Below are 110,711 nucleotides of genomic sequence, written 5' to 3'. Positions count from 1 at the left end.
GCCAGTCGGCCTCGTAGCGCGGGGTGTTGTGCGAGGGGTCGATCGCGGACTGGGCGACGGCCAGGGCCGCGCCGCGGCGGTCCGCGCTGCCGCCGTACTCCGCTTCGCAGAAGTAGTCGTCCACGGCGTTCTCGCCGACGTAGAGACGGGCGGCGGCCATGAGGTGGTCGATGCTCGGCGCGTCCGGGTGGCACAGGACCACCGACCGTCCCGGGTCGAAGCCGACGAGCTTCTCCCTCAGTTCGGTGTCCGGGTAGAGCCCCACTTCCTTCTCGGCCCACTCGACGATCCGGGCGTTGACCTCGTCGGCCAGCGCGCGGTCGTCCCGTACGGCCGGCGGGCAGTAGAGGCCCTCGATCCGCTCAGAGGACGACGGCTGCAGGGTTGGTCCCGATGCCGACGGCTCTGCCTCGTCCGGCAGCTCGGGCAGCTCGGGCAACTCCGGGAGTGCCGTCTCCGGCGTCAAGTCCGGCGTGAGGCGCAGGGAGTTCGTCCCGATCCCGGACGGCCCGGACAGCAGGCGCACCACCCGAGGAAGGGCTTCGGCAACGGCCTCGGAGGCATCGGTCGTGCCGGGGATTGGCGCCTTCATCCGCAACAACTCCGTCCACAGCTCCGTACGTCTGGCACACGCGTGACCACCGTGCCCGCCCCGCGGAGTCGGCGCAAGGGCGCCTTCCCGCATCCGTTTCTTCCCAGCACTGTGCCGGATATCCCGGGCCGGTTCGCCGGATTCCGGCCGTACTGAGGAGCGATCGTTCCCGTCGTCGGGGGACCCCGGAGACCCCTGAACTCGGCATCCGTGCTCTGCAGCCGGTGGCGCAAACGCACGGGCTGCGTTCCGCCACTCTCGACCAACATCGTTACGCGCTGCTTCACTTGCGGCTCGCATCGCCTGCGGCAGGCCGGTCCGCCGCGGCCGATGTCCACGACATGCCTCCCCGTCACGTTTTGGAAGGGCACAGGGATGACGACTGCAGTGACGCCCGAGCAGCCTGAGCAGAATGAAGCGAACGCAGGGCGAGCCCAGTTGAGCCTCGGGGTAGCGGCCGCCCGCAATCTCGCGACCACCACCAAGACCGTTCCGCAGATGCAGAACATCAGCTCGCGCTGGCTGCTGCGGACGCTTCCCTGGGTGGAGGTCAAGGGCGGTACGTACCGGGTCAACCGGCGGTTGGTCTACACGGTCGGCGACGGGCGGGTGACGTTCGTCCAGGAGGGGTCCACGGTCACGGTCATCCCCGCAGAGCTGGGCGAACTGCCGCTGCTGCGCGGCTTCGACGATCCGGAGGTGCTGCGGGCACTGGCCGGACGGTTCGAGCAGCGGGAGTACGAGCCGGGCCAGGTCCTGGTGCAGGCCGGGCAGCCGGCGGACCAGGTCGTGCTGATCGCGCACGGCAAGGTGGAGAAGACCGGTACCGGGAAGTACGGGGACGAGGCGCGGCTCGGGGTGCTCGCCGACGGCGGGTTCTTCGGCGGCCAGACGGTGTCGGAGGAGCCCGGCGCGTGGGAGTTCACCGCGCGGGCGATGACCGCGTGCACGGTGCTCGTGCTGCCCCGCCGGGCGTACGAGGAGGTGGCCGGGCAGAGCGAGCCGCTGCGCGAGCACGTACGGCGCCGCCAGGCCGAAGGGGACCTCCCGCAGAACAAGCGCGGCGAGGCGGACATCGCCCTGTCCGCCGGCCACTCCGGGGAGCCCCTCCTGCCGGGCACGTTCGTCGACTACGAACTCGCACCGCGCGAGTACGAGCTGAGCGTGGCGCAGACGGTCCTGAAGGTGCACACCCGGGTCGCCGACCTCTACAACGACCCGATGAACCAGATCGAGCAGCAGCTGCGGCTGACCATAGAGGCGCTGCGCGAGCGCCAGGAGCACGAGCTCGTCAACAACCGCGAGTTCGGACTGCTGCACAACGCCGACCACGCTCAGCGCATCTCCACCCACTCCGGCCCGCCCACTCCGGACGACTTCGACGAACTGCTGAGCATGCGCCGCCAGACCAAGGCGTTCTTCGCCCACCCGAAGGCGATCGCCGCTTTCGGCCGCGAGTGCAACAAGCGCGGGCTCATCCTCGGCGACGTGGACGTCAACGGCCACCGCCTCCCCGCCTGGCGCGGTGTGCCGATCTACTCGCTGGGCAAGCTGCAGGTCTCGGAGCACGGCACCACCTCGATCCTGGCGATGCGCACCGGCGAGGACGCCGAGGGCGTGGTCGGACTGCGGCAGACCGGCATCCCGGACGAGTACGAGGCCGGTCTGAACGTCCGGTTCATGGGCATCAACGACCAGGCCGTCATGTCCTATCTGGTCAGCACGTACTACTCGGCGGCCGTCCTCGTGCCCGATGCGCTCGGTGTCCTGGAGAACGTCGAGGTCGCCCGCGCCGCCGACGCCTGAGCCGTGCACCGCCTGTTCGACACATCGGAACGTTGAGAACGTTAAGGAGTACCCCCGCATGACCACGACCCCGGAAGCCCCTGCCCAGGTTCTGCGCACGGCCTACCAGCAGTCGGTGGCCGACTACTGGAACAGCGAGAAGGACCCGGTCAATCTGCGTCTGGGTGATGTCGACGGCCTCTACCACCACCACTACGGCCTCGGTGACTACGACCCGTCCGTCCTGGAGGGCCCCAAGGAGACCCGTGGCGCCCGCATCGTCGAGGAACTGCATCGCCTCGAATCGGCCCAGGCGGACGTCCTGCTGGACCACCTGGGCCCCGTGGCCCCCACCGACCGCCTCCTCGACGCGGGCTGCGGCCGTGGCGGGAGCAGCATCATGGCCAATGCCCGCTTCGGCTGCCGGGTCGACGGCGTCTCCATCTCCCAGGCCCAGGTGGACTTCGCCAACGGCCAGGCCCGCAAGCGCGGTGTGGACGAGACGGTCCGCTACCACTTCCGCAACATGCTGGACACCGGCCTGCCGACGGGTGCCTTCCAGGGCATCTGGAACAACGAGTCCACGATGTATGTGGACCTCTTCCAGCTCTTCGCCGAACACGCCCGCCAGCTCGCCTTCGGCGGCCGCTACGTCGTCATCACCGGCTGCTACAACGACGTCACCGGCGGCCGCTCCAAGGCCGTCAGCCGCATCGACGAGCACTACACCTGCAACATCCACCCCCGCAGCGCCTACTTCAAGGCGATGGCCGCCAACGGCCTCGTCCCCATGAACGTGGTGGACCTGACGCCCGCGACCATCCCCTACTGGGAACTGCGCGCCCAGTCCTCCCTGGCCACCGGCGTCGAGGACCCCTTCCTCACCGCCTACAAGGAGGGCAGCTTCCACTACCTCCTCATCGCGGCCGACCGGGTCTGACCGCAACCGACCGGACGGGGCGCCCCGGAGCCGGGGGCGCCCCTCTCGTTCACGTCAGAGCGTCAGACGTTGACGCCGAAGTCGCGCGCGATGCCCACCAGGCCCGACGCGTAACCCTGGCCCACCGCGCGGAACTTCCACTCCGCGCCGTTGCGGTACAGCTCGCCGAAGACCATCGCCGTCTCCGTCGCCGCGTCCTCGCTGAGGTCGTAGCGGGCTATCTCCTGGCCGCCGGCCTGGTTGACGATGCGGATGTACGCGTTGCGCACCTGGCCGAAGTTCTGCGCGCGCGTCTCGGCGTCGTAGATGGAGACCGGGAAGACGATCTTGTCGACGTCGGCCGGGAGGGCGGCCAGGTTGACGTTGATCTGCTCGTCGTCGCCCTCGCCCGCGCCCGTCGTGTTGTCGCCGGTGTGGACGATGGACTGGTCCGGGGTGGACTTGTTGTTGAAGAAGATGAAGTGCGCGTCCGAGTAGACGCGGCCGCCCGCGTTCACGGCGATGGCGCTCGCGTCGAGGTCGAAGTCCGTTCCCGTGGTGGTGCGGACGTCCCAGCCGAGGCCGACCGTGACGGCCGTCAGGCCCGGGGCCTCCTTGGTGAGGGAGACGTTGCCGCCCTTGGACAGGCTTACAGCCATGGGATGGGTCCCTTCAGATCGAGCAGATCGAGATCGACGAGGTCGTCATCCGGGAGAACGCTCGGTGAGGGCGATGGGGTTCCGGAGTTTCTTTACTTTCTTTGCCCAGTCATGGCCCTGGCGGTCCTGGCGGTCCTGGTGCAAAACGATGTGACGGTGCGGCGGATCGTGCGGAATCATGGGACACATGTCCGGTCCCTACGTCATCCGCGGCTCCGTCTCCCTCCCGGAGGCCGAGCTCATGTGGCGTTTCTCGCGGTCCTCGGGGCCGGGCGGGCAGCACGTCAACACCAGTGACAGTCAGGTGGAGCTGCGCTTCGACCTCGCGCGCACGAACGCGCTGCCGCAGGCGTGGAAGGAGCGGGCGCTGGAGCGGCTCGCCGGCCGGCTCGTCGACGGGGGCGTGGTCGTCGTACGCGCCTCCGAGCACCGTTCGCAGTGGCGCAACCGCGAGACCGCCGCCGTCCGGCTGGCCTCCCTGCTCGCCGAGGCGTCCGCGCCGCCGCCCAGGCAGCGCCGGGCCACGAAGATCCCGCGCGGTATCAACGAGCGGCGGCTGCGCGAGAAGAAGCAGCGCAGCGATACCAAACGGGGGCGTACCGGGCGGGATTGGTGACCGCCCGGGTCTCTCGGCCCAGTTGGCGGTATCAGCCCAGTTGGCGGTAGCGGCCCCGGAAGTACGTCAGCGGTCCGGCGTCCGTGCTCGGTGCCGCCGCCGTGAGGACGCGGCCGATGACGAGCGTGTGGTCCCCGGCCGGCACGCGCTGCTCCGTGCGGCACTCCAGCACCGACAGCGCTCCGTCGATCAGCGGGGCGCCGGTCGTCCCGCCGTGCCCGTGCGGGACGTCCGCGAACAGCAGCCGGTCGCTGATGCGGCCCTTCATGGCGAAACGTGCCGCCACCTGCCGCTGACCCTCGGCCAGTACGGAGACCGCCCACAGGGGCTGGCGGGCCAGCAGGTCGTCCATCCGGGAGTCGTTGCGCACGCTGACCATGACCAGCGGCGGCTCCAGGGAGACGGACAGGAAGGCCGTCGCCGTCATGCCGACGTCCTCGCCGCGCGGGCCGTCTTCGGGGTCGTGCGCGGTCACCAGCACCACGCCGGCGGCGAGGCGGGCGAGGGCGGCACGGAATTCGTCGGCGCTCACTCCTTCAGGATGAGCTATGCCGGACGCTGCGGGCGGGGTGGCGGAGGTCGTCTGCAACACGGTGTGCACGCTAGCCGCCTTTCCCCGAGGGGCGCATCGGGCTGGGGGACCAGGCTCTGGTCCTAGGCCGCTGTCATTTCCCGTATCGTCGCGGATTTGCGTTCGTAAGGCGTTCGCGTGGCACAAGGAATCTCCGAACGCCAGTGCCCGGATGGCCCCCACGCTTGTGACATGAGTCACATGAAGCGCTAATTGTTGACCCTGTGTACCGAGCGGTCAGCTCGCTGTGATTCAGTGGCCGTGGTAAGCGGACGACAAAGAAGCCTGGAGTTGCTGTTTAGGTCTCGGGGGAGAGCGAGCTATGGAGACCGAGTCGGAGCCATATGTCCGCCTGGCCACCTTGCGACAGGTGCATCAGGCAGTCGCGGAACTGAACACCGCGCGAAGCCTCGCGGACACCTTGCAGACGGTCGCGGACGGCATCGTCGCCGGGCTCGGGTACGAGCTCGCAGCCGTCAACCTCGTCCGGCCGGACGGGGATCTGGTGGTGGCCGCGGTGGCCGGGAGCGCCAGCGCGGAGGCGCTGATGTCGGGCCGGGTCGGCTCCCGCGTGTCGTGGGAGCGGCGGCTGACCATGGGCGACCAGTGGGGCGAACTGCGGTTCATCCCGTACACCGAGGGGTGGGTCCTCGACGAGGACGACGTCCCCCAGTGGCACACCGCCGGGCCCGCCCCGCGGTTCGCCGACGAGTGGCACCCCATGGACCGCCTCTTCGCCCCGATGTACACGACGGGGCCCTCCGGGGGCGAGCTCCTGGGCGTCATCTCGGTGGACAAGCCGCGCAGCGGGCGGCGCCCGGGCGCCTGGGGCCGCGAGGCGCTCCAGATGTACGCATCACAAGCCGCCATTGCGATCAGCAACGCTCGTCTACGCGCAAATATGCAGCGCGCCCTGGTCCGTCTCGAACGCGAGCAGCAGGCCCTGCGCGCCAGCGAGGAGAGCTTCCGGCAGGCCTTCGAGTACGCGCCCAGCGGCATGGCCATCGCCGAGCTCGGCGGCGACCAGCACGGGCGGCTGCACCGCACCAACGACGCCCTGTGCCGGCTGCTCGGCCGCTCCGCCTCCCAGATGCGGCGGTACTCCTTCTCCGACCTCGTCCACCCCGAGGACATAGGCACCCTGCTCCGCACCTCCGCCGAGGGCGGCCGCGCCGAGCTGCGCCTGGCCCGGCGCGACGGGACGTACGTGTGGGTGTCGCTGCGCAACTCGGTGGTCGCCGACGCCGCCGACGGGCCGCGCTTCCTGCTGACGCACGTCGAGGACATCGAGGAGCGCAAGCGGCACGAGCTGCAACTCGCCCACCGCGCCAGCCACGACTCGCTGACCGGCCTGCCCAACAGCGCCGAACTGCGCGCCCGGCTCAGCTCCCGGCTGTGCGGGAGACCGCCGGGCAGCGAGACGCACGCCGCGGCGGACGTCGCGCCGTACGGCTGTCTCGACGGCTTCGCCGAGGTCGAGAGCGTCGCGGGCACCGCACCGTACGGGCACGGCTTCGGCTCGGACACGGCACCGGACTACGCGCCGGACTTCGTCCCCGACGAGTACGCCGACGGGGGCTACGCGCACGGCGGTTACGCCCACCACCACGATCACCATCACGTGCACACCTTCGCGCCGGACGAGGACGGCGTGGAGGGCGGCGACGGCGACGCCAGGGGCCTGGCCGTCCTGTTCTGCGACCTCGACGGCTTCAAGGCGATCAACGACCGCTACGGGCACCACACCGGCGACGCCGTCCTGATCGAGGTGGCCCAGCGGCTGAGCAACGGAGTGCGCGAGGGCGACACGGTCGCCCGGCTCGGCGGCGACGAGTTCGTCGTCCTCGCGGACGGGCTGGGGCCCGCGGACGCGGAGGACCTCGCGGTGCGGTTGCGCAACGCCATCGTTCCGCCCATAAGGGTCGACGGGCGCGCGGTGCGCGTCGGGGCGAGCTTCGGCATCGGCTGGGCGGGCTGCGGGATGTCCGCAGACGAAGTGTTGCACTCCGCCGACCAGCGGATGTACATCGAGAAACGGTCCCGCGCGAAGGCCGGCCGGCGGGCAGGATAGGTGGCGTACGGCGTGATCGGGCCCGCTCGGGGTAGGCTGCGCCGATGCGGCGCAGCCGCCGAGCGCGTACGAGCGTGGGCGCCGATGGGCACACCATGTGGGGAGTGACAGGGGATGACGGCCGGCAACAACGGCAACGGCACCGGGACGCCGGAGAACGAAGACCCGTTCGGCTACCTCTACCGCTCTGAGGGCGGCGAGGCCGACACGGATGCGCCCGCCGCGCGCCAGCCCGGGGTGCCCCGCACCTCGTACAACCAGGTGCGCCCCGTCGGCTCGCGCCAGTACGGCCAGCCCGCGGCCGCCCAGCAGCGGCCGCACCCGCATTACGCGGCCCCGGAGACCCTCCCGGGCGGGGCCTCACCCCAGCCCCCGACGGGGTACGCGGCGGGGCCGGCCGCCCCGGCGCGGCCGAAGCGGCGGGGGCCGCTGATAGCGGCGATAGCGGTGGTGGCGGTCGTCGCGGGCGGCATCGGGGTGGCGATGCTGACGAACAACTCGTCGTCGCAGGACGACAAGCAGAACTCGGCGAGTGAGCAGAAGTCCGGCAAGGGCGACAGCTCGGGCAAGGGCGACGACTCGAAGAAGTCGGGCGACGAGCCCAAGAACCCTTCGGTCAACGGGCAGACGACGCGCGACGCGGCGAGCCTGAAGCTGAGCGGTGGTGCGACCACCGAGAAGACGCAGAAGGGCGCCAAGGCCGAGGGCGGGACGTACATCACCGGCATGAACGCGCCGGGTGCGGCGGTCGAGTGGACGGTCGACGTCAAGGAGCCCGGTCAGTACCGGCTGAACCTGCGCTACGGCGTGCCGGGCAAGGACGCCAACCTCACGGTGTGGCAGAACGGCGACAAGAACAACGCCATCAAGATGAACAACTACGGTGCGAAGCCGGGTGACTACAGCGACATGTGGTTCACCAGCTGGGTCAACGTGCAGCTGAACAAGGGCACCAACACCCTCAAGCTCTCGTGTGAACCCGGGAACTCGTGCGATACGCACCTCGACCAGGTGTGGCTCACGCAGGGCTGACGCTGACGACCTGAAGGAAACGGGCAACCGTTTCCGCCATGGCTTCCCGCGCAGGTGCCAGGTACCTGCGCGGGTCGACCGTGGACGGATGGGCCTCCAGGAAGGCGCGGACCGCGCCGGTGAAGGCCGTGTTGAGGGCTGTGCCCACGTTGATCTTCGTCATGCCTGCGGCCACCGCGCGGCGGAGTTCCCGGTCCGGGACGCCGGAGGAGCCGTGGAGGACCAGCGGGACCGGGAGTGCTGTGCGGAGTTCGGTGATCAGGGCGTGGTCGAGGGCGGCCGTGCGGGTCGTCATGGCGTGGGTGCTGCCCACTGCCACCGCCAGGGCGTCGATGCCGGTTTCCGCCACGTAGGCGGCCGCCTCGGTGGGGTCGGTGCGGATGCCGGGGGTGTGGGCGTCGCCCGCCTTGCCGCCGATGCGGCCCAGTTCGGCTTCCAGCCAGAGGCCGCGTTCGTGGGCCCAACGGGCCGCAGCGGCGGTTGATTTGACGTTGTCGGCGTAGGGGAGCTTCGACGCGTCGAACATGACCGAGCTGAAGTCGTGCGTGTGGGCGGCGTGGAGGAGGTCCGTGCTCTCGACGTGGTCGAGGTGCAGGGCGAGGCGCGCGGTCGAGGCGCGGGCCACGGCTGCGGTGGCGGTGGCGATGGGGGCCGGCCGGTTGCCGTGGAACTTCACGGCGTTCTCGGAGATCTGGAGGATGGCGGGGGCGCCTGCCGCTTCGGCTCCCGCGGCGATGGCTTCGGCGTGTTCAACGGTGATGACGTTGAAGGCGGTTACGGCTCCGCCTGCGGTCATGAGGTCTGCGGTGCGGATCAGCGGCATTCGGTGGTCCCTTCCTCCGTGACCCGTACCTTCGGCAGTAACTCCTCGTACAGGACCGCGTCGAACTCGCCCGCCACCGGGGCGTGGACCGTCGCCGCCGACAGGGCCACCGCACTCGCCAGGCGGTCCGGCCAGGGCAGGTGCCAGGCCGCGAGCAGGGCGGCGACCGCCGCGTCGCCCGCGCCCGTCGGGTTGCCCCGGAGCGGGCGGGGCGGGCTCGCGCGCCACGTGCCGTCGGGGGTGACGGCCACCATGCCGTCCGCCCCCAGCGACGCGGCCACCGCATGGGCGCCGCGGCGGCGGGCGTCGCGGGCCGCGTCCAGGGGGGCCGTCGAGCCGGTGAGCGCGGCCAGTTCGGCCGCGTTCGGCTTGACCGCGTCGGGGCGGGCGGCGATGCCGCGGCGGAGCGGTTCGCCGCTCGTGTCCAGGATCACCGGCACCTGCCGCGCCCGCGCCTGCCGCACCAGGTGCGCGTACGCCCCCACCGGCACCCCGGGCGGCAGGCTGCCGCACAGCGCGACCGCCTCCGCGTCGGCCAGCAGCCGCACGTAGCGCTCCTCGAAGGCGAGCCACTCCTCCTGGGCCACCTCCGGGCCCGCCTCGTTGAGCTGCGTCGTGTCGCCCGTCGACTCGTCGACGACGGCGACCGTGCGGCGCGTGGTCCCGGATATGGGGGCGAGGGCGTCGGTCACGCCGGGCGCGGTCTCCGCGAGGAGGCGCCGCAGGGTCTCGCCCGTCGCCCCGCCGGCGAAGCCGGTGGCCACCGTGTCGCGGCCCAGCGCGGCCAGCACGCGTGCGACGTTCAGGCCCTTGCCGCCCGGCCGTTCGACGGCCCGGGCGACGCGGTGGTCGGCGTGCGGGAGCAGACGCGGGACGCGGTAGGTCAGGTCGAGCGCGGCGTTGAGCGTGACCGTGAGGATCATCGGCGCCTCTCTCTCGCATCTCTCGCACCGGTGCGACATCGCGCGAGCGATCATGCCAAAACAGCGGCGGCAGGCCCAGTCCCCCGGGCCCGCCGCCGCTGTCGAAGTGGGGTGATATTCAGCGCACTTCGGGAGTGACCACCCAAGTGCCCTTGCGCATCACGCCCACGAGCTCGTACGCGTCGTCGAACACGGCCAGGTCCGCGTCCTTGCCCGGCTCCAGCGAGCCGACCCGGTCGGCAACGCCCAGCAGACGGGCGGGGTTTGCGGAGAGGGCCTGCACGGCGTCCTCGACCGGGAGCCGGTCGACCGTCACCGCGCGCTTGAAGGCGGTGTCGAGGGTGAGCGTCGAGCCGGCGATCGAACCCGCCGTCGGGCCGTCGGCGATCCGGGCCACGCCGTCCTTGACCTCGACGCGCATCGGGCCGAGCGGGTACATGCCGTCGTTCATGCCCGCCGCACCCATCGCGTCCGTGATGAACGCGACCCGCTCCGCGCCCGCGCGGGCGAACGCCAGCTCCAGGACGGACGGGTGCAGGTGCGTACCGTCGTTGATCAGCTCGACGGTGACCCGCTCGTCCTCCAGCAGCGCGGCGATCGGGCCCGGTGCGCGGTGCAGCAGCGAGGGCATCGCGTTGAACAGGTGCGTGGCGACGGTCGCACCCGCGTCGATCGCCTCCAGCGTCGCCTCGTACGTGGAGTCCGTGTGGCCGACCGCCGCGATCACGCCGTGGTCGGCGAGGAGACGAACGGACTCCAGGCCGCCCGGCAGTTCGGGCGCGAGCGTCATCATCCGGGCCGCGCCGCGCGCCGCGTCGACGAGCTTGCGCACGTCCGACGGGTCCGGGTCGCGCAGCAGCTCCGGCTGGTGCGCGCCGCAGCGGTGCGGGGAGATGAACGGGCCCTCGAAGTGGATGCCCGCCAGGTCGCCCTGCTCGGTGAGCTCGGAGAGGACCGCGGCCTGCCGGGCCAGGTCGTCCAGGTCGCCGGTCACGGTGGACGCGACCATCGTGGTCGTGCCGTGCGCGCGGTGTGTACGGATCGCGGTGAGCGCCTCCTCGGCGCTGCCCGCGGAGAAGGACGCGCCGCCGCCGCCGTGGACGTGGATGTCCACGAAGCCGGGGACGATCCAGTGACCGGACAGGTCGAGGGTCCGGTCGCCCGCCGTCTGCGGGGCGATCTCCGCGATGCGGTCGCCCTCGACCGCGAGGGCCGTCCCCTCCGCCACGCCCGTGGGCAGGACCAGCCTGGCTCCCGTGAGAACTGTGCGTTCGGCCATCAGGCGGATACCTCCGTGGCGTGCTGAGTGATGAGGTCCCAGGCGAGCAGGCCCGCGCCCAGGCAGCCGGCGGTGTCCCCGAGGGCCGCCGGAACGATGCGGGGGAGCTTCTGGAACGTGATGCGCTCCGCGACCGCGGCGCGCAGCGGTGCGAACAACGTTTCCCCGGCCTCGGCCAGCCCGCCACCGATGATCAGGGTGCCGGGGTCCAGCAGGGTGACGGCCATGACGAGGCCGTCCGCGAGGGCGTTCACGGCCTCGGCCCAGACCGCCGTCGCGCGGGGGTCGCCCTCGGCGACGGCCTTCGCGCAGTCCGCGGCGTCGGCCTGCGGGTCGCCGCTGACGTCTGCCCAGGCGCGGCTGACGGCGCTCGCCGAGGCGACGGTCTCCAGGCAGCCGTGGGCGCCGCAGCCGCACGGCTCGCCGCCGGGGCCGGGGCGGACGGCGATGTGGCCGATCTCGCCCGCGCAGCCGTTCGCGCCCTCCTCGACGCGGCCGTCGATGCCGATGGCGCCGGCGATGCCGGTGCCGAGGGGGACGAACAGGAAGCGGTCGGCGCCGCGGCCGGCGCCGATGCGGCCCTCGGCGAGGCCGCCGGTGCGCACGTCGTGGCCGAGGGCCACCGGGCCGCCGACGCGGTCGGCGAGGAGGGCGCGCAGGGGGACGTCGCGCCAGCCGAGGTTGGCGGCGTAGACCGCCGTGCCGGCGGTGGTGTCGACGATGCCGGGCACCGCTATGCCGGTGGCCGCCGCCGGCTCGCCGTAGCGGCGCTCGCCGAGGTCGCGGAGGTCTGCTGCGAGGTCGAGGATGCCGGTCACGACTGCGTCGGGGCCCTGGTCGCGGCCGGTGGGCCGCCGGGTCTCGTGCAGCAGTACGTGGTCCGCTCCGACGAGGGCGGCCTTGATGGCGGTGCCGCCCACGTCGAGCGCGATGACGTGTTTCACGGGGACAGTTTCGCGCGGGTGGGTACGAAAGGTCTAGTCCACTCGGCGTGGTGGCGCGGTTTGCCCCCACCCACCCGCCCGATTGCCCGGCACCGGGGCGGTGCCGGTGCGGTGCCGAGGGGGCTTGAGCGGGGTTCGGCACCGCCGGGTTCCCACGTCGTGGCCGAGCACCGTTGCGGCGGATCCAAAGGGGGCGGGCCGCCCCTTTGGAGCCCGGCGGCACCGAACCGGCCTGGCGGCCGGACGGCGCAATGCCGGGTGGCGCCCGCTGCCTTTCGCCGACTGCGGCCGGTCAAAGGGGCGGCCCGCCCCCTTTGGATCCGCCGCAACGGCGAGACGCCCGACGGTGCAGTCCGGCGGTGCCGAACCGGCCTGGTGGCCGTCCCCTCAGCAGCTCCGCAGGATCACGCTCCGCGTCAGGTTCCGTGGCGCGTCCGGCGACAGTCCGCGCCGTTCCGCCACCGCCACCGCGAGCCGGTGGACGCGGATCAGGTCCGCCATCGGGTCGCCCTCGGCAGTGATCAGCGTGGCCCCGGTCGCCGCGACATCGGCCGCCAGCCCGTCCGGCAACGGCCCGAACGCCCACACCACCCGCCCCGGCCCCGCCACGGCCACCGGGCCGTGGCGGTACTCCATCGCCGGGTACGCCTCCGTCCACGCCCCCGCCGCCTCCCGCATCTTCAGCGCCGCCTCCTGCGCCAGGCCGTACGCCCAGCCCGTCCCCAGGAACGTCCACTGCTCGGCCTCCAGGGCCGCCGCAGGCAACGCCGCGGTCACCGCCGCCTCCGCGTCGGCCGCGGCGGCGGCCACGTCCTCGCCGAGGCCGAGGCCCGCGCGCAGGTATGCCAGGGCCGTCGTCGCGAAGCGGGTCTGGACGATGGACCGCTCGTCCGCCCAGTCCAGGGCCACGACCTCGTCCGCGGCGTCGCGCACCGGCGTCGCCGCGTCCGCCGTGATCGCCACCGTGGGGATCCGGCCGCGTACCGCCTCCAGCAGGCGCAGCACCTCCGTCGTCGTCCCCGAACGGGTAATCGCCACAAGTCGGTCGTACCGCCGCCCGGACGGGAACTCCGACGACGCGAACGCGTCGGTCTCCCCCTGCCCCGCGGACTCGCGCAACGCCGCGTACGCCTGTGCCATGAACCACGAAGTGCCGCACCCGGTCACGGCGATCCGTTCGCCGGGATCCGGCGAGAAAGCAATCCGCGCGGCGGCCCTGCGCCAGCAGTCCGGCTGTGTCGCCAGCTCAACGGCCGTACGGGAAACGGGAGTAGAAGAGGACGGCGTCATGTGCTGCTCCTCCTTGAGGGGTGTGATCAGGGTGTGATCCTCGCGGAAGGGCGATACCGAAGCGAGACCCGGTCGAGCTAGACCGTAAGGTGGCGCGCGGGAGAGACTCGCGGTCTCCATCGAACACACACCATCCACACAAAGGTGGGAAGCAGTAGTGCAGCGGCGGCGGTTCTTGGGTCTGACGGCGGCGGGTGCCGCCACTGCGGCGTTGGCGCCCGCGCTGACGGCGTGCGGCAGCTCGGGTCCCGGTGGGAGCAAACACCTCAAGCTCGTCGCAGCGGACTACGGCGACAAAAAGGACAACAGCTCCAAGAAATACTGGGATTCCCTCGCTCGCGACTACGAGTCGAAGAACAAGGGCGTCAAGATCGACGTCGAGGTCTACAGCTGGACCGAGGTCGACAAGAAGGTCGCCGACATGGTCGCGGCCGGCAAGGCGCCCGACATCGCGCAGATCGGCGCCTACGCCGACTTCGCCGCCGCGGGCAAGCTCTACCCGGCCGACCAGCTGCTCTCCATACCCACGCAGGCGGACTTCATCTCCTCGATCTCCGCCGCGGGCGAGGTGCACCGGGTGCAGTACGGCCTGCCGTTCGTCGCCAGTACCCGACTGCTCTTCTTCAACAAGAAGCTCTTCGCCAAGGCCGGTGTCGCAAAGCCCCCGGAGAGCTGGGACGAGCTGCAGGCCGCTGCGATCAAGCTCAAGGCCGCGGGTGTGAAGATCCCCTACGGTCTGCCCCTCGGTCCCGAGGAGGCCCCGGCCGAGACCATGATGTGGATGCTCGCGGGCGGCGGCGGTTACACCGACAAGAACGGCGGCTACACGATCGACTCGGCCGAGAACGTCAAGGCCTTCGAGTGGCTGCGCGACGAGCTCGTCGGCAAGGACCTCGTCGGCCCCAACGACCCCGGGCGCACCAACCGCCAGGACCTCTTCGACGCCTTCGTGGCCGGCGACGTCGGCATGCTCAACGGTCACCCCACGCTGATCCAGCAGGCCAAGACCAAGGGCCTCGACTTCGACATGACGCCGCTGCCGGGCATCAAGGGCAAGGCCCGCTCCACCATGGGCGTCGCCGACTGGATGATGGCGTTCAAGCAGAACAACAACCGCGACCGCATCGGCCCGTTCCTCGACTTCGTCTACTCGCGCGACAACGTGCTGTCCTTCACCGGCCAGTACAACCTGCTGCCGGTGACCACCGCCGCGTCCGGCGCGATGCACGACGACCGCGCGCACGGCGAGCTCTGGCCGTTCCTGGAGCAGCTCCAGGACGCCTCGTTCTACCCCGCCGACAAGGTCTCCTGGGCCAAGGTGAGCGTGGCGATCAAGGAGAAGATCGGCACGGCCGTCCGCAAGGGCGGCGACCCGGCCTCGGTCCTGTCCGAGATCCAGCGGCTGGCGGACGCCACGGAGAACGCGGACGGCTAGGGCGCTACGTTGGAGACCGTGGACGACGCGCAGGAGCTCTCCGAGCAGGACCGGGCCGTGCTCGCCATCGAGCGGACGGCCTGGGCCGGTCCGGGCGCCAAGGAACGTGCCGTGCGGGAGCGGCTGGGGCTCACCCCGGCCCGCTACTACCAGCTGGTCAACGCCCTCATCGACGATCCGCGGGCGCTCGCGCACGACCCGGTGACCGTCAACCGGCTGCGCCGGCTGCGGGACGCGCGGCGCGAGCGGCGCTGATCCGTACGAGGCGGGGAAAGCGCTCTCCCCGGAGGCGGGCGCACCGGTAGGGTCGCCGTATGGGCAGCCATCCCCTCCCGGATCCCGTGACGTCCGCCGGCCGCGACGGCCTGGCCGCACTGCTGGCACGGCCCGAACGGGCGGTCGTCGCGCTCGACTTCGACGGCACGCTCGCGCCGATCGTGCCGGACCCCGAACGGGCCCGGGCCCACCCCGGAGCCGTGCCGGCCCTCGCCCGGCTCGCCCCGCACCTGGGCTCGGTCGCCGTGATCACCGGCCGCCCGGCCGGGGTCGCCGTCCGCTACGGGGGCTTCGCCGGCGTCCCCGGCCTGGACCACCTCGTCGTCCTCGGCCACTACGGCGCCGAGCGCTGGGACGCCGTGACCGGCACCGTGCACGCCCCCGCCCCGCACCCCGGCATCGCGGCCGTCCAGGCCGAGCTCCCCGGAGTGCTCGACCGGTCCGGCGCCTGGCAGGGCACCTGGATCGAGACGGCGCACATCGAGAACAAGGGCGGCCGGGCCGTCGCCGTCCACACCCGCCGCGCCCCCGACCCCCAGGCCGCCTTCGAGGCGCTGCGTGCCCCGCTCGCCGAACTGGCCGAGCGGCACGGCCTGATCGTCGAACCGGGCCGCCTGGTGCTGGAGCTGCGCCCGCCCGGCGTGGACAAGGGCGTCGCCCTCGCCGACTACGTCCGCGAGACGGGCGCCGGGTCCGTGCTCTACGCCGGCGACGACCTCGGCGACCTCGCCGCCTTCGGAGCCGTCGAGAAGCTGCGGGCGGAGGGGCTGCCGGGGACGCTGGTGTGCAGCGGGAGCGCCGAGGTGACGGAACTCGCCGGGCGCGCCGACCTGGTGGTCGACGGGCCCGGCGGGGTCGTGGAACTGCTCACGGCGCTCGCGGAGCGGCTGGGATCCTGACTCGGGCCCTGGCCCGGTCAGTCGTCCCCGTCCGCGTCCTTCGCCGCCTTCGTGCCCTTCGCGGGCGACGACTTGCCGTCGTCCTTGATGCCGACGGTGTTCAGCGCCGTCGTCCAGTCGTGCGCTATGGCCTGCTGGGCCTTGGCCAGGTCCGTCCTGCCCGAGCAGATCGCGGTCTTGAGCTTGGTCTCGACCACGTCCTTGGGGTTGTTCGGACCTGCGCCCTCCTTGTGCCCCGGGGACGGCGGCTCGACCCACAGGTTGCGCGGGTCGTTGGGGTCGCCGCCGAGCTGGAGGCTGATGAGGTGGTCGTACTCGTAGTCGCGCAGCGAGCCCTTGTAGCCGTACGACTCGGCGTTGGCGGTCTTCTCCTTGTTGGTGACGCTCACCGGGGGCCGGATCGTCGCGGTGTAACCGCTCTTGCAGATCGTGTCCTTGATGGTCGCCTGGGTGACCTTGGGGTTGGTCGCGCCCGGGGTGCACTTGGGGTCGGGGAGGGGTTGTTTGTCCGCCGTGTACTGGTAGTGGCAGGTGCCGGGGGCGGGTTGCTTCTGGGCGGTGTACGAGGATTGCGGGCCGGCGCCGACCGGGATGGCGGCGGTTCCGCCGGGGGCGGCGGAGGAGCTGTTGCCGTTGCCCTTGTCCGCCGGCGCGGAAGGTGAGCTCTTGGCGTCCGACTTCTTGGAGTCGGAGGACGAACAGCCGGTTGCCGTGACGGCGATCAGGGCTGTGGTGGCCGCGGCAAGTGCGGCCCAGCGTGGGGCGATTGACATGGGGGCATGTCTACCCTGGCCCCTGCGGGGGGCACACGGGGGGTTACGGTGCGCGGGCGTGCCCCGGCGCGCGGTTCTTCGGGTGCGGGTCGTTCGTGGCTGATCGCGCAGTTCCCCGCGCCCCTTACGGGGCGTCGCCCTGCTGCCTACGGAGCCACGTGATGCTCAGCCCGATGAATGCGGCGCTCATCAGCGGCACCGCCCCCGCCTTCACGCCGTTGCCCAACGCCGCGGCGACGACAGCCGATACGAGGCAGGCGGCCATCGACACCCGCGTGATCCACTCTCCGCGGAACTTCGTCCTCATCATGAAGACGAGTGTTCCTCCAGGGCCCGCAGTTGATCAAGAAACCACCGCGCCGGCGGCAACGCCGTGGCCGCCGCCGCGAGGCGCTTCGTGCGTTCCGCGCGTTCGCCCGCATCCATCAGCAGGGCCTCGTGCAGGGCCTGCGCGGTCGCCTCCACGTCGTACGGGTTCACCAGCAGCGCCTCGTCGCCCAACTCCGCCGCCGCGCCCGCCTCCCGCGAGAGCACGAGCGCGCAGCCGTGCTCCGAGACGACCGGGACCTCCTTCGCGACCAGGTTCATGCCGTCGCGGATGGGGTTCACCAGGGCCACGTCCGCCACGCGGTACGCGGCCAGCGAGCGGGCGAAGTCGTCCTTCACGTGGAGGGCGACCGGCTGCCAGTCCTCCCTGCCGAAGGCCGAGTTGATCTCGCGCGCGACGCGTTCGACCTCGGCCGTGTAGTCGCGGTAGACCGCCAGGTCCTGGCGGGAGGGGTAGGCGAAGGCGATGTGGACCACCCGGCCGCGCCACTGGGGGCGCTCCTCCAGCAGGCGGCGGTAGGCGCGCAGGCCGCGGACGATGTTCTTGGAGAGCTCCGTGCGGTCGACGCGCACGATCGTCTTGCGGCCGGGGCCGATCTGCTCGCGCAGCGCCGCCATCCGCTCCTCGACGTCCGGGCGGTGCGCGCGCTCGCGCAGGAAGTCCGCGTCCGCGCCCAGGCCGTGCACCCCGAGCCGGGTCGTACGGCCCTCGAAGCGCACCGCCGTGGCCGCGCCCTCCTCGGACCTGAGCACCTCCGCGCCGAGCACGGCCGCGCAGCACGCGGCGAAGGCCTCGGCCCAGCGGTGGGTGAGGAAGGCCGCGCGGTCGCCGCCGAGGATGCCGCGCAGGACCTGCTCGGCCACGTCGTCCGGGAGCAGCCGGTAGTAGTCCGGCGGAGCCCACGGCGTGTGCGAGAAGTGGCCGATGCGCAGGTCGGGGCGCCGGTCGCGGAGCATCCCGGGGACCAGGGTCAGGTGATAGTCCTGGACGAGCACGCAGGCGCCCTCCGCCGCCTCCTCGGCGAGCGCGTCGGCGAAGGCCGCGTTGTACGTCTCGTAGGCCGCCCACTGGGAGCGGAACTCCAGGTCGAAGACGGGCTCCAGCGGCGTCTGGTAGAGCAGGTGGTGGACGAACCACAGCACCGAGTTGGCCACGCCGTTGTACGCGGCGGCGAAGGTGCCCGGCGGGATGTCCAGCATCCGCACCGCATGGCCCCCGGTGTCGCCGGTGCCGAGTCTTCGGCCGGCCCGGCGCACCGCCTCCCGGTCGCCCTCGCCGAGCGCCGCGCACACCCAGACGGCCCCGCCCTCGCCGCCGTCGCCCTGCCGTCCGATCGCGCTCAGGCCCGAGACGAGGCCGCCGCCGCCCCGGCCCGCGGCCAGCGAGCCGTCCGCCTGCAGCGCGTAGGAGACCGGGCCGCGGTTGGAGGCGACCACGATCTGCGCGGGCGGCATGTGCATGTGCATGTGCTCAGCGACCATGACCGCAGCCTTGCCGTCCGGCGAACCGCTCAAACGTACGCCCTACGCGGCCTGACGTCGTACGTATTCCGGTATCTCGGCCATGGGAGGCCGCTCCTCCGTGTCCACCGGGTACGTCCTGGGGACGAAGCCGTCCGCGGTGCGCTCGAACTGGGTGAGCGCGGGCCGCACCAGGTGGCCGCGGGCCAGCCGCAGCTGGGCGGTGCGGTAGATCGCGGCGGCCATCCGGCCCAGGGCCTGCTCGTCCTGGTGGCGGTGCTTGCGTACGCCCACGTCCACCTGGGCCAGCGCGTCCAGGCCCACGGTGTGCAGCGCGTCCACCAGCAGGCCCAGCTCCACGCCGTAGCCGACGGGGAAGGGCAGCCGCTCCAGCAGCGAGCGGCGCGCCGCGTACTCGCCGCCCAGCGGCTGGACGATTCCGGCCAGCTGCGGCCAGTGCAGGTTCAGCAGCGGGCGGGCCACCAGCTCCGTCACCCGGCCGCCGCGGCCCGGGGCGTCCCCGAGCGGGCGGTCGTACATCGCCTTGACGAACTGCACGTCCGGGTCGGTGAGCAGCGGGCCCACGATGCCGGACACGAACGACGGGGAGAAGTCCCGCAGGTCGGCGTCCACGAAGCAGACCACGTCCCCGCTGGTGACGAGCAGCGACCGCCACAGCACCTCGCCCTTGCCGGGCAGCGCGGGCAGCCGCGGCAGCACCGTGTCCCGGTGCACCACCCGGGCCCCGGCCGCGGCCGCCACCTCGCCGGTGCGGTCCGTCGAGCCCGAGTCGAGCACGACCAGCTCGTCGACCAGGGGCACCGCCTCCGTCATCAGCCCCTCGCGGATCGCGGTGACGATGGCGCCGACCGTCGCCTCCTCGTTCAGCGCCGGCAGCACCACGCTGACCGTGGTCCCGGCCTCGCGTTTGGCGGCGAGCAACTGGTCGAGCGGACGGTCTGCTGCGGTCCAGGAGCGGCGGTCCAGCCAGCGCTCCACCTCTTCCAGCACGTGTACGACTCCTCGTTGTGACGCATCTCGCGGTTCGGACGGCCCTCTCATGGCCCCGCCCCTTCCGTTACAGTCTTGAACAACGCGGACGGCCATCGCATGTCGGGGTCGTCGCGCGCACAAATGCCCGGGCCCTGCCCGGCGCCATACCGCTCATCCAGAGGGGCAGAGGGACACGGCCCGTTGAAGCCCCGGCAACCCTCCAGCCGGTCTCCCGTTTCATACGGCGAGGCTCCCGGCGGGGAAGGTGCCAATTCCGTCTCGTGGCGAGGTTCGCCGCGGGGAAGATGAGGAGAAAGGGCCTCGCCTCCATGGCTGTGCAAGCCGTTGAAAGTGCTACCACCCGCCCGGTGTTCGGTCCCGCCGTCGCGCTGTCCTGCCGCGAGTGCGGCGAGCGCGTCCCGCTCGGTCCCGTCTTCGCCTGTGCGGCGTGCTTCGGTCCGCTCGAAGTCGCCTACGACCTCCCGGCCGGCGACCCCGAGGCGCTGCGCCGGCGGATCGAGGCCGGTCCGCCGAACATCTGGCGCTACGCCCCGCTGCTTCCCGTACCCGAGGACGTGGCGGACAGGCCGAACCTCAACCCGGGCTTCACCCGGCTCGTCCGGGCCGACAACCTCGCACGCGAACTCGGCGTCACCGGCGGGCTGTACGTCAAGGACGACTCCGGCAACCCGACGCACTCCTTCAAGGACCGCGTCGTCGCCATCGCCGTCGAGGCGGCGCGGGCGTTCGGTTTCACGACGCTCTCGTGCTCGTCGACGGGCAACCTGGCCGGCGCGGTGGGCGCCGCGGCGGCGCGCGCGGGCTTCCGCTCCTGCGTGTTCATCCCGCACGACCTGGAGGCCGGCAAGGTCGTCATGGCCGCGGTCTACGGCGGCGACCTGGTCGGCATCGAGGGCACCTACGACGACGTGAACCGCTTCTGCTCCGAGCTGATCGGCGACCCGCTCGGCGAGGGCTGGGGCTTCGTCAACGTCAACCTGCGCCCGTACTACGGCGAGGGCTCGAAGACCCTCGCGTACGAGATCTGCGAGCAGTTGGGCTGGCGGCTGCCGGACCAGATCGTGGTGCCGGTCGCCTCCGGCTCGCAGCTCACGAAGATCGACAAGGGGCTGAAGGAGCTCATCGCCCTCGGGCTCGTCGAGGACCGGCCCTACCGGATCTTCGGCGCGCAGGCGGCCGGTTGCTCACCGGTCTCGCAGGCGTTCAAGAGCGGGCAGGACGTGGTGCGGCCGGTGAAGCCGGACACGATCGCGAAGTCCCTCGCGATCGGGAACCCGGCGGACGGGCCGTACGTGCTGGACATCGCCCGGCGGACGGGCGGGGCCGTCGAGGACGTGACGGACGCGGAAGTGGTGGACGCCATCCGGCTGCTGGCGCGGACGGAGGGGGTTTTCGCGGAGACGGCGGGCGGGGTGACCGTCGGGGTGACCCGGAAATTGATCGAGCGCGGGGTGCTCGACCCCTCGTTGACGACGGTCGTCCTCAACACCGGGGACGGGCTGAAGACGCTGGACGCCGTTGCCGCCGGTCCGACGGCGACCATCCGCCCGAGCCTGGACGCGTTCCGCGCAGCCGGCCTCTGAGCCACCCACCCGACTCACCCCGAAACGAAAGGCGAACCTATGGCCGTCACCGTCCGCATCCCCACCATCCTGCGTACCTATACCTCCGGTCAGGCCGAAGTGGCCGCCGAGGGCGGCACCCTCGCCGAGGTCATCGCCGATCTCGAAGCGCGGCACAACGGCATCGCCGCCCGCGTGCTCGACGACAGCGGCCGGCTGCGCCGGTTCGTCAACGTCTACGTCAACGACGACGACGTCCGCTTCGAGCAGGGACTTGCAACGCCCACCCCGGACGGCTCCGCCGTCTCCGTGATTCCCGCCGTTGCGGGGGGCTGACCTTTACGCAGGGTTGCTGCACAATGCCCCGGAATCGCTCCGCCCGTAAAACGGACGGGGCGATTCCGTCTGTTGAAGCGCGATAGAGTTGAGGCGTTCCCCCTCCGGTGTCACTGCCGAACGCATATGAGAACCCGTCAAGTTGTGCGCGAAACGCGTGCACGAATTGTCGGGTTGGTTGGGTTATGCCCGGTCCGGCTTGCCCGATAATCCCCGCGAATCGGCGCTTATTTCCGATCGGCCGCGCCCGGAATTCTCGTCCGAGTGACCTGTTGCAGACGGCATCCGTGCAGATACATTCAGCCGCGGTCGACGCGTTCCGGCGCACACCCCCACCTGTCAGGGGGTGAGGTCTGACCCGGGCCCGCGAAGTGCGGTCCTGTGCAAGGGCCAGTAATAGGGGAGTTAGGCATGGCTCAGGGCACCGTCAAGTGGTTCAACGCGGAGAAGGGGTACGGCTTCATCGCGGTCGACGGTGGTGCGGATGTATTCGTCCACTACAGCGCGATCCAGATGGACGGTTACCGCACCCTCGAGGAGGGTCAGCGGGTCGAGTTCGAGATCTCGCAGGGCCAGAAGGGTCCGCAGGCGGACATGGTCAAGGTGACGGCCTGACGGTCGCGCGTCGGTCACCCGGCTCAATCGGCTTGCCGAGGGGCCCGCACTCCTTGGAGTGCGGGCCCCTCGTGCATGTCCCCACGTGCGTGTGGGTAACGGTCATACACGCTTGCACTCTCGGGGGTCGAGTGCTAATCATTGGGCTAGCACTCTCCGGGTGAGAGTGACAGATTTGGACCGTCGGTGAGGTCCGCGGGCCAAGCGGGGCAAGGAACCGCGAGGCGCGCAGGCCGTCCGTCGCGGGCGCCAGCACGGTCCGGAGCAATCCACCCCAGTCCGGGAGGACCACTTCACATGGCCAAGATCATCGCGTTCGACGAGGAGGCACGGCGCGGTCTCGAGCGCGGGATGAACCAGCTCGCCGACGCCGTCAAGGTCACCCTCGGCCCCAAGGGCCGCAACGTCGTCCTCGAGAAGAAGTGGGGCGCCCCCACGATCACCAACGATGGTGTCTCCATCGCCAAGGAGATCGAGCTCGAGGACCCGTACGAGAAGATCGGCGCCGAGCTGGTCAAGGAGGTCGCGAAGAAGACGGACGACGTCGCCGGTGACGGCACGACGACCGCGACCGTCCTCGCCCAGGCGCTGGTCCGTGAGGGTCTGCGCAACGTGGCCGCCGGTGCCAACCCGATGGCCCTGAAGCGCGGCATCGAGAAGGCCGTCGAGGCCGTCTCCGGTGCGCTGCTCGACCAGGCCAAGGAGGTGGAGACCAAGGAGCAGATCGCCTCCACCGCCTCCATCTCGGCCGCCGACACCCAGATCGGCGAGCTCATCGCCGAGGCCATGGACAAGGTCGGCAAGGAAGGCGTCATCACCGTCGAGGAGTCGCAGACCTTCGGTCTGGAGCTCGAGCTCACCGAGGGCATGCGCTTCGACAAGGGCTACATCTCGGCGTACTTCGCCACCGACATGGAGCGTATGGAGGCCTCGCTGGAGGACCCGTACATCCTGATCGTCAACTCGAAGATCTCCTCGGTCAAGGACCTGCTCCCGCTGCTGGAGAAGGTCATGCAGTCGGGCAAGCCGCTGCTGATCATCGCCGAGGACGTCGAGGGCGAGGCCCTGTCGACCCTGGTGGTCAACAAGATCCGCGGCACCTTCAAGTCCGTCGCCGTCAAGGCCCCGGGCTTCGGCGACCGCCGCAAGGCCATGCTCGGCGACATCGCCATCCTCACGGGCGGCACGGTCATCTCCGAGGAGGTCGGCCTCAAGCTGGAGAACGCCGGTCTCGACCTGCTCGGCCGCGCCCGCAAGGTCGTCATCACCAAGGACGAGACGACCATCGTCGACGGTGCCGGTGACAGCGACCAGGTCCAGGGCCGCGTCAACCAGATCCGCGCCGAGATCGAGAACAGCGACTCGGACTACGACCGCGAGAAGCTGCAGGAGCGCCTGGCGAAGCTGGCCGGCGGCGTGGCCGTCATCAAGGCCGGTGCCGCCACCGAGGTGGAGCTCAAGGAGCGCAAGCACCGCATCGAGGACGCCGTCCGCAACGCGAAGGCCGCCGTCGAGGAGGGCATCGTCGCCGGTGGTGGCGTGGCCCTGCTGCAGGCCTCCTCGGTCTTCGAGAAGCTGGAGCTGGAGGGCGACGAGGCCACCGGTGCCAACGCCGTCAAGCTGGCGCTGGAGGCCCCGCTGAAGCAGATCGCCGTCAACGGTGGTCTCGAGGGCGGCGTCGTCGTGGAGAAGGTCCGCAACCTGGCGGTCGGCCACGGCCTCAACGCCGCGACCGGCGACTACGTCGACATGATCGCCGAGGGCATCATCGACCCGGCCAAGGTCACCCGCTCCGCGCTGCAGAACGCCGCCTCCATCGCGGCGCTGTTCCTCACCACCGAGGCCGTCATCGCCGACAAGCCGGAGAAGGCCGCCGCGGCGGGCGCTCCGGGCGGCATGCCCGGCGGTGACATGGACTTCTGAGCTGAATCCTCCTGACGCGTCCCTCGCACTGCTCGGCCGTAGCCGGCCTCGCAGGCTTCGGGCCGCTGCACCGGACTCCGTCCGGTGACCGGAGCAGCTACAGTCCAGCCGAAGGCGGTACTCCCTGACCAGGGGGTACCGCCTTCGGGCTTTCCGGGCGAGGCCGAGCCGCAGGCGGCATCGCGTTGAGCTCCACGAGGGCTTCCCGGCTCAAGCCGAAGAAGTACGTGGCCGCGAAACCCGCCGCGTACCCCACGAGCAGGCCCGCCCCGTAGACCGCCGCCGCCTCGGCCGGGCCGTGGCTGCCCTTCAGCAAGGGGAAGAGGGCCCAGCCGGACGGGCCGATGGCCGTGGCGCCGACCGTGCTGCCCAACTGGTCGAGCAGGCCCACGAATCCGCCGCCGAACGCGCCGCCCACGCAGGCCGTGACGAACGGGCGGCCCAGGGGCAGCGACACCCCGTAGATCAGCGGCTCCCCGATGCCCACGAGCCCCGCCGGCAGCGCCGACCTGATGGTGCTGCGCACCCGGCCGTTGCGCGCCAGCCGGACGTAGAGCGCGAGCGCCGCCCCGACCTGGCCCGCGCCCGCCATGGCGAGGAGGGGCAGCAGGACCGTCGAACCCTGCTCGGCGATCAGCGTGGTGTGCACCGGGATCAGCGCCTGGTGCAGGCCCAGCATCACCAGCGGCAGGAACAGCCCGCCCAGCACGAAGCCGGCCGCGGCGCCGCCGTCCGCCAGCAGCACGTGCGTGAACCGGCCGATCGCGGCGGAGACTTCACCGGCCGCGTACATCAGCCCGTAGAGGGTCACCAGCCCGGGCAGCAGGACCGTGAGCGCCGGGGTGAGCAGCACGTCCACCGCCGAAGGCAGCACCTTGCGGCACGCCTTCTCCACCTGCACCGCCAGCAGCGCCGCGCCCAGGGCGCCCAGGACCCCGCCCTGGCCCGGCGTGAGCGTCAGGCCGAAGGTGTGCACGTGTGTCACGCCCGGGTACACGACGACCGCGGCCACGGCCCCGCCCAGCACGGGGGTGCCGCCGAACTCCCGTGCCGTGCCGTACCCGACGAAGACCGCGAGCAGCGCCATGAAGCCGCCCGCGACGGCCGACAGGGCCGGCACGAGCGAGGGCAGCAGGCGCAGGTCGGCGAGGACCCCGGCCAGGCCCGCGACCAGGCCGCAGCCGATGAGGGCGGGGATGAGGGGGATGAAGATCTGGCCGATGCGGCGCAGGAAGGTCTTGAACGGCGTGGCGTTGCGGGCCTGTTGCTCCGCCTTGAGGGAGGCGCCGTGGGCGGCGAGGGGGTCCAGCAGCTGTTCGAGTTCGGCGGCCACCTGGGTCACGATGCCGGGACCCAGGACGATCTGGAGGGCTTCGGCATCCTCGACGACGCCCAACACGCCGGGCAGGGTGCGCAGTTCATCGCCCTGGACCGTGGTGCGGTCGTGGAGTTCGACGCGCAGGCGGGTCATGCAGGCGGCCACGGAACGGATGTTGCCGGGACCGCCGAGGAGCGGCAGGAGGGAGGCGCAGTCCATGTCAGCCCCGGGCCGCGTCCAGGGCCGCGCGCAGGTGCCCGTCCGACTCCTGCAGCAGCCGGGCGGCCGTGGGGCCGTCGACGCCGCCGAGGAGGACGAGGATCGCGTTCTTCACCTCGCCGTCCGTGGCACCCAGGGCCTGCTCGATCTCCGCGTCCGCGGCGCCCGTTGCGAGTGCGACGATGCGGCGCGAGCGGGCGTGCAGCTTCTCGTTGGAGGCGCGGACGTCGACCATCAGGTTTCCGTAGGTCTTGCCGAGGCGGATCATCGTGATCGTCGAGAGCATGTTGAGGACGAGCTTCTGTGCGGTGCCGGCCTTCAACCGGGTGGAGCCGGTGAGCAGTTCGGGACCGACGACGACCTCGATCGGATGCTCGGCGGCCGCGCCCAGGGCGGAACGGGCGTTGCAGGAGAGGCCGATGGTGAGTGCTCCGGCGGCGCGGGCGTGTTCGACGGCGCCGACCGCGTAGGGGGTGCGGCCGGAGGCGGAGATGCCGACGACGGTGTCGCCGGCCCCGATGCCGAGCCGGTCCAGATCGCCGGCCGCCAGTTCCCGGCTGTCCTCCGCTCCTTCGACGGCCGTCACCATGGCGTCCGGTCCGCCCGCGATCAGGCCGACGACCCTGTCCGGATCGGTGTTGAAGGTGGGCGGGCACTCGCTGGCGTCCAGCACCCCCAGCCGGCCCGCGGTGCCGGCGCCGGCGTAGACGAGCCGTCCGCCGCGGGCCATCCGGGCGGCGGTCGCGTCGATGGCCGCGGCGATCTCCGGGAGCCGCTCGGCGACGGCCGCGGCGACGCCGGCGTCCTCGGCGTTCATGATCTTCGCGATGGCGTCGGTCGGCAGCCGGTCGATCTCCGCGAGGTCGGGGCGGAACGCCTCGGTCGTGAGCGAGGCCAGCTGGGCGCGCAGGGCGGCGGAAGCGGCGGGCGACGTCATGGTGAGGAGGCTCATTTCCTGGGGGGTTCCTGGCAGGGGGTCCGATGGTCGGGGCGGTCAGCGGGGGACGGTGCGGGGGGAGTGGCGGTGGGCCAGGGCCTCGTACGAGGCGGACAGGGCCGGCGCCGCGGCGGCGTACGTGCGCTGGGCGACGCCGATGAACAGGCAGTCCACCACGAGGAGCTGGCTGGTGCGGCTCGACATGGCCGCGGGGCGCAGCTCGCTCTCCCGTGCGGAGGACGTGGTGAGCACGTGATCGGCGTACTGGGCGATCTCGCCCTGCGGGCGGCCGGTGACGGCGACCGTGGTGGCGCCGTTCTCGAAAGCGACCCGCAGCGGCTCGATGACGTCGGTGGTCCGGCCCGAGTGGGTGATCGCGACGGCCACGTCGCCGGAGCGCAGCTGCACGGCGTTGGTGACGGCCAGGTGCGGATCCGCGGGGGCGTGCGCGATGAGCCCGATGCGCAGCAGCTTCTGCACCAGGTCCTGGCCGACGAGGTTGGAGGCGCCGATCCCGTACACGTCGATGCGGCGGGCGGCGGCGAGGGCGGCCACCGCGGACTCCAGCTGGGCGGTGTCCAGGCAGGCCGCGGTGTCGGCGAGGCAGCGGGTCTCCTCCTGGGCGAGCTTGGCGACGACGCTCGCCATCGGGTCGTCCACCACGATGTCGGCGGTGACGGCCGGGGCGCGGCCCGCGGCCTGCTCGGCGGCCAGCCCCGCGAGGGCCAGCCGCAGGTCCCGGTAGCCGGGATAGCCGAGCAGCCGGGCGGTGCGCACGACGGTGGCCTCGCTGGTGCCGGTGCGCTCGGCGAGACCGGTGACGGTGAGGGCGGCGGCTCCCGCGGGATCGGCGGCGAGCACCTCGGCCACGCGCTGCATCGAGCGGGTCATGGAGGGCACCAGCGTACGGACCTTGGCCGCGAGGGCACCGGGCGGGAACGTATGCGGCGCGCGTGGGGCAGTTTCCTTCGCGTTCCTGTCCACTTTTCGAAAGCTATTTTCGGGTCGGCGCGCCGTCAACCCTCCTGCTCCCGGACAATGGCCCCATGGAGCTCGAACAGGCACTGCACACGGCACGGGCGCTCGTCCTCGCGGACCTGGCGGCGGGGGATGTGGCCGAGGCGGACGTCGTCTCGCTCGTCGAGGACGCGGTGGCGCAGCGCCGCTGGTGGGTCGAGCAGTGGCCGGAGGGCGCGGAGTTCGTTTCCGGGCTCGTCGCGCAGGACGTCCAGGACGCGCTGCTGGACCGGTACGGCCGCTGGCCGCTGTGCCCGGTGTGCACGGAGTCGGGCGACCTGCACGCGCTGGAGGTCGAGCCGGAGCTGGGGCCGGACCCGCACTGGGCGTGCACGAAGCAGGCGGTGCTCGTGGCACCCGTGGGGTCGCTGGGATCGGTGCTGCAGTAGTGCTCTACATCGACCCGCCCAACTGGCCGGGGTACGGCCGGATGTGGTCCCACCTCGTGAGCGACGTCAGCTTCGAGGAGCTGCACGCCTTCGCGGCACGCCTGGGGATGCCGCCGAGGGCGTTCGACGGCGACCACTACGACGTGCCGGAGGGCAGGTACCCGGAGGCGGTGCGGCTGGGCGCGGTCGAGGTGAGCAGCAAGGAACTGGTGCGGAGGATGACGGGTGCGGGCCTGAGGCGCCGCAAGCACCCGCCCGTCACAGGGTGAGCAGCTCCAGCTCCCCGCGGAGGTTGTGCCGGGCGGTCCGCTCCCACCGCTCGTGCCCGAGCGGGGTGCGGAAGAGCACGGGGAGGGCGAGGAGCTCCTGCAGGACGGCGGCGCGCCCGTCCCGGAAGTCCGTGTCGGGCACGAACGCGTACTCCTGCCGGATCTCGGCCGCGTAGGCGGCGTAGGCCACCGGCGGCCCGCCGAGCACGGCCAGGTCCGCGTCGCACAGCGCCTCGCCGTTGCGGTCGCCGGGGTCGGGGTTGTGCGTGAAGGTGAGCCGCACCAGACGCGCGACCTCCTCCGTGACGGCGTCGTCGATGCCGAGCTCGGGCAGTGCGCGCTCCGCGAGCTGCGCGCTGCGCTCCTCGTTCTCGGAGCGGTCGGGCCGGTAGACGGCGTCGTGGAACCAGGCGGCGAGCCGGACGACGTCGATGTCGTCGGCGCACTCGGCGAGCTCGTCGAGGTGCCCCAGAACGGCGGCGAGGTGGGTGGTCGTGTGATAGCGCCGCTGCGGCTCGCCCCAGCGGGCGAGCAGCTCGTCGGCGTACGGCGCGGGATCGGGCCCGGGCCCGGTACGGACGCGGTCCACGGTCTGCAGCCATCGGTCACGCAGCTCGGCGCTCATGGGCCAATTGTGGGCCATGCGGGAGGCCTGCTTCCGGCACGGGCGCCGGGTGTGGCAGGCTTTACTACATGTCTAGACCAATTCTTGAGGTGATCGCCCTCGACGCCGGGGACGCGGTGGCGGCGCAGGCCGGCGGGGCGGACCGCCTCGAACTGGTCACCGACATGGCCGCGGACGGCCTGACCCCGGCCCCGGCCACGTTCGCGGCCGTACGGGACGCGGTGGACATCCCGGTGCGTGTGATGCTCCGCGCGTCGGACGGCTTCTCGGCCGGCGGCGCCGCGGCGCTGGAATCGCTCTGCCGGGACGCTCGCGCTCTGCGGGCCGAGGGGGCGGAGGAGTTCGTCCTCGGGTTCCTGACCGAGGACGGCCGGGCGGACCTGGCGGCGGTCGCGGCCCTCGTCGAGGCGGTGGGCCCCGAGGCCCGCTGGACGTTCCACCGGGCCATCGACCGCGCCGCGGACCGCGACGCCCTGCGCAAGCAGCTGGCCGACCAGCCGGGGCTGGACACGTACCTGACCGCCGGCTCGGCGTCCGGCGTGGACGACGGCCTGGCGACGCTCACCGCGGAGGCGGCGCGCGGGGACGAGCCGGGGTACGAACCGCGGATCATGGCCGGGGGCGGCCTGAAGCTGAAGCACGTGCCCGTGCTGAGGGCGGCGGGGGTCGCCGCGTTCCACATCGGCGGGGCGGCGCGCCCTTCGGGCTGGGACTCGCCGGTGGATGCGGGGGCGGTGCGGGTGTGGCGCGAGGCGCTGGACGGTTGACCGTCGGCCGCGGGTCGTTCGCGGTTGCTCGCGCAGTTCCCCGCGCCCCTATGGGGCGGGGTACCGATCGCGCCCCAAAGGGGCGCGGGGAACTGCGCGACCAGCCACAACGAACCCGCAGCCGACCCACTGCACTCAGCAGTCCGCAAGCGCCGCCGGCAGGCGTTCCGCGTGGAGCACCGTCAGGCCCGAGACGGCGCGCGTCAGCGCCACGTACAGCCGCCGCAGCCCGGTCCGCTCGTCCGGTTCGCCGGCCACCACTGACGCCGGTTCGTCCAGGACCACGTAGTCGTACTCCAGACCCTTGGCCAGCGACGCCGGGACGAGCGTGAGGCGGGCCTCCGCGCTCGTCTCCTCGCCCGGGGCGAGGTACGCCAGCCCGGCCTCGTCCAGCAACGCCCCCAGTGCGGTGATGCGCGCGTCGGCTGCGATCAGCCCGATCGACCCCTCCTGCCGCAGTGCGGCCCCGCACGCCGCCACCACCGCCGCGTCCAGCTCCGCCGCCGGAACCTCCCGCACCGCGAAGTCCCCGGCGGCCTCCCGCACCGACGTGGCCTCGGCCAGCTCCGGTGCGATCGACGGCAGCAGCCGGGACGCGTACGCGATGACCTCCCGCGGCACGCGGAACCCCTGTGTCAGCTCCTCGACCACCGCATCCGGCTTCCCCAGATGCAGCAGCGCCTCGCCCCAACCCGGCGTGGCCCACGGCGTCGTGCCCTGCGCGATGTCGCCCAGCACCGTCGCCGACCCGGTCGTGCAGCGCCGCCCGACCGCCCGGTACTGCATGGGCGAGAGGTCCTGCGCCTCGTCGAGCACCACGTGCCCGAGCGAGGGCGTCCGTGCGACAAGATCCGCAGCCTCATCGACCAACACCGCATCGGCAGCGGACCACTTGGCGGACTTCACGCTCCGCGCCGACTTGGCCCACAGGAGAACGGCCTGCTCCTCCTCCGTCAGCACCCCCTCCGCATGCTCCGCAAGAAACTCCGCATCGGACAGCAGTCGCAGCACCAGCTTCGCCGGATCGACAGCCGGCCACAGTTCCTTGACGGCCGCCTTCACCGCCGCGTTCCGCGCCACCGCGTCCTGCACCCGGTCGTCGGGCGCCTCGCCCGCGGCCTCCATCCGCACCAGCACCGCATGGGCGATCCGCTGCGGCAGGGCCTCCCGCGCGGCCCCGTACCGGATGTCGCGGCCGAGCAGCTCGCGCACGATCTCCTCGACCTCGTAGGCGGGCACCCGCCACCGCCGCGACCCGCGCACGACCACGACGGGCTCGACGGGCATCGTCACCCCGGCCCGCACGGCGCGCCGCAGCACCTCCGCCATGCGGGCGTCGCCCTTGACGAGCGCGGTCGCGGCGGAATCGGTGCCGCGCACCTCGACGCGTCCCCCCACCAGGTCGTCGACGGTCGCCTGCCCCACGTTCAACTCGCCCAGCGCGGGCAGGACTTGCTCAATGTACCGCAGGAAGGACCGGTTCGGCCCGACGACCAGGGTCCCGGTCCGCGCGAGCCGCTCGCGGTGCGCGTACAGCAGGTACGCGACCCGGTGCAGGCCCACGGCCGTCTTCCCAGTGCCGGGGGCGCCCTGTACGCACACCGTGCCGCCGATGCCGGCGCGCACGATCTCGTCCTGCTCGGGCTGGATGGTGGCGACGATGTCCCGCATGGGTCCGACGCGCGGCCGCTCGATCTCGGCCTGGAGCAGCTTGCTCGCCGTGCCGGACGCCGCCGCGTCCGTGAGGTCCTCGTCCTCGTACGCGGTCAACTCCCCGCCGGTGTAGCCGAAGCGGCGCCGCAGGCGCACGTCCATCGGCTCCTTCTTCGAGGCCCGGTAGAACGGCTGGGACACGGGCGCGCGCCAGTCGATCACCATGGGGTCGCCGTCGGCGTCGTGCACGTGCCGGCGCCCGATGTAGAACTGTTCGCCCTCCGCACCCTCGGCGCGGTCCGCCCCGGGGGCGTGCAGATAGTCGAGGCGGCCGAAGAACAGCGGCGTGTGGGCGAGGTCGGCGAGGGCGGTGATGCGGTCCTCGATCTGGCGCTCCAGGACGGCCGCGTTGACCCAGTTCGCGGTGACGTCCTTGATGTCGAGCGCCTCGACGTCGGCCCGCATGGCCCGCAACGCCGAGCGGGACGAGGCGAGATGGGTCCGCTCGCGCTCCAGGGGGTCGGCGGGACCGGCGGAATGCGGTGCGGACACGGCGAGGCCTCCAGGCGTGCGGGCAGTGCAGTGCAAAGAACGGGATTTTAGTGAGCGGCGCATCCGCGGGCGAACGAATTTCGAACCGGATCCGAACCGAACCCCGGCCCTCCTCAGGGGCGCCCTCCACCTCCCGTAGGGGGCGCCATGGGTCTGGGGTCGTACGGTGACCGGCCCGGCTTTACACCGGCAGGCCGATGCCGGGAGGACGCGGACGCGGAACCATGGAGGACATGACCACCGCATCCGTCACCCCAGAGCCCCACGCCCCTTCGGCTCTCTCCACCGCCCTCCGCGCGATCAAGGCGTTCGCGGGCGCGGCGGTGGAGGTCGTCGTCCTGGGCCAGTACGCGGACAAGCGCCGCGCCTGACGTCGGAACGCCGGGGCGTCAGACGGCCTCCTCGTCCGCGCCCTCCGTGAGCAGCGCGTCCGCATCCACGATCCGGTACGCGTACCCCTGCTCGGCCAGGAACCGCTGCCGGTGGGCGGCAAAGTCCTGGTCGACGGTGTCGCGCGCGACGACCGAGTAGAAGCGGGCCTCGTGCCCGTCCGCCTTCGGCCGCAGCACACGGCCCAGCCGCTGCGCCTCCTCCTGGCGGGAGCCGAACGTCCCCGAGACCTGGATGGCGACCGTCGCCTCCGGCAGGTCGATGGAGAAGTTGGCGACCTTGGAGACGACGAGCACGTTCAGCTCGCCCTCCCGGAAGGCGTCGAAGAGCTTCTCGCGCTGGGCGTTGCTGGTCTCGCCCTTGATCACGGGCGCGCCCAGGTGCTCGCCCAGCTCGTCGAGCTGATCGATGTACTGGCCGATGACCAGGGTCTGCTCACCCCGGTGCCGGCGCACGAGCGCCTCGGTGACCTTGCGCTTGGTCGCCGTCGTCGCACAGAAGCGGTACTTCTCCTCCGTCTCGGCGGTCGCGTACGCGAGCCGCTCGGAGTCCGTCAGATTGACGCGCACCTCGACGCAGTCCGCCGGGGCGATGTACCCCTGCGCCTCGATCTCCTTCCAGGGCGCGTCGAACCGCTTCGGCCCGATGAGCGAGAAGACGTCGGACTCGCGCCCGTCCTCCCGCACCAGCGTCGCCGTGAGCCCGAGCCGCCGCCGGGCCTGCAGGTCGGCGGTGAACTTGAAGACCGGCGCGGGCAGCAGGTGCACCTCGTCGTACACGACGAGCCCCCAGTCACGGGAGTCGAAGAGCTCCAGGTGGGGGTAGATCCCCTTCCGCTTGGTGGTCAGCACCTGGTACGTCGCGATGGTGACCGGCCGGATCTCCTTCCGCGTCCCGCTGTACTCGCCGATCTCGTCCTCGGTCAGCGAGGTCCGCTTGACCAGCTCGTGCTTCCACTGCCGGGCGGAGACGGTGTTGGTGACCAGGATCAGCGTCGTGGCCTTGGCCTCGGCCATGGCGCCCGCACCGACCAGCGTCTTGCCGGCGCCGCACGGCAGCACGACCACACCCGACCCGCCGTGCCAGAACCCGTCGACGGCCTGCCGCTGGTACGGCCGCAGCGCCCACCCCTCCTCGCGCAGCTCGATGGGGTGCGCCTCGCCGTCCACGTACCCGGCGAGATCCTCGGCGGGCCAGCCCAGCTTGAGCAGCGACTGCTTGATCTGCCCGCGCTCGGAGGGGTGCACGGCGACGGTGTCGGGGTCGATGCGGGGACCCACGAGCGGCTGGATCTTCTTCGACCGGAGGATCTCCTCCAGCACCGGCCGGTCGGTCGACTCCAGCACCAGCCCGTGCACGGGGTGCTTGAGCAGCCGCAGCCGCCCGTACCGGGCCATCGTCTCCGCGATGTCGACGAGCAGCGCGTGCGGCACGGGGTAGCGGGAGTGGGTGACGAGAGCGTCGACGACCTGCTCGGCGTCGTGCCCGGCGGCCCGGGCGTTCCACAGGCCGAGCGGGGTGATCCGGTAGGTGTGGATGTGCTCGGGGGCACGCTCCAGCTCCGCGAAGGAGGCGATGGCCCGCCGGCAGGCCTCGGCCTGCTCGTGGTCGACCTCCAACAGCAGGGTCTTGTCGCTCTGGACGATCAGTGGACCATTCACGCGTGGGCACCCTTTCCGTACGGCCAATCCTCCAGTGTGCCGCACTGCGGCGCCCCGAAGGGGCGCGGGGAACTGCGCGATCAGCCACAATCGGCCCGCAGCGGACCGCCTACGCGTGATCGTCCGCCAACTCCGCCACCCCCGTGATCCGGTGCAGCGGATACGTCCGCACCTCGTCCGCCGTGTGGTCGTAGGCCGTGACGAAGCCGCCCTCCACCCGGACCGGGGCGATCACGCGCTGGCTGGCGGAGCCCTCCGCGTTGACGTAGCCGATCCAGACGGCGGCGCCGGTGAGGACGGCCGCCTGCATGGTGGCGAGGGTCTCGGCGGAGGTGGTGCGGGGGAGACCGCCGTCCGTGGGGGCCGGGGCGGCGATCGGTTTGCGTTCGGCCGTGGCCGCCATGTCGCCGGCGCGGACGGCACGGACGGCGGCGCCGAGGAGGGTCGCGTCGGGGACCGGCGGTCCCTCGGGCACGGGGGCCGGGGCGGTGCGCGGCGGGGTGCGGTGGACGTCGGCGCGGGTGATGAGCACGTCGCCCTCGGCGGACTCGGCCGCGGGCGCGTAGCCCATCGCGCGCAGGCCCTCCAGCAGGGCGTCGGGCGCGGCCTGCGCGGCCAGCACGGTGGGGGCGAGGCGGCGCAGGCGGAGCGGGGCGGAGCGGCGGTCGGCCAGGAGCTCGGCGAGGACGGCCTCGTCGTCACAGCGCAGGTACGAGGAGGCCGCGCCGACGCGGAGCCGGCCGTGCCGGCGGGCCACGTCCTCGACGAGGTAGGCGAGGGGCTGCGGCACGGGGGTGCGCGAGTGTTCGCGCAGGAAGGCGAGGACGTCCCCGGCGGTCCGGCCCGCGTCCAGGGCGCGGCGCACCGACTCCGGCGTGAAGCGGTAGACCGTGGCGCCGCCCTTGGACTCGATGTCGGCGAGGACGCCCAGCGTGTGGGCGAGGGGCCGCCGGAGCGGGCCGGGGGCGACGGCCGTGAGGTCGGCCTGGAGGAGGACGTGGTCCAACGGCTCGGGCAGCAGCGGCGCGAGCAGGCCCGCGGCCGTCGCCTCCGATCCGCCCAGGAGCGCGCGGCCGTGGGCGGAGAGGGCGCCGCGGCCGGTGACGCCGAGCAGTTCGGCCTCGTCCAGGGTCCACTGGGCCAGCCGCGCGCGCAGGTCGTCGGTGGCGGTGCGCGGCGGGCGCTCCCACTGCAGCCGGGCGAGGAGGGCGTCGGGGGAGACGGACGACCCGGCGGGCACCGAGGCGAGCAGCTCCAGGACGCGGCGGCGCACCTCGGGGGCGGGGGAGCGGTCCAGGTCCGGGCCGAGGGCGGCGAGGGTGCGGCCCTTGGCGTCCTTGTCGCCGACGAGGCCGGGGGTGCGGGTGGCCGCGAGCCAGGCGCCGGCCAGGTGGGCCCAGCGCTGCTCGGCGGGCAGCGCGAGCCAGTCGTCGGAGGCGGGGGTGGGGGCGTAGCGCTCGTCGACGTCGCCGTCGGAGGCCAGCAGCCCGGCGGCGTGGGCGAGTTCGGTCCAGAAGGCGGCCGCGGTCTCCGTGGTGTCCAGGGCGGTGGCGGTGCGCTTGAGGTCCCGTACGCTCAGGCCGCCCGCGCGCAGGACGAGCGGGCTGTCGGCCTCCCAGGTCTGGAGCAGCTCCTCGACGGTGGCCAGCGAGGTGAACGCCTGCCCGGCGGCGGTGGCGTCGACGAGCCGTTCCGCGTGGACGGTGACGGGTTCCGGCGCGGGGGCGGCGGGTTCGGGGCTGCGGTGGGCGCGGCCGGCGCGCAGGTGCAGGGCGGCCTCGCGGGGGAGGACGACGCTGCCGGGTGCGGTGGGCAGCAGCAGCCCGCGGTCGAGCAGCCAGCGCAGGTGCGGGGCGGGGTCGGCGGTGACGGTGCCGTAGGGCGGGCCCCACAGCAGCTTGCCGAGGACGGCGCGGGCCTCCTCGGGTGCCGCGGCGAGCAGTTCCGCCATGCGCGTCCGGTCCTCGAACAGGGCGGTCAGGGCGGCGACGGCGGTCACCGGATCGTGGGTGGCGGGCAGCCCCGCCGTGGCGATGATCTGCTGCACCCTGCCGGGGGACATCCCCGCGGTGGCCTCGGCGACGGTGGGGCCCAGGCCGGTGGGCGAGGGCCGTGCGGCGCTGGGCGCGAGCAGTTCGCGGGCGGTGCGCACGAGACGCAGCCGGTCCTCGCCGCCCCAGACGAGGGCCTGGCCGCGCAGGGCGGCGACGGCGCGGGGGAGCGCCCCGGCGATGCGGTCGTCGGCCGGCCGGTCGCCGGTCAGCAGCCCGGCGAGGACCTCGTACGGGCACGGGTCCGGGGCCACCGCGAGCGCCTCGGCGGCCTGCAGCGTGAAGCGGTCCAGGCGGTCCAGGGCGCGGACCACCGAGGCCCGGGTGGCGGCGCGGGTGGCGAGCTGGGTGAGGTCGCCCGGCACCGGGTTCAGCAGGTCGGGCCGGGCGCGCAGGAGGGCGGCCAGGGCGTCGTCGGGACGGGTGCGCAGTTCCTCGGCGAGGGTGCGCGGGGCGCCGGTCTCCCGCGAAGTGGTCATTCTGTTTACGGTACCGGGTCGCCGCGGCTCCGTTCCGGTGCCCGGCGCAACGGCTCCGCCGGGAGAGGTGCGCGGTGTCCGTTCCCGGTCCGGGGGCGGGAGGGAGGCGGTACCGTCGGGCGGGTGGGGATCGAGAGTGATCAGCTTGTGTACGACTACCTGAGCAGGGTCGGGGACCTGGCCCAGCGGCAGTCGCTCGCCTCCGGCGAACGGATGCGGCTGGTCTCCCGGCTGCGCACCGAGATCGAGCAGCGCAGAGCGGTGGAGGGCGCGGAGACGCCGGCCGCCGTGCAGCGGATCCTCGACGGGCTGGGGAGTCCGTCGGAGGCGGTCGCCGGGGCGGCCGGGCGGCCGGGGGAGACGGCCGGGAAGGTGCCCGCGCAGCGGACGCCGCCGGGGGCGGCGCGGCCGCCGCACCTGGCGACGGAGGAGGAGCTCGGCTCCGGCGGCAGCCCCGACTGGTGGCGGGTGGAGCCGGGTCCGTTCACGGCCGGGGACGAAGTGCACGGCTTCGTGGGCGGGATCGAGATTCCGGACATGCTCAAGCCGCCGGGTGCGCCCGGGACGCCTGCCCCTGCGCAGGCCGCGCAGCCCGCGCAGAAGGAGCCCGAGGCTGCGGATCCGGGCCGGGAGGCGGCCGCCGGGACCGAGGAGCCCCCCGCCCGCGGCCTCGCGCGCCTGCGGCGCCGGGGCGGCGGCGGGACGGTGCCGATGAGCCCGCTGCTGGTGCTGGTCGCGGTGCTGCTGGTCGCCGGCGCGGTGCTGGGGAACCTGCTGGTGCTGGCCGCGGGCTGGGGGCTGGCGTATGTGACGCGCCGGCTGACCCGGACCGAGTCGAAGTGGGCGGTCATGGGGGTGCCGGGGCTGGTGGTGGCCGGGGGCGTCGTGTGGCTGTGGGGCCGTATGGACGGACGGTGGGGAGAACCGATACCGCAGGGGGCGATGGCGGGTGCCCTGTCGGCGACGTGGCCCGTGGTGGTGCGGGTGGCGGCGGTGGCCTCGGCCGCGTTCGTCCTGTGGCGGGCGAGGCGGCCGGGATGACCGGGACGAGTGGGGCGGCAGCACAATGTGGGGTATGACCCCGCAACAGGAAACCCCGGAAGCCCCGTTCACCGTCGGCTTCGACCTGGACCTCACCCTGGTCGACTCCCGCCCCGGCATCCGGGCCACGTACGAGGCCCTGGCCGCGGCCACCGGCCGGCCCATCGACGTCGACCTGGTCGTCAGCCGGATCGGCCCGCCGCTGACCTGGGAACTGGCCCACTGGTTCCCCGCGGACGAGGTGCCCCGGGCCGAGGAGTTCTACCTGAGCGCGTACCCCGCCCACGCCATCGGGCCCTCGCCCGCGCTGCCGGGCGCGCGCGAGTCCGTCGCCGCGGTGCAGGAGCTGGGCGGCCGGGCCATCGTCGTCACGGCCAAGCACGCGACCAACGCCCGGCTGCACCTGGAACACCTGGGCATCGAGCCCGACGAACTGTGCGCCGGCCTGTGGGCCGAGGGCAAGGCGACCGCCCTGCGCGAGCACGGGGCGGGTATCTACGTGGGCGACCACGTCGGCGACGTGCGCGGCGCGCGGGCGGCCGGTGCGCTGTCGGTGGCCGTGGCCACGGGACCGTGCGACGCGGCCGAACTGCGCGCGGAGGGCGCGGACATGGTCCTGCCGGACCTCACCGGCTTCCCCGGCTGGCTGCGCCGCTACCGGGCGGCGGGCGCCGTCCCCGACGCGGCCTCGCGGGCCTGACGCCGCTGCTCGGCCACCGAGCGCAGCACGCCGGCCCCGGCGATCAGGAAGCCGACGCCCATCAGCATGCACACGAAGTACGCGACGGGCGGCAGCGGATCGGCCCCGAGGAACAGCGGGGCCACCGTGGCCAGGGTGGCCACTGCGCCCACCAGGAACACGACGGCACCGGTGCGTACCAGCAGATCCCCGGCTCGGGGCGTTTCGTTGCTCACCTGACCAGGGTAGATCCCTGACCGGTGGGGTGACGGCCGGATGGACGGGGACGGGAGCGGACGCGCAGAGGTACGGCCCGGGGACGTCTTGTCACCGGGCGCGGGACCATTAGCCTTGAGGTGGCGGGTCTTGCGGCCCGCTGTAGTGCTATCCAGAGCTGTTTTTCTGTTGATTGCAGAAGTTTCCGTAATTCCGACGAGACACGAGGACGAGGACAGACGTGCCTACCGGCAAGGTCAAGTGGTTCAACAGCGAGAAGGGCTTCGGCTTTCTCTCCCGCGACGACGGCGGAGACGTCTTCGTCCACTCCTCGGTGCTCCCCGACGGGGTCGACGCCCTGAAGCCCGGCCAGCGGGTGGAGTTCGGCGTCGTCGCAGGACAGCGCGGTGACCAGGCGCTGTCGGTGACCCTTCTCGACCCGACGCCCTCGGTCGCGGCCGCCCAGCGCCGCAAGCCCGACGAACTGGCCTCGATCGTCCAGGACCTGACGACCCTCCTGGAGAACGTCACGCAGCAGCTGGAGCGCGGCCGCTACCCCGACAAGGCGCACGGCGCCAAGATCGCAGGCATGCTGCGCGCCGTGGCCGACCAGCTGGACGTCTGAGGGGGCCCGTTCAAGCCGTCCGGACGAACTCCAGTGCGCCCGGGCCGAGGGGCGGCACCAGTCCCTCGGCCGCCGCGCGGGTCAGCAGCCCGCGCACCGCGGCATAGCCGGACTCCCCGAGGCCCGCGGTGAATTCGTTGACGTAGAGCCCGATGTGCTGGTCCGTCACCGCCGGGTCCATCTCCTGCGCGTGCGCGAGCACGTACGGCCGGGAGGCCTCCGGGTCGTCCCAGGCCATGAGGACGGAGGCCTTGGCCGCGTCCGCCAGCCGCTGCAGCATCTCCTCGCCCAGTGACCGCTTGGCGATGATCGCACCGAGCGGGATGGGCAGACCGGTGGTGTCCTCCCAGTGCTGTCCCATGTCGGCGAGGCAGTTCAGCCCGTAGTCCGGGTACGTGAAGCGGGCCTCGTGGATCACCAGGCCCGCGTCCACCTTGCCGTCCCGCACCGCGGGCATGATCTCGTGGAACGGCAGCACGACGACCTCGCCGACGCCGCCAGGCACCTCGGTGGCCGCCCACAGGCGGAACAGCAGGTACGCGGTCGACCGCTCGCTCGGCACCGCGACCGTCTTCCCGGCCAGGTCCGCGGGCTTCCCGGGCTCCCGGGTGAGCACCAGCGGGCCGCAGCCGCGGCCCAGCGCACCGCCGCAGGGCAGCAGCGCGTACTCGTCCAGCACCCAGGGCAGGACCGCGTACGACACCTTCAGCACGTCGAACTCGCCGCGCTCGGCCATGCCGTTCGTGACGTCGATGTCCGCGAAGGTGACGTCCAGGGCGGGCGCCCCGGGGACGCGGCCGTGGGCCCACGCGTCGAAGACGAAGGTGTCGTTGGGGCAGGGCGAGTACGCGATGCGGATCGGGTCGGTCACGGGGAGACGGTCCCTTCCTGGAGGACGGCCGGAAGCCGGTCGAACGGGAACGCCCGGAAGGCGTCCGTGAGCGCGGCCAGCGCGTCGCCGATGCGCCAGGCGGCGCGGTCGCGCGGGCCGACGGGGTTGGAGACCGCACGGACCTCCAGGGCCGGCACGCCGTGCGCGGCCGCCGCCTCGGCGACGCCGAAGCCCTCCATGGCCTCGGCCAGCGCCCGCGGGTGGCGGCCCGTCAGCCCGGCGGCCCGCTCGGCGGAGCCGGTCACGGTCGACACGGTGAGCACCGCACCGCGCGCGGCGCCCGTGGCACCGGCCACGGCGGCCACCAGGGCCGGGGGCGGCAGGTGTTCGACGGCACCGAAGCCCAGCTCGGTGACGGGCACGAAGCCGCCGTCGGTCTCCGCGCCCAGGTCGGCGGCCACGATCGCGTCGGAGACGACGAGGGACGCCACCGGGGCGCCCGGCGCGAAGCCGCCGCCGATCCCGGCCGAGACCACCAGGCCGTACGGGCGCCCGGCGGCCGCGGCGGCGGCCAGTGCGGAGGCGCTCGCCGCGGCGGCCGCGGCGGGGCCGACCCCGGCCGCCAGCACGTCGACGGCCACGGGCGGGGCGTCCGCCCGGCGCAGCACCGCGCCCGGCACGGAGACCTCCACGGGCTCCGTCGCCAGGGCGCGGACGACCGCGTCCGCCTCGGCGGCCACGGCGGTGACGACCAGAACGCGCATGGGAGGGGGCGTCAGGAGGTCTTCTCGAGCGTGAAGTTCCAGATGCCGAGCGCCTTGCCGGAGCTCGCCTCGACGATGCTGACCTGGGTGTTCTTCACCGCGGCGCCCTGGCCGGAGGCGAAGAAGGCGCTGGCCGGGATGGTCCGGTAGGTCTTCTTGTTCGGCTCCTGCTCGGCCACCTGGCCGTTGATGAAGAGCGTCCAGCCCTCGTCGGCGACCTTCGGGTCGACGCCGAAGCGGATCTTGTCCTCCATGGACGCCTTGACGGTCTTGCCCTCGGACTTGAAGCACGCGGGCAGCTTGTCGTTGGCGATCGCGTCGCCGCCCTCGTAACAGGCGGCCTCGGACGTCACGGTGGTGGAACCGACGGTCACCGTCGCCAGCGGCGTCGGCTTGTCGCAGGCGGAGAGGGCGACGAGCCCGAGGGCCACGGCGCCCGCAGCGGCAGCGGCGCGGCGGCGCCTTCCCTGGAAAATGGCAGCGGTCATGGGGGGCAGGCTATCGGGCCGCCCCGGTCAGGCCACGCGCGGGTGCGGCGAGCCGCGCCGGGCCGCCGTCAGCAGGCCCCGTACGGCTGTGACGGCGCCCAGGGCCAGGAAGCCGGACGCGACCGCCATGCCCACCACGCCGTTGAGCGGCAGCAGGATCCCGATGCCGCCGCCCACCACCCAGCACATCTGCAGCAGCGTCTCGGAGCGGGCGAACGCGGAGGTGCGCACCTGCTCCGGCACGTCCCGCTGGATCAGCGAGTCCAGCGACTGCTTGCCCAGCGCCTGCGAGATCCCGGCCACGGCGGCCACCGCCACCACGAAGAACGGGTTGTAGAGCACGGCCGTCGCCACCGTCATGCCCAGCGCGGCCGTCAGCACCGCGGCGATCGTCTTCTCCGGGCCGCGCGAGCGCAGCAGCGCCCCGATCGCCGTCCCCAGGGCGTTGCCCGTGCCGGCCGCCACCGCCACGATGCCCAGCGAGACGGCCGGGCCCAGCCCGCCCAGCGGGTGGACGCGCAGCAGGAACGCCAGGAAGAACGTGAGGAACCCGGACAGCATCCGCAGCGCCCCGTTGGCCTGCAGCCCGTGCAGCACGGAGCTGCCGACCGTGCGCAGCCCCGGCTTCGTCCGCCGCGTCGTGCGGCGCTGGTGGTCGGGCGAGGTGAGCATGGCCCGGGCCTCGCCCTTCGCGGAGTCGACCTTGGGCGGGAGCGAGAGCGAGAGGTAGGTGCCGCACGCGAAGACGGCGCACGCCCCGTACAACGGCCAGGCCGGCCCCAGCTGGTGCAGCCCCGCGCCGAGCGGGGCCGCCAGTCCCGTGGCCAGCAGCCCGCCGAGGGTGACCCGGGAGTTCGCCTTGACGAGGGAGATCCGCGGCGGCAGCAGTCGGGGCACCACGGCCGAGCGCACCACCCCGTACGCCTTGGACGCCACCAGGACGCCCAGGGCCGCCGGATAGAGCTCCAGTCCGCCGCTCGCCACGGCGCCCGACATCGTCAGGGCCAGCACGGCGCGCGTCAGCATCGCGCCCGCCATGGCCGCCCGGCGACCGTGCGGGAGCCGGTCCAGCAGCGGCCCGATCACCGGCGCCAGGAGGGTGAACGGCGCCATCGTGACCGCCAGGTACAGGGCGACCCGCCCGCGGGCCTCGTCCGTGGGCACCGAGAAGAACACCGTCGACGCCAGCGCCACCGTGATGAGCATGTCGCCCGCGGAGTTGACCGCGTGCAGCTCGATCAGCTTCGCGAGGCCCGACTCGCCCGCGCCGTGCGCGTGCGTGGCCTTCCGGACGCCCCGCACGGTCCCGGTGACCGGTCGGCGCAGCGCCCGGCCCGCGTCCCGGACCGTACGGCGGATGGCTGCCACCACGCCATACTGCCCCAAGCGGAACCCGGCGCGGCGCTTTCGGTCCGCCTGCGGGGCGTATCGGGCACCGGTGGGGGCGCTCGGTGGAGCCCGGGTATACCCGGAGCGGCTTTGCGGGGTAGCGTGCACAGCGCGCCGTCGCCGACCGTTTGGTTGGCCGCACTCCGGGCCCTGATCCCGCAGAATGGGGAGGACCAGGTGCGCTCGAAACCGATCGGGCGCGGACGTCGACGCGGTCCCCCGGTCCGCTCCGTCCGCCGCCCCGGTCGTCCGGCAGGCGCACTCGTGAGACGGCGTGGAAGAGAGAATCGATTCTTGTGAGTGCTGCGATGCGAAGCCGTACCCCGGACCGCCTGTGCGCCGAGGCGGTCGAACTCGCCCGGGAGGCCGCCGAGGAGGCCGCGCTTCCGGGGAAGGTCGGCGAGCACGTCGAGGCCCTCGCCGACGGGGACCGGGTCGTCACGCACTACTTCGCCTGCGAGGACCTCGGCTACCGGGGCTGGCGCTGGGCCGTCACCGTCGCCCGCGCCTCGCGCGCCAAGGCCGTCACCGTCGACGAGACGGTGCTGCTGCCCGGCCCCGACGCCCTCCTCGCCCCCGAGTGGGTGCCGTGGAGCGAGCGCCTGCGCCCCGGCGACATGGGCCCCGGCGACCTGCTGCCCACCGACGCGGAGGACCTGCGCCTGGAGCCGGGCTGGACCGGCGAGGACGTGCCGCCGCCGAACTCGGCCGTCTCCCGGGAGATGACCGAGCTGGTCGACGCCGAGGACGCCGAGGTCTCCGCCGGGCCGCCGTCCGCGCAGCCGACCGCGCCCGTGCGCGGCTCGATCGCCTCGCTGGCCGAGGAGCTCGGCATGCGCCGCGCCCGCGTCCTGTCCCGCTACGGGCTGCACACCGCCGCCGACCGCTGGGACGAGTCGTACGGCGCGAAGACCCCGATGGCGCAGGCGGCGCCCGCGTCCTGCGTCAGCTGCGGCTTCCTGGTCCCCATCGGGGGATCGCTCGGCCAGGCGTTCGGTATCTGCGGCAATGAGTTCGGTCCTGCGGACGGGCATGTGGTGTCCCTGTCCTACGGGTGCGGCGGGCACTCCGAGGCGGCGGTCATGCCGAAGCCGCCGCGGCCGGCGCCGCCGGTGATCGACGAGACGCTCGTCGACCTGATGCCGTTGCGGCCGGAGGCCGCGGCTCCCGAAGAGGACCTCGGGCACTCCTGACGACTGCGGTCGTCTTCGGCTGGTCGCGCCGTTCCCCGCGCCCCTGCGGGGCGCGTCTCACTCAGTAGCTAGGAGACCCCTGACGTGACCGACCTCTTCGGTACCGCGCGGCTGCGGCGCGGAGTGCTGGACGCGTGGGCCGCGTCCCCCGCGCGGTTCCGGGAGGACGCCAACGCCGAGGAGGACCTGGTCCTCGGCGGCTACCGCGACCGGCTCGTGGTGGAGCTCGCCCAGAACGCCGCCGACGCCGCCGCCCGGGTCGGCGTCCCCGGCCGCCTGCGCCTGACGCTGCGCGCCGGCGGACCGGGCGGGCGGCCGGTCCTGGCCGCCGCCAACACGGGTGCCCCGCTGGACGCGGCCGGCGTCGAGTCCCTCTCCACCCTCCGCGCCTCCGCCAAGCGGGACGACGAGGACGGCGGGACCGTCGGCCGGTTCGGCGTCGGCTTCTCCGCGGTCCTCTCCGTCACCGACGAACCCGCCGTCATCAGCCGTACCGGCGGCGTCCGCTGGTCCCTGTCGGAGGCGCGCGACCTGGCCGCGGCCGCCGCCGGGGACACCCCCGGGCTCGCCGAGGAGATCCGCCGCCGCGACGGCCACGTCCCCCTCCTGCGCCTGCCGCTGCCCGCCGAGGGCACCGCGCCCGAGGGCTACGACACGGTCGTGGTCATGCCGCTGCGCGACGGCGCCGCGGAGGACCTCGCCGCGCGGCTGCTGGAGGACGTCGACGACGCGCTCCTGCTCGCCCTGCCCGGCCTGGCCGAGGTGGCCGTGGAGACCCCGGACGGGCGCATCCGCACCCTGACGCGCGGTCAGGACGGCCCGTACGTGCTGGTCGACGACTCGGACCGCGGCACGGCCACCCGCTGGCGCGTCGAGCACGCCGGGGGCCGGCTGGACGCGGCCCTCCTCGCGGACCGCCCCGTCGAGGAACGCCTGCGCCCCGCCTGGTCCCTGACCTGGGCCGTCCCGGCCGGTCCGGACGGCGCCCCGGTCCGTCCCGGCACCGCCCCCGTGCTGCACGCGCCGACCCCCACCGACGAGCCGCTGGGCCTGCCCGCGCTGCTGATCGCCTCCTTCCCGCTGGAGCCCACCCGCCGCCGCACGGCCCCCGGCCCGCTCACGGACTTCCTCACCGAGCGCGCCGCCGAGACCTACGCGGCCCTGCTGGCCGACTGGCACCCCGTCTCCGCCGGCACCCTCGGCACCCTTGACCTCGTACCGTCGCCGCTCGCGGCGAGCCCGCTGGACGCCGAGCTGCGCCGCCGGATCCTGGACCGGCTGCCCCGCGTGGCCTTCCTGCCGAGCGCGGGCGCGGCCCGGGAGCCGGAGGACGGGGAGACCGCGGAGGAGCCGCACGCCCTGCGGCCCGTGGAGGCCGAGATCGCGGAGGGGGCGGGCGCGGAGACCGTCGCCGTCCTGGGCGAGCTGTTCCCCAGCCTGCTGCCCGCGGGCCTGGAGCGCCGCCAGGAGCTGCGCGCGCTCGGCGTGGCCCGCGTCCCGCTCGGCGAGGTCGTCGACCGGCTGGCGGGCGTGGAGCGCGAGGCGGAGTGGTGGTGGCGGCTCTACGAGAGCCTCGCCGGCGTCGACCCGGACCGGCTCACCGGCCTGCCCGTGCCGCTCGCTGGGGGTACCTCCCAGGCCGAAGGCTCTGGGGGAGGGCGCACCGCCGTCGGGCCGCGCCAGGTTCTGCTGCCGCCCGCGGACGGGACGGGCTCGCAGCGGCTGTCCCGGCTCGGCCTGAAGGTCGTCCACCCCGATGCGGCCCACCCGCTGCTGGAGAAGCTGGGCGCGACCCCGGCGTCGCCGCGCGCCGTTCTGACGACGCCTCAGGTCCGGGCGGCCGTCGCGGCCTCCCTGGACGCGGAGGAGGCCTGGGACGACGAAGGGCTCGACCCCGACGCGCTGATCGAGACCGTCCTGACCCTGGTCCGCGACGCGGACCTCGCCCCCGGCGACGAGCCCTGGCTGGCCGCCCTCGCCCTCCCCGACGAGGACGGCGAGCTGGCACCGGCCGGCGAACTCGTCCTCCCCGGCAGCCCGTTCGAACAGGTCATCCGCCCCGGCGAGCTCGCCGCGTGCGACGCCGAACTGGCCGAGCGCTGGGGCGAGCAGCCCCTCACCGCCGTCGGCGTGCTGGCCACCTTCGCGCTCGTGCGCGCCACGGACGTCGTCCTCGACCCCGACGAACTGGAGCCCCGCGACGGCGACTTCGCCGAACCGGACGACGCGGGCCTGCTCGACGCCGTCGACGTGTGGTGCGAGGACGTCCTCGACCGCCTCCCCGACACCCCCGTGCCGCCCGTCGCCACCGAGATCGTCGCCGTGCGCGACCTCGACCTCGTCGACGACGACGCCTGGCCGCAGGCCCTGGCCCTGCTCGCACAGCCCCCGCTGCGGGACGCGCTGACCGCGCCCGTGCGCGTCCTGCTCCCGGACGGCACCACCGAGTCCGTGCGCCCGTACACCGCGTGGTGGCTGCGCGGCCACCCCGTCCTGGACGGCCGCCGCCCCGCCGGCCTGCGCGCGGCGGGCGGCGACCCGCTCCTCGCGGGCCTGTACGAGGCCGCGGACGCGGCGGGCCTCGCCGACGAGCAGGTGCTGCGCGCACTGGGCGTGCGCACGTCGGTCGCGGCCCTGCTGGACGAGCCCGGCGGCGCGGCGGAGCTGCTGTCCCGCCTGGCGGACCCCGAGCGCGAGGTGACCGCCTCGCAACTGCACGGCCTGTACGCCGCGTTGGCGTCCATGGATCCGGACGAGGTCACCCTCCCCGACGAGCTGCGCGCCGTCGTCGACGGCGAGGTCCGCGTCGTGGACGCGGCGGAGGCCCTGGTCGCGGACGCCCCCGACCTGCTCCCCCTCGCCTCCGGACACGCCCTCCTCCCGGTCCCGCCGGCCTGGGCGGCGGAACTGGCGGACCTGCTCCAGGTGCGCCGCCTGGGCGAGTTCGTCGTGGCGACGGCGGAACCGGGCACGGGCGAGACCCGCGAGGTCCCCGAACACCTGCGACTGCTCCTGCCGGGCGCCCCGGCGACGTACGTGGAGCACGAGGAACTGCTGGTCGACGGCGTCGAACTGGACTGGCGCCTGGGCCCGGACGGCATCCTCCACGCGTCCACCCTGGAGGGCGTGGCGGCGGGCCTGTCCTGGGCCGGCGGCGCGTGGGCACGCCGCTTCGAGGTGGCGGCGCTGCTGGAGGACCCGTCACGGGGTGCGGAGTTGGGCTTGCTGCGGTGGTTCGAGTAGCCCCGTAAGGGGTGCGGGGAACTGCGCGACCAGCCACAAGCGACCCGCACGTGCCCGCCGCGCCCGCTATGCCGGCCAGCGCCGCCCCACCCACCGCCAGGCGAACTCCAGAACGCAGGCCGCCGCGGCGGCAATGGCCACGGCGGCCCACGGCATCGTGGTCCCCACCAGCCGCAACGCGAAGAACCGCTGCAGCCACGGCGTCAGCAGCACGATCAGGAAACCCGCCGCCATGGCCAGGACCAGCGCCACGCGCCACCACGTGTACGGGCGCGCGATGATCGCGAGGACCCACAGGGAGACGAGGAAGAGCGTGAGCGTCGCCGAGCTGGTCTCCGCCGCCAACGCCCCGTCCTGGCCCGCGTAGTGGGACCGGGCCATCAGGTACGCGACGAAGGTGGCCGTCCCCGCGATCAGCCCGGAGGGGATCGCGTACCGCATCACCCGGCGCACGAAGTGCGGCTTCGCGCGCTCCTTGTTGGGGGCGAGGGCCAGGAAGAAGGCGGGGACGCCGATCGTCAGCGTCGACAGCAGGGTCAAGTGCCGTGGCAGGAAGGGGTAGGGGACCCGGGTGCAGACGACCAGGATGGCCAGGAGCACCGAGTAGACCGTCTTCGTCAGGAACAGGGTCGCCACGCGTGTGATGTTGCCGATGACCCTGCGCCCCTCCGCCACCACCGACGGCAGGGTCGCGAAGCTGTTGTCGAGCAGCACGATCTGGGCGACGGCCCGCGTCGCCTCCGAGCCGGAGCCCATCGACACGCCGATGTCGGCGTCCTTGAGGGCGAGGACGTCGTTGACGCCGTCGCCGGTCATGGCCACGGTGTGGCCACGCGACTGGAGGGCGCCCACCATGTCCCGCTTCTGCTGCGGGGTGACGCGCCCGAACACCGCGCCCCGGTCGAGGACTTCGGCCATCGCCTCCCGTTCGGCCGGCAGCCGTCGCGCGTCCACGGGCGCGTCGGCGCCCGGCAGGGCGAGCTTGGCGGCGACGGCGCCGACGGAGACCGCGTTGTCGCCGGAGATGACCTTCGCGGAGACGTTCTGCTCCGCGAAGTAGCGCAGCGTGTCGGCCGCGTCGGAGCGCAGCCGCTGTTCCAGGACGACCAGGGCGGTGGGGTGGGCTCCCTGTGCCACGTGAGGGTCGTCCAACTCCCGTGAGGCGCGGGCGAGCAGGAGGACGCGCAGCCCCTGGGCGTTGAGCTGTTCGATCTCCGTGAGCGCCGTGTCGCCCTCCGGCAGCAGCACGTCGGGGGCGCCGAGCAGCCAGTTGCTGCTCTCCGCGTCGGGGCTGTTGAGGGCGGCGCCGCTGTACTTGCGGGCGGAGGAGAAGGGCAGCGACTCGGTGCAGCGCCAGCCGGAGCCGTCGGGGTAGGCGTCGATGATGGCCTGGAGGCTGGCGTTGGGGCGCGGGTCGGACTCGCCCAGGGCGCCGAGGACCTGCCGCACGTAGGTCTCGTCGGCGCGGGCGCCGGGCAGGACGCGCAGTTCGCTGACGTCCATGCCGCCCTCGGTGAGGGTGCCGGTCTTGTCCAGGCAGACGGTGTCGACGCGGGCGAGGCCCTCGATCGCGGGCAGTTCCTGGACCAGGCACTGCTGCCGGCCCAGCCGGATGACGCCGATGGCGAAGGCGACGGACGTCAGCAGGACGAGGCCCTCGGGAACCATGGGGACGATGCCGGCCACCATGCGGCGCACCGCCTCGCGCCAGTCGTGGCCCTGCACCACCAGCTGGCTGACGATGAGGCCGATGGCGGCCGGGATCATCATCCAGGTCACGAACTTGAGGATCTGGCTGATGCCGCTGCGCAGTTCGGAGTGGACGAGCGTGAAGCGGGAGGCCTCCTCGGCGAGCTGGGCGGCGTAGGCCTGGCGCCCGACCTTGGTCGCGGTGAAGGCGCCGTTCCCGGCGACGACGAAGGAGCCGGACATGACGGGGTCGCCGGGTCGCTTCAGCACGGGGTCGGCCTCGCCGGTCAGCAGCGACTCGTCGATCTCCAGCCCGTCGGCCTCGGCGACCTCGCCGTCCACGACGCACTTGTCGCCCGGGCCCAGCTCGATGAGGTCGCCGAGGACGATCTGTCCGGTGGGGATCGCGACGGGCGCGCCGTCGCGGCGGACGGTGGGGCGGACCTCGCCGATGAGGGCGAGGGAGTCCAGGGTCTTCTTGGCGCGCAGCTCCTGGAAGATGCCGATCGCGGTGTTGGCGACGATGACGAACCCGAAGAGACCGTCCTGGATCGGTCCGACCACCAGGATGATCAGGAAGAGCACGCCGATGATCGCGTTGAACCGGGTGAAGACGTTGGCGCGGACGATGTCCGCCGTCGAGCGCGACGAGCGCAGGGGGACGTCGTTGACCTCGCCCCGGGCGACGCGCTCGGCGACCTCACGGGCGGTGAGGCCGGGAGTGAGGGAGGTGGTCTGCACCGGATCGAGCCTCGGATCGCTCATGGATCCGACGGTACGGGCGGACGGGCCCGTTCACCTTTCGGAGCGGTCGCTCACTCCTGCGCGGCCGCGTGCCGCTTGATCGCGGCGTCCCGCTTGCGGACGTACCAGACGCCGACGAGGCCGAGCCCGCCGCCGGCCAGGCAGGTCCACAGCCACCACAGGTGCCCGTGGTCCCGGAACCAGCCGTAGAAGGGCAGCTGCACGACGAAGAGGGCGAACCACAGGATCGTGCCGCCGGTGATGGTGGCGACGACCGGGCCCTCCAGGGGCTCGGGCGCTTCGTGCCGAGGAGTCCACTTCGTCATGGCGTTCAGCCTAAGCGCTCCGCGGGGAGCGGAGTGCGTCGCGTCATCTGCGGGCCGTCTCGCAGTTCCCCGCGCCCCTCCGGGGCGCGGACCTGCACCGTGACATGGGCGATTAGCCATCCTGGCTTTGTTTGTTCATACTGAATAAGCCTGGATTTGATTGAGTGGTTTTGTTTGATCCTCTAAATCTGATCCTTTTCTTCTGTCCCGGCCTTTCCCGGCCCGAACGACTGAGGTCCCTGCATGACCACCTCGGCCAGCCCTGCGGTCGAAGACCGGCAGCAGTCCGACGCTGTCCCACACCGGATACCGAACCCGTCGGGCCCCGGCCCGCGGAATGTCCTCGACCGGTACTTCCGGATCACCGAGCGCGGTTCGACCGTCTCCCGCGAACTCCGCGGCGGCCTGGCCACGTTCTTTGCGATGGCCTACATCGTCGTACTGAACCCGATCATCCTCGGGGCCGGTCACGACAAGTTCGGTCACCAGCTGGACAACGCCCAACTCGTCACCGCCACCGCCCTGATGGCCGGGCTCTCCACGGTCCTCATGGGCGTGATCGGCAACGTGCCGATCGCCTGCGCCGCGGGCCTCGGCATCAACGCCGTCGTCTCGCTCCAGCTCGCCCCCAGGATGAGCTGGCCGGACGCCATGGGCATGGTCGTGCTGGCCGGCCTGGTGCTGATGCTGCTGGTGGCCTCGGGGCTGCGGCAGCGGGTGATGGACGCGATCCCGGGCGGGCTGCGCCGCGCGATCGCCATCGGCATCGGCCTGTTCATCTCGCTGATCGGCCTGGTCGACTCCGGCTTCGTCTCCCGCAACCCGGACGCCGCGCACACCACCGTCCCGCTCTCCCTCGGCCAGGGCGGCCAGCTGCACGGCTGGCCGGTACTGATCTTCGTGCTCGGGCTCGCGCTGACCTTCGTGCTCGTCGTCCGCAAGGTGCGCGGCGCGATCCTCGTCGGCATCGTGGCCATGACCGTGCTCGCGATCGTCGTCAACGCGGCCGCCGGGCTGCCGGACACCGCGTGGGGCCTGAGCGTGCCGAAGGTGCCCTCGCACATCGTCGGTGCGCCCGACTTCGGTCTCATCGGCAACATCAGCCTCTTCGGCGGCTTCCGCGAGGTCGGGCTGCTGACCGGCTGCCTCTTCGTCTTCACGGTGCTGCTGTCCGGCTTCTTCGACGCGATGGGCACGATCATCGGCGTCGGCGAGGAGGCCGGGCTGATGGACGAGAAGGGTCAGTTGCCCAACATGGGCCGGATCCTCATGGTCGACGGCATCGCCGTCGCGGCCGGCGGCCTCGGCTCGTCCTCGGCGAACACCTGCTTCGTGGAGTCCACCGCCGGCGTCGGCGAGGGCGCCCGCACGGGCCTGGCCAACCTGATGACCGGCGGCCTCTTCCTGCTGGCCCTGGTCTTCACCCCGCTCGCCACGGTGGTGCCCTCGCAGGCGGCGACCCCGGCCCTGCTGGTCGTCGGCTTCCTGATCATGGCGTCCAACGTCCGGGAGATCGACTGGAGCGACTTCACGATCGCGATCCCGGCGTTCCTGACCGTCGTCTCCATGCCGTTCACGTACTCGATCACCAACGGCATCGGGATCGGCGTCCTCGCCTTCATCCTGCTGCGGATCGCCGACCGGCGGGCGCGGGAGATCCCCTGGCTGCTGAACGCGGTCGGGCTGTGCTTCCTCGTGTACTTCATGCTCGACCCGATCGAGCAGGTGCTGGGCGTGAAGTAGTCAAGCGGCGCTCAGCAGCGCACGAGGCCGCGACGGGCGGCCGGGCAGCGTGCCCGGCCGCCCATGTGCTTTCTCCTGCACCGGTGCGCCCTCGCGCCCCACTTTCCTTAGTCCAGGTAATGAGTTAATCTAATGAACATGCCGGATTCATCCCGCACCAGCCCCGAGGACACGGCCGCCGTCAACGCACTGCGGTCGGGTGTGATGCGTTTGTCGCGGAGGCTCAAGCACCAGCGGGTCGACGAGTCGCTCAGTCCCACCGAGATGTCGGTGCTGGGCACTCTCGCCCGCTGCGGCTCCGCCACCCCGGGCGAGCTCGCCCGCAAGGAGCACGTACAGCCTCCGTCGATGACGCGCATCGTCGCGCTGCTGGAGGCCAAGGGCCTGGTCCGGCTGGAACCGCACCCCGAGGACCGCCGCCAGAAGGTGGTCCGGCAGACCGAACAGGCCGAGGCGATGCTCGAGGAGAGCCGGCGCAAACGCAATGCCTGGCTCTCCGAACTGGCCGGAAGGCTCGACGAGGACGAGTGGGCGACGCTGCGCGCCGCCGCGCCCGTCCTGGAGAAGCTCGCGCACCTGTAGGCCCCGCACGCCTGCAGGGACCTCGAGACCCGGCCGGGCCGGGGGCCTGCCGCACGACGCACGGAGTACGCCGCACGGAGAGAGAGGCGATCCCACCTTGAGTACGGGACCCGGAGCAGACTCCGCACCCGCACCGAACCGCCACGACGACGACAATCGCACGACCCCCCTGCAGTCCGGGGACGCGGCCACCGCGCCCGACGCGCCCATCGCGCCCGTCAAGGGGGGCACCTTCAGCTCACTGCGCATCCGCAACTACCGTCTCTACGCCGGCGGACAGGTCGTCTCCAACGCCGGCACGTGGATGCAGCGCATCGCCCAGGACTGGCTGGTCCTCAGCCTGACCGGCTCCTCCGCCGCCGTGGGCATCACCACGGCCCTGCAGTTCCTGCCCATGCTGCTGTTCGGGCTGTACGGCGGCGTCATCGCCGACCGGCTCCCCAAGCGGCGCCTGCTCGTCGTCACACAGGCCGCGATGGGCGCCACCGGGCTCGTTCTCGCCGCGCTCACCCTTTCCGGACATGTCCAGGTTTGGCATGTCTACCTCATGGCGTTCGTGCTGGGCGTGGTGACCGTCGTCGACAACCCCGCCCGCCAGGCCTTCGTCTCCGAGATGGTCGGCCCCGCCGACCTGCGCAACGCGGTCAGCCTCAACTCCGCCAACTTCCAGTCGGCCCGGCTCGTCGGCCCCGCCGTCGCCGGTGTGCTGATCACCGCCGTGGGCAGCGGCTGGGCGTTCCTGCTCAACGGGCTCTCCTTCGCCGCACCCATCGCGGCACTGCTGATGATGCGCACCTCGGAGCTGCACAAGGTCGAGCGCGCCCCGCGCGGCAAGGGGCAGTTGCGGGAGGGGCTGCAGCACGTCGCCGGGCGGCCCGAACTGATCTGGCCGATCGTGCTGGTCGGCTTCATCGGCACCTTCGGCTTCAACTTCCCCATCTGGCTCACGGCGTTCGTCAACAACGTCTTCCACGCGGGAGCCGGGATGTACGGCCTGCTCAACACCCTGATGGCGGCCGGGTCGTTGGTGGGCGCCCTGCTCGCCGCACGGCGCGGCACCTCGCGGCAGCGGCTGCTGATCGGCGCGGCCGCGGCGTTCGGCGTGCTGGAGATCGTGGCGGCGCTGGCACCGGACTTCTGGGTCTTCGCGGTGCTGCTGGTCCCGATCGGGATGTTCGGCCTGACGATCAACGTCACCGCCAACTCCAGCATCCAGCTGGCCTCCGACCCCGCACTGCGGGGCCGGGTCATGAGCCTCTTCATGATGGTCTTCATGGGCGGTACGCCGCTGGGCGCGCCGCTGGTGGGCTGGGTGACGGACGCGTACGGGCCACGGGTCGGCTTCATATCGGGCGGCGTGATCTCGCTGGCCGCCGCCGCGGGGGTGGGCTTCGCCCTTGCCCGTGCGGGGGGCCTGCGGCTGAGAGTGGATATTCGGCCGGGGCGGCCGCATCTCGTGTTCGTGCCGCGGGCTGCTGCGCAGGCGGAGCCGGCTGCTGCCGTCGTGTGACGTGCGGGTCGTCTGTGGTTGCTCGCGCAGTTCCCCGCGCCCCTACGGGGCGCGGACGGGCGTGCGCGGGACACTGGCCCCATGCGCCTGTTCGTCGCCGTGACCCCGCCCCCGTCCGCCGTCGCCGAACTCGTCGAAGCCGTGGCCCCGTTGCGGTCGCTGCCGGGGGCCGGGCGGCTGCGCTGGGCCGAGCCGGACACCTGGCACTTCACGCTCGCCTTCCTCGGCGAGGTCGAGGAGGCGCGGCTGCCGGAGCTCGGTGAGCGGCTCGCGCGCGCCGCGCACCGGCATCCGCCGCACGAGCTGCGGTTCGCCGGCGGCGGGCGGTTCGGGGACCGGATCCTGTGGGCGGGGGTGCAGGGCGGGACGGAGACGCTGCGCGGGCTGGCCCGCTCGGCCGCGGCGGGGGCGCGCCGGGCCGGGGTGGGGGTCGACGACAAGCGCCCCTTCCACCCCCACCTCACCCTCGCCCGCTCGACCACGGGCCGGGTGGGCCTGGCGCCGTACGCGGCGGGGCTCGCGGACTTCCGGGGCGCCCCGTGGACGGCGGGGCGCCTGGAACTGATCCGCAGCCGGCTGCCTGTCGGCGGCGTCCCTGGTGAGCGGCCTCGCTACGAGCTCGTCCAGGCCTGGGACCTGGGGTGATGACGGGCGGCGCGCCCGGCCGGTTAGGCTCGGGGGGTGGACCCGAAGACCAGGAACCGGATCATGACCGGTGCGCTTGCCGTGATACTCGTCGTCGTCGCTGTGGTGGCCGCTGTGAAGTAGCGGCTGCGGGCCGTCCGTGGCCGAACACGCAGTTCCCCGCGCCCCTGCGGGGCGCTCACCAGGCAAACGCCTCCGGCGCCGGCCCGGGGCCGGGGAAGATCTCGTCCAGTGACGCCAACAGTTCATCGGGCAAGGCCAGTTCGACGGCCCTCACCGCGGAGTCGAGCTGCTCCCGCGTCCGCGGCCCGATGATCGGCGCGGTGACCACCGGCCTGGTCAGCAACCACGCCAGCGCCACCTCACCCGCCACCAGCCCGTGCTTGTCGACCACGTCCTCGTAGGCCTGGACCCGCTCCCGGACTCCGGTCTTCGCCAGCGCGTCCGCGGACCTGCCGGTCTCCGCGGCTCTGCGGATCGCGCCGCCCAGCAGGCCGCCGCCGAGCGGGGACCAGGGGATGACCCCGAGCCCGTACGCCTCCGCCGCCGGGAGCACCTCCATCTCGGCGCGCCGCTCGGCGAGGTTGTACAGGCACTGCTCGCTGACCAGGCCGAGCGTGTTGCGGCGCCGGGCGGCCTCGTTGGCCCGGGCGATGTGCCAGCCGGCGTGGTTGGACGAGCCGACGTAGAGGATCTTGCCCTGCTGGACGAGGACGTCCATGGCCTGCCAGATCTCGTCCCAGGGCGTGGCCCTGTCGACGTGGTGGAACTGGTAGAGGTCGATGTGGTCCGTCCGCAGCCGCTGCAGGCTGGCGTCGACGGCGCGCCGGATGTTGAGCGCGGAGAGCCGGTCCTCGTTGGGCCACGGATCGCCCTCGGCGTGCATGCCGCCGAACACCTTGGTGGCCAGGACGACCCGGTCCCGCCGGTGGCCGCCGCGGGCGAACCAGGTGCCGATGATCTCCTCGGTGCGCCCCTTGTGGACGCCCCAGCCGTAGACGTTGGCGGTGTCGAAGAAGTTGACGCCGGCGTCGAGCGCGGCGTCCATGATGGCGTGGCTGTCGGCCTCGTCGGTGCGGGGCCCGAAGTTCATCGTGCCGAGAACGATCCGGCTGACCTTGAGTCCCGTACGTCCGAGCTGCGTGTACTCCATGGGCCCTTAGCCAATGCCCTCAAGTGCGCTCGAATCAAGGGGCTGTCCGGGTGTGCACGCATGTGTGCACACCCGGACAGCCGGACGGTCAGCCGCGGTCGGGTTCCCGCTCCACCGGTATCCACAGCAGGGCCTCCGCCCGGCCCTCGTGGAGGACGCGCACGCGCAGGATCTCCGGCCCCGGCCGGCTGCGGTACGGGTTCGACGGGAACCACTGCGTGAAGACGTCCCGCCACAGGAGCTGGAGCGCCTGCGGGAACGGGCCGGAGCTCTCGAAGACGGCCCAGGCGCCCGCCGGGACGGTGAGCGCCTCCAGGTCCTCGGGCACGCCGGCGCTGCTCACCACGCCGTGCCAGTAGTCGAGTTCGGTGCCCTCGGCGCGGCTGGGGTCGAGGCCGTCGCTCACGGCGAGGATCCCCTCGGGCTCGCCGTCGGACAGTGCCGTGATGCGCTGCACGGTCTCCTGTCCCAGGCCCTTGATGAACCCGGTGATCGCGGGGTTCACCCCCTGGTGCACGAGTGGGACGCGGGCCTTCCGCCCGACGATGCGGAACTCGTCCTTCTCCACGACCCGGTACTGCATGCTGCTGCTCCCTTCGACGATGAGACGGAAGGACATCCGGGGCTGGGAGCACAGGGCCGCACCGGTCCGCCGGGCCTCGCCCGGGCCGATGCCGTGCACGGCGCGGAACGCCCGGGCGAACGCCTCCCCCGAGGTGTAGCCGTGGCGCACGGCGACGTCGAGCAGGGTCCGCTCCCCGGCGAGCACCTCGGCGCCGGCGACGGTGAGCCGCCTGCGCCGGATGTACTCGGACAGCGGGATCCCGGCCAGCGCGGAGAACATCCGGCGGAAGTGGTACTCCGACGTCACGGCGATCCGGGCCAGTTCGGCCACGTCGATCTGCCGGTCGAGGTGCTCCTCGATGTGCTCCAGGGCCCGGTTCAGCCGCTCCAGCATCGCCCCCGGTCTCCTTCCTTCCTACGGTCGTTCACGCTACGGAGGGCGCACGCTGCCGGACCCGACATCCTGTGCCCGGAACGGTCGGGTCGGGCGGGTTCACGCGGGTTCACGCGGGGTCGTAGGGCCCGCCGGCCCCCCAGGCCTGGTGCATCGCCTCCGCGAAGACGGCGGCGATGCGGTGCTCGCCGTGCGGGCTCGGGTGGGTGCCGTCGTAGGTGTCGAGCGCGACGTCCCAGCGGGGCGGGGGAGAGGCGAGCAGCAGCGGCGAGCCCGGCCGGTCGAGGTCGGCGACGGCCTTGGCGAGCAGCTCGTTGAACTCCTCGCACTGCGCGGCGAAGGACGGGTCGCCCAGGATGCGCACGTTGGGGAGCACGGGCAGCAGCACGGCCTGCACCCGCGGGTTGGCGGTGCGGGCCTCGGCGACGAAGCGGCGCACGTTGTCCGCCGTCTGCTCGGGGTCCGTGTAGAAGCCGAGGTCGATGAGCCCGAGGGAGACGAGCAGGGTGTCGGCCCGGTGCGTGCGCACGGCGTCGCCTATGAGGGGCGCCATGTGACACCACCCCTCGCCCCACCCGGCGAGATGCGCCCGGCAGCGCTCGGGGAATTCGGGCGCCCCGTAGGCGTGCGAGACGGCCTCGTCGGCGACGGGCTCGTAGAGGGCGGTCCGCGGCCCGACGATCCGGAACGGCCCGCCGTACGTGGCGCACAGGTGCTGCCACATCCGGTAGCGCCAGGTGAGGTCACCGGCGCTGCCGATGGTCATGGAGTCGCCGACGAACATCAATCGCATTGCTGCATCCAAGCATGCGGGGTGCGCCCGGCGGAGGCCGCGCCCCGGCGGAGCCCGGGCGGCGCTGAGCGGGCTCGGCGAAGTGCAGTGCGTGATCGCGCCCCAAAGGGGCGCGGGGAACTGCGCGAACAGCCACGACGAGCCCGCAGTTGACGTACTGCACTTCCCGCGGAGCGCTTAGCGTGGACACATGGGCGAAAAGGTCACGCTCCACGGTGCTCCGGAGACCATGCTCGCCACGCTGTACGGCAGGGCGCTGGACAGCGCGGCCCCCGTGCCGATCCTGGGGGACGACGAAGCCGCCAGGACCGTGCAGCGGATCGACTACGACTTCCGCCGCACCGGCATGACGCAGCTCAACGCGGCCGGTGTCGCCCTGCGGGCCAAGCTGCTGGACGACTGGACCGCCGGGTTCCTGGAGCGGCACCCCGAGTGCACCGTGCTGCACCTCGCGTGCGGCCTGGACAGCCGGGTGCGGCGGATCGGGCCGGGGCCGTCGGTGCGGTGGGTGGACGTCGACCTGCCGGAGGTCGTCGACCTGCGGCGCCGGCTGGTGCCCCGCCCCGCCGGGGACTACCGCGTGATCGGCGCGTCCGTCACCGACCTGCGATGGCTCGCGGAGGTACCGGCGGACCGTCCGGCCGTCGTCGTCTTCGAGGGCCTGTCGATGTACCTGCGCAAGGAGGACGGCAGACGGCTCGTCGAGGCCGTCACCGGCCGTTTCCCCGCAGGGGAGTTGCTCTTCGATGCCTTCAGCTCCCTCGGTATCCGCCTGCAGAAGCTCGTCCCCTTCGTCCGGCACGCGGGGGTCACGCTCTACTGGGCCGCCGACGACCCCGCCGAACTGGAGGGCTGGCACGAGGGCCTGCGGTGCCTGGACGTGGTGCGCGCGTTCGACACCCCAGGCAGCGCGCAACAACTCTCGGCCGCCGGGAAGTTGGGGGTGTGGGTCATGACCCACACCCCGGGTGGCGCGACGTCGCACGGCTCATGCGCTTCGGGTTCTGAGCGCTCAGTTCACGTACAGCTTGCCCGGGTGCGGGTAGGTGTTCCACCGGTTCTGCAGCTCGCGGACGTCGTGCGGGCTGAGCTTGATGCAGCCGTTGGACGTGTAGCTGCCCGTCCACTGGTACGGGCCGCTGCCCTGGGCGCCGCTGGGGAGCATCCTGCTGTGGATGAACAGCTCGGTGCGCCACTTGCCGGTGTGGCACTTGTGGTTGCCGATGTCCCACGCGATGCCGTTGACACCGTGCGGGCCGCCGTCGTGGTGCGGGTAGTAGGTGCCGATGGGATAGGTGCCGTCGGGCAGCCAGCCCTGGTTCGACGCGCAGGTGTCCTTGCTGCCGTTGCCGGATCCCGCGCGCCAGCTGTCGAGGACGGTGGTGCGGGTGCGGTCCCCGCCGATCCGCTGGACGTGGACGAAGCGCAGGCGCGAGTTCAGCGGGTCGGATCCCTTCTTGAACTCGAGGTAGGTGTAACTGCTGCCCGTTGCCTGCGGGGCGGCGTTCGCGGTCGTGGGCGTCAGCCCGGCCGCGACGGCCGCGACCGGCAGGACGGCGAGTGCCCCCAGCTTGCTCCGCAGAGTGCGCATGAAGGTGTTTCCCCCTGGCGTCGTTGTCGCTGTCGTTGTCGTGACCGCGGTTCCGGAGGGACCGCGGGTGACGGCGTGACCCCGGACGTTACGGATCCGCGCGCCCGGCGGCGTCCGGCAACGGGTGGAATCCGGCCGCGACTTGGGCTGTGCCTTCCCGTGGGCCTCCGCAGCCGTCACTCCGCTCCCGTCCAGCCGCTCCAGCGCGTGACCTCGACGGCCACCACCTGCCCCTCCGGCGGATGCGCCGCGTACTGCGGATACTTCCGCTGCAGGAGCCCCACCGGGCCGCCGCACTCGTCGCGGTCCGTCCAGATCTCGGCGTGCCCGTCGGCCCGCGCCCACCACAGTGCGGTCCAGTCGTCCGCGTAGTGGTCGGCGAGGATGCTGACTTGGGGGTTCTGCCGGATGTTGCGCAGGCGGCGCAGGAGCTGTGCGCTCTTCGGCTTGTCGTCGACCGCGAAGTACAGCACGTCCTGCCCCAGCGCGAAGGTGATCGGGACGACGTGCGGCCTGCCGGTCAGGTCCGACGTGGCCAGCCGGGCCACCCGTGCCTGCTTGAAGAGCTCCCGGGCCTGTGCCGGTTCCAGTCGCATGGTGCCGACCGTATCCTCACGGAGCCGGATCCTCACGGAAGACAGGAAGGGCGCGACGCATGGCCGGGCTTTACCCACCGATCGAGCCGTACGACTCCGGAATGCTCGACGTCGGCGACGGCAACCTCGTCCACTGGGAGGTCTGCGGCAGTCCGGGCGGCAGACCCGCCGCCGTCGTCCACGGCGGCCCCGGCTCCGGGTGCACGGAGCGGGCCCGGCGGTACTTCGACCCCGCCCGCTACCGCGTCGTCCTCTTCGACCAGCGCGGCTGCGGCCGCAGCACCCCGCACGCGAGCGATCCCGCGAAGGCCTCCCTGCTCCACAACACCACCCACCACCTGATCGCCGACATGGAGCGGCTGCGCGAGCACCTCGGCATCGACCGCTGGCTGCTGTACGGGGGTTCGTGGGGCTCGACCCTGATCCTGGCCTACGCGGAGCGCCACCCGCACCGGGTCACCGGGATCGTCATCCCGGACGTCACCATGACCCGGCGCTCGGACACGGAGTGGCTCTACGGCGGCGTCGGCCGTTTCTTCCCGGAGGAGTGGGAGCGTTTCCGGGCGGGGTCCGGCGTGGCGGACGGCGGCGTGGCCGGCATCCTCGGCGCGTACTCCCGCCTCATGGAGAACCCGGACCCCGCGGTGCGGGAGCGGGCCGCCGCCGACTGGTGCGCCTGGGAGGACGCCGTGCTCTCCCAGGAGCCCGCCCGGGTCCCCCGCCCCTACGGCAGCCGGCCGTCCGCCGCCCGCCAGGCGTTCGTCCGCATCTGCGCGCACTACTTCTCGCACGGCGCCTGGCTGGAGGAGGGCGTGCTGCTGCGCGACGCCGGGCGCCTCGCCGGCATCCCGGGCGTGCTGATCCACGGCCGCCTCGACCTGGGCGGCCCGCTGGTGACGGCGTGGGAGCTCGCCGGCGCCTGGCCCGACGCGGAGCTGGTGGTCGTCGAGGATGCGGGGCACCTGGGGAGCGCCACGATGCGGGGGCGTGTGCTGGCGGCGCTGGACGGGTTCGTCCAGTAGGGCGCCCCGTGAGGGGCGCGGGGAACTGCGCGAGCAACCACGGTCGGCCTGCACCCGCGTCCCTTACAGGGCGCCCCGAGCGGAGCGGCTAGGCCAGGTACCCACCGTCGATGTCGAGTGTCGTCCCCGTGATGAACGACGCCGACGGCGAGGCAAGAAAGACGACGCCTGCCGCAATCTCCTCCGGCCGCCCGTAGCGGCCCATCGCATTGGCCGCCCGCTGTGCGTCGGAGTTGGGCCCGTCCTGCGGGTTCATGTCGGTGGCGACGGAACCGGACTGGACGACGTTGACGGTGATCCCGCGGGGGGCCAGGTCGAGGGCGGCGCCCTTGCTGTAGGCGACGACGGCGGCCTTGGTCGCCGCGTAGTCGGCGACGCCGGGGAAGGCGGGCCGCGCCCCGAGGTTGGAGCCGATCGTGACGATGCGGCCGCCGTCGCCGAGCACGGCGGACGCGGCCCGTATCGCCGCCGTCACGCCGCCGACGTTGACGGCGAGCTGGTGGTCGAGCACGGCGGTGTCGGGGTCGGCGTCGTCGACCGTGGCGTGCGCGAACACGCCCGCGTTGTTGACGAGGACGTCCAGCCGCCCGAAGTCCTCCGCCACGCGGCCCACCAGCTCCGCGACCTGGGCGGCGTCCGCCTGGTCGGCCCGGTACGCGGCGGCGCGGACGCCGTGGCCGTCCTCGATCTCCCGCACGACCGTGCCGGCCTTTTCCGCCGAGGCGGCGTAGCTGATCGCCACGTGCGCGCCGGCCTCGGCCAGCGCACGCGCCGTGGCCGCCCCGATACCGCGCGAACCGCCCGTCACCAGTGCGACCTTGCCCGCCAGCGACTTGGTGCTGCTGCTCATGGGAGCCCTCCCTGAAGACCGTCCGTGAAGACTTATGTACCGATCGGTACGTAAGAGGGAAGCTATCATACCGATCGATACAGAAGTCTTCCGAAGCCCTCCGAGGGGAGCCGTCATGGCGACGACGACCGGACGTCCGCGCGAGTTCGACGTCGACGAGCGGCTGGACCGCGCCCTGAGCGTGTTCTGGCGGCACGGCTACGAGGGCACCGCGCTCTCCGACCTCACGGCGGCGATGGGTATCAGCCGCCCGAGCCTGTACGCCGCGTACGGCAACAAGGAGGCCCTGTTCCGCAAGTGCCTGGACCGCTACCGGGAGGGCCCGGCGAGCCACATGGACGAGGCCCTGGAGGAGCCGACGGCTCGGGCCGTGGTGGAGCACCTGCTGCGCGGCGTCGTCGGGGTGACCACCCGCGAGGAGGGACCGGGCTGCCTCATGATCCACGGTGCCCTGGCCACGAGCGACCAGGCCGGCCCCGTCCGCGACGAGGTGATCGCGCGCCGCCGGGCGGCGGACGCCGCACTGCGGGAGCGCTTCGAACGGGCAAGGGAGGAGGGCGAGTTCGCGGAGGACACGGACGTCGCCGCACTCGCCGGCTACATCAGCACGCTCTCGTCCGGCCTCGCCGTCCAGGCGGCGGGCGGCGCCACGCGCGAGGAACTGCAGCGCACGGTCGAGGTCGCGATGAGGGCGTGGCCGGGGCGCTGACTGCTCGTTTTCCCACGGCCCGCGCCCGGCAGCAGGCATAGTCGGAGTGACCACCGCGGATCAACGAGGAGGGAGCAGAGCATGGCGAAGACGTTCACGACCACGATCGGCGGCCGGACGGTCGAGTTGCCGGGCACCATCCACGCCATTCGTGAAGCGTTGCCCGCCGAGCAGCGCGAGGAGTTCGAACGGGAGGCGGAGCAGGCCGGGGCGGACGAGCTCTCCGGCGTCCTGGCCCGCTGGGCTTTGCGGACCCCGCAGGCGTACGACCCGGAAGAGGAGGCGCTGATCGCGCGCCTGAAGGCCGGGGACTTCTCCGGCGTCCGGTTCGAGCTCGTGCCACTGCCGTAAGGCCGGGTGGGCCGAAGGATCCGGCCCACCCGGAGCATGACCGGAACGGCGAGCCCTACAGCCGCTCGATCACGTAGTCGATGCACACCGTGAGCGCCTCGACGTCCGCCGGGTCGATCGCCGGGAACATCGCCACGCGCAGCTGGTTGCGCCCCAGCTTGCGGTACGGCTCCGTGTCCACGATGCCGTTCGCCCGCAGGGTCGCCGCGACGGCCGCCGCGTCCACGTCGTCCGAGAAGTCGATCGTGCCGATCACCTGCGACCGCTTCGCCGGGTCCGTCACGAACGGCGTCGCGTGCTTCGACGCCTCCGCCCAGCCGTACAGCGCCTGCGACGAGGCCGCGGTGCGGCGCACCGCCCAGTCCAGGCCGCCCTGGCCGTTGAGCCACTCCAGCTGCTCGTTGAGGAGGAAGAGGGTGGACAGGGCGGGGGTGTTGTACGTCTGGTTCTTCAGCGAGTTGTCGATCGCGGTCGGCAGCGAGAAGAACTCGGGGACGTGCCGGCCCGACGCGTGGATGCGGGCCGCCCGCTCCAGTGCCGCCGGGGAGAAGGCGGCGAGCCACAGGCCGCCGTCCGAGGCGAAGGACTTCTGCGGGGCGAAGTAGTAGACGTCGGTCTCGGCGATGTCGACGGGCAGGCCGCCCGCGCCCGAGGTCGCGTCCACCAGGACCAGCGCGCCCTCGTCCGCACCCGCCACCCGCCGCAGCGGGGCCGCGACTCCGGTGGAGGTCTCGTTGTGGGTGAACGCGTAGACGTCGACGCCCGCCTCCGCCACCGGCTCCGGGTGGGTGCCCGGCTCCGAGGAGATCACCGTCGGCTCCTCCAGCCACGGGGCGAGCTTCGCGGCCTTGGCGAACTTGGACGAGAACTCGCCGAACGACAGGTGCTGCGACTTGCGTTCGATCAGGCCGTGAGTGGCGACGTCCCAGAACGCCGTGGAACCGCCGTTGCCCAGCACCACCTCGTAGCCCTCGGGCAGCGGGAACAGCTCGCGGATGCCGGACCGCACCCGGCCGACCAGGTCCTTCACCGGGGCCTGGCGGTGCGACGTGCCGAGCAGGGAGGTTCCGGTCGCGGCCAGAGCGGCGAGCGCCTCCGGACGCACCTTGGACGGGCCCGCGCCGAAGCGACCGTCGGCGGGCTTGATGTCAGCGGGGATCTCGATATCAGCCACGGGGGCACACTATCGGCCGCACCTGCCCGCCGCGGAGCGAAGTCCACCCGATGAGACGGATGCAACGAACGGTCCGGTGACGTCCGTCACCGGACGGGCAGGCTCTCCCCATGGCCGATCTTGCTGCTGCCCTCCGCGCTGCGCTCCGCGGCGATGTCGACTTCTCCGCCTCCGCCCGCGCGCTGACGACCATGGACGCCTCCAACTACCGCCGCGTGCCGCTCGGTGTCGTCTCACCGCGCGACGCGGACGACGTCGCTGCGGCCCTCGCGGTGTGCCGCGAGCACGCCGTGCCCGTCGTGGCGCGCGGCGGCGGCACGTCGATCGCGGGACAGGCCACGGGCGAGGGCGTCGTCCTGGACTTCACCCGCCACATGAACGCAGTGATCGGTATCGACCGCGAGGCGCGCACCGCCGTCGTCCAGCCGGGGGCCGTCCTCGACGAACTCCGGTCCGTGGCACGGCCGTACGGGCTCACCTTCGGCCCCGACCCCTCCACGCACGGCCGCTGCACGCTCGGCGGCATGATCGGCAACAACGCGTGCGGCGCCCACTCGGTGGCGTGGGGGACGACGGCCGACAACGTCCGCACGCTGGACGTCCTGACGTACGGGGGCGAGCCCGCCCGGCTGGGGAAGGGGTTCGGCGGGCTGCCGGAACGTCTGGCCGGCGGCCTGCAGGCCCTGGTGGACGGGCAGTTGGCGCTCCTGCGCACAGGCTTTCCGGCGGGCCTGCCGCGCCGCATCTCCGGCTACGCCCTCGACGCTCTGCTCCCGGAGCGGGGCACGGACGTGGCCCGGGCCTTCACCGGCAGCGAGGGCACGCTGGGGGTGCTGACGCAGGCGACGGTGCGCCTCGTCGAGCCGCCCGCGGCCCGGGCGCTGGCCGTGCTCGGCTACCCGGACGAGGGCGCGGCCGCGGACGCGGCCCATCTGCTCCTGCCGCACGGCCCGTTGACGGTGGAGGGCATGGCCGCCGACCTCGTCCGCGGGGACCGTGCCGGTGATCTGCCGAAGGGAACGGCCTGGCTGTTCGTGGAGACGGGCGGCGGCACGGCCGCGGAGGCGGCGGCCCGGGCGGAGGCGCTGCGCGGGGCCGCGGGCGCGTGCGGCCACCTCGTCGTCACCGACGCGGCCGCGCAGCGCGCCCTCTGGGCGGTGCGCGAGGACGCGGCCGGCACGGCGACCAGGCTGCCCGACGGCGGCGAGGCCTGGCCCGGCTGGGAGGACTGCGCGGTTCCGCCGGAGCGGCTGGGCGCGTATCTCCGCGGCTTCCGGGCCCTGTTGGCGGAACACGGCCTGCGCGGCGCGCCGTTCGGGCACTTCGGGGAGGGCTGCGTCCACGTGCGCATCGACGTGGATCTGCTGAGCGCGGACGGGGTGCGCCGCTACCGGGAGTTCTCCCACGCGATGGCTGAGCTCGTCGTCTCCCACGGCGGCTCGCTCTCGGGCGAACACGGCGACGGCCAGGCGAGGGCCGAACTCCTGCCGCGGATGTACGGGGAGGGGATGGTCCGGCTCTTCGAGCGCTTCAAGGACTTGTGGGACCCGGCGGGCGGCCTCAACCCGGGCATGCTCGTCCGCCCGTACCGCCTGGACGAGAACCTGCGCTTCGCCCCCGTGCGCAAGCCGGTGGACGTGGAGTTCGGCTACCCCGGGGACGGCGGCGACTTCCGGGCCGCGGTGCGGCGCTGCGTGGGCGTGGCCAAGTGCCGGGAGACGGCGGTTTCCACAGGAGTGATGTGTCCGTCGTACCGGGTGACGAGGGACGAGCGGCACTCCACGCGGGGCCGGGCGCGACTGTTGCACGAGATGCTGGCGGGGGAGGTGGTGCGCGACGGCTGGCGCTCGGAGGAGGTGCGCGAGGCGCTGGACCTGTGCCTGTCGTGCAAGGGGTGCCGCAGCGACTGCCCGGTGGGGGTGGACATGGCGACGTACAAGGCGGAGTTCCTGCACCATTACTACGCGGGGCGGTTGCGGCCTGCGGTGCACTACGCACTGGGCGGGCTGCCGGTGTGGCTGCGGGCGGCGTGGCGGGCGGCTCCGCTGCTCAACCGGCTGGCGGGGGCGGGCCCGTCGGCGGCGGTGGCGAAGAGGATCGCGGGCGTGACGCCGGAGAGAGACATTCCGCAGCTGGCGGGGGAGCCGTTCGTGCGGTGGTGGGGGCGGGAGCGGGGCGAGGGGGAGGTCGTCCTCTGGCCGGACACGTTCACCAACTATCTCTCGCCGCAGGTGGGACGGGCGGCGGTACGGGTGTTGGAGGCGGCGGGATTGCGGGTGACCGTCCCGCAGACCCCGGTGTGCTGCGGCCTCACCTGGGTCTCGACGGGCCGGCTGACGCGGGCTCGCAAGGTGATGCGCCGCACGCTGGACGCGATGGAACCGGCCCTGGCGGCGGGCCTGCCCGTCATCGGCCTGGAGCCGAGCTGCACGGCGGCCCTCCGGAACGACCTGCCGGAACTGCTGCCGGAGGACCCGAGAGCGCAGCAACTGGCTTCCTCGGTCCACACGTTCGCCGAGGCGCTGGAGAAGCTGGCCTCGGACTGGCGGCCGCCACGCATCGACCGCCCGGTGGTGGGCCAGACGCACTGCCACCAGCACGCGGTCCTGGGTGACGCGGCGGAGCAGCGTTTGCGGCAAGCGGCGGGCCTGACCGGCGCCTTGAGCGGAGGCTGCTGCGGCCTCGCCGGAAACTTCGGCTTCGAGCGCGGCCACTACGCGGTCTCGGTGGCATGCGCGGAGGAACAACTGCTCCCGGCGCTCCGGAACCGGGAGGAGGGGGCGGAGGTGCTGGCGGACGGCTACTCCTGCCGCACCCAGATCGCTCAACTGGGGGAGGGGATCAGGGCCCGGCACTTGGCAGAGGTGCTGGCGGACGGGGAGTGGTGAGCGGCGGGGTCAGACGTCGCGACGCGAATACGCGATTCCTCCTGCGACCACCACAACAGCGGTGAAAGCGCAGAAGATCACGAGCCCTATAGTGGGATGGATATCGCTGCCGAGCAACGCCCGGTTGAATCCGGCGTCTTCGGCATCCTCCCAGCCCCGGACGCAGTACAACGCGGCGCGCGCGGCAGCGAAGGGAAGATAGTCTGAGACGGTCGGCAGCCCCGGAACTCTGCTCAGCAGGAAGCCCGCGACCCGCTCCAGGGCCATGGGCCACAGCAGCAGGAACATCACGACGGGCAGACGGTGCCGTACCAGAGCGGTGAGTCCTGCGGCCAGCGCGGGCCAGCAGAGCATCACGGTGGTGAAGGTCGCCAGCGGAGCCGACAACCCGAGCCAGTCAGGCAGTGGCTCGTCGCGTGCGGTCCGGATGCCGGCCGCGATCACTGTGCTGAGCAATGTCGAGCCGAGCGCGGTGGTCGCTGCTGCCGCTGAAGTAACGGCGATCTTCGCCGTGTAGGCAGTCCGCCGTGAGGAGAGGGTGAGGAATGTCGTCCTGGCGGCCTGGTGCGCATACTCCGCGGAGACGGCCGTTGCCCCGAGCGAGAAAAGAATGTACGCGGACATGGGGGCCTGGGAGGCGAGGGGCGCGAATTGGAGGACGTCCGCCATTGCGCTGAGGGAGTAATCGTTGAGGCCGATGTCGATCCCATTGCCGATGCCGATCAGGGCGACGATGCCGGCAAGGATCCATGGCGACCTCAGTGAAGAAAGTCGTTTCCACTCGTATCGAAGCGCTCGGCTGGCGCACGAGCGGTGCATCCTGGCCTGGCCCGGCTCGGCCGTATGTCCCTGACCGGTAGGCATAGTGATGGACCCGGTTGTCATTGGGTGTTGAACTCCTGTTCCGCGACGGACAGATAGAACTCCTCGATGGAAGCAGACTTTTCGCCCAGCCAGTACAGAGGAATACCGCGATCCGCCGACAGGTGCCCGATGCGCAGCCGGTCCAGCCCGGTGACGCGTGCCCGCACCGAATCCAGCGGCTGCAGGCGACCGCCGTGCTCCTCCACGGCTGCTGCCAGTCGCTCGAGCTCCGGGCTCTCCACGACGACGTGATGGCCGGCCTGTCTGGTGATCTCTTCCACTGTGGACTGTGCGGTCACGCGTCCTCGCGCCATCACCACGACCCGGTCTGCCAGTTGATCGATCTCCGCCAGTAGATGGCTGGACAGGAGCACTGCGCCGCCCTCGTCGGCGAAACGGCGCAACGTGTTCCGCAGCCACGCGATGGAGTGCGGATCCAGACCGTTGAACGGTTCGTCCAGGATCAGGACCTGGGGCGATCCCAGAAGCGCCTGCGCCAGTCCGGCGCGCTGCGCCATGCCCAGGGACAGCTGGCCGAGGCGGAGCCCGGCAGCCTGCTCGAGTCCGACGCGAGCCAGTACCGCATCGACGGTTCCGGGGGGGACCCCGAGGCCGTACGCCACCATGGTGAGGTGATCGCGGAGCCGGTGCCGGGGATGGCCTCCGACACCGCCGAGCACTGCTCCGACGACCCGGCCGGGGCAGTGCCATTCCCGCAGTGGGCGCGTAAGGAAGACGGTTTCGCCCTCTCCCGCTGTGAGCCCGAGCAGCAGCCGAAGAGTGGTGGTCTTGCCGGCACCGTTCGCTCCCAGCAAAGCGGTCACCGAACCTTCGGGCACCGAGAGGGAAACTCCGTCGACGACTTTCTTTCCACGGTAGAACTTGGCCAGTCCGGTGGCTGCAAGCAAGGGCATGTCAGAAATTGCCTTCAGCAAGGCGAGAGCCTTTCACGGTGCAGGCGTCGGATGCGAATGGGCCGACCCGTTGACGAGGTCGGCCCACTGTCATGACGCGTCTCGGAGCCGTGGGACTCAGTCCCATCCAATGCCCGCTCCGTACAGCAGCCCTGAAGCCACGTGCACGGTGACGGGAACGACTGCTCCGTTCCAGGGCTTGTGCCGCCGTGCCGCGCACAGCGCGAGTGCGATGGCGGGGCCCACCCAGCCGAGGGCGTAGAGGATCACGGTGACCCCGTCGAAGCGGTCGAACAGGCTCGCCACGCGGCCCACCCGCGACAGCAGACACAGACAGGAGAACACCAGAGCCGAGCTCCACAGGTTGGCCTCCAGCGACTTGGGGCCGCACGCTGTGGAGCCGTCGTGACGTGTCATCGCTTCAGCACCTTCAGCCGATCAGCTGCTCGACGACCCAGTCGATCGCGTCCGCACCGCTGGCGGCGATGGCGATCCGAACGGGGTGGTACCAGGCCAGGCCGTCGACCCACCTCTTGAAGGAGGCGGTTCCGCCCTTCGCAGCCTTGACTGCCGACTGGAAGAACTTCGGCCCCTGCTTCTTGATGGCGCTGAGGAGGGCCTTCCCTGCACTGCTGGCCGCGCTGCGCTTCACGCGGGGAGAAGACTCGCCCTCCGCCACAGCTTCGACCGCAGCCCGACCCTCGGTGCTGAGCTCCGAGGAAAGCTCAGGGGTCTGCAGCAGCTGGCGCGCCTGGGGAGAGGTGAGTTCGGGCTGCGCAGCCGATACGGACTGCGCGGTGGATGCGCTCTGCGCTCCCGCGGCGTTGGCAGCCGGAACGGCCACACCGAACGCGACTGCGGCCATCGCGGTGGCTGCGGATATGCGCAGAGTCTTGCGGTTCACGTACTATTCCTCCTTGTGTAACAGGACACTCGCGTCCTCGTGTGGCTCGCCAAAACCGGTGGGGGCGCGGGTGTCCCGCCGCGCGCAGAGGGCAGTGGTCCGGGTTCGGATCACTGCCCTCTCGCGTACGGCGAATCGACTTCTTGATCATATCTTGAAGATCTTCTTGCGGGTCAAGGATTGACTTGCGTCGCTCTAGGGCCCATTAGCCTCTTGACTCCCTGGAGGTTCTTGTTGGCGCTCAAAAATCGTCGGTGTCCAGGGCAAGCCCGAACGGCTGCGTCAGCCGCAACGGCGTCCCGAATGGGTGCGGCCCTTCAGTACGCTCGTAGCCGAGCGCACCCGGTGCGGAGTACAACGTCCAGGTCTCGTCCTGTCGGTCCACCAACAGGTAGAGCGGGGCGGCGAACTGGGCGTAGCGCCGCCGCTTGGTCACGCGGTCGGTGTCCCCGTTGGAGGGCGAGGTCACCTCCACGATGAGCAGGCTCTGATCGGGAACGATGCTCGGCGCGTCCTTGGACACGACCTCACGCGGTACGACCGCGAGGTCGGGGACGTACCAGTTCGGCGTGCCGGGGAGATCGACGTTGCCGGAGCCGGTGCGGCATCCCAGCTCGCGTACTCGGGCGTGGATCTGAGCCCTGATGGACTCGGCCGCGCCCTTATGCCCCCACGTCTGCGACGCCGACTGGATCGCTCCTTCGATGATCTCGGCCCGATCCCCCGCGACATGCTGAATGGCGATCTTCAGCGCCCGTTCCGGATCGGCGGGGTCAGCCGGTTGATAGGGCTGCGCGCTCACCGCGTACTCCTTTTCTGCGGCGGCGACTCCGGAGCCGTCGAGGTGCCGTACCCGACGCTACGGCCACACCAACGACAGGTGCGTCCCCCGCAGGGGTGCCGTCCGGGTGGCCTGGGCCAGCAGTCCTGCCCAACGTCCCGCCCGCATCCGAGGTTTGGACAAACTACTACCGATGCATCTGGCTGCACGTGCCAGGGCCGGCGATGCTGCCCTCCCAGAGCTCGAACCACATGCACTTCCCCACCACGGACAACCCTTCCCAGACCAGGCTGACGCCGAGATCGTGCGCGAGGCTGCGCACAAGCTGGATGCCGCGGCCGCTTTCCTCCTGCTTCGCCGTTGCCTCTGGATGGGCCCACCATCTTGTGATGTCCCCGTCGCACACGGAGATTCGCGCACGAGTCACCCCGACGATGCACTCCAGCTCGAAGCAGTCGACCCGTGCGTGGCGCCATACGTTCGTCACCAGCTCGGACACGCAGACGCGGGCGTTGTCGACGAGTGAGGGATGGCCTGACGCCTCCAGCGCTCCGGCAACGAAGTGCCGGGCCAGCCGGGCCGAGGTGGGGGCTGATGGAACAGACATTTCATAGAGCCGGCCAGGACTGTCGAGTGTGGCGGTACGCATGGGTCGTCTCCCCGCACGGTTGGTGTCCACGCCTCACGCCATCCGTGGCCCGGCCTCTGAGGGCATACCTCAACTGCCGGTCCAGCGGCCGCACTTCGGTTTTCCTGACGTGCTACGTGGGAGTGCGAGGACCGTAGCGATGTCAGGTGAACCTGTGCAACCTGGTCGCGTATCTCATGCAACGAGTGGACCCGTGGAACCGTTACGCGCAAGACTGGGCCGATCGAGCTGGGAGGAGCCGCATGCTGCCGAGGGCAGTCCCCACTGCGCGGCAGCAACGCCTGGGTGCGGAGCTGCGCAAGCTGCGGGAGCGCGCAGGGCTTTCAGTTGCTCAAGCGGGCAAGGAGTTTGGTGCCGATCGCACACGGATCAGTAACGTGGAGGCCGGTCGGCTCGGGCTCAGCGCCGAACGGGTCAGAGCATTGGCCGCCATCTATGCGTGTACGGATCCCGCACTTGTCAATGCGCTGGTGAGCATGGCTGTGGAGCGCGGCAAGGGTTGGTGGGAGGAGCGCCGGGGAACCTTGCCTACGAGCCTGCTCGACCTTGCGGAGCTCGAATACCGTGCGCTTGCCCTCGCGTACATGCAGGTGATCTACATCCCGGGTCTGCTGCAGACCGAAGAATACGCGCAGGCGGTGTTCCGGCTCGCGGTACCGAAGTTGGCTCCGATCGATGTCAGACGCCGTGTCTCGTTCCGGATGCAGCGAAAGTGCGTGATGGAGCGCGGAGGAGGGGCTACGCCCACCAAGTTCATCATTCATGAGGCCGCTCTGCGGATGCGTTATGCGGACGCCGGCGCGCATCGTCGACAGCTGGAGCGGCTGATCGAGTTGAGCGAGGAAAGTGGCGTCACGATTCGAGTGATCCCGTTCGCGGTCGGCGGCTACCCGGGTGCCAACAGCTGCGCTGCCCACGCCGCAGGTGTGGTGCCATCCCTGGACACCGTGCAGGTCGATACTGCTCACGGATCGCTCTTCCTGCACTCGGAAACGCACCTGGAGGACTATCGAGGCATCTTCCGGCGTGCTGAAGATGTTGCCCTCGACGTCGAGGGTTCACGAGATTTCCTTGGCAAGGTTGCTGGCGAACTGTGAAGGAATCGGATGATGTCTGAGATCGCCTGGCGGAAGTCGTCCTTCTCCGGAGACCGGGACGAGTGTGTTGAAGTCGGCCGCCGTCACGGCGAGATCGTGATACGCGAGAGCGACGCCCCCGACGTGGTGATAGCGGCCAGCGGAACACGCATACGCGGCTTACTCGAAGGGCTCAAGGCAGGGCATTTCGACTGAGCTGTCGTCGTGCCGCCAACCGCTGTCATCCGGAAGCTGCCCTTCCGACAGTCCAAATCTTCAACACGAGCCCGCTGCAGTGAGGATTTGGACTGCCGGAAGCGCCGTGCGACAGGCCCTTCGTCAGTGCGGCCCCCACCAAGCCGGCGAGACGTCTATCGACCACACGTCGCCTGCCTGCTGCTCTTCCGGATCGTCCGGATCGTGGTCGCCGCTCCCGTACGGGTCCGGGTCGACGATGACGTGAATCCGGGCGCCGGACTCCCGGACGCGATAGCGGCACATGTCGTGTGCCTCGTCCTCGACTTCGAGTGAGCAGCCCAACGCTTCGATGCCGGCCCGCAGTTCCTCGAAGCGGACGCGCGGTGCGAATGTGCCGTATTCGCGGATCAGCGGCTTCGGCACCGTGTCGTCGACCTCGCCGTGGATCAGTCGGTGTGCCTTCACGCCGAATCCGAAACACGTCGCCGTGCCCTCCGGCGTCGGCGCGAAGGAGGCTTCCACGAGTCCGTAGTCCCGCAGCACGGCGCCTCCGCCGGGGAAGTCGACGTAGCTGGGCCCCAACACCGCCTGCCAGGCGCCGGGTTCGGTGTCGATTCCCGCTCCCAGGACGTTGCCACGGGTAGCTGCGTGAACGTAGAAGTCCAGGTCGGACACTCGTGGGGCTCCTCACCTCTGGCTGCTGCCTGCAGGGCCAAACGTAACCAGCACCCCGCCCCCGGCCGAAAACCGTTCAAGCATGCTTGCTTGTTTCCCCGGACCCTGCCACCCTCCTTCGCATGTCCGCGTCAACGCCATCGCGAGCGCCGCGATCAACGCGACCACCGCTGCCGGCGCGCCTGTTCCCGCCTCCGCCCCCGCTCCGTATCGGGAACGCCTCCGGTTTCTACGGGGACCGGTTCTCCGCGCTCCGCGAGATGCTCACCGGCGGCCCCCTCGACGTCGTCACCGGGGACTATCTCGCCGAGCTGACCATGCTGATCCTCGGCCGCGACCGGCTGAAGGACTCGGGCGCCGGGTACGCCCGGACCTTTCTCCGGCAGCTCGAAGAGACGCTGGGGCTCGCCGTCGAGCGGGGCGTCAAGATCGTGACGAACGCCGGGGGGCTCAACCCCGCCGGGCTCGCCGAGCGGATCGGTGACCTCGCCGAGCGGCTCGGGGTGCCCGTGCGCGTTGCGCACGTGACCGGTGACGATCTGAGTGCCGAGCGCGAGCGCTGGGGCAAGGGGGTCATCACCGCCAACGCCTACCTCGGCGGCGCCGGGATCGCCGAGTGCCTGCGGGCCGGGGCCGATGTCGTCGTCACCGGCCGGGTGACCGACGCGGCCCTCGTCAGCGGGCCCGCCGCCGCGCACTTCGGGTGGTGTGCCGAGGACCTGGACCCGCTCGCCGGCGCCGTCGTCGCCGGGCACGTCCTCGAATGCGGGACCCAGGCGACGGGCGGCAACTACGCCTTCTTCCGCGAGTACGACGTCCGCCGCCCCGGCTTCCCCCTCGCCGAGATCCACGCCGACGGCTCGGCCGTCATCACCAAACACCCCGGCACCGGCGGTGCGGTCACGGTCGGCACGGTCACCGCGCAGCTGCTCTACGAGACGGCCGGGGCGCGCTACCCCGGGCCCGATACGACCGCCCGGCTGGACACCGTCCGGCTCGCGCAGGACGGGCCGGACCGGGTGCGCGTCAGCGGTGTGCGCGGTGAGCGGCCGCCGGACACGCTCAAGGTCGGGCTGACCCGGGCGGGCGGCTGGCGCAACGAGGTCGTCTTCGTGCTGACCGGGCTCGACGTCGAGGAGAAGGCGCAGTTGGCGCAGGAGCAGCTCGAAGCGGCCCTCGGAGACCGGCGGCCCGCCGGAATCCGCTGGACCCTCGCCCGTACCGATCACGCCGACGCACCCGTGCAGGAGGAGGCGAGTGCGCTGCTGCGGCTCGTCGTGCGCGACCGGGACCCGGAGACCGTCGGCCGGGCGGTCGGTGCCGCGGCCGTGGAGCTGGCCCTGGCCTCGTACCCCGGGTTCCACCTCACGGCCCCGCCCGGGAACGGCGCGGTGTACGGGGTGTTCGAGGCGGCGTACGCCGATGCGGAGAGCGTGCGGCACGTCGCCGTGCTGCCGGACGGCACCCGGGTGCCCGTACTCCCGGCGCCCGTGCGGGAGTTCCGCGGGCTGCCCGTGCAGGACGCGTTACCCGAGCCGCTCCCTCCCGGGCCCACCCGCCGGGCGCCGCTCGGGCTCGTCGCCGGGGCGCGCAGCGGGGACAAGGGCGGCAGCGCCAACGTGGGCGTCTGGGTACGGGACGAGACCGCATGGCGCTGGCTCGCCCACGAGCTCACCGTCGAACGGTTCCGGCAACTCCTCCCCGAAACGGCCGCATTGCCCGTCGAGCGGCACGTCCTGCCCAACCTCCGCGCCCTCAACTTCGTCGTCGACGGCCTGCTCGGCGAGGGCGTCGCCGCGCAGGCCCGCTTCGACCCGCAGGCCAAGGCCGTGGGGGAGTGGCTGCGCGCCCGCCATCTGGAGATACCGGAGGAGGTGCTGCCGTGACGGTGCTCGATTCGGCCCTTGATGCCGGCACCCCCGAATTCGCCGCCCACCGCGCCGCCATGCTGGAGAAACTCGCCGCGTTGGACGCCGAGCACGCGAAGGCTCTCGCCGGTGGCGGGGAGAAATACACCGCCCGGCACCGGGCCCGCGGCAAACTGCTCGCCCGGGAGCGGATCGAACTGCTCGTCGACCCGGACACGCCCTTCCTCGAACTCTCCCCGCTCGCCGCCTGGGGCAGTGAATACGCGGTCGGAGCCTCGATGGTCACCGGCATCGGCGTCGTCGAGGGTGTCGAATGCGTCATCACCGCCAACGACCCGACCGTGCGCGGCGGGGCGAGCAATCCCTGGACGTTGAAGAAGGCCCTGCGGGCCCACGAGATCGCCCACGCCAACCGGCTGCCGCTCATCGGGCTCGTCGAGTCCGGCGGCGCCGATCTGCCCTCGCAGAAGGAGATCTTCATCCCCGGCGGGGCGCTCTTCAAGGATCTCACCCGGCTCTCCGCGGCCGGAATCCCCACGGTGGCCGTGGTGTTCGGCAATTCGACGGCGGGCGGCGCGTACGTCCCCGGAATGTCCGACCACGTCGTCATGGTGAAGGACCGGGCCAAGGTCTTCCTCGGCGGCCCGCCCCTGGTGAAGATGGCCACGGGCGAGGAGAGCGACGACGAGTCGCTCGGCGGCGCCGCCATGCACGCCCGCACCTCCGGCCTCGCCGACTATTTCGCGGTCGACGAGACCGATGCGCTGCGACAGACCCGCCGCATCGTCGCCCGGCTCAACTGGCGCAAGGTGCACCCGGATCCGCCGCCCGCCCCACCGCCGTTGTACGACGAGGACGAACTGCTGGGCGTCGTCCCGGGCGACGTCAAAATCCCCTTCGACCCCCGCGAGGTCGTCGCCCGCATCGTCGACGGCTCGGATTTCGACGAGTTCAAGCCGCTCTACGGCACGAGCCTGACGACCGGCTGGGCGGAGCTCCACGGATATCCCGTCGGCATTCTGGCCAATACGCAGGGCGTGCTCTTCAGCGAAGAGTCGCAGAAGGCAGCGCAGTTCATCCAGCTGGCCAATCAGCGCGACATCCCGCTCGTCTTCCTGCACAACACCACCGGCTACATGGTGGGCCGCGCCTACGAGCAGGGCGGCATCGTCAAGCACGGCGCCATGATGATCAACGCGGTGTCGAACTCCCGGGTGCCGCACCTGTCCGTGCTGATGGGCGCCTCGTACGGGGCCGGGCACTACGGGATGTGCGGCCGGGCCTACGACCCGCGGTTCCTGTTCTCCTGGCCGAGCGCCAAGTCGGCCGTGATGGGGCCGCAGCAGCTCGCCGGAGTGCTGTCGATCGTGGCGCGGGCGTCGGCGGCGGCGAAGGGGCAGCCGTACGACGAGGAGGCCGACGCGGGGCTGCGGGCCGTGGTGGAGCAGCAGATCGAGTCGGAGTCGCTGCCCGCGTTCCTCTCCGGGCGGCTGTACGACGACGGGGTGATCGACCCGCGCGACACGCGCACCGTGCTGGGGATCTGCCTGTCCGCGATCCACACGGCACCGGTCGAGGGGGCGCGGGGCGGTTTCGGTGTCTTCCGGATGTGAGGCAAAGCGATGTGGGGCAGAGAGATGTGAGGCAAAGATGATTGCGTCTGTACTCGTCGCCAACCGGGGCGAGATCGCCTGCCGCATCTTCCGCACCTGCCGGGAGCTGGGCATCGGCACGGTGGCCGTGTACGCGGACCCGGACGCGGAGTCCCTGCACGTCCGGGAGGCTGACCGCGCGGTGCGGCTGCGCGGGGCGGCGCCCGCGGACACGTACCTGCGCGGCGACCTGATCGTCCGTGCCGCCCTCGCCGCGGGCGCGGACGCCGTGCACCCGGGGTACGGATTCCTGTCCGAGAGCGCCGCGTTCGCGCGCGCCGTGGCGGACGCGGGGCTGCTGTGGATCGGGCCGCCGCCGGAGGCCATCGCCGCGATGGCCTCCAAGACGCACGCCAAACGGATCATGGCGGAGGCCGGGGTGCCGCTCCTGTCGCCCGTCGCCCCCGAACGGGCCACCGCCGCCGACCTGCCGCTGCTGCTCAAGGCGGCGGCCGGGGGCGGCGGGCGCGGGATGCGGGTGGTGCGCGAACTCGCCTACCTGCCGGGCGAGTCGGCCTCGGCGCGGGCGGAGGCGGAGGCCGCCTTCGGGGACGGCGAGGTCTTCGCGGAGCCGTACGTGGAGGGCGGGCGGCACGTGGAGGTGCAGGTCCTCGCGGACGCCCACGGCACGGTGTGGACCCTGGGGACGCGGGACTGCTCGCTGCAGCGCCGCCACCAGAAGGTGATCGAGGAGGCCCCCGCGCCCGCCCTGCCGGACGCCCTGCGCGCGGAGCTCGCGGAGGCGGCGACGGCCGCGGCGCGGGCGGTGGGCTATGTGAGCGCGGGGACGGTGGAGTTCCTGGTCGGTCAGGACGGCCGTCCGTACTTCCTGGAGATGAACACCCGGCTCCAGGTGGAGCATCCGGTCACGGAACGCGTGTACGGCGTCGACCTGGTGGCCCTGCAGATCCGCGTGGCGGAGGGCGGCCGGCTGGACCCGGAGGGGCCGCCGGAGCCGCGCGGGCACGCGGTCGAGGCGCGGCTGTACGCGGAGGACCCGGGGCGGGGGTGGCAGCCGCGGACGGGGACGGTGCACCGGCTCCGCGTCCCCGCCGACGGCGCGGTACGCACCGATGCGGGGATCGCCGACGGCGGCACGGTCACGCCCCACTACGACCCGCTGCTGGCCAAACTGACCGCCTGGGCGCCCAGCCGGCCGGAGGCCGTCCGCCTGCTGGCGGCGGCGCTGGAACGCGCCGAGATCCACGGCCCGTTCACCAACCGCGACCTCCTCGTGCGCTCCCTCCGCCACCCGGAGTTCGCGGCCGCCCGCATGGACACCGGCTTCTACGACCGGCACCTGTCCGGGCTCGCCGCCCCGCGTGAGGGGGCCCGGCTCGCCGCCCTGGCCGCCGCCCTCGCCGACGCTCAGGGCCGCCACCGCTTCGGCGCCTGGCGCAACCTGCCCTCCCAGCCGCAGGTCAAGCGCTACCGCTCCGATCCGGACGGCGCAGAGCACGAGATCCGCTACCGCATCACCCGCAACGGCGGGCTCGCCGCCGAGGGCTTCGACGGCGTCCGCCTGCTGCACTCCGCACCCGGTCGCATCGTCCTCGAAGTCGACGGCGTACGGCGTCCGTTCGCAGTATCGGCATACGGTCCGCGCATCCATGCAGGCCCCCACGCCCTCACCGCTCTGCCCCGTTTCCCCGAACCCGTCGCCCCGCGGGAGTCCGGCTCGCTGCTCGCCCCCATGCCGGGCACGGTCGTCCGGGTGGCCGGGGACATCGCCGTGGGCGGGCCCGTGCAGGCCGGACAGGCCCTGCTCTGGCTGGAGGCCATGAAGATGGAGCACCGCATCGCCGCACCGGCTTCCGGCACGCTCACCGCCCTGCACGTGGTCCCCGGCCGGCAGGTCGAGGTCGGGGAGGTCCTCGCAGTCGTCACGGAGTCAGCCGTCACGGAGTCAGCCGTCAAGGAGCCAGTCGTCACGGAGAAGGAGGTCTGATGACCCTCATCGAGACCGACGAACAACGCGCCCTGCGCACCGCCGTCGCCGCCCTCGCAGCCCGCTACGGCCACGACTACTTCGCCGCCGCCGCGCGTAGCGGCGGCACCACCGACGAACTGTGGGCCGAGGCAGGCAAATGTGGCTACCTCGGCGTCAACATCCCTGCGGAGTACGGCGGCGGGGGCGGCGGCATCACCGAGCTGGCGATCGTCCTGGAGGAACTGGGCGCCGCAGGCTGCCCGCTGCTCCTGCTCGTCGTCTCGCCCGCCATCTGCGGCACCGTGATCGCCCGCTTCGGCACCGACGGGCAGAAGCGCCGCTGGCTGCCCGGTCTGGCCGCCGGCACCCTCCGCATGGCCTTCGGGATCACCGAGCCGGACGCCGGGTCGAACTCCCACCGGCTCACCACCACCGCCCGCCGCGACGGCGACGACTGGATCCTCACGGGACGCAAGGTCTTCATCTCCGGTGCGGACATCGCCGACGCGACCCTCGTCGTCGGGCGCACCGAGGACGCCCGGACGGGCCGGCTCAAGCCCTGCCTGTTCGTCGTCGAACGCGACGCCCCGGGGTTCGTCCGCCGCCCGATCCCCATGGAACTGGCCGCCCCGGAGAAGCAGTTCGAGCTCGTCCTCGACGACGTCCGGCTGCCCGCCTCCGCCCTCGTCGGCGACGAGGACGCCGGGCTGCAGCAGCTCTTCGCCGGCCTCAACCCCGAGCGCATCATGACCGCGGCGTTCGCGATCGGCATGGCCCGGTACGCGCTCGCCCGGGCCGTCGGCTATGCACGGGTCCGGCAGGTGTGGGACGAGCCGATCGGCGCCCACCAGGCCATCGCCCATCCGCTCGCCCAGGCGCACATCGAGACCGAACTGGCGCGGCTGATGATGTACAAGGCCGCGTACCTCTACGACTCCGGGGACGACGAGGCCGCGGGCGAGGCCGCCAACATGGCCAAGTACGCCGCGGCGGAGGCGGCCGTCCGCACCGTCGACCAGGCCGTGCACACGCTCGGCGGCAACGGCCTCACGAAGGAGTTCGGCCTGGCGGCGCTGATCACGGCGTCGCGGGTGGCGCGGGTCGCCCCGGTCAGCCGCGAGATGATCCTCAACTACGTCTCGCACCGGACGCTGGGCCTCCCCAAGTCCTACTGAAGTCCCTGTCCGGAAAGGATGGTTCGATCATGCCGGTGGTCCGCCGTGCGTACGAGCAGGGCGTCACGACGCTGACGCTCGACTCACCGCACAACCGCAACGCCCTCTCCGCCCGCCTGGTGGCGGAGCTGCACGAGGAGCTCTCCCGGGCGGCGGCGCACCCCGGCACCCGCGCCGTCGTCCTCACCCACACCGGCACCACGTTCTGCGCCGGGGCGGACCTGCGCGACCGGGTGCCCACGGGCCCCGACGGGATGGCCCGGCTGCTGCGCAGCATCGTCGAGCTGCCCAAGCCCGTCGTCGCCCGGGTCACCGGGCACGTACGGGGCGGGGGGATCGGGCTGTTGGGGGCCTGCGACATCACCGCGGCCCGGACGGACACGTCCTTCGCCTTCACCGAGGCCCGGCTCGGTCTGGCGCCCGCGGTGATCTCGCTGCCGCTGCTGCCCCGCCTCGAACCGCGGGCCGTGTCCCGCTACTACCTCACCGGCGAACGGTTCAGCGCGGCGGAGGCGGCCCGTATCGGCCTCGTGAGCGTGGTCGCGGACGACGTGGACGCCGCACTCGTCCCCGTCCTCGACGGCCTGCGCCGCGGCTCCCCGCAGGGCCTGGCCGAGTCCAAGAGACTGGCCACGGCGCAGGTGCGGCGCGCCTTCGACCGCGACGAGGCGGCCCTCGTCGCCCTGTCGGCGCGGCTGTTCGCCTCGGCCGAGGCCCGCGAGGGCATGACGGCCTTCCTGGAACGGCGGGACCCCGCATGGCTGCAGTGACCGCACCCAAGCAGGACCGCAGCCGCCTCACCCGGCAGCGCCTGCTCCAGGCCGCGATCGCCTGCCTGGCCGAACACGGCTGGTCGGGCTCCACGGTGGCGGTCGTCGCGGAGCGGGCGGGGGTGTCGCGGGGCGCGGCCCAGCACCACTTCCGCACGCGCGAGGACCTGTTCACGGCGGCGGTGGAGTACGTGGCCGAGGAACGCTCGGCGGCCCTGCGCGCCCTGCGCGGCCCCGCCTGCCGCACGGCGGTGGTCTCCGAACTGGTCGCCCTCTACACGGGCCCCCTGTTCCGCGCCGCGCTGCAGCTGTGGGTCGCGGCGTCGTACGAGGAACAACTGCGCCCGCGCGTCACGGTGTTGGAGGCCAAGGTGGGCCGCGAGGTCCACCGCATGGCGGTGGAACTGCTCGGCGCGGACGAGTCGGTACCGGGGGTGCGGGAGACGGTGCAGGGCCTGCTGGACATGGCACGGGGGCTGGGCCTGGCGACCCTGCTGACGGACGACGGGGCGCGCCGGGAACGGGTGGTGGCGCAGTGGGTGCGGATCCTGGACGGGGTGCTGGGGAACGGCGGATAGGGGCCTCAGGGCGTGTCCGATGGGTCAGCACGCACCACGGACACCGCCGGGCCCGTGTGCGGGGCGCGGTGTGCCGCGCCCCGCACACGCCTGCTCACACCGTGATGTCGGCGTAGCCCTCGATCTCGCGCGGGTCGCGCGGCCCCGGGCCCACATAGCGGGCCGTGGGGCGCACGAGGCGGCCCGTGCGCTTCTGCTCCAGGATGTGCGCGCTCCAGCCCGCCGTGCGGGCGCAGGTGAACATCGAGGTGAACATGTGCGCCGGGACCTCCGCGAAGTCCAGGACGATGGCCGCCCAGAACTCCACGTTGGTCGCCAGGACCCGGTCCGGGCGGCGGTTGTGCAGCTCCTCCAGCGCCGCCTTCTCCAGCGCCTCGGCGACCTCGTACCGCGGGGCGGCCAGCTCCTTGGCCGTGCGGCGCAGGACGCGGGCGCGGGGGTCCTCGGCGCGGTAGACGCGGTGGCCGAAGCCCATCAGGCGCTCGCCCTTGTCCAGGGCGGCCTTGACGTAGGCCGTGGCGTCGCCCGTGCGCTCGATCTCCTCGATCATGCCGAGGACGCGGGAGGGCGCCCCGCCGTGCAGCGGGCCGGACATGGCGCCGACGGCGCCGGAGAGCGCGGCCGCCACGTCCGCGCCGGTGGAGGCGATGACGCGGGCGGTGAAGGTGGAGGCGTTCATGCCGTGCTCGGCGGCCGAGGTCCAGTACGCGTCGACGGCCTTGACGTGCCGCGGGTCGGGCTCGCCGCGCCAGCGCTTCATGAAGCGCTCGACCACCGTGTCCGCCTTGTCGATCTCGCGCTGCGGCACCATCGGCAGTCCCTGGCCGCGGGCCGACTGGGCGACGTACGACAGGGCCATGACGGCCGCCCGGGCGAGGTTGTCGCGGGCGGTGGCCTCGTCGATGTCCAGCAGCGGTTTGAGGCCCCACACGGGCGCGAGCATCGCGAGGGCCGACTGCACGTCGACCCGGATGTCACCGGAGTGGACCGGGATGGGGAAGGGCTCGGCCGGCGGCAGTCCCGGGTTGAAGGAGCCGTCGACCAGCAGGCCCCAGACGTTCCCGAAGGACACGTGGCCGACCAGGTCCTCGATGTCGACGCCTCGGTAGCGGAGCGAGCCGCCTTCCTTGTCGGGTTCGGCGATCTCCGTTTCGAACGCGACGACTCCCTCGAGTCCGGGTACGAAGTCGGACATCAGGCGGCTCCTCATGATGTGTTCGACAAGCGACTGCTGACCGTCCGGCGGGATCTCCGGCCGATGGTCAAAGAATGTCTGCTGTGGTCTGCTTCTGGCGGTGCCGAGCGGGATACGCGGCTGCGTGGCGCGGCTCGCGGTCCGTTTCGGTCAACCCGGTCATGCCCCGTGCGGCTGTACTTCACCCGGTTCTTCACCCGGCCTCCGCAGAAGGCCTGCTCCGCTCCGGGCCGGAATCGACAGCCGGTGAGGCGGATGTGGCACAGCTGTCCTCTGCGTGATTCTGGGGGTTCGCCGCGCGCGGGGGAAGGTGATGTCCGGCACACGCCCCTTTCCAGGACCCGGAGGTTTGGAACGGGCGGTGCGGGGCAAGCTCGACGCCCCTCCGCCTTCCCCGGGCTCGGCCCGTCCGGCAGGATGAGCCCGTGTCCCATGCCGATGATCTCGATCCCGCCGCCATGCGCGCGCAGTACCGGTCCACCGGCCTCGTGGAGGAGGACCTGGCCGCCGGCCCGTACGAGCAGTTCGGCCGCTGGTTCGCGCAGACCGCCGCGAGCGGGCTGCACGAGCCCAACGCCATGATCGTCTCCACGGCGGACGCCGCCGGACGGCCCAGCTCCCGGACGGTCCTGCTCAAGGCCTACGACGACCACGGCTTCGTCTTCTACACCAACTACGGCTCCCGCAAGGCCCGGGAGATCGCGGAGAACGCCCACGTCTCCCTGCTCTTCCCCTGGCACCCGATGGCCCGCCAGGTCATCGTGACCGGTACCGCCGCCCGGGTGGCGCCGGAGGAGACGGCCGCCTACTTCCGCTCCCGGCCGCACGGTTCGCAGATCGGTGCCTGGGCCAGCGCCCAGTCGACGGTGGCCGCCTCGCGCGCCGAGATCGACGAGGCCTACGAACGCACCGCCGCCCGCTTCCCCGAGGGCGAGCCGGTGCCGGTGCCGCCGCAGTGGGGCGGCTTCCGGGTGACCGCGGAGACCGTGGAGTTCTGGCAGGGGCGCGAGCACCGGCTGCACGACCGGCTGCGGTACGTGCGCACGGAGGGCGGCGGCTGGCGCGTCGAACGGCTCTGCCCGTGAGGGTGCCGCAACGCAGACGATCCGTGGGCCGGTGACCGCCGCGCCTTGCGGCGCGGCGGTGCCGAGCGGACGACTCGGCGGCCCACGGATCGGGTGACTGCCTGGGATTGGCCGGCAACGCCGGCATTGCGCTCTGCGCGACGACGGGCGCTAGCCCGCAGTCACCTCACGCGTCCGGATGTAAACCATGTCCCGAACCACCTCCCTTCTCGTGTGCCCCACAGCCTAGGAACGCCCCCGGCGGGGTCACAACCGGTTTTTCCCGTGAACGGATTTCACGGAAGACGGCGCGGTGTCCGTCACGGTCGAGTTGAATGACCCGTCGTGCAGGACATGCAGACGCGTCCAGCAGGGGGTACCCCGTGACCGTTCCACATTCCTCAGGCCCTGCCGCAGCCGCCTCCGACAGCGACGACCACGACCTTCTCGTCGCGCTCCTCGACGGCATGGACGCCGCGCTGTTCGCCATCGACGCGAACGGCACGGTGACGCACTGGAACCGCGAGGCCGAGCGGATACTCGGCTGGACCGCGGAAGAAGCCGTCGGACGGTGCGGGCTGGCGGGCTGGGCGGTGCGCGACGCGGATGCGGAAGAAGTGACCGCCCGGCTGCTCGGTGCGATGAAGGCGCAGGGCCGGCAGGTCGACGAATTCGCCCTGCTGACCAAAGAGGGCGGCCGGATCCTCGTCCGCGTGCAGTCCTCCGTGGTGCACGGCGCGGACGGCAGACCGGCCGGTGTGTACTGCGCGTTCAGCGAAGTGCACACGCAGATCGACCTGGAGCGCTCGGTCGCCCTCAGTGAGGCGCTGTTCGGCGAGGCGTCCTGGGGCGTGGTGCTGGTCGACGCGGACCTGAGGCCCGCGCTGGCCAACGCGCACGCCGCGCGGGCGCTGCGGACGAGCCGCACGGCCCTGCTGGGCCGGCCGCTGGGGGAACTGCTCGAACAGGGCGTGGAGGACCTGGAGGGCGCCCTCCAGCACGTCCTCGCCGCGGGCGCGCCGCCCGCGCCGACGGACCTGTGGGTGACGCTGCGGGGCGACCGGGGAGCCCCGGTGCCGGAGCGGCGCTGCTGGCGCTCGGGGTTCCTGCGCCTGGCCACCCCGCTGGCGGAGGAACCGGTGCCGCTCGGAGTGGCCTGGCTCTTCCTGGACGTCACCAAGACGCGGCTCGCCGAACAGGAGAGCGCCAGGCTGCGGTTCCGGGGCAGCCAGCTGCACCGCGCGGGGCGCGCGGTGGCGGAGTGCGAGGACCCGATGGAGGCGGCGGCGCTCTACATGGACTTCGCGCTGGCCGGCTTCGCGGACCACGCCCTGATCGACCTGCTGACGGACGACGGGGCCGCACCGGACGGCCCGATCCGGCTGGTCCGCGCCGCGGCCACGCCGGCCGGCGCCCCCGGCCAGACGCCCCCGCCGGGCGGCGGCCTGCCGGTCCCGTACATGGACGGCCACCCGGCCCTCCAGGCGGTCGAACGCTGCGGCTCGGTCCGCGCGGCCTCGGACCGCACGGAGGACTGGGCGGCGGCCCGCAAGTGGCCGGACGGCACACGCCACGCCCTGTCGACGGCACTGCGGAGCCGCGGCAGGACGGTCGGGGTGGTGACGTTCCTGCGCGGCGCGTCCCGCAGGGCGTTCGACCGGGCGGACGCGATGTACGCGGAGGACATCGCGTCCCGGGTGGCGGCCTCGGTGGACCTGGCGGGGGAACTGGGCGCCCCGTAAGGGGGGGCGGGGCTGTTACTCGTGGGCGCGATCAGCCACAGACGACCCGCAGTCGAATCAGTACCGGAAGAAGATCCGGTCTCTGTACTCGGCCAGTACCCGGCCGTTCCACTCGTGCCCCCCATCGACGTTGCCGGAGCGAAGCACCGGCGGATTGACACCCCGCGCGGCAAGCTCTCCGGTGGCGGACGCCACGATGGCCTGCAGAGCCGCGCTGGCGACAACGGTGGACGCAGGCCCGAACCGCCCCCCGACGCCCTCGGCAGAGAGCTCGGCATCGCCAGGCGCCACCTTGCTGTCGATGACGACGTCGCAGTGGTCCTTGAGGAACGTCCCGGACACGTGCCGGGACTTCGTCTCCTCCGCGTACGCCAGCGACGTCAGGCCGACGACCTTCAGTCCGAGCGCCCGGGCGTTCATGGCCATCTCCACCGGCAGCGAGTTCCGCCCGGACAGCGAGATGACGATCAGCAGGTCGCCCGGCTGTGCCGGACTCGTGTCGAGGACGGCACCGGCGAGCCCGTCCACCCGTTCGAGCGCGCTGCCGAGCGTCGCCGGCATCACGTCCACGCCCACGGCCCCCGGCACGGACAGGAGGTTCATCAGGGCGAGGCCGCCCGCCCGGTAGACCACGTCCTGTGCCGGCAGCGAGGAGTGGCCGGCGCCGAAGACGAACAGCCGTCCGCCCGCCTCGACCGTGTCGGCGATCAGGGAACCGGCCGCGGCGATCGCCCCGGCCTCCTCGTCGCGCACCCGCTGGAGCAGTCCGATCGCGGCGTCGAGGAACTGCCCGGCCAACTGGTGCTCGCTCATCGCTCAGGGACTCCTTGTGCGTCGGGGGCGCGCGGATCACGTTGCGGTCTGCACCGGCGCCCTGTCAATACGGGGCGGCCCCGGCGGGGCCGTACGCGGCACCCTTGTCGGTGGTATGCGTCAGAATTGAGTCCAGGGCCAGGCCAGCGCACTACTTATCGAGGGGCACGCATGTCCGGACTGATCGACACCACGGAGATGTATCTCCGCACCATCCTTGAGCTGGAAGAGGAAGGTGTGGTCCCCATGCGCGCCCGCATCGCCGAGCGGCTCGACCAGAGCGGCCCGACGGTGAGCCAGACCGTGGCCCGCATGGAGCGCGACGGGCTGGTGACGGTCGCCGGGGACCGCCACCTGGAGCTCACCGAGGAGGGCCGCCGCCTGGCCACGCGCGTGATGCGCAAGCACCGGCTGGCGGAGTGCCTGCTCGTCGATGTGATCGGCCTGGAGTGGGAGCAGGTGCACGCCGAGGCCTGCCGCTGGGAGCACGTGATGAGCGAGGCCGTCGAGCGCCGGGTGCTGGAGCTCCTGCGGCATCCGACGGAGTCGCCCTACGGCAACCCGATCCCGGGCCTGGAGGAGCTGGGGGAGAAGGCCGAGGCCGATCCGTTCCTCAACGCCGGCATGGTCAGCCTGATGGAGCTGGAGCCCGGCACCGAGGGCAAGACCGTGGTCGTCCGCCGCATCGGCGAGCCGATCCAGACGGACGCCCAGCTGATGTACACGCTGCGCCGCGCCGGGGTGCAGCCGGGCGCGGTCGTCAGTGTGACGGAGTCCCCCGGCGGGGTGATGGTGGGCAGCAGCGGCGAGGCCGCCGAGCTGGAGCCGGACATCGCCTCGCACGTCTTCGTCGCCAAGCGCTGACCCGACGCTCCCCCCGGCCGTATCCGGGGGTGTCCCCAGGGGCGGCAGATGCCGCCCCTTCCGATCAACTCCCCCTCTTTCCGCCCGGAGTCGGCGGAATCGGCGCGCCCGGGCCCGAGCCGTGCCAGGCTGGCGCTGAGGCATATGCACACGCGCGCCGCCGACCGGGGGAGGGGGCTTGGGTCCGATGAGGCCGCTGGGGCGTTCCGATGCTCCGTATGCCGCCGCCCGCCTGCACGACGAAGGGCCCCGGCGCCCTGTCGGGCTGCCGGGGCCCCACCTCCCCGTAATCCCCCGTGGCGACCCGGAGCCCCGAGCTCCCAGGGTGCGCCGCGCGGACCTTCTTCCCCGAGCGGTCCGCGCCCAGGTCGATTCCTCCCCGTGGTGCAGACGGCCAATCCTGCCGCCCGGTCACTCGAACGAGGGGTGTTGCGCGTCGTAACCGTGTATTCGAATGGACGTTCAATAAAGTGAAGCTGCCAGTCAGGCTGCCGGTTCAGGTGGAGCTGCTCGGGGGAGAAGCGAGGTGCCAGGAGTCATGGTGCGGCGTATCGAGGTGAGCGGAAGCGGCGGAGTGCGGCTTGCCGCCTGGGAGTTCGCCGACCCGGCGGCGGCCGGGGCCGGCGGCCGGGGTCCTGGCGGAGTGCTCCTGCTCCACGGCCTGCTGGGCCGCGCCGCGCACTGGACGGAGACCGGCCGCTGGCTCTCCCCGCGCCACCGCACGGTGGCCCTGGACCAGCGGGGCCACGGCCGCAGCGACAAGCCGGTCGGCGGTCCGTACGTCCGCGAGGCCTATGTGGCCGATGCGGTGGCCGCCATCGAGCAGCTCGGCCTGGCGCCCGTCACCCTCGTCGGCCACGCCATGGGCGCCCTCACGGCCTGGCAGCTGGCCGCCCGGCACCCCGAGCTGGTGCGGGCGCTGGTCATCCTGGACATGCGGGCCTCCGCCCTGGGCGCGGCCACCCAGCGCCAGTGGACGGAGTGGTTCCGCTCCTGGCCGGTCCCGTTCGCGACGCTCGCGGACGTGCGCAAGTGGTTCGGCGAGGAGGATCCGACGCTGGAGAAGCCCGCTCCGGCCCGGGGCGACTTCTACGCCGAGGTGATGGCCGAGCGGGCCGACGGCTGGCGGCCGTTGTTCTTCCGCCGCCAGATGCTGGCCGCGCGCGAGGCCTACGCGCATGACGCGCACTGGGAGGAGCTGGCCATGGTGGCGTGCCCGACGCTGGTCGTGCGCGGCCTGGACGGCGCCCTGGGGCGTGCCGAGGCCCAGGAGATGGTCCGGGTCCTGCCGCGCGGGCAGTACGCGGAGATCCCCGACGCGGGGCACCTCGTCCACTACGAGCGGCCGGAGAGCTGGAGGCAGGTGGCGGAGCCCTTCCTGGACGCGGCGGTTCCGGCCTAGGGCCTGCCCCGTGGGTCGGCGCAGGCCCCGCGATGCCCCCAGCTACCTCCCCCAGCTACCGCTGGGGGTGCCCCCAGGAGGTGCCCCCAGCGCCAGACGCCGCGGGGCCCGCACTGACCCATCGGACACGCCCTGGGGGGTGCGGGAAGAAGCGGGGGCGCATTAATTCAACGGGCGTTGACATAGCCCGTTGCCGGGTGTCCACTGGCAGTAGGCACAGCACCGTGCCCGCGCAGCCGCCCAGCGGCCGTCCCTCGGGAGTCAGCCATGTCCGCCATGCCCGCTCGCCCCGAACACACCGCAGACGTCCTGGTCGTCGGAGCCGGCCCCACCGGGCTGCTGCTCGCCGGCGATCTCGCCGCCGCCGGCGTCCGCGTCGTCGTGCTGGAGAAGCGCGCGCAGGAGTCCAACCTCACCCGTGCCTTCGCCGTCCACGCCCGCACCCTCGAGCTCCTCGACGCCCGCGGCCTCGCCGAGAAGCTCCTCGCCACCGGCAGCTTCCTCCCCGGCATCCGCTTCTTCGGCCCCACCCGCGCCGACCTGACCAGGCTGCCCAGCCGCTTCGCGGGCGTCCTGATGACCCCGCAGTACGAGACGGAGCGCGTCCTGGAGGAGCGCGCCGTCAAGCTCGGTGCCGACATCCGCCGCGGGGTCCGGCTGACCGGCCTGCGGCAGGACGCGGACGGGGTCGAGGCCGACGTCGAGGGCGCCGACGCCCCGTTCCGCGCGCAGTACGCGGTCGGCGCGGACGGGGTGCGCAGCGCGGTCCGGGAAGCACTCGGCATGCCGTTCCCCGGGCAGTCCGTCCTGCGCTCGGTCATGCTCGCTGACGTCCGCATGGACGCCCCGCCGGAGGCGCTGCCCGCCTTCCGCGGCGTCGACGCGGGCTTCGCGTTCGCCGTGGCCTTCGGCGACGGCTGGTACCGCGTCATCGCCTGGGACCGGGACAGCGACCTGCCGGAGGACGCCCCCGTCGACATGGACCGGGTGCGCGCCGTCGTACGCGCCACGTTCGGCACCGACTTCGGCATCCGGGACGCACGGTGGACCTCGCGGTTCCACAGCGACGAGCGCCAGGTACCGCGGTACCGCGAGGGCCGGGTGTTCCTGGCGGGCGACGCGGCCCATGTGCACTCGCCCGCGGGCGGCATGGGCATGAACGCCGGCCTCCAGGACGCGGCCAACCTCAGCTGGAAACTGGCGGCCGTGCTCGCCGGCCGCGCGGACGACGCCCTCCTCGACACCTACCACGACGAACGGCACCCCGTGGGGGCGGCCGTCCTGCGCATGAGCGGCGCACTGATCCGCGCGGCGCTCGCCGACACCCGCCTCAAGCGGGGCGTACGCAACGCGGCGGTCGCGGCCGGCTTCCTGGCGCCGTTCGCCATGGACCGGGCGATGATGTTCGTCTCGGGCATCGGCATCGCCTACCCGGCCCCTCCCGGGGCGCACCGCCTGGTCGGGCACCGCGCGCCGGACGTCCCGCTGGCGGAGACGGAGAACGGACCGTCGCGCCTGTACGAGGCGCTGCGCGCGGGGGCGTACGTACGCGTGGTGCCGCGGGAGGCGAAGGGGAGGCGTGAGGAGGACGGGGTCCTCACGGTGATGCGGGCCGATGCGGGGGAGGTGTCGTTGCTGGTGAGGCCGGACGGGTATGTGGCGGAGGCCGGTTGAGGCCGTTGCAGCCTCAACCGCCGGACGGACCGCTGTATCGATGTGCGGCTCCGCCGCGTGGCAGTCCGTCCGGCGTTTGAGGACGAGCGGCGATAGCCGCGATCGACCTGCGCAACCGCCGCCTCAGCGGCACCGCGCATCGGCCGCCTCGCGGCCGCACGCGTACGCCAGGGCGCTGACGAGCTCCTCCGCATCCGGCAGCCACCGGTTCGCCGCCGTCGGCTGCCGGGCCCACTGCACCCGCCCCCGGTTGCCGATCCTGCTCGGCGGTGCGACCACGTAGTCGGCCTCGCCGCGGGCGATCAGGTCCAGCGTGGCCGGCGACCAGCCCAGCTTCCGCGTCGCGTCCGGCACCTTCAACGCCCCGCCCGGCAGCACGAAGAACTGCATCCGCCGGAACGGCGTGCAGGTGATCGGGCCGAGTTCGATGCCCATGCGCTCCATGCGCGCCAGCGCCAGGAAGCCGGCGGACTCGGAGACGTCGAGCGCGTCGAAGGTGCGACCGGTCGGCAGGAGGATCGAGGCGCGGGGCTGTTTCGTCCACAGGCGGCGTGCCGTCGAGGCGCTGCCCGTGGCCTGTGAGGCCCAGTCGGGACGGGCCGGATGGGCGCCCGGTGCCGGGCAGTCGGGCTCGCCGCAGGAGCAGCGCTCCCGGCCGTCGACGGCCTCCAGCCAGGTGCCTGCGAATACGTCCCAGTGCCGCTCTTCCGCGTACCGTGCCGCGGCCTCGAGCACGTGCTCGCCGCGTTGTTGGGGGATGCGCGGTGCTCCTACTCCGATGGTCTCTTCCACGTTCATCACAACTCCCCTTGTCACCAGGGGTTACGGCCGTCGCACGGGGATGTGGCGGATCGGGTGTCGGACGAGGTTGACAGCAGCCCTTGATCCGTAACAGCACGCGGGGCGCACGGAGGCATGGACGGGGGCGCAGGTGCGGCTTCACCGCCGCGAAGGGGTAGCCACTCGGGCGGCGGGCGCCGACCTCGTCATTACGGCTATAGATGGCAATACCCGTAATTCCTGCATTCTCCGGATATTCAGGGGGCAAAGATCACAGGGGAAGGCGTTCACAGCTGTCTCAGCTACTCCGCTTCTCGCGGTCCACATCGCGAACGCATAGCAGTCTCAGGGGGTTCAGCATGGCGGCAAGGCCGCTTGTGGCGCGGCAGCCGAACGAACGGCTGCAGGCGCTGATCCAGGAAGCCGGCTGCTCCAACGCCGGGTTGGCGCGCAGGGTCAACATGTGCGGCGCGGAGCACGGTCTCGATCTGAGGTACGACAAGACCTCCGTCGCTCGCTGGCTGCGCGGTCAGCAGCCGCGCGGCCGCGCCCCGGCCGTCATCGCCGAGGCGCTCGGGCGCAAGCTCGGCCGCACGGTCACGATCGACGAAATCGGCATGGCGAACGGCAAGAACCTCGCTTCCGGCGTCGGACTCCAGTTCTCCCCAACGGTGTTGGGTGCGATCGAACAGGTCTGTGAGCTGTGGCGCAGCGACGTCGGGCGGCGCGACTTCCTGAGCGGGACGTCCGTGGCGTCGTCCGCCCTCGTCGAGCCCAGCCGCGACTGGCTGATCACCGCGGCCGATCCCCAGGTCGCCCGGAGCGCGGGTGCGCGGGTCGGGGTGTCCGACGTGGAGGCCGTGCGTGCCACGACCGAAGCACTGGTCGAACTTGACCACCGTTACGGCAGCGGGCACGTACGCCCGGTCGTCGTGCACTACCTCAACAGCGTGGTCTCCGGACTGCTGGCCGGTTCCTACCGGGAGGCAGTGGGGCGGGAGTTGTTCGCCGCGGTGGCCCGTCTGACGGAACTCGCGGGCTACATGGCCGTGGACACCGGACAGCCCGGCCTCGCCCAGCGCTACTACATCCAGGCCCTCAGGCTGGCCCAGGCGGCCGGGGACCGGGGGTACGGCGGGTACGTGCTGGCGGCGAGCATGAGTCATCTGGCCGCCTCACTGGGCAATCCGCGGGAGATCGCTCAACTGGCGAAGGCCGCGCAGGAAGGGGCGCGGGGCCAGGTCACGCCGCGGGCGGAGGCGATGTTCTATGCGGCCGAGGCGCGCGGGCACGCGCTCCTCGGGGACGCGCGCTCCTGCCAGACCGTCGCGGCCAAGGCGGTGACCAAGCTCGAAGAGGCCGACAACGGGCCGGACTCGGGCGACGACCCGCCCTGGATCCGGCACTTCGACCGGGCCTATCTCTCGGACGAGTTGGCGCACTGCCACCGGGACCTGGGCCAGGCCGAACCGGCCCGGCGGCATGCGGAGGACGCGCTGCACAACCACCCGCAGGGCCGGGTGCGGCGCCGGGCGATCGGCATGCTCGTCCTGGCGACGGCGCACGTGCAGCAGCGCGAGGTCGAGGAGGCGTGCATCACCGGGACGCGGGCGCTCGAACTGCTGGGCACACTGCGGTCGAACCGGGGCGCCGAGTACCTGGACGACTTCCGGCAGCGGCTTGAGCCGTACCGGGACGAGCCGGTGGTACGGGAGTTCGGGGCACGACTGGAGATGCAGGCGGCATAACGGGCGGCACAAGGGGTGACGTAAGGAGGGACGGCCCGGGACGCCGGGCGGGCCGCAGCCGGCCCGTCCGGCGTCCGGGAGCGCATGGGGTTCACTGTCCCGGCGCGGAGCGCACCCGGTAGCGTGAGCTGCCGGTTCACACGCCCCGTACAGCCTGAGGAGTCCCCCGGTGACGCAGAACGGACAGGGAAACGAGCCGCAGTTCCCTGCGGTGCGTGCCCCGTTGCCTCCGGAGGTTCCTCCGGGCGCCTCGGACGCCGCCACGCAGTACCTGCCGCCGGTGCCGGGCGGCCCACCGCCGATACCGGGGCCGATACCCGGGCCGATGCCGGCCCCCGAGGCGGCATCGGCAGCGACGCAGTACTTGCCGCCCGTGGTCGATGAAGGTGCTGCCACGCAGTTCCTGCCGCCGACGGTCAACGAGGGCGCCGCCACCCAGTACCTGCCTCCTGTGGTCAACGAGGGCTCTGCGACGCAGTACCTGCCGCCCGTGGTCAACGAGGGCTCTGCGACGCAATACCTGCCCCCTGTGGTCAATGAAGGCGCCGCCACGCAGTACCTGCCGCCCGTGGTCAATGAAGGCGCCGCCACGCAGTACCTGCCGCCCGTGGCCGACGGGGACTCCGCCACCCAGTTCCTGCCCCCGGTCGGGGGCGCCGCCGATGCGGCCACCCAGTACCTCCCGCCTGTCGCCGGACAGGCCGGCGCTTCCGGCCCGCTGCCGGCGCCCCACGGGGACCGCACGCCCCCCGCGGAGTTCGACACCCTCTTCCGCGCAGCCGCCCCCACGCAGCAGCTGCCGCCCGTTCCGCCGGCCGCACCGGCCGCTCCCCGGCGCAGACAGCCGTCGCCCGTGGGCCCGCCGCCCGGCGGCGCGGCATCCCCGCCGTCCCGGAGCGCCGCCCCGCCGCCCGCCAGGCGGAAGAAGTCACCCGTCGTACTGGTCACGGCCGTTGTGGCCGGCTGCGCCGTCGCCGGGCTCGGTGCCGGTGCGCTGCTCAGCGGTGGTGACGACAAGACCAACGACCAGCAGAACGCAGCGGCCAGTGCACCGCCCGCCTCCACCGGGCCGAGTGACAGCCCTGCCGCCACCACCCCGGCGCCCAAGCCGGCCGACCCGGCCGAGGGGCAGGCCAAGGCGCTGGACGCGCTGCTGAAGGACAGCTCCGGCAGCCGTGACTCGGTCATCAGGGCCGTCGACTCCACCCGCGGCTGCAAGGACCTCGACAAGTCGGGCGCCGACCTGCGCACGGCTGCGGACCAGCGCAACGGCCTGGTGGGCCGGCTGCAGCAGACGCCCATCGACAAGCTCCCCGGCAACGCCGACCTCGCCGCCCAGCTGACCAAGGCCTGGCAGTCCTCCGCCTCGGCGGACAGCCACTACGCTGCGTGGGCCGGGCAGGTCGGCGGCAAGCACGGCTGCGACAAGGGGCACGCCCGTCCGTCCGGCGACAGCGTGGCCGGCGACCGGGCGAGCGGGGACGCGACCGCCGCGAAGAAGAAGGCGGCCGATCTGTGGAACCCGATCGCCAAGAAGTACGGGCTGACACAGCACGAGTGGTCCCAGCTGTGAGTGGGAACGTACGATCGACTGCTGTGCAAGGTTCGGAGAAGTCTTCCCGTCGCGGCCGCCGCTCGACCACCATGGACGGTATGCCGCTCAATGACATGCCGTGGTGGCGCTGGCGGGCGAACGTCCGCTCCGCGCTGCACATGCTCTCGGACCCGGCGTTCCAGCAGGAGTGCTGGCTCACCGGCCGCGAGGGCTACGGAGATGTGACCGACGCCGTCTACCGCCTGGTCGAGGACACCTGGCTGGACAACTGGTCGGCCGAGAAATATGTCGGCACGGTCTTCCGCGACTCGGGCGAGGCCGCGCTCGTCGACGTCGCCGTCCTGCGGGTGCTGCGGATCATGCACCAGGTCGGGGCGGACGCGCCGGTCTCCGCCTACCTCGAACACCACGGCTGGCCCGAGGCGGTCCGGGCGGCACGCGAGGCACACGTCCGGTTGGCCGTGAGCGACGGGGACGACCCGGACGCGTCGCCGCGCTCGCTCGGCGTGCTGGAGGCGCTGCTCACCCACGCCTGAGCCGTGGGCGGGGGCATGAGGAAGCCGGGGGTCCGGAAGGGGCCGCGGGTGTGCGACGCTATTGGGCTATGAACGCCTCGCAGCCCCCCGTCGCCGAAAAGGCCCCCGAGCAGTCCGGCCAGTACGTCCTCACCCTCTCCGGTCCCGACAAGCCGGGCATCGTGCACGCGGTGTCCAGCTACCTGTTCATGACCGGCTGCAACATCGAGGACAGCCAGCAGTTCGGAGACCGCGACACCGGGCTCTTCTTCATGCGCGTGCACTTCAGTGCGGAGGCCGCGGTGACGGTGGAGAAGCTGCGGGCCAGCTTCGCGGCCATCGGGGACTCCTTCCACATGGACTGGCAGATCCACCGCGCCGACGAGAAGATGCGCATCGTGCTGATGGTGTCCAAGTTCGGACACTGCCTGAACGACCTGCTGTTCCGCAGCCGGATCGGGGCGCTGCCGGTCGAGATCGCGGCGGTCGTCTCCAACCACACCGACTTCGAGGAGCTCGTCGGCTCCTACGGGGTCCCCTTCCACCACATTCCGGTGACGAAGGAGAACAAGGCGGAGGCGGAGGCGCGGCTGCTGGAGCTCGTCCAGTCCGAGAACGTCGAGCTCGTCGTCCTGGCCCGCTATATGCAGGTCCTCTCCGACGACCTCTGCAAGGTTCTCACCGGCCGGATCATCAACATCCACCACTCCTTCCTGCCGAGCTTCAAGGGCGCGCGCCCGTACCACCAGGCGCACGCGCGAGGTGTGAAGCTGATCGGTGCGACCGCGCACTACGTGACGGCCGACCTCGACGAGGGCCCGATCATCGAGCAGGAGGTCGAGCGGGTGGGCCACGAGGTGACCCCGGACCAGCTGGTCGCGATCGGCCGCGACGTGGAGTGCCAGGCGCTGGCGCGGGCCGTGAAGTGGCACAGCGAGCACCGGGTGCTGCTGAACGGGCGGCGGACGGTCGTCTTCGCCTGAGGCCGGGCGGCGGAGCCGCGACAGAGGCGTCCGGGGGCGCAGCCCCCAGCCCTCACAGCCGTGACAGCGACGCGGCCGCGTACAGCACGTCCCGAATGGCCTCCTCGTCCCCCAGCCCACCGGCAGCCGCGTCCCCCGGCGCAACCCGGCCGGAGGCCAGCCGGCAGAACTCCACCCCCTCCACCGCCACATGCGCCACTTCCCCCTCGGCGCTGCCCACCGCCCCGGGTGAGTCCAGCGGGATGTACCAGTGGCCGCCCCCGCTGCCCTCGATCTCCAGGTGCAGCGACCGGCCGACCGTCCCGACGGGCACCAACTCCCGCGCGGGCGCGGCCAGCCCGGCCCGCCGCCGCCCGGCGATCACGGTGGGCAGCAGCCGGGCCGCGAGGTCGATCATGCGGTGCAGGTGCGGCGAGGCGGGTGCCGCGTACGGGTAGGCGACCGCCTCGGCGATGTCCCCGGCGTGCACCCAGCACGCGAAGGCGCGGTCCAGGAAGGAGTCCCGCAGCGGCAGGGCGAACGGCCCGTATTCCACGGGGAGTCCGGCCACCCGGCCGGCTTCGAACGACGCCTTCCGTATCAGCGCCCGCCCCTGGTCCCGCCACGCGGTGTGGACGGCCGTGGGTGCGCGCCCGGCGCCGTCGGCGGCCCAGTACGCCTCCGTCCGCGCGGCGGGCGAGCGGACGGACGTACAGGCGTCCCGGTCCACCGCCTCCAGCGGATCCCGCAGCCCCAGGGTGCCGGCGACGATCCCGTCGACCGTCATCAGGTGCGTGATCACCGCGGCGACCGTGGTGTCGCGCTCCACGGTCCTCCGCCCGTCGAACCACATGAGCCGCACCGGCGCCCGCCACTCCGCCTCGCCGATGTCGTGCAGCAGGGCGTCGAGCCGGGCGGCCTCGGCCTCGTACGGCGCGGCCCAGTCGGGCACGGGGATGCGGGCGGGACGGCGGCTGAGGGCCCCGGCGAGGACGCGGGAGCGCAGGCCGGGGTCGAGGTCGAGGCTGTCCTCGGGGTGCAGCAGGGCGACGGCGTCGCGCAGGCGGACGGCCTCGTCCGCGCAGCCGGCGCAGTCGGTCAGGTGCCCCTCGACGGCCACCGTCTCCTCGGCCGAGCAGGCGGCCAGCGCCCAGGCGCCGAGCAGGGACTTGAGCACCGGGTGCGGGAGCGACGGCCCCGGCGCGCCCGCCTCGGGGGCGTCCGGCGCGCCCGCCCACGGCGCACTGTCTTCCGCAGCAGCGCGCGGCCCCGGGACGCGCGGGGGCGCATCGGAGCGCCGGGGGTCGTCCATGCCGCTCATCGCGCCGCCCCGTAGCCGGGTGGGGGGACGGGGCGCGGGCCCTGGTGCGCGGTGGAGAGCAGCTGCAGGCCGAGGCGGAGCCGGCGGCGGGCCTCGTCCTCGGTGACGCCCAGCCGGGCGGCGGCCTGGCGGTAGTCGAGGCGCCGGAAGTAGGCGAGGTCGAGGGCGGCGCGCAAGGGGGCGGGCATGGAGGTGACGATGTAGTCGGCGCGGGCGGCGGTGGAGGCGGTGCGGACCTTCTCCTCGACCTCCTCGGGCCCGGCCGTGCCGTCGTCCTCGGTGCGGCGCAGCCGGCCGACGGCCTGCCGGTGGGCGAGACCGGCGATCCAGGAGCGCAGCGAGCCGTGGCGGGGATCGTAGGTCTCGGGGTGCTCCCAGACGTGGCCGAAGACCTCGCGCGTGACCTGGTCGGCGCCGTGCTCGTCGTCCAGGACCCGGTGGGCGATGCCGTGCACCAGGGAGGCGAAGCGGTCGTAGAGCTCGCCCAGGGCCGCGGCTTCGCCATGGGCGAGCCGTTGGTGCATCCGGCGGTCCCACCGGGGTGGTGCGTCGTTCGTCATGCCGCCCCTTCCGTACGTACTCCCCTTCCGTACGTAGAGACGAATGTAGCCGCGGGCCTCCGCCGGGGATATGAGTTTGCGGCAAACTCTGGATCTTCGGGCGCTGCAGATGGTATGGAGCCGGTCACTTTGGGTCGATCTGGTCGATCGGTACGGATCGTACGTGCACGAATGTGCCGATGTGTTATGCGGGTGTGACCGTAACCAGGGGAATGCGGGGTTCTGGCTGGGCATAGGCTCAACAGCGGCCGGCTTATGCCAGGTGGTGTTTCACGGGGGAGCTCCCGGGCAGCCACCCGGGGAAGGGTCCATTCCGGATAACGAACGAACTGGGGAAGGGGCTCGGCGCGTGACATTGAAGGTGGTGGAGCACGAGCAGGGGCAGTGGGCCGTGCTCCGGGTCTGCGGCGAGATGGATCTGGTGACCTCACCGGCGGTCCGGCAGCATGTGCACGAAGCGGTCGCCGAAGGGCGCAGGTCCCTGGTGCTCGATCTCGGCGAGGTGCGGTTCTGCGACTCCAGCGGGGTGGGCGTGCTGATCGCCGCCCGCCGGCTGATGCGCTCCTGCCAGGGCAGGCTGCGGCTGATCCTGCCCGCCCAGGGAGCCGTGGAGGGCTCCCACGTCAACAGGGTGCTGGCCGCGCTGGGGGTGCGCCGCCTCTTCGAGGTCTACCCGGATCTGGACAGCGCCACGGCGGAGACCGCCGGCACCCGCCCGCTGTCGGCCTGAGCGCGGCTACTGCCGCTCCTCCCGCGGGAACCGGGCACGTACGACGAAGCCGCCCTCCTCCGTGGCGTGCGCGTCCAGTGTGCCGCCCAGGCTCTGGGCCCGCTCGCGCAGCCCCACCAGGCCGTGGCCCCCGCCGGGCAGCCCCGGGGCCGGCACGGCCGAGTCCGCCGGTCCGTTGCGCACCTCCACCAGCAGGCCCCTGCCCCGCTCCTCCGCCACCCGCACGAGCACCTTCGCACCCGGCGCGTGCTTGCGGACGTTGGTCAGCGCCTCCTGCACGGTGCGGAAGGCCGCCCGCTCGACGGCCTCCGAGCGCCGGGCGTCGGGCGCGGTCACGTCCTCGAACGTGACGTCCAGCGCGCTCAGTTCGATCAGCCGGGGCAGGTCCGCCAGCCGCGGCTGCGGCGTGAGCTCCTCGGTGTCGGCTCCGGCCGCCCGCAGGATGCCGACCATGTGGCGCAGCTCGTCGAGCGTGCGCACGGACAGTTCGCGGATGGTGCCGGCCCCGGCCCGTGCCCTGCTGTCGTCGGTGCTGACCTGCACGGCCCCGGCCTGGAGGCTGATCAGGCTGACCTGGTGGGCCACCACGTCGTGCATCTCCCGGGCGAGCCGGGCGCGTTCGGTGGCCAGCACCTGGTCGGCCAGCAGCCGGTCCTCGCGGGCCCGGCTGCGGGTCAGCTCGTCGAGCCGGTCGGCGAGTTCACGGCGGGTGCGCACGAGCAGCCCGACGGCGATCGGGGTGGCGGCGTTGACGAGGGCGTCGACGCAGGCGAGCCCGATCTCCCGCGCGCTGCCCCAGTGCGAGGCGGGGTACGGGACGAGGTGCGCCACGGCCAGCAGCAGGCCCGTGCCGAGCAGCAGCCGGCGGTCCGGCCTGCGGACCGCCACCGTGTACAGCGCGATGAGCGGCGCGAACCAGATGTAGCCGATGTGCAGGCCGGGCAGGGTGGCCAGGAAGACGGTCACGGGGAAGCGGCGGCGCCACAGCAGGGCGACAGCGGCCAGGAGCGACAGCCAGAGCGCGAGGGACGGCGTGGTCCCGTTGACGAGCAGCGCGTCCGCCGTGGCGAACAGCATGGGCGCGACGACCGGGGCCCACGGGGGCCACGGGAGCGTCCTGAGGCGCGCCGCCACGGTGCTCACAGGGCGCCGTCCTCGCTCCGTGCGGCGTCCGCGGGTCTTCGGGGCGTCACGGGGCGGCAGGAGGTGACCAGGCCCGCACGGTCGGCGACGATCGCGGCCTGCACCCGGTTGACGCCGCCGAGCTTGCCGAGGACGGCCCGCACGTGGTCCTTGACCGTGCTGGGCGCCAGGCCCATGCGCTCGGCGATCTGCGGGTTGGCCAGGCCCGTGCCGAGGTGGGCCAGCACCTCGCGCTCGCGCGGGGTGAGGGACCGTACGGCCTCGGCCGCCGCGCTCTCGGCCTCCGCGGCCAGGTAGCCGCCGATCACGGCGCGCGTCACGCCCGGGTCCAGCACGCTGCCGCCGGAGGCCAGGGTGCGCACCGCGCGGACGAGCTGTTCCGGGTCGGTGTCCTTGAGGAGGAAGCCGGCGGCGCCGTGGCGGAGCGCGGCGGCGAGGTACTCGTCGGCGTCGAACGTCGTGAGCATGGCGACGGCCGGCGGCTGTGGGGCGGCGCGCAGGGCGCGCAGGACGGTCAGGCCGTCCACGTCCGGCATGCGGATGTCCAGCAGGGCCACATCGGGGGTGCAGGCGGTGATCACGTCCACGGCCTCGCCGCCGCCGCAGTCGGCGATCACCTCGATGTCCGGGGCCGTGCCCAGGATCATGCGCAGCCCGGACCGGACGAGCTGTTCGTCGTCCACCACTGCAACACGGATCACCGGCTGCTCCCTACTTTTCTGGGTTCGTTCCCCTCCAGCCTGCCGTACGGGTCGGACATCTGCGGTTTCGCGACGTGAGGCGGGCGCCCCGTAAGGGGCGCGGGGAGCTGCGCGCGCAACCGGAGCCGGCCCGCAGCCGAAATACGGCCCTACCGGCGGAGCCTACGGCCGAGGCCACTGGGGCGGCGCAGTGGGCGCAGGACCGAGCGTCGTGGTCCCCGGCGCCGCACGGTGCCCCAGCCCGGTGCGGTAGGCGTCCAGCGCCGCCTCCGTACGCCCCGTACGCCGCAGCAGATCCCCGAGCAGCCGGCACAGATCGGCAAGATCCCCCGCGGCACCGGTCCGCTCCAGCAGGGAGAGCGCGGCACAGTAGTGCTCCTCGGCCCGGTCGGTGTCCCCGCGGTCCTCGGCGATCAGCCCGAGAAGACGGTGGGCCCCGCCCGCATGCACGGCACCGCGCTCCGCGCCGAGCGCATCGGGCGACAGCAGCGGAAGCAGCAGATCCTCGGCCTCCGCCGTCTTGCCGCGCCGCCGCAGCACGTCCGCCAGCTCCACCTCGACCTGGACCGTGAAGAGGGCGGCCCGCTTGGAGGCCAGCATGTCGCGCGCGGTGCGCAGCTCGCTCTCGGCCTTGCGCAGGTTGCCGTCCTGGGCGTGCACGTAGCCGCGCATCCAGTGGCAGTGGGCGAGCTCGGTGCGGATGTGCAGCTGCCGGTAGAGCTCCTGAGCCTTGGCCAGGGAGGCGTCGGCCTCGGCGATTCGGCCCTCGGCGATGAGTGTGCGGGCCACGCCCCGGTGCATGCCGGCGACCAGCGCGGGGTTGTCCACCTGGGGCGCGAGGGCCAGCGCGAGCTCCGCGGCGTGCGCGGCGCGTGCGTGCGCTCCCATGTCCATGTAGGGCGCGATGGAGGCGGTGTAGAGCAGCAGGAGCGCGTCCGGGTCGTGCATCCCGGAGGCGTTGAGCTCGTCGACGGCCGTCTCCAACAGGTAGCAGGAGTAGCGCAGTTCGCCTGCCAGGAGGTGGGCGGTGGCGCGCCCGCGCAGGGCCGGTACACGGCGCGGCAGCGGTTCGTCGGCCAGCAGCGCCTCGGCCTCGGCGAAGCGGTCGCGGGCGTCGGTGAGGTCGCCGGTCTCCAGCGCGCAGTCGCCGAGGCCCTGCAGGGCGGCGGCCTGCTCGGGGACGAGGTCCAGAGCGGCCGTCTCGTCGTGGAGGGTCCGGAAGAGGGCCGCCGCGTCCTCCGCCTCGCCGGTCGCCAGCGTGCGGCGGGCGTCGGTCAGCCGCATCCGCAGGCCGGTGGCCAGGTGCGGCGGCCGGCCGGTGACGAGTTCCTCGACGGTGGTGCCCAGCCGCCCGGCGAGGTGCCGCAGGGCGGTCTCCGAGGGGCGGACCTTGCCGGCCTCGAGCGTGGAGATGTAGGCGGCCGTGTAGGCCGGTTCGGCCAGCTGTTTCTGGGTGAGCCCCGCCTTCGTGCGCAGCCGCAGGACGCGCCGGCCGATGTCGGCGGGGTCGTCCGTCCGTATGCCGTGGGTGCTGTTCTCGGCCACTTTCGCCCCTCGGTGCCTCGCTCGGTACATTGCGCCGTGTTTCACACCGTGCCTTAAATCTGCTTACGTGAGGATGCGATCGTGCCGATGTCCCCCGAAAGGGCTGCTGCCTCTTCCGTCCGCCAGCCCGGACTCGTCCTCACCGACCACTTCTTCGACGTCCCCCTCGATCACGCGGTTCCCGATGGCGAACTGATCCGCATCTACGCCCGGGAGGTCGTCGCCGCAGGGCGTATACGGGACGAACTGCCCTGGCTGGTCTTCCTGCAGGGCGGTCCCGGCTGTGCGGCCGGACGGCCGGTGGGCCGCGAGGGCTGGCTGGACCGGGCGCTGGACGAGTACCGCGTCCTGCTGCTCGACCAGCGCGGGACCGGACGGTCCACCCCCGCCACCCGGCAGACCCTCCCGCTGCGCGGCACCCCGGCCGAACAGGCCGCCTACCTGGCCCACTTCCGCGCCGACTCGATCGTCCGCGACTGCGAGCACATCCGGCAGCGGCTGACCGGCGGGCGGCCGTGGAGCGTGCTGGGGCAGAGCTTCGGCGGCTTCTGCGCGGTGACGTACCTGTCGTACGCGCCGGAGGGGCTCGCCGAGGTGCTGATCACCGGCGGGCTGCCGTCCCTGGATGCCGATGCGGACGACGTCTACCGCGCCGCCTACCCGCGCATGGAGCGCAAGTGTCTGGCGCACTACGCCCGTTACCCCGGCGACGAGGAGGCCGCGCGGCGCATAGGGGCGCACCTGGCGGAGCACGAGGAAGTGCTTCCCGACGGCACGCTGCTGACGGTCGAGGCCTTTCAGCAGCTCGGCATCCTCCTCGGCACGGGCGACGGCTCGCACCGGCTGCACTATCTGCTGGAGGACGCCTTCGTGGACACCGTCGACGGACCGCGCCTGTCCGATGCCTTCGGCGAACAGGTCGCAGCCGTGCTCACCCGGGCCGACAACCCGCTCTACGCCATTCTCCACGAGTCCATTTATGCCCAGGACGGGCGCGCGACGCACTGGTCGGCAGAGCGCATACGGACGGAATTCCCGCAGTTCGCATGCCACTTCGAGCCCGGTGCGCGTTTTCTCTTCACCGGTGAGACCGTCCATCCCTGGATGCTGCGCACCCACGCCGCCCTGCGCCCCCTGCGGCACACCGCCGAACTCCTCGCCGAGCACAAGGGCTGGACACCGCTGTACGACGCGGAGCGGCTGGCCCGCAACGAGGTGCCGGTGGCCGCGGCTGTCTACCACGACGACCTGTATGTCGACACGGAGCACTCGCTCCGCACGGCGCGTGCCATTGCAGGTCTGCGGACATGGGTGACGGACGAGTACGAGCACGACGGCGTGCGGGTGAGCGGCCGGCTGGTGCTGGACCGGTTGCTGGGGCTCGTCAGGGGAGAGGTCTGAGCGGCCTGTTGAGCCGCAAGCATTGTCACGGGGCGGTCGCAGCTCTACGTTAAGCCGCGCATTAAAGCGACTTGAGCCGCTGCTTTTGCAGTGGTCTTCGAGAGGACCCCCCATGCGCAGACGAATATCGCTGGCGGTGGGCGTGGCGGTCATGGCCGCGCTCGCCGCCCCGGCCGCTGCGGCGCAGCAGCCGCACCCCCAACGGCAGCAGGACGTCGAGTACTTCACAGAACCGGGCGGTCACCCGCATCACACCCGGATCCCCGTCTCCACCACCCCGGTCAAACCCCTCAAGCCCTCGTTCAAGGGGGATGGTGACGTCACCCCGATCGTCAACAACGGTCCGGTGAACAGCAAGCTGGACGTCGTCTTCATCGGTGACGGCTACACCGCCGGGCAGCAGGAGGCGTTTCACGCCGCAGTGCGCGCCAAGTGGGCCAAGATGTCGGCCGTCGAGCCGTACGCCTCGTATCGCAACTTGTTCAACGTGTGGGTCGTGGACGCAGTTTCGCGCGACTCCGGCGTGTCGGGCGACCCTTCGCAGGGCGTGAAGAGGGACACCGCGCTGGGCTCGGGCTTCTTCTGCGACGGCATCGAGCGGCTGCTGTGCCTCGACACTGCGAAGGTGGAGCCGTACGCCGCCAAGGCGCCTGCGGCGGACCTGGTGGTGGTGCTCGCCAACTCCGCCAAGTACGGCGGTGCGGGCTACAACGACGTGGTGTCGAAGGTGGGTTACGACGGCATAGCGACGGCGTCGGCCGACAATGACCGCTCGGACCAGATCGCGGTCCACGAGACGGGACACTCTCTGGGCAAACTTGCCGACGAGTACCAGTACGACGAGTACGGCACCTACACGGGTGCCGAGCCGCACGAGTCCAACATCAGCACGCTGAGCGCAGGGCAGATGCAGGCACAGCGGACGAAGTGGTACCGCTGGCTCGGGCAGCCCTCGCCCGACGGCGGTGTCGTCGACACGTTCGAGGGCGGCGGCTACTACCCCAAGGGCCTGTTCCGCCCCACCGACAACTCGATCATGCGGTCACTGGGCAGGGAGTTCAACCTGCCGGGGCGTGAGGCGATGATCGCGGGTTTCTACCGTCATGCGAGCGTCCTGTCGAGCAGTGTGCGGACGGATGTGACGGTGCAGGGGCGCGAACGCCTGACCGTCCGGCCGGCCGCACGGACGGTGGCGGTGCGGTGGTACGTGGACGGCCGCGAGGTCGTGGCGGCGCGAGGCCACCTTGCGGTGGTGCCGCGGTCGCTGGGCGTCCGGGCCGACGGGCGCACCCACACGGTGACGGCCCGTGCGACCGACCGCACGGATGCGGTGCGCGACCCGGAGGTGCGCAAGCGGATGTCGGGTGACCTGACGTGGCGGGTGGCGGCCGGCTGAGGATCCGGACCGCCGACGGGCTATGGTTTTGGACGAGGTCCAACTGTTTCAGCAGGCAGCCGAAGACAGCCTGATCGCCCGTCGAAAGGTTGGGATCCGTCATGGCAAACGAGCTGAACCACATCATCGTGCACGTCAAGGACCGCCATCGGACGGCCGAGTTCCTCACCGAGCTGACGGGCACCGGCAAACCCGTGGACTGGGGGCGCTTCACCCAGGTCACCTCGTCCAACGGGGTCGGCGTCGACTTCGCCGACGACCTGGTGCCCGCGGACGCCATCAACGTGAGCCACCTCGCCTACCTCGTCACCGACGAGGAGTTCGACGCCGTCCTCGGCCGGATCACCGAGCGCGGACTGCGCTACTGGGCCGACCCCGCGCACAGCGTCGAGGGCGAGATCAACACCGACTACGGCGGCCGGGGCCTCTACACCGAGGACCCGGGCGGCACCCTCAACCTGGAATTCATGACGACGCCTTACGGAGACGAGCCGGTCGGCCGCCCGTCACCGCCGTCGACCCGCTGAGCGGGCCGCGCCCCGAAGGGGCGCGGGGAACTGCGCGACCAGCCGGAGACGGCCCGCAGTGTTACCGCGCAGCGCTCAACTCCCGCTCCAGCGGGGTACGAAACCGGGGCGTGACCCGAACGTCCCCGATCCAGGCGGAGAGCCGTCCGGCCTCCGCCGCGACAGCGGCCCCGGCGTCGCGCCCGACGCGGCCCAGCGCGCGCCAGACGATCTCGCCGTCCGCGCGCTGGGCCCAGCCGCCCACGATGCGGCCGTTCCACCAGACGGTGGGCCCGATGTTGCCCGCACGGTCGAAGAGTGCGGGGACGTGGCCGGGGGACAGGTACCAGTCGCGCTGCCGCCAGCCCATGGAGGTCGGGTCGAGCCCGGGGAGCAGGGCGGCCCAGGGCTCGGCGGTCTCGCCGCCCTCGAGGTCCTCCGGGAGCACGTATCCCGTCCCCTCCGTCAGCTCCACGCCCACGGCGTCCACGTCCGCCAGCGCCTTGCGGGTGTCGCCGAGCGTCCAGCCCGTCCACCACTTGAGGTCGGCCTCGGTGGCGGGCCCGTACGAGGCCAGCCAGCGCCGCGCCAGTTCGGCCTTGGCCTCCCGCACGGGGAGCTCCGGCAGCTGCGGGACGAGCGCCCACGGGTACATGCTGCTGGTCCACGAGCCCCGCGGCCGTGCGCGGCGCAGGTGCCCGTCGGAGGCGAGCAGCCGCAGCACCCGCGAACCGACGCTCTGCCGGGCCTCGTACGGCTTGCCGGGAGAGACGACCATCGTGTCGCGCAGGGCGGGCACGATCTTGCCCAGTTCGGCGGTCGTCGCCTCGCCGCGTTCGGCGAGGGCGGCGAGCACGGTCCGTTCGGTGTCGGCGAGTCGCGCCTCGTCCCAGTCGGGGAGGTGCGCGTGGAGGCGTTTGACGAGGGTGGCCCGCTCGCGGGCGGCGATGGCGCGGGCGGTGGACGAGGAGACGTACGGGGCGAGTTCGGTGGTGACGGCGAAGAGGGTGTGCCGCATGGAGAGCAGCTTGACGAGCGTGACGTCGTCGTAGAGCCCGCGCTCCACCTCGCCTGCGCCCGGCTCGGCGAGCCGGGCGCAGGCGGAGAGGTAGACGGTGGCGGCGTCGCTGGCGTGCAGCCCGACGAGGGCGTCGGCGACGCTCTCGACGCGTGCCGCGCGCCGGCCGGGGGCGAGGAGGTGCCGGTGCCCGAGCCGGGCGCGCCGCTGCTCGTCGGTGATGCGGGGGAGGACGGTGCCCATGGGGCGACGGTACGGGGTCAGTAGGTCGGTTTCCGTCCTCATTTCCGGGTGTCCGGGAGAGCGGCCGGTTGCCGGGCGTGGTGCATCCGAACACACCCCGTAGGGGTCCGGCTGGGGGCAACGTCCGGGCTCGCCCCGGATGTTCGGCAGCGGCCACGCGGACAGACTCGGCGCATGGACACGATGAAACGCAACGCCTGGGGAACGGCCGTCGCCGCCCTGCTTGCGGCGACCACTGCCGGACCGTCGCTCGACAGGGACGTCCTGCGCCGTTCCATCGCGGGACTGCCCGATGCCGACGTCACGGGCGCCCTCGTCCGGGTCGCCGGATCCGCGGGCCACTGGTGGGGTGTGTCCGGTGCGGCCGACGCGGACACCGGCGCCCCGGTGCGCTCCGACTCCTCCTTCCGTATAGGCGGCATCACCCGGCTCTTCACACACGCGGTGCTGCTCCAACTGGCGGACGAGCAGCAGGCCGACCTGGACGCCCCGGTCGCGCGCCACCTCCCGGGTCTCCTCCCGGAGCCTCACCTGCAGGTCACCGTCGGCCAGTTGCTCGACGGAACGAGCGGCCTGCCCGCACCGCCCTCGCTGACATACGGGGACGGTTCGAACGAATGGTTCACCGAGCACCGTTTCGATTCCTGGAGTCCGGAGCGGATCGTGTGTGAAGCGCTCAAGGAGCAGCGGGAGTTCACCCCGGATCCGGCCGAGCCGCGCAACGGCATCGAGGCCCTCCTCGCCGGCCTCGTCATCGAGGAGATCGCCGGCCGCTCCTTCGCCCGCGAGGTGCACGAGCGCATCACGCGCCCGCTCGGCCTGCGCGGTACGTACGTGCCGGATGCGGACGACGTCACGCTCCCGGAGCCGTATTCCCGCACCTACGTGGCGACCGTCGGCGGCCTCGTCGACGTGACGGCGCGCAGCCCGTACGCCTGGGCGGCAGGAGGCATGGTCTCCACGACGGCCGATCTCGACCGCTTCCTCGGCGCCCTGCTCGACGGCCGCCTGCTCCCGCCCGCACAGCAGGAACTCCTGCCCACCCACAGCGGATTGACGTGCACCGCTCTGCCGGACGGCAGGGAGCTGGTGGGTGCGACGGGCTCCGGCCCCGGCTTCACCTGCGGCGTCCTGGCCACCCGGGACCTCTCACGACGCGTGGCCTACTCCCTCAGCTGCATACGCACACAGGGATCCGGCGAAAGCCCTTGCGCACAGCGCATCGTGGACGCGGCCTTCCGTATCGGCTGAGGCGCGCCGAAGCGCCCCGAAGCACCCCGACGCGTGCCGCACGGACGCCGTCGGCCGGGAGGCCTTGCGGCAAGATGGGCACATGGGGACCTTCGCTGCCCCCGGCGGCCTGCTCGCCGGGCGCTACCGGCTCGGCCGGCGGATCGGGCGCGGCGGGATGGGCACGGTGTGGCGTGCCACGGACGAGCTGCTCGCCCGCGAGGTCGCGGTCAAGGAACTGCACATGGGCGATGGCGACTCCGCGCGCGACAGCGAGTCCCAGCGGGAGCGCACCCTGCGCGAGGCGCGCACGGTGGCGTTGATCAAGCATCCGAACGTGATCGTGCTGCACGACATCGTCGAGCAGGACGGGCGGCCCTGGATCGTCATGGAACTGGTCGAGGGGCGTGCCCTGTCCGATCTGCTGGCGGCCGACGGCCCGGTGGGTGCGGGGGAGGCGGCGCGGATCGGGGTCGCGATGCTGGGAGCGCTGCGTGCCGCGCACGCGCGCGGCGTGCTGCACCGGGACATCAAGCCGCCCAACGTCCTGCTGGAGGCCGGCACGGGGCGCGTCGTGCTGACGGACTTCGGCATCGCGCAGGTCTCGGGGGCGACGACGATCACCGAGACCGGCGCGTTCGTCGGCTCGCCCGAATACACCGCGCCGGAGCGGATGTCGGGCGGGCGTGCGGGGCCGGCGTCCGATCTGTGGTCGCTGGGCGTGCTGTTGTGCACAGCGCTCAGCGGGTCGTCGCCGTTCCACCGGGATTCGCTGGGCGGCATCCTGCACGCGGTCGTCCACGACGAGATCCGCCCGCCCGTCGCCGCAGGTCCGCTGCTGCCGGTCGTCCGGGGGCTGCTGGAGCGCGACCCGGCGCTGCGGATGAACGCCGACCGGGCCGAACAGCTGCTGCGCGCCTACCTGGAGACGGGCAACACCTTCGTGGGGGTGGCCTGTACGCCGACGGAGCGGAGTGTCCCGCTGCCGCTGCCCGTGCTCCCGGCCGGTGCGCTCACGCCGGGCCGCGGGCGCACCGCGCTGATGGCCGCGCTCGCCGTGGCGACCCTGGCCGGCATGGGCGCCGGGGTGGCCGCGCTGCTGACGGACCCGGGCGCGGGCCGGACGGACGGCAGGCCCCCGCACTCCGCCGTCGCGGACACCACCGGCACCAGCGCGTCGGCCCCTTCCGTGCCGGACGCGCCCGCCAGCGCCGCCGTGTCCGCCCCGGAGGGGTTCCACGCGGTGCAGGACCCGGCGGGCTTCGCCTTCGCCGTCCCCGACGGGTACACCCGCTCCTTCGAGCCGCCGCGCGTCTTCTACTACTCGCCGGGCAAGGAGTTCCGCATCGGCGTCCTCATCCAGGACACACAGGAGGGCGGCCCGATCGGGGTGATGCGCAGCGCCGCCGCCCTCGCGCCCGACCGCTACCCCGGCTACCGCGAAGGCCAGGTCGAGCGGACCACGCACAAGGGACTCAAGGCCGCCTCGTGGGAGTTCAGCTGGGACGGCTTCACGGAGAGCGAGAGCAAGGCACCGCAGGGCGACCGTCACACGTACGACGTCTCGTGGGACGAGGCGGATAAAATGTACGACGTCTGGGTGTCCGCGCCGGTCGCCAAGTCGGCAGAGGGCAAGCGGTATTTCGACGTCGCTCTGGACACCTTCGCCCGCATCCGGCCCAGGTCCGGACCGTAGGGCCCGGCCCGCGTGACCCGGGTCGCAGAATGAAGCTACTGACGGGTACCCAAAGCGTCCGAGCACGCCTACGCTCGCCCCCATGACGGAATCGCGGCACAGCAACCCCCTCGCCCCGGCCGGCGCCCGTACCGCTGCCGACGTGGTCACCCCCGCTCTCGTGGCCCGTCTCACCGCCGGCGTCACCGGCTCCGGCAGCACCGTGAACCACGCGCCGTTCACCGGAGAGGTGCTGGCCCACCTGCCGGAATCCACCCCCGAGGACGTCGCCGCCGCATTCGAACGGGCCCGCGAGGCGCAGCGGCACTGGGCCGCCCGCTCCGTGCGCGAACGCGCAGGCGTGCTGCTGCGGTTCCACGACCTCGTACTGCGCCGTCAGTCCGACATCCTCGACCTGATCCAGCTGGAGACCGGCAAGGCCCGGCTGCACGCACACGAGGAGGTGCAGGCGGTGGCCGTGGCCGCCCGCCACTACGGGCGCAGCGCCCCTGCCTACCTCCGGCCGAAGCGTCACACCGGCGTCATCCCCACGCTCACCCGGGTCACCGAACTGCGCCGCCCGCGCGGTGTCGTCGGGCAGATCGCGCCCTGGAACTACCCGTTCGAGCTGTCGGTCGGTGACGCGCTGCCCGCCTTCGCCGCGGGCAACGCCGTCGTGATGAAGCCCGACACCCAGACCGCCCTGACCGCGCTGCTGGCGCGCGAGCTGCTGATCGAGGCGGGCCTTCCCGAGGGCGTCTGGCAGGTCGTGCTCGGCGAGGGCCCGGTGGTCGGCCCGGAGGTCACGGACCGGGCGGACTACGTCTCCTTCACCGGCTCCACCCGCACCGGCCGCGAGGTCGCCCGCAGCGCGGCAGCCCGGCTGGTCGGCTGCTCCCTCGAACTGGGCGGCAAGAACGCCATGCTGGTGCTGCGCGACGCCGACGTCGAGAAGGCGGCGGCCGGTGCCGTCCGGGGCTGCTTCTCCTCCGCCGGACAGCTGTGCATCTCCATCGAGCGCCTCTACGTGCACGCCTCGGTCGCCGACGACTTCCTGGCCCGCTTCGCCGCCCGGACCCGGGCGATGCGGCTGGGTACGGCGCTCGCCTACGGTGCCGACATGGGCTCGCTGGTCTCGGAGAAGCAGCTGGAGACCGTCACCCGGCACGTGGAGGAGGCCGTGGCCAAGGGCGCCACGCTCGTCGCCGGCGGCCGCCATCGGCCGGACGCCGGGCCGCTGTTCTACGAGCCGACCATCCTCGACGGCGTCGAGCCGCCCATGGCCGTGTGCACGGAGGAGACGTTCGGCCCGGTGGTGTCCGTCTACCGCTTCACGGACGAGGACGAGGCGGTCCGGCTGGCCAACTCCACGCCGTTCGGCCTCAATGCGAGCGTCTGGACGGCCGACGGGCGGCGCGGCCGGGAGATCGCGGCGCGGCTGAAGGCCGGCACCGTCAACGTCAACGAGGCGTACGCGGCCGCCTACGGCAGCGCGCAGGCGCCCATGGGCGGAATGGGCGACTCGGGGCTGGGCCGCCGCCACGGCTCGGAGGGCATCCTCAAATACACCGAGGCCCAGACCGTCGCGCAGCAGCGGGTGATGCCGCTCGGCCCGGCGTTCGGCATGGACGACGAGAAGTACGCACGGCTGATGACGGGCGGACTGCGCGCGCTGAAGGCGCTGCGCCTGCGCTGAGGAGGGCGCGTCGCAATGACCGAGCTCGACAACTTTGACTACGACGTCATCGTCGTGGGCTCCGGCTTCGGCGGCTCGGTCTCCGCGCTGCGGCTGACGGAGAAGGGCTACCGCGTCGGCGTCCTGGAGGCAGGACGCCGCTTCACACGCGAGACCCTCCCCAAGAACTCCTGGGACCTGCGCAATTACCTGTGGGCGCCCGCGCTCGGCCTCTACGGCATCCAGCGCATCCACCTGCTGGGCAAGGTGATGGTGCTCGCCGGCGCAGGCGTCGGCGGCGGCTCGCTCAACTACGCCAACACCCTCTACGTGCCGCCGAAGGCGTTCTTCGACGACCCGCAGTGGGCCGGCATCACCGACTGGCAGCAGGAGCTGCAGCCCCACTACGAGCAGGCGCGCCGCATGCTGGGCGTCCGGCTCAACCCGACCGTGACGCCCTCGGACGTCCATCTCCGGGCCGCGGCCGAGCAGATGGGCGCCGGCGACACCTTCCACATGGCCCCGGTCGGCGTGTTCTTCGGCGACGGCAAAGACGCCGACGGCGCTGCGCGGACGCTGCCCGGACAGGAGGTGCCGGACCCCTACTTCGGGGGCGCGGGCCCGTCCCGCCGGGCCTGTCTGGAGTGCGGCGCCTGCATGACCGGCTGCCGGTACGGCGCGAAGAACACCCTCACCGAGAACTACCTGTACCTCGCCGAGCGCGCCGGGGCGGTCGTGCACCCGATGACCACGGTCGTCGCCGTCACCGAGCACCGCGACGGCGGCCACCGCGTCGTCACCGTTCCCACGGACCGGCGGCGGGCCCGGCCGAAGGCGCTGCGCGCCCGGTACGTGGTGATCGCCGCGGGCACGTACGGCACCCAGACGCTGCTGCACACCATGCGGGACAGGGGGCTGCTGCCCCGGATCTCGGACCGGCTGGGCGTGCTGACCCGCACCAACTCCGAGGCCC

General features: G+C 72.5%; 103 protein-coding genes, 1 pseudogene and 1 riboswitch (2 of these 105 running past the window's edge). Of the genes and pseudogenes, 55 read left to right on the top strand and 49 right to left on the bottom strand.

The genetic code is table 11. From position 1 onward, the window contains the following. Positions 1-592: the start of a family 2 encapsulin nanocompartment cargo protein terpene cyclase gene (locus tag ACLHRZ_RS38865; protein WP_490423299.1), read on the bottom strand. The gene continues 608 nt to the left of window position 1, outside the view; the window shows 592 of its 1,200 coding nt (coding positions 1-592); the start codon lies at positions 590-592; the stop codon falls past the left edge of the window. Between the two features lie 375 nt (positions 593-967). On the opposite strand from ACLHRZ_RS38865, the gene ACLHRZ_RS38860 reads away from it, so the two are divergent. Together ACLHRZ_RS38860 and ACLHRZ_RS38855 are read left to right on the top strand one after the other, a co-directional pair. Next, entirely contained in the window at positions 968-2,398 is a 1,431-nt protein-coding gene (locus ACLHRZ_RS38860; protein ID WP_490423298.1) for a family 2B encapsulin nanocompartment shell protein, read from the top strand. Between the two features lie 58 nt (positions 2,399-2,456). After that, the gene (locus tag ACLHRZ_RS38855) at positions 2,457-3,317 is read left to right on the top strand and encodes a geranyl diphosphate 2-C-methyltransferase (protein ID WP_490423297.1); all 861 of its coding nucleotides are present in this window, start codon (positions 2,457-2,459) and stop codon (positions 3,315-3,317) included. A 62-nt stretch (positions 3,318-3,379) separates the two neighbouring features. Here ACLHRZ_RS38855 and ACLHRZ_RS38850 read toward each other — a convergent pair whose 3' ends face one another. Beyond that, entirely contained in the window at positions 3,380-3,955 is a 576-nt protein-coding gene (locus tag ACLHRZ_RS38850; RefSeq protein WP_490423296.1) for a TerD family protein, read from the bottom strand. 178 nt (positions 3,956-4,133) lie between these two features. On the opposite strand from ACLHRZ_RS38850, the gene arfB reads away from it, so the two are divergent. Beyond that, a complete protein-coding gene (arfB, locus tag ACLHRZ_RS38845) occupies positions 4,134-4,571 on the top strand; it encodes an alternative ribosome rescue aminoacyl-tRNA hydrolase ArfB (RefSeq protein ID WP_490423295.1) in 438 nt (145 codons plus the stop codon). A 31-nt stretch (positions 4,572-4,602) separates the two neighbouring features. Here the strand turns inward: arfB and ACLHRZ_RS38840 are convergent, their stop codons facing one another. Then, positions 4,603-5,163 (bottom strand): flavin reductase family protein, encoded by a 561-nt coding sequence (locus tag ACLHRZ_RS38840; protein ID WP_490423294.1) that lies wholly within the window; start codon positions 5,161-5,163, stop codon positions 4,603-4,605. A 301-nt stretch (positions 5,164-5,464) separates the two neighbouring features. Here ACLHRZ_RS38840 and cdgB point away from each other — a divergent pair, with 301 nt between their 5' ends. Both cdgB and ACLHRZ_RS38830 read left to right on the top strand, forming a co-directional pair. Next, on the top strand, positions 5,465-7,213 hold the full coding sequence (cdgB, locus tag ACLHRZ_RS38835; protein WP_490423293.1) for a diguanylate cyclase CdgB: 1,749 nt from the start codon (positions 5,465-5,467) through the stop codon (positions 7,211-7,213). A 114-nt stretch (positions 7,214-7,327) separates the two neighbouring features. Then, positions 7,328-8,245 carry a CBM35 domain-containing protein gene (locus tag ACLHRZ_RS38830; protein WP_490423292.1) on the top strand — a complete coding sequence of 306 codons (918 nt, stop codon included), beginning with the start codon at positions 7,328-7,330 and terminating at the stop codon, positions 8,243-8,245. On the opposite strand, the gene ACLHRZ_RS38825 is transcribed toward ACLHRZ_RS38830, so the two are convergent. The 5 genes from ACLHRZ_RS38825 to ACLHRZ_RS38805 form a co-directional block, all read right to left on the bottom strand. Further along, positions 8,232-9,068, bottom strand: coding sequence for a class II fructose-bisphosphate aldolase (locus ACLHRZ_RS38825; protein WP_490423291.1), 837 nt, complete (start codon positions 9,066-9,068; stop codon positions 8,232-8,234). The two genes, ACLHRZ_RS38830 and ACLHRZ_RS38825, sit on opposite strands and share 14 nt — an antisense overlap. Continuing rightward, positions 9,059-9,991 carry a 1-phosphofructokinase family hexose kinase gene (locus tag ACLHRZ_RS38820; RefSeq protein WP_490423290.1) on the bottom strand — a complete coding sequence of 311 codons (933 nt, stop codon included), beginning with the start codon at positions 9,989-9,991 and terminating at the stop codon, positions 9,059-9,061. Before ACLHRZ_RS38820 ends, ACLHRZ_RS38825 begins: the two co-directional genes overlap by 10 nt. 118 nt (positions 9,992-10,109) lie before the next feature. Then, a complete protein-coding gene (gene nagA, locus ACLHRZ_RS38815; RefSeq protein ID WP_490423289.1) occupies positions 10,110-11,270 on the bottom strand; it encodes an N-acetylglucosamine-6-phosphate deacetylase in 1,161 nt (386 codons plus the stop codon). After that, positions 11,270-12,214, bottom strand: coding sequence for an ROK family protein (locus tag ACLHRZ_RS38810; RefSeq protein ID WP_490423288.1), 945 nt, complete (start codon positions 12,212-12,214; stop codon positions 11,270-11,272). The genes nagA and ACLHRZ_RS38810 overlap by 1 nt, the downstream gene beginning before the upstream one ends. Before the next feature lie 387 nt (positions 12,215-12,601). Then, positions 12,602-13,504: an SIS domain-containing protein gene (locus tag ACLHRZ_RS38805; protein WP_490423287.1), complete on the bottom strand. Its 903-nt coding sequence runs from the start codon at positions 13,502-13,504 to the stop codon at positions 12,602-12,604. A gap of 157 nt (positions 13,505-13,661) precedes the next feature. Between ACLHRZ_RS38805 and ACLHRZ_RS38800 the strand changes: the two genes are divergently transcribed. The 3 genes from ACLHRZ_RS38800 to otsB are packed head-to-tail and all read left to right on the top strand — an operon-like array spanning position 13,662 to position 16,114. Further along, entirely contained in the window at positions 13,662-14,939 is a 1,278-nt protein-coding gene (locus ACLHRZ_RS38800) for an extracellular solute-binding protein (protein ID WP_490423286.1), read from the top strand. A gap of 18 nt (positions 14,940-14,957) precedes the next feature. Further along, the gene (locus tag ACLHRZ_RS38795) at positions 14,958-15,194 is read left to right on the top strand and encodes a DUF3263 domain-containing protein (protein ID WP_490423285.1); all 237 of its coding nucleotides are present in this window, start codon (positions 14,958-14,960) and stop codon (positions 15,192-15,194) included. A gap of 59 nt (positions 15,195-15,253) precedes the next feature. Further along, complete coding sequence (gene otsB / locus ACLHRZ_RS38790) at positions 15,254-16,114, top strand: trehalose-phosphatase (protein ID WP_490423284.1); 861 nt, start codon at positions 15,254-15,256, stop codon at positions 16,112-16,114. 17 nt (positions 16,115-16,131) lie between these two features. On the opposite strand, the gene ACLHRZ_RS38785 is transcribed toward otsB, so the two are convergent. The 4 genes from ACLHRZ_RS38785 to ACLHRZ_RS38770 form a co-directional block, all read right to left on the bottom strand. Next, the gene (locus tag ACLHRZ_RS38785) at positions 16,132-16,887 is read right to left on the bottom strand and encodes a hypothetical protein (RefSeq protein ID WP_490423283.1); all 756 of its coding nucleotides are present in this window, start codon (positions 16,885-16,887) and stop codon (positions 16,132-16,134) included. A gap of 124 nt (positions 16,888-17,011) precedes the next feature. Beyond that, on the bottom strand, positions 17,012-17,197 hold the full coding sequence (locus tag ACLHRZ_RS38780) for a hypothetical protein (protein ID WP_490423282.1): 186 nt from the start codon (positions 17,195-17,197) through the stop codon (positions 17,012-17,014). Then, positions 17,194-18,696: an alpha,alpha-trehalose-phosphate synthase (UDP-forming) gene (locus ACLHRZ_RS38775; protein ID WP_490423281.1), complete on the bottom strand. Its 1,503-nt coding sequence runs from the start codon at positions 18,694-18,696 to the stop codon at positions 17,194-17,196. Before ACLHRZ_RS38775 ends, ACLHRZ_RS38780 begins: the two co-directional genes overlap by 4 nt. A gap of 42 nt (positions 18,697-18,738) precedes the next feature. Continuing rightward, entirely contained in the window at positions 18,739-19,686 is a 948-nt protein-coding gene (locus ACLHRZ_RS38770; RefSeq protein WP_490423280.1) for a glucosyl-3-phosphoglycerate synthase, read from the bottom strand. 150 nt (positions 19,687-19,836) lie between these two features. After that, a riboswitch (SAM riboswitch) is annotated at positions 19,837-19,980 on the top strand. A gap of 17 nt (positions 19,981-19,997) precedes the next feature. Between ACLHRZ_RS38770 and thrC the strand changes: the two genes are divergently transcribed. The 4 genes from thrC to groL all read left to right on the top strand — a co-directional run bounded on the left by thrC (position 19,998) and on the right by groL (position 24,125). Then, the gene (gene thrC, locus ACLHRZ_RS38765) at positions 19,998-21,272 is read left to right on the top strand and encodes a threonine synthase (RefSeq protein ID WP_490423279.1); all 1,275 of its coding nucleotides are present in this window, start codon (positions 19,998-20,000) and stop codon (positions 21,270-21,272) included. Positions 21,273-21,311: 39 nt separating this feature from the next. Then, the gene (locus tag ACLHRZ_RS38760; protein ID WP_490423278.1) at positions 21,312-21,587 is read left to right on the top strand and encodes a MoaD/ThiS family protein; all 276 of its coding nucleotides are present in this window, start codon (positions 21,312-21,314) and stop codon (positions 21,585-21,587) included. A gap of 411 nt (positions 21,588-21,998) precedes the next feature. After that, the gene (locus tag ACLHRZ_RS38755; protein WP_004954158.1) at positions 21,999-22,202 is read left to right on the top strand and encodes a cold-shock protein; all 204 of its coding nucleotides are present in this window, start codon (positions 21,999-22,001) and stop codon (positions 22,200-22,202) included. A gap of 297 nt (positions 22,203-22,499) precedes the next feature. Next, positions 22,500-24,125, top strand: a complete 1,626-nt coding sequence (gene groL, locus ACLHRZ_RS38750; protein WP_490423277.1) for a chaperonin GroEL — start codon at positions 22,500-22,502, stop codon at positions 24,123-24,125. A 97-nt stretch (positions 24,126-24,222) separates the two neighbouring features. On the opposite strand, the gene ACLHRZ_RS38745 is transcribed toward groL, so the two are convergent. The 3 genes from ACLHRZ_RS38745 to ACLHRZ_RS38735 are packed head-to-tail and all read right to left on the bottom strand — an operon-like array spanning position 24,223 to position 27,583. Further along, positions 24,223-25,662, bottom strand: a complete 1,440-nt coding sequence (locus ACLHRZ_RS38745; RefSeq protein WP_490423276.1) for a PTS transporter subunit EIIC — start codon at positions 25,660-25,662, stop codon at positions 24,223-24,225. Between the two features lies 1 nt (position 25,663). After that, positions 25,664-26,614: an N-acetylmuramic acid 6-phosphate etherase gene (gene murQ, locus ACLHRZ_RS38740; protein ID WP_490423275.1), complete on the bottom strand. Its 951-nt coding sequence runs from the start codon at positions 26,612-26,614 to the stop codon at positions 25,664-25,666. A gap of 42 nt (positions 26,615-26,656) precedes the next feature. Next, positions 26,657-27,583: a MurR/RpiR family transcriptional regulator gene (locus ACLHRZ_RS38735; protein ID WP_490423274.1), complete on the bottom strand. Its 927-nt coding sequence runs from the start codon at positions 27,581-27,583 to the stop codon at positions 26,657-26,659. A 62-nt stretch (positions 27,584-27,645) separates the two neighbouring features. Between ACLHRZ_RS38735 and ACLHRZ_RS38730 the strand changes: the two genes are divergently transcribed. Together ACLHRZ_RS38730 and ACLHRZ_RS38725 are read left to right on the top strand one after the other, a co-directional pair. Further along, entirely contained in the window at positions 27,646-28,005 is a 360-nt protein-coding gene (locus ACLHRZ_RS38730; protein WP_490423273.1) for a DUF8819 family protein, read from the top strand. Then, complete coding sequence (locus ACLHRZ_RS38725; protein WP_490423272.1) at positions 28,005-28,274, top strand: DUF4031 domain-containing protein; 270 nt, start codon at positions 28,005-28,007, stop codon at positions 28,272-28,274. The genes ACLHRZ_RS38730 and ACLHRZ_RS38725 overlap by 1 nt, the downstream gene beginning before the upstream one ends. Here ACLHRZ_RS38725 and ACLHRZ_RS38720 read toward each other — a convergent pair. Beyond that, on the bottom strand, positions 28,264-28,899 hold the full coding sequence (locus ACLHRZ_RS38720; RefSeq protein WP_490423271.1) for an HD domain-containing protein: 636 nt from the start codon (positions 28,897-28,899) through the stop codon (positions 28,264-28,266). The genes ACLHRZ_RS38725 and ACLHRZ_RS38720 overlap by 11 nt on opposite strands. 68 nt (positions 28,900-28,967) lie before the next feature. Between ACLHRZ_RS38720 and ACLHRZ_RS38715 the strand changes: the two genes are divergently transcribed. Continuing rightward, complete coding sequence (locus tag ACLHRZ_RS38715; protein WP_490423270.1) at positions 28,968-29,666, top strand: copper homeostasis protein CutC; 699 nt, start codon at positions 28,968-28,970, stop codon at positions 29,664-29,666. Positions 29,667-29,801: 135 nt separating this feature from the next. Here ACLHRZ_RS38715 and ACLHRZ_RS38710 read toward each other — a convergent pair whose 3' ends face one another. Then, positions 29,802-31,934: a HelD family protein gene (locus ACLHRZ_RS38710; protein WP_490423269.1), complete on the bottom strand. Its 2,133-nt coding sequence runs from the start codon at positions 31,932-31,934 to the stop codon at positions 29,802-29,804. A gap of 170 nt (positions 31,935-32,104) precedes the next feature. Here ACLHRZ_RS38710 and ACLHRZ_RS38705 point away from each other — a divergent pair, with 170 nt between their 5' ends. Next, a complete protein-coding gene (locus ACLHRZ_RS38705) occupies positions 32,105-32,242 on the top strand; it encodes a hypothetical protein (protein WP_490423268.1) in 138 nt (45 codons plus the stop codon). A gap of 18 nt (positions 32,243-32,260) precedes the next feature. Here ACLHRZ_RS38705 and ACLHRZ_RS38700 read toward each other — a convergent pair whose 3' ends face one another. Both ACLHRZ_RS38700 and ACLHRZ_RS38695 read right to left on the bottom strand, forming a co-directional pair. Continuing rightward, entirely contained in the window at positions 32,261-33,922 is a 1,662-nt protein-coding gene (locus ACLHRZ_RS38700) for a DNA repair helicase XPB (protein ID WP_490423267.1), read from the bottom strand. Between the two features lie 109 nt (positions 33,923-34,031). Further along, positions 34,032-36,452: a helicase-associated domain-containing protein gene (locus ACLHRZ_RS38695; protein ID WP_490423266.1), complete on the bottom strand. Its 2,421-nt coding sequence runs from the start codon at positions 36,450-36,452 to the stop codon at positions 34,032-34,034. Between the two features lie 123 nt (positions 36,453-36,575). Here ACLHRZ_RS38695 and ACLHRZ_RS38690 point away from each other — a divergent pair, with 123 nt between their 5' ends. Continuing rightward, positions 36,576-37,493, top strand: a complete 918-nt coding sequence (locus ACLHRZ_RS38690; RefSeq protein WP_490423265.1) for a hypothetical protein — start codon at positions 36,576-36,578, stop codon at positions 37,491-37,493. A gap of 34 nt (positions 37,494-37,527) precedes the next feature. After that, complete coding sequence (locus tag ACLHRZ_RS38685; protein WP_490423264.1) at positions 37,528-38,193, top strand: HAD family hydrolase; 666 nt, start codon at positions 37,528-37,530, stop codon at positions 38,191-38,193. On the opposite strand, the gene ACLHRZ_RS38680 is transcribed toward ACLHRZ_RS38685, so the two are convergent. Next, on the bottom strand, positions 38,148-38,408 hold the full coding sequence (locus tag ACLHRZ_RS38680) for a hypothetical protein (protein ID WP_171079036.1): 261 nt from the start codon (positions 38,406-38,408) through the stop codon (positions 38,148-38,150). The two genes, ACLHRZ_RS38685 and ACLHRZ_RS38680, sit on opposite strands and share 46 nt — an antisense overlap. A gap of 221 nt (positions 38,409-38,629) precedes the next feature. Here ACLHRZ_RS38680 and ACLHRZ_RS38675 point away from each other — a divergent pair, with 221 nt between their 5' ends. Then, positions 38,630-39,013: a cold-shock protein gene (locus tag ACLHRZ_RS38675; RefSeq protein WP_462696295.1), complete on the top strand. Its 384-nt coding sequence runs from the start codon at positions 38,630-38,632 to the stop codon at positions 39,011-39,013. Between the two features lie 10 nt (positions 39,014-39,023). On the opposite strand, the gene ACLHRZ_RS38670 is transcribed toward ACLHRZ_RS38675, so the two are convergent. Genes ACLHRZ_RS38670 through ACLHRZ_RS38655 form a run of 4 tightly spaced genes read right to left on the bottom strand, consistent with a single transcriptional unit; the run spans position 39,024 to position 42,465 of the window. Next, positions 39,024-39,884 (bottom strand): 1,4-dihydroxy-6-naphtoate synthase, encoded by an 861-nt coding sequence (locus ACLHRZ_RS38670; RefSeq protein ID WP_490423263.1) that lies wholly within the window; start codon positions 39,882-39,884, stop codon positions 39,024-39,026. Next, positions 39,881-40,609 (bottom strand): futalosine hydrolase, encoded by a 729-nt coding sequence (locus ACLHRZ_RS38665; RefSeq protein ID WP_490423262.1) that lies wholly within the window; start codon positions 40,607-40,609, stop codon positions 39,881-39,883. The genes ACLHRZ_RS38670 and ACLHRZ_RS38665 overlap by 4 nt, the downstream gene beginning before the upstream one ends. Before the next feature lie 11 nt (positions 40,610-40,620). Beyond that, positions 40,621-41,097 carry a DUF2771 domain-containing protein gene (locus ACLHRZ_RS38660; protein ID WP_490423261.1) on the bottom strand — a complete coding sequence of 159 codons (477 nt, stop codon included), beginning with the start codon at positions 41,095-41,097 and terminating at the stop codon, positions 40,621-40,623. A gap of 27 nt (positions 41,098-41,124) precedes the next feature. After that, positions 41,125-42,465, bottom strand: a complete 1,341-nt coding sequence (locus tag ACLHRZ_RS38655; RefSeq protein WP_490423260.1) for an MFS transporter — start codon at positions 42,463-42,465, stop codon at positions 41,125-41,127. Positions 42,466-42,794: 329 nt separating this feature from the next. On the opposite strand from ACLHRZ_RS38655, the gene ACLHRZ_RS38650 reads away from it, so the two are divergent. Together ACLHRZ_RS38650 and ACLHRZ_RS38645 are read left to right on the top strand one after the other, a co-directional pair. After that, on the top strand, positions 42,795-43,679 hold the full coding sequence (locus tag ACLHRZ_RS38650; RefSeq protein ID WP_490423259.1) for a DUF3027 domain-containing protein: 885 nt from the start codon (positions 42,795-42,797) through the stop codon (positions 43,677-43,679). Between the two features lie 84 nt (positions 43,680-43,763). Next, positions 43,764-46,922, top strand: coding sequence for a sacsin N-terminal ATP-binding-like domain-containing protein (locus ACLHRZ_RS38645; protein WP_490423258.1), 3,159 nt, complete (start codon positions 43,764-43,766; stop codon positions 46,920-46,922). A 66-nt stretch (positions 46,923-46,988) separates the two neighbouring features. On the opposite strand, the gene ACLHRZ_RS38640 is transcribed toward ACLHRZ_RS38645, so the two are convergent. Together ACLHRZ_RS38640 and ACLHRZ_RS38635 are read right to left on the bottom strand one after the other, a co-directional pair. Continuing rightward, positions 46,989-49,376, bottom strand: coding sequence for an HAD-IC family P-type ATPase (locus ACLHRZ_RS38640; RefSeq protein ID WP_490423257.1), 2,388 nt, complete (start codon positions 49,374-49,376; stop codon positions 46,989-46,991). Between the two features lie 50 nt (positions 49,377-49,426). Continuing rightward, entirely contained in the window at positions 49,427-49,681 is a 255-nt protein-coding gene (locus tag ACLHRZ_RS38635) for a DUF2530 domain-containing protein (RefSeq protein WP_490423256.1), read from the bottom strand. 243 nt (positions 49,682-49,924) lie between these two features. On the opposite strand from ACLHRZ_RS38635, the gene ACLHRZ_RS38630 reads away from it, so the two are divergent. The 4 genes from ACLHRZ_RS38630 (at position 49,925) to thpR (ending at position 54,161) form a co-directional block, all read left to right on the top strand. Beyond that, on the top strand, positions 49,925-51,424 hold the full coding sequence (locus tag ACLHRZ_RS38630; RefSeq protein WP_490423255.1) for an NCS2 family permease: 1,500 nt from the start codon (positions 49,925-49,927) through the stop codon (positions 51,422-51,424). Between the two features lie 132 nt (positions 51,425-51,556). Further along, on the top strand, positions 51,557-52,006 hold the full coding sequence (locus ACLHRZ_RS38625) for a MarR family winged helix-turn-helix transcriptional regulator (RefSeq protein WP_490423254.1): 450 nt from the start codon (positions 51,557-51,559) through the stop codon (positions 52,004-52,006). 97 nt (positions 52,007-52,103) lie between these two features. After that, a complete protein-coding gene (locus ACLHRZ_RS38620) occupies positions 52,104-53,516 on the top strand; it encodes an MFS transporter (protein WP_490423253.1) in 1,413 nt (470 codons plus the stop codon). A gap of 81 nt (positions 53,517-53,597) precedes the next feature. Beyond that, positions 53,598-54,161, top strand: coding sequence for an RNA 2',3'-cyclic phosphodiesterase (thpR, locus tag ACLHRZ_RS38615; protein WP_490423252.1), 564 nt, complete (start codon positions 53,598-53,600; stop codon positions 54,159-54,161). A 178-nt stretch (positions 54,162-54,339) separates the two neighbouring features. On the opposite strand, the gene ACLHRZ_RS38610 is transcribed toward thpR, so the two are convergent. From ACLHRZ_RS38610 to ACLHRZ_RS38600, 3 genes are all read right to left on the bottom strand, one after another. Next, entirely contained in the window at positions 54,340-55,314 is a 975-nt protein-coding gene (locus tag ACLHRZ_RS38610; RefSeq protein ID WP_490423251.1) for an aldo/keto reductase, read from the bottom strand. Between the two features lie 88 nt (positions 55,315-55,402). Then, the gene (locus ACLHRZ_RS38605) at positions 55,403-56,272 is read right to left on the bottom strand and encodes an AraC family transcriptional regulator (protein ID WP_490423250.1); all 870 of its coding nucleotides are present in this window, start codon (positions 56,270-56,272) and stop codon (positions 55,403-55,405) included. A gap of 109 nt (positions 56,273-56,381) precedes the next feature. Next, a complete protein-coding gene (locus tag ACLHRZ_RS38600; protein ID WP_490423374.1) occupies positions 56,382-57,056 on the bottom strand; it encodes a GDSL-type esterase/lipase family protein in 675 nt (224 codons plus the stop codon). Positions 57,057-57,255: 199 nt separating this feature from the next. Here ACLHRZ_RS38600 and ACLHRZ_RS38595 point away from each other — a divergent pair. After that, positions 57,256-57,717, top strand: a pseudogene (locus ACLHRZ_RS38595) (class I SAM-dependent methyltransferase); the annotation flags it as partial. Between the two features lie 360 nt (positions 57,718-58,077). Here ACLHRZ_RS38595 and ACLHRZ_RS38590 read toward each other — a convergent pair. Then, on the bottom strand, positions 58,078-58,656 hold the full coding sequence (locus ACLHRZ_RS38590; RefSeq protein ID WP_490423375.1) for a hypothetical protein: 579 nt from the start codon (positions 58,654-58,656) through the stop codon (positions 58,078-58,080). A 176-nt stretch (positions 58,657-58,832) separates the two neighbouring features. Next, positions 58,833-59,252, bottom strand: coding sequence for a TIGR03668 family PPOX class F420-dependent oxidoreductase (locus ACLHRZ_RS38585; RefSeq protein WP_490423249.1), 420 nt, complete (start codon positions 59,250-59,252; stop codon positions 58,833-58,835). 59 nt (positions 59,253-59,311) lie between these two features. Here ACLHRZ_RS38585 and pip point away from each other — a divergent pair, with 59 nt between their 5' ends. Further along, the gene (gene pip, locus ACLHRZ_RS38580; protein WP_490423248.1) at positions 59,312-60,274 is read left to right on the top strand and encodes a prolyl aminopeptidase; all 963 of its coding nucleotides are present in this window, start codon (positions 59,312-59,314) and stop codon (positions 60,272-60,274) included. Positions 60,275-60,362: 88 nt separating this feature from the next. Here pip and ACLHRZ_RS38575 read toward each other — a convergent pair whose 3' ends face one another. Continuing rightward, positions 60,363-61,124, bottom strand: a complete 762-nt coding sequence (locus tag ACLHRZ_RS38575; RefSeq protein WP_490423247.1) for an SDR family NAD(P)-dependent oxidoreductase — start codon at positions 61,122-61,124, stop codon at positions 60,363-60,365. A 115-nt stretch (positions 61,125-61,239) separates the two neighbouring features. On the opposite strand from ACLHRZ_RS38575, the gene ACLHRZ_RS38570 reads away from it, so the two are divergent. Next, positions 61,240-61,833, top strand: a complete 594-nt coding sequence (locus tag ACLHRZ_RS38570) for a TetR/AcrR family transcriptional regulator (protein WP_490423246.1) — start codon at positions 61,240-61,242, stop codon at positions 61,831-61,833. An 81-nt stretch (positions 61,834-61,914) separates the two neighbouring features. Beyond that, positions 61,915-62,184 carry a hypothetical protein gene (locus tag ACLHRZ_RS38565; protein ID WP_490423245.1) on the top strand — a complete coding sequence of 90 codons (270 nt, stop codon included), beginning with the start codon at positions 61,915-61,917 and terminating at the stop codon, positions 62,182-62,184. Positions 62,185-62,239: 55 nt separating this feature from the next. Here the strand turns inward: ACLHRZ_RS38565 and serC are convergent, their stop codons facing one another. Next, complete coding sequence (serC, locus tag ACLHRZ_RS38560; protein ID WP_490423244.1) at positions 62,240-63,358, bottom strand: phosphoserine transaminase; 1,119 nt, start codon at positions 63,356-63,358, stop codon at positions 62,240-62,242. Between the two features lie 110 nt (positions 63,359-63,468). Here serC and ACLHRZ_RS38555 point away from each other — a divergent pair, with 110 nt between their 5' ends. Continuing rightward, positions 63,469-66,246, top strand: a complete 2,778-nt coding sequence (locus ACLHRZ_RS38555; protein WP_490423243.1) for an FAD-binding and (Fe-S)-binding domain-containing protein — start codon at positions 63,469-63,471, stop codon at positions 66,244-66,246. A gap of 9 nt (positions 66,247-66,255) precedes the next feature. Here ACLHRZ_RS38555 and ACLHRZ_RS38550 read toward each other — a convergent pair whose 3' ends face one another. From ACLHRZ_RS38550 to ACLHRZ_RS38525, 6 genes are all read right to left on the bottom strand, one after another. Continuing rightward, the gene (locus ACLHRZ_RS38550; protein WP_490423242.1) at positions 66,256-67,131 is read right to left on the bottom strand and encodes a hypothetical protein; all 876 of its coding nucleotides are present in this window, start codon (positions 67,129-67,131) and stop codon (positions 66,256-66,258) included. Next, the gene (locus ACLHRZ_RS38545; protein WP_490423241.1) at positions 67,128-68,045 is read right to left on the bottom strand and encodes an ABC transporter ATP-binding protein; all 918 of its coding nucleotides are present in this window, start codon (positions 68,043-68,045) and stop codon (positions 67,128-67,130) included. The genes ACLHRZ_RS38550 and ACLHRZ_RS38545 overlap by 4 nt, the downstream gene beginning before the upstream one ends. Before the next feature lie 96 nt (positions 68,046-68,141). Continuing rightward, on the bottom strand, positions 68,142-68,441 hold the full coding sequence (locus ACLHRZ_RS38540; RefSeq protein ID WP_490423240.1) for a hypothetical protein: 300 nt from the start codon (positions 68,439-68,441) through the stop codon (positions 68,142-68,144). Positions 68,442-68,454: 13 nt separating this feature from the next. Continuing rightward, positions 68,455-68,928 (bottom strand): hypothetical protein, encoded by a 474-nt coding sequence (locus ACLHRZ_RS38535; RefSeq protein WP_490423239.1) that lies wholly within the window; start codon positions 68,926-68,928, stop codon positions 68,455-68,457. A 241-nt stretch (positions 68,929-69,169) separates the two neighbouring features. Then, positions 69,170-69,730: a Uma2 family endonuclease gene (locus tag ACLHRZ_RS38530; RefSeq protein WP_490423238.1), complete on the bottom strand. Its 561-nt coding sequence runs from the start codon at positions 69,728-69,730 to the stop codon at positions 69,170-69,172. A 166-nt stretch (positions 69,731-69,896) separates the two neighbouring features. Further along, positions 69,897-70,358 carry an ATP-binding protein gene (locus tag ACLHRZ_RS38525; protein ID WP_490423237.1) on the bottom strand — a complete coding sequence of 154 codons (462 nt, stop codon included), beginning with the start codon at positions 70,356-70,358 and terminating at the stop codon, positions 69,897-69,899. Positions 70,359-70,504: 146 nt separating this feature from the next. Here ACLHRZ_RS38525 and ACLHRZ_RS38520 point away from each other — a divergent pair, with 146 nt between their 5' ends. Together ACLHRZ_RS38520 and ACLHRZ_RS38515 are read left to right on the top strand one after the other, a co-directional pair. Beyond that, positions 70,505-71,455 (top strand): helix-turn-helix domain-containing protein, encoded by a 951-nt coding sequence (locus ACLHRZ_RS38520; RefSeq protein ID WP_490423236.1) that lies wholly within the window; start codon positions 70,505-70,507, stop codon positions 71,453-71,455. A 12-nt stretch (positions 71,456-71,467) separates the two neighbouring features. After that, positions 71,468-71,650, top strand: coding sequence for a DUF397 domain-containing protein (locus tag ACLHRZ_RS38515; RefSeq protein WP_490423235.1), 183 nt, complete (start codon positions 71,468-71,470; stop codon positions 71,648-71,650). 123 nt (positions 71,651-71,773) lie between these two features. On the opposite strand, the gene ACLHRZ_RS38510 is transcribed toward ACLHRZ_RS38515, so the two are convergent. Then, positions 71,774-72,307: a hypothetical protein gene (locus ACLHRZ_RS38510; protein ID WP_490423234.1), complete on the bottom strand. Its 534-nt coding sequence runs from the start codon at positions 72,305-72,307 to the stop codon at positions 71,774-71,776. Positions 72,308-72,429: 122 nt separating this feature from the next. Here ACLHRZ_RS38510 and ACLHRZ_RS38505 point away from each other — a divergent pair, with 122 nt between their 5' ends. Genes ACLHRZ_RS38505 through ACLHRZ_RS38480 form a run of 6 tightly spaced genes read left to right on the top strand, consistent with a single transcriptional unit; the run spans position 72,430 to position 80,280 of the window. Further along, on the top strand, positions 72,430-74,193 hold the full coding sequence (locus ACLHRZ_RS38505; protein WP_490423233.1) for an acyclic terpene utilization AtuA family protein: 1,764 nt from the start codon (positions 72,430-72,432) through the stop codon (positions 74,191-74,193). Next, entirely contained in the window at positions 74,190-75,788 is a 1,599-nt protein-coding gene (locus ACLHRZ_RS38500) for an acyl-CoA carboxylase subunit beta (protein WP_490423232.1), read from the top strand. Before ACLHRZ_RS38505 ends, ACLHRZ_RS38500 begins: the two co-directional genes overlap by 4 nt. 37 nt (positions 75,789-75,825) lie before the next feature. Next, entirely contained in the window at positions 75,826-77,775 is a 1,950-nt protein-coding gene (locus ACLHRZ_RS38495; RefSeq protein ID WP_490423231.1) for an acetyl/propionyl/methylcrotonyl-CoA carboxylase subunit alpha, read from the top strand. Further along, positions 77,775-78,932 carry an acyl-CoA dehydrogenase family protein gene (locus ACLHRZ_RS38490; protein ID WP_490423230.1) on the top strand — a complete coding sequence of 386 codons (1,158 nt, stop codon included), beginning with the start codon at positions 77,775-77,777 and terminating at the stop codon, positions 78,930-78,932. Before ACLHRZ_RS38495 ends, ACLHRZ_RS38490 begins: the two co-directional genes overlap by 1 nt. 29 nt (positions 78,933-78,961) lie before the next feature. Continuing rightward, positions 78,962-79,702, top strand: a complete 741-nt coding sequence (locus ACLHRZ_RS38485; RefSeq protein ID WP_490423229.1) for an enoyl-CoA hydratase family protein — start codon at positions 78,962-78,964, stop codon at positions 79,700-79,702. After that, positions 79,690-80,280 carry a TetR/AcrR family transcriptional regulator gene (locus tag ACLHRZ_RS38480; RefSeq protein WP_490423228.1) on the top strand — a complete coding sequence of 197 codons (591 nt, stop codon included), beginning with the start codon at positions 79,690-79,692 and terminating at the stop codon, positions 80,278-80,280. Before ACLHRZ_RS38485 ends, ACLHRZ_RS38480 begins: the two co-directional genes overlap by 13 nt. A 94-nt stretch (positions 80,281-80,374) precedes the next feature. Here the strand turns inward: ACLHRZ_RS38480 and ACLHRZ_RS38475 are convergent, their stop codons facing one another. After that, on the bottom strand, positions 80,375-81,475 hold the full coding sequence (locus ACLHRZ_RS38475) for a citrate synthase 2 (protein WP_490423227.1): 1,101 nt from the start codon (positions 81,473-81,475) through the stop codon (positions 80,375-80,377). A 458-nt stretch (positions 81,476-81,933) separates the two neighbouring features. Between ACLHRZ_RS38475 and pdxH the strand changes: the two genes are divergently transcribed. Continuing rightward, positions 81,934-82,560 carry a pyridoxamine 5'-phosphate oxidase gene (gene pdxH, locus ACLHRZ_RS38470; protein WP_490423373.1) on the top strand — a complete coding sequence of 209 codons (627 nt, stop codon included), beginning with the start codon at positions 81,934-81,936 and terminating at the stop codon, positions 82,558-82,560. 314 nt (positions 82,561-82,874) lie between these two features. After that, positions 82,875-84,281, top strand: coding sequence for a PAS domain-containing protein (locus tag ACLHRZ_RS38465; RefSeq protein WP_490423226.1), 1,407 nt, complete (start codon positions 82,875-82,877; stop codon positions 84,279-84,281). Between the two features lie 57 nt (positions 84,282-84,338). On the opposite strand, the gene ACLHRZ_RS38460 is transcribed toward ACLHRZ_RS38465, so the two are convergent. Continuing rightward, positions 84,339-85,094, bottom strand: coding sequence for an SIS domain-containing protein (locus ACLHRZ_RS38460; RefSeq protein WP_490423225.1), 756 nt, complete (start codon positions 85,092-85,094; stop codon positions 84,339-84,341). A 171-nt stretch (positions 85,095-85,265) separates the two neighbouring features. On the opposite strand from ACLHRZ_RS38460, the gene ACLHRZ_RS38455 reads away from it, so the two are divergent. The 3 genes from ACLHRZ_RS38455 (at position 85,266) to ACLHRZ_RS38445 (ending at position 89,034) form a co-directional block, all read left to right on the top strand. After that, entirely contained in the window at positions 85,266-85,958 is a 693-nt protein-coding gene (locus ACLHRZ_RS38455; RefSeq protein WP_336414740.1) for an iron-dependent transcriptional repressor DtxR, read from the top strand. Between the two features lie 538 nt (positions 85,959-86,496). Then, entirely contained in the window at positions 86,497-87,360 is an 864-nt protein-coding gene (locus tag ACLHRZ_RS38450; protein WP_490423224.1) for an alpha/beta fold hydrolase, read from the top strand. Positions 87,361-87,627: 267 nt separating this feature from the next. Then, positions 87,628-89,034 carry an FAD-dependent monooxygenase gene (locus ACLHRZ_RS38445; RefSeq protein ID WP_490423223.1) on the top strand — a complete coding sequence of 469 codons (1,407 nt, stop codon included), beginning with the start codon at positions 87,628-87,630 and terminating at the stop codon, positions 89,032-89,034. 123 nt (positions 89,035-89,157) lie between these two features. Here the strand turns inward: ACLHRZ_RS38445 and ACLHRZ_RS38440 are convergent, their stop codons facing one another. Next, positions 89,158-89,826 (bottom strand): bifunctional DNA primase/polymerase, encoded by a 669-nt coding sequence (locus tag ACLHRZ_RS38440; protein WP_490423372.1) that lies wholly within the window; start codon positions 89,824-89,826, stop codon positions 89,158-89,160. A 347-nt stretch (positions 89,827-90,173) separates the two neighbouring features. Between ACLHRZ_RS38440 and ACLHRZ_RS38435 the strand changes: the two genes are divergently transcribed. From ACLHRZ_RS38435 to purU, 4 genes are all read left to right on the top strand, one after another. Continuing rightward, positions 90,174-91,562 carry an NsdA family TPR-like regulatory protein gene (locus ACLHRZ_RS38435; RefSeq protein ID WP_490423222.1) on the top strand — a complete coding sequence of 463 codons (1,389 nt, stop codon included), beginning with the start codon at positions 90,174-90,176 and terminating at the stop codon, positions 91,560-91,562. Between the two features lie 169 nt (positions 91,563-91,731). After that, entirely contained in the window at positions 91,732-93,135 is a 1,404-nt protein-coding gene (locus ACLHRZ_RS38430) for a hypothetical protein (RefSeq protein WP_490423221.1), read from the top strand. A gap of 71 nt (positions 93,136-93,206) precedes the next feature. After that, positions 93,207-93,653, top strand: coding sequence for an SCO4402 family protein (locus ACLHRZ_RS38425; protein ID WP_490423371.1), 447 nt, complete (start codon positions 93,207-93,209; stop codon positions 93,651-93,653). Positions 93,654-93,721: 68 nt separating this feature from the next. After that, positions 93,722-94,615 carry a formyltetrahydrofolate deformylase gene (gene purU, locus ACLHRZ_RS38420; RefSeq protein ID WP_490423220.1) on the top strand — a complete coding sequence of 298 codons (894 nt, stop codon included), beginning with the start codon at positions 93,722-93,724 and terminating at the stop codon, positions 94,613-94,615. A gap of 52 nt (positions 94,616-94,667) precedes the next feature. Here purU and ACLHRZ_RS38415 read toward each other — a convergent pair whose 3' ends face one another. Continuing rightward, a complete protein-coding gene (locus ACLHRZ_RS38415) occupies positions 94,668-95,915 on the bottom strand; it encodes an anti-sigma factor (protein ID WP_490423219.1) in 1,248 nt (415 codons plus the stop codon). Next, the gene (locus ACLHRZ_RS38410; RefSeq protein WP_490423218.1) at positions 95,912-96,475 is read right to left on the bottom strand and encodes a sigma-70 family RNA polymerase sigma factor; all 564 of its coding nucleotides are present in this window, start codon (positions 96,473-96,475) and stop codon (positions 95,912-95,914) included. The genes ACLHRZ_RS38415 and ACLHRZ_RS38410 overlap by 4 nt, the downstream gene beginning before the upstream one ends. 349 nt (positions 96,476-96,824) lie before the next feature. On the opposite strand from ACLHRZ_RS38410, the gene ACLHRZ_RS38405 reads away from it, so the two are divergent. Further along, on the top strand, positions 96,825-97,205 hold the full coding sequence (locus ACLHRZ_RS38405) for an STAS domain-containing protein (RefSeq protein ID WP_490423217.1): 381 nt from the start codon (positions 96,825-96,827) through the stop codon (positions 97,203-97,205). A 6-nt stretch (positions 97,206-97,211) separates the two neighbouring features. Here ACLHRZ_RS38405 and ACLHRZ_RS38400 read toward each other — a convergent pair whose 3' ends face one another. From ACLHRZ_RS38400 to ACLHRZ_RS38390, 3 genes are all read right to left on the bottom strand, one after another. Beyond that, complete coding sequence (locus tag ACLHRZ_RS38400; RefSeq protein WP_490423216.1) at positions 97,212-98,348, bottom strand: sensor histidine kinase; 1,137 nt, start codon at positions 98,346-98,348, stop codon at positions 97,212-97,214. Continuing rightward, entirely contained in the window at positions 98,345-99,049 is a 705-nt protein-coding gene (locus ACLHRZ_RS38395) for a response regulator (RefSeq protein ID WP_490423215.1), read from the bottom strand. Before ACLHRZ_RS38395 ends, ACLHRZ_RS38400 begins: the two co-directional genes overlap by 4 nt. Positions 99,050-99,211: 162 nt before the next feature. Beyond that, the gene (locus ACLHRZ_RS38390) at positions 99,212-100,594 is read right to left on the bottom strand and encodes a helix-turn-helix domain-containing protein (protein ID WP_490423214.1); all 1,383 of its coding nucleotides are present in this window, start codon (positions 100,592-100,594) and stop codon (positions 99,212-99,214) included. An 87-nt stretch (positions 100,595-100,681) separates the two neighbouring features. Between ACLHRZ_RS38390 and ACLHRZ_RS38385 the strand changes: the two genes are divergently transcribed. The 3 genes from ACLHRZ_RS38385 to ACLHRZ_RS38375 all read left to right on the top strand — a co-directional run bounded on the left by ACLHRZ_RS38385 (position 100,682) and on the right by ACLHRZ_RS38375 (position 103,918). Continuing rightward, positions 100,682-101,995, top strand: coding sequence for an alpha/beta fold hydrolase (locus ACLHRZ_RS38385; RefSeq protein ID WP_490423370.1), 1,314 nt, complete (start codon positions 100,682-100,684; stop codon positions 101,993-101,995). A gap of 112 nt (positions 101,996-102,107) precedes the next feature. Further along, on the top strand, positions 102,108-103,391 hold the full coding sequence (locus tag ACLHRZ_RS38380) for a M64 family metallopeptidase (RefSeq protein WP_490423213.1): 1,284 nt from the start codon (positions 102,108-102,110) through the stop codon (positions 103,389-103,391). A 101-nt stretch (positions 103,392-103,492) separates the two neighbouring features. Continuing rightward, entirely contained in the window at positions 103,493-103,918 is a 426-nt protein-coding gene (locus ACLHRZ_RS38375; RefSeq protein WP_490423212.1) for a VOC family protein, read from the top strand. Between the two features lie 61 nt (positions 103,919-103,979). Here ACLHRZ_RS38375 and ACLHRZ_RS38370 read toward each other — a convergent pair whose 3' ends face one another. After that, the gene (locus tag ACLHRZ_RS38370) at positions 103,980-105,158 is read right to left on the bottom strand and encodes a winged helix DNA-binding domain-containing protein (protein WP_490423211.1); all 1,179 of its coding nucleotides are present in this window, start codon (positions 105,156-105,158) and stop codon (positions 103,980-103,982) included. Positions 105,159-105,332: 174 nt separating this feature from the next. Between ACLHRZ_RS38370 and ACLHRZ_RS38365 the strand changes: the two genes are divergently transcribed. The 4 genes from ACLHRZ_RS38365 to ACLHRZ_RS38350 all read left to right on the top strand — a co-directional run. Then, positions 105,333-106,409 carry a serine hydrolase domain-containing protein gene (locus tag ACLHRZ_RS38365; RefSeq protein ID WP_490423210.1) on the top strand — a complete coding sequence of 359 codons (1,077 nt, stop codon included), beginning with the start codon at positions 105,333-105,335 and terminating at the stop codon, positions 106,407-106,409. 82 nt (positions 106,410-106,491) lie between these two features. Beyond that, a complete protein-coding gene (locus tag ACLHRZ_RS38360) occupies positions 106,492-108,084 on the top strand; it encodes a serine/threonine-protein kinase (protein ID WP_490423209.1) in 1,593 nt (530 codons plus the stop codon). A gap of 82 nt (positions 108,085-108,166) precedes the next feature. Then, on the top strand, positions 108,167-109,759 hold the full coding sequence (locus ACLHRZ_RS38355; protein WP_490423208.1) for a succinic semialdehyde dehydrogenase: 1,593 nt from the start codon (positions 108,167-108,169) through the stop codon (positions 109,757-109,759). Positions 109,760-109,774: 15 nt separating this feature from the next. Further along, positions 109,775-110,711, top strand: the 5' portion of a protein-coding gene (locus ACLHRZ_RS38350; RefSeq protein ID WP_490423207.1) for a GMC oxidoreductase. 791 nt of this gene lie beyond the right edge of the window; only the first 937 of its 1,728 coding nucleotides appear in the window; it begins with the start codon at positions 109,775-109,777; the stop codon falls past the right edge of the window.

This window comes from Streptomyces sp. AM25, from assembly GCF_058146165.1.
This window is presented reverse-complemented; position numbering and strand designations above follow the sequence as displayed.

What these genes read in the sequence shown, in the direction of transcription:
- ACLHRZ_RS38860 (WP_490423298.1), top strand. Translation starts at nt 968, where the DNA reads ATGACGACTGCAGTGACGCCCGAGCAGCCTGAGCAGAATGAAGCGAAC.
- ACLHRZ_RS38855 (WP_490423297.1), top strand. Translation starts at nt 2,457, where the DNA reads ATGACCACGACCCCGGAAGCCCCTGCCCAGGTTCTGCGCACGGCCTAC.
- ACLHRZ_RS38850 (WP_490423296.1), bottom strand. Translation starts at nt 3,955, where the DNA reads ATGGCTGTAAGCCTGTCCAAGGGCGGCAACGTCTCCCTCACCAAGGAG.
- arfB (WP_490423295.1), top strand. Translation starts at nt 4,134, where the DNA reads ATGGGACACATGTCCGGTCCCTACGTCATCCGCGGCTCCGTCTCCCTC.
- cdgB (WP_490423293.1), top strand. Translation starts at nt 5,465, where the DNA reads ATGGAGACCGAGTCGGAGCCATATGTCCGCCTGGCCACCTTGCGACAG.
- ACLHRZ_RS38830 (WP_490423292.1), top strand. Translation starts at nt 7,328, where the DNA reads ATGACGGCCGGCAACAACGGCAACGGCACCGGGACGCCGGAGAACGAA.
- ACLHRZ_RS38825 (WP_490423291.1), bottom strand. Translation starts at nt 9,068, where the DNA reads ATGCCGCTGATCCGCACCGCAGACCTCATGACCGCAGGCGGAGCCGTA.
- ACLHRZ_RS38820 (WP_490423290.1), bottom strand. Translation starts at nt 9,991, where the DNA reads ATGATCCTCACGGTCACGCTCAACGCCGCGCTCGACCTGACCTACCGC.
- nagA (WP_490423289.1), bottom strand. Translation starts at nt 11,270, where the DNA reads ATGGCCGAACGCACAGTTCTCACGGGAGCCAGGCTGGTCCTGCCCACG.
- ACLHRZ_RS38805 (WP_490423287.1), bottom strand. Translation starts at nt 13,504, where the DNA reads ATGACGCCGTCCTCTTCTACTCCCGTTTCCCGTACGGCCGTTGAGCTG.
- otsB (WP_490423284.1), top strand. Translation starts at nt 15,254, where the DNA reads ATGGGCAGCCATCCCCTCCCGGATCCCGTGACGTCCGCCGGCCGCGAC.
- ACLHRZ_RS38785 (WP_490423283.1), bottom strand. Translation starts at nt 16,887, where the DNA reads ATGTCAATCGCCCCACGCTGGGCCGCACTTGCCGCGGCCACCACAGCC.
- ACLHRZ_RS38780 (WP_490423282.1), bottom strand. Translation starts at nt 17,197, where the DNA reads ATGATGAGGACGAAGTTCCGCGGAGAGTGGATCACGCGGGTGTCGATG.
- ACLHRZ_RS38775 (WP_490423281.1), bottom strand. Translation starts at nt 18,696, where the DNA reads ATGGTCGCTGAGCACATGCACATGCACATGCCGCCCGCGCAGATCGTG.
- thrC (WP_490423279.1), top strand. Translation starts at nt 19,998, where the DNA reads ATGGCTGTGCAAGCCGTTGAAAGTGCTACCACCCGCCCGGTGTTCGGT.
- ACLHRZ_RS38760 (WP_490423278.1), top strand. Translation starts at nt 21,312, where the DNA reads ATGGCCGTCACCGTCCGCATCCCCACCATCCTGCGTACCTATACCTCC.
- ACLHRZ_RS38755 (WP_004954158.1), top strand. Translation starts at nt 21,999, where the DNA reads ATGGCTCAGGGCACCGTCAAGTGGTTCAACGCGGAGAAGGGGTACGGC.
- groL (WP_490423277.1), top strand. Translation starts at nt 22,500, where the DNA reads ATGGCCAAGATCATCGCGTTCGACGAGGAGGCACGGCGCGGTCTCGAG.
- ACLHRZ_RS38745 (WP_490423276.1), bottom strand. Translation starts at nt 25,662, where the DNA reads ATGGACTGCGCCTCCCTCCTGCCGCTCCTCGGCGGTCCCGGCAACATC.
- murQ (WP_490423275.1), bottom strand. Translation starts at nt 26,614, where the DNA reads ATGAGCCTCCTCACCATGACGTCGCCCGCCGCTTCCGCCGCCCTGCGC.
- ACLHRZ_RS38730 (WP_490423273.1), top strand. Translation starts at nt 27,646, where the DNA reads ATGGAGCTCGAACAGGCACTGCACACGGCACGGGCGCTCGTCCTCGCG.
- ACLHRZ_RS38720 (WP_490423271.1), bottom strand. Translation starts at nt 28,899, where the DNA reads ATGAGCGCCGAGCTGCGTGACCGATGGCTGCAGACCGTGGACCGCGTC.
- ACLHRZ_RS38715 (WP_490423270.1), top strand. Translation starts at nt 28,968, where the DNA reads ATGTCTAGACCAATTCTTGAGGTGATCGCCCTCGACGCCGGGGACGCG.
- ACLHRZ_RS38710 (WP_490423269.1), bottom strand. Translation starts at nt 31,934, where the DNA reads ATGCGCCGCTCACTAAAATCCCGTTCTTTGCACTGCACTGCCCGCACG.
- ACLHRZ_RS38705 (WP_490423268.1), top strand. Translation starts at nt 32,105, where the DNA reads ATGACCACCGCATCCGTCACCCCAGAGCCCCACGCCCCTTCGGCTCTC.
- ACLHRZ_RS38695 (WP_490423266.1), bottom strand. Translation starts at nt 36,452, where the DNA reads ATGACCACTTCGCGGGAGACCGGCGCCCCGCGCACCCTCGCCGAGGAA.
- ACLHRZ_RS38685 (WP_490423264.1), top strand. Translation starts at nt 37,528, where the DNA reads ATGACCCCGCAACAGGAAACCCCGGAAGCCCCGTTCACCGTCGGCTTC.
- ACLHRZ_RS38665 (WP_490423262.1), bottom strand. Translation starts at nt 40,609, where the DNA reads ATGCGCGTTCTGGTCGTCACCGCCGTGGCCGCCGAGGCGGACGCGGTC.
- ACLHRZ_RS38660 (WP_490423261.1), bottom strand. Translation starts at nt 41,097, where the DNA reads ATGACCGCTGCCATTTTCCAGGGAAGGCGCCGCCGCGCCGCTGCCGCT.
- ACLHRZ_RS38650 (WP_490423259.1), top strand. Translation starts at nt 42,795, where the DNA reads ATGCGAAGCCGTACCCCGGACCGCCTGTGCGCCGAGGCGGTCGAACTC.
- ACLHRZ_RS38640 (WP_490423257.1), bottom strand. Translation starts at nt 49,376, where the DNA reads ATGAGCGATCCGAGGCTCGATCCGGTGCAGACCACCTCCCTCACTCCC.
- ACLHRZ_RS38635 (WP_490423256.1), bottom strand. Translation starts at nt 49,681, where the DNA reads ATGACGAAGTGGACTCCTCGGCACGAAGCGCCCGAGCCCCTGGAGGGC.
- ACLHRZ_RS38630 (WP_490423255.1), top strand. Translation starts at nt 49,925, where the DNA reads ATGACCACCTCGGCCAGCCCTGCGGTCGAAGACCGGCAGCAGTCCGAC.
- ACLHRZ_RS38625 (WP_490423254.1), top strand. Translation starts at nt 51,557, where the DNA reads ATGAACATGCCGGATTCATCCCGCACCAGCCCCGAGGACACGGCCGCC.
- thpR (WP_490423252.1), top strand. Translation starts at nt 53,598, where the DNA reads ATGCGCCTGTTCGTCGCCGTGACCCCGCCCCCGTCCGCCGTCGCCGAA.
- ACLHRZ_RS38610 (WP_490423251.1), bottom strand. Translation starts at nt 55,314, where the DNA reads ATGGAGTACACGCAGCTCGGACGTACGGGACTCAAGGTCAGCCGGATC.
- ACLHRZ_RS38605 (WP_490423250.1), bottom strand. Translation starts at nt 56,272, where the DNA reads ATGCTGGAGCGGCTGAACCGGGCCCTGGAGCACATCGAGGAGCACCTC.
- ACLHRZ_RS38600 (WP_490423374.1), bottom strand. Translation starts at nt 57,056, where the DNA reads ATGTTCGTCGGCGACTCCATGACCATCGGCAGCGCCGGTGACCTCACC.
- ACLHRZ_RS38590 (WP_490423375.1), bottom strand. Translation starts at nt 58,656, where the DNA reads ATGCGCACTCTGCGGAGCAAGCTGGGGGCACTCGCCGTCCTGCCGGTC.
- ACLHRZ_RS38585 (WP_490423249.1), bottom strand. Translation starts at nt 59,252, where the DNA reads ATGCGACTGGAACCGGCACAGGCCCGGGAGCTCTTCAAGCAGGCACGG.
- pip (WP_490423248.1), top strand. Translation starts at nt 59,312, where the DNA reads ATGGCCGGGCTTTACCCACCGATCGAGCCGTACGACTCCGGAATGCTC.
- ACLHRZ_RS38575 (WP_490423247.1), bottom strand. Translation starts at nt 61,124, where the DNA reads ATGAGCAGCAGCACCAAGTCGCTGGCGGGCAAGGTCGCACTGGTGACG.
- ACLHRZ_RS38570 (WP_490423246.1), top strand. Translation starts at nt 61,240, where the DNA reads ATGGCGACGACGACCGGACGTCCGCGCGAGTTCGACGTCGACGAGCGG.
- ACLHRZ_RS38565 (WP_490423245.1), top strand. Translation starts at nt 61,915, where the DNA reads ATGGCGAAGACGTTCACGACCACGATCGGCGGCCGGACGGTCGAGTTG.
- ACLHRZ_RS38555 (WP_490423243.1), top strand. Translation starts at nt 63,469, where the DNA reads ATGGCCGATCTTGCTGCTGCCCTCCGCGCTGCGCTCCGCGGCGATGTC.
- ACLHRZ_RS38550 (WP_490423242.1), bottom strand. Translation starts at nt 67,131, where the DNA reads ATGACAACCGGGTCCATCACTATGCCTACCGGTCAGGGACATACGGCC.
- ACLHRZ_RS38540 (WP_490423240.1), bottom strand. Translation starts at nt 68,441, where the DNA reads ATGACACGTCACGACGGCTCCACAGCGTGCGGCCCCAAGTCGCTGGAG.
- ACLHRZ_RS38525 (WP_490423237.1), bottom strand. Translation starts at nt 70,358, where the DNA reads ATGCGTACCGCCACACTCGACAGTCCTGGCCGGCTCTATGAAATGTCT.
- ACLHRZ_RS38515 (WP_490423235.1), top strand. Translation starts at nt 71,468, where the DNA reads ATGTCTGAGATCGCCTGGCGGAAGTCGTCCTTCTCCGGAGACCGGGAC.
- ACLHRZ_RS38505 (WP_490423233.1), top strand. Translation starts at nt 72,430, where the DNA reads ATGTCCGCGTCAACGCCATCGCGAGCGCCGCGATCAACGCGACCACCG.
- ACLHRZ_RS38495 (WP_490423231.1), top strand. Translation starts at nt 75,826, where the DNA reads ATGATTGCGTCTGTACTCGTCGCCAACCGGGGCGAGATCGCCTGCCGC.
- ACLHRZ_RS38490 (WP_490423230.1), top strand. Translation starts at nt 77,775, where the DNA reads ATGACCCTCATCGAGACCGACGAACAACGCGCCCTGCGCACCGCCGTC.
- ACLHRZ_RS38485 (WP_490423229.1), top strand. Translation starts at nt 78,962, where the DNA reads ATGCCGGTGGTCCGCCGTGCGTACGAGCAGGGCGTCACGACGCTGACG.
- ACLHRZ_RS38480 (WP_490423228.1), top strand. Translation starts at nt 79,690, where the DNA reads ATGGCTGCAGTGACCGCACCCAAGCAGGACCGCAGCCGCCTCACCCGG.
- ACLHRZ_RS38475 (WP_490423227.1), bottom strand. Translation starts at nt 81,475, where the DNA reads ATGTCCGACTTCGTACCCGGACTCGAGGGAGTCGTCGCGTTCGAAACG.
- pdxH (WP_490423373.1), top strand. Translation starts at nt 81,934, where the DNA reads ATGCGCGCGCAGTACCGGTCCACCGGCCTCGTGGAGGAGGACCTGGCC.
- ACLHRZ_RS38465 (WP_490423226.1), top strand. Translation starts at nt 82,875, where the DNA reads ATGACCCGTCGTGCAGGACATGCAGACGCGTCCAGCAGGGGGTACCCC.
- ACLHRZ_RS38460 (WP_490423225.1), bottom strand. Translation starts at nt 85,094, where the DNA reads ATGAGCGAGCACCAGTTGGCCGGGCAGTTCCTCGACGCCGCGATCGGA.
- ACLHRZ_RS38455 (WP_336414740.1), top strand. Translation starts at nt 85,266, where the DNA reads ATGTCCGGACTGATCGACACCACGGAGATGTATCTCCGCACCATCCTT.
- ACLHRZ_RS38450 (WP_490423224.1), top strand. Translation starts at nt 86,497, where the DNA reads ATGGTGCGGCGTATCGAGGTGAGCGGAAGCGGCGGAGTGCGGCTTGCC.
- ACLHRZ_RS38445 (WP_490423223.1), top strand. Translation starts at nt 87,628, where the DNA reads ATGTCCGCCATGCCCGCTCGCCCCGAACACACCGCAGACGTCCTGGTC.
- ACLHRZ_RS38435 (WP_490423222.1), top strand. Translation starts at nt 90,174, where the DNA reads ATGGCGGCAAGGCCGCTTGTGGCGCGGCAGCCGAACGAACGGCTGCAG.
- ACLHRZ_RS38425 (WP_490423371.1), top strand. Translation starts at nt 93,207, where the DNA reads ATGGACGGTATGCCGCTCAATGACATGCCGTGGTGGCGCTGGCGGGCG.
- purU (WP_490423220.1), top strand. Translation starts at nt 93,722, where the DNA reads ATGAACGCCTCGCAGCCCCCCGTCGCCGAAAAGGCCCCCGAGCAGTCC.
- ACLHRZ_RS38415 (WP_490423219.1), bottom strand. Translation starts at nt 95,915, where the DNA reads ATGAGCGGCATGGACGACCCCCGGCGCTCCGATGCGCCCCCGCGCGTC.
- ACLHRZ_RS38410 (WP_490423218.1), bottom strand. Translation starts at nt 96,475, where the DNA reads ATGACGAACGACGCACCACCCCGGTGGGACCGCCGGATGCACCAACGG.
- ACLHRZ_RS38385 (WP_490423370.1), top strand. Translation starts at nt 100,682, where the DNA reads ATGTCCCCCGAAAGGGCTGCTGCCTCTTCCGTCCGCCAGCCCGGACTC.
- ACLHRZ_RS38380 (WP_490423213.1), top strand. Translation starts at nt 102,108, where the DNA reads ATGCGCAGACGAATATCGCTGGCGGTGGGCGTGGCGGTCATGGCCGCG.
- ACLHRZ_RS38375 (WP_490423212.1), top strand. Translation starts at nt 103,493, where the DNA reads ATGGCAAACGAGCTGAACCACATCATCGTGCACGTCAAGGACCGCCAT.
- ACLHRZ_RS38370 (WP_490423211.1), bottom strand. Translation starts at nt 105,158, where the DNA reads ATGGGCACCGTCCTCCCCCGCATCACCGACGAGCAGCGGCGCGCCCGG.
- ACLHRZ_RS38365 (WP_490423210.1), top strand. Translation starts at nt 105,333, where the DNA reads ATGGACACGATGAAACGCAACGCCTGGGGAACGGCCGTCGCCGCCCTG.
- ACLHRZ_RS38360 (WP_490423209.1), top strand. Translation starts at nt 106,492, where the DNA reads ATGGGGACCTTCGCTGCCCCCGGCGGCCTGCTCGCCGGGCGCTACCGG.
- ACLHRZ_RS38355 (WP_490423208.1), top strand. Translation starts at nt 108,167, where the DNA reads ATGACGGAATCGCGGCACAGCAACCCCCTCGCCCCGGCCGGCGCCCGT.